Origin of the sequence: Marinobacterium halophilum (assembly GCF_003014615.1) — a bacterium.
GTDB lineage: Bacteria > Pseudomonadota > Gammaproteobacteria > Pseudomonadales > Balneatricaceae > Marinobacterium > Marinobacterium halophilum.
Window position 1 is genome coordinate 1 of record NZ_PYGI01000016.1, and the last position, 109,828, is coordinate 109,828.

A 109,828-nucleotide genomic window follows, 5' to 3' on the forward strand; every position below is an offset into this window, starting at 1 on the left:
CGTAGCCGATCCCGGATTGACATTAAACGGCTTGAGCAGCGAGCCAAGGTGAATGAGCTTTTTGCGCAAAGCCGGAGCTCAGCCGGAAGCCGTACGATCATGACCCAGATGCAGGGTGAAGGCTTTGAGATTGGCCGTTTCCGTGTGCGGGGTCTGATGCGTGAGCTGAACCTGACCTGCAAGCAGCCGGGACCGCACAAGTATAAACAGGCTACGGTCGAGCGACCGGATATTCCCAACCGCCTTAACCGGGAGTTTGAGGTACAAGCCCCCAATCAAGTGTGGTGTGGTGATATCACCTACATCTGGGTGCAGAACCGCTGGCATTACCTGGCCGTTGTGCTTGATCTGTTTACACGTAGAGTCGTTGGCTGGTCGTTCTCGGACCGCTCGGATAGCGCACTGGTCGTAAAAGCCTTGGATATGGCATACGAGCAGCGTGGCAAGCCTGCTGGGCTGATGTTCCATTCGGACCAGGGAAGCCAATATGCCAGCCGAGCTTTCCGGCAACGCCTGTGGCGCTACCGAATCCAGCAAAGCATGAGTCGCCGGGGAAATTGTTGGGACAACTCGCCAATGGAGCGACTGTTCCGGAGCTACAAGTCCGAATGGATGCCTGCCACAGGTTACAGAGCAGCAGGTGAAGCCCAACAAGACATCAGCTTCTATCTGATGGAACGATACAACCGGCAACGGCCACATCAGTACAACCAAGGATTGCCACCCGCTGTGGCAGAGGAAAAACTTAACTTATTGTCCGGTATTAGTTGACCACTACAGATGCCACGCTTTTTCGACAGGGACTTTGCCTGTTTCTTCAGCTTTTCAAGGCGGAATTGGGAACCGTTAGAAGTAGACATAGTAATATCCTTTCAGTAACAAATTACTATTGCCCACTAATAGCACTGGCTGAATGAATACTACTTGCTTATGAGAGGGGCTCTTGTCGCTAGGACTTTTCCAATGTGGGCGGAAGGCGCAGACCAGGCACCTGACCAATAAACTAATAGGAGATAGCGCAAGTGTCAAGCAGGTGCTTAGCACACGTTGTGCGCTAAGCACCAAGTCACATTGTATTTGGTGTGGTGGCGGTAAAGGATTGCCACGACCGGCACCTCCCCGCAAGCGGGGACCCCTCCGGCCGAGTTCCTCCTTTACCTTCCGCATGACCTTGGGTGCCAGTTACTAGGCAAAACGCCCTGGAACTTGGGTGGCCTTTTCCACCAGCAGGTAGTCCCCGCAAAGCTCCGTTTTAATGAGCTGCTCCATGCCGTCCGGGAAGCGCACTATGACTTCGATCTCTTCATTCATGGTGAGTACCCCGCACACGATGCCAAGCACTGATATTGGCGGCTCTGGCAGGTAATGCCGGTGTTCCAGTCGTATGACTTCTTTGTTCAGCAGCGAGCAGGCCTCCTGAAGCTCAAACCGAAGATCAGGATTCCATTCACCCAGCGTTGTCAGTTCGTATTCTTCGCCCATTTTCGTCTCTCTGATTCGTTCGGTTATCGTTCCGTACACTTATTGACACAAGTCCAAGGCGGCGTACCGCCGCACACCTGTTCCCCTACGTTCACAGGTGTGTGTCGTTACGCCTTTTGGGACCAGCTTCCATAATCGTGATCGTGTGATGATCTCCTGTGCTTCCACGAGGAGGCCTACAAGGCGCGGTGCCTTCAAGTCGCCAAAGCGGGTGATGGCATCCTCTTGGATTTCGCCGGTATCAGGATCGGCAAGCCGCTTGCGTTCATACAGGGACTGAATAGGACGCAGAATGCGGCGCATGATGGGACCTCCCATAACCATGACGTATGCAGCCCATTCGGCGGCATCTGCCGCCTGAATGGCGCTGTGCAATAGCTCTGAGTCGTTACGTTCATTGTCTGCGCGGGCTAGCCGTCTCAGTTCGCGCCAGATTGTTACACTGGGGCCGCCGATGAACTGGAACTGGCGAATGTTGTAGGTACTCGCCCAGGCATCAATGGCGCGAGCCGAGTCCTTGGCATCAAGGCCGTGCAGGTCGGTTTCGAGATATTCACCATCAATGTTTTTGGCAACATACTTGGCGACATAGCCGGCAGCACTGCCACGGCTGGAGTCTATGTGCTTGGCCGTGAATCGGTGCTTGGCTGCTCCTCGCTCGTCCGGATCGGAGCGCAGGGAGTATTCACGGAAGATGGCGCGTACCTGTTCGCAGTGTTCGGCAGGCATGAACAGCAGCAGGTGCCAGTGGGGTGTACCATCGTGGTTTGGCTCTACCACTCGCAGACCGTATACGTTCAGGTCGTTGCGGTGGAGCTTGGCACGGATGCAGCGGAACAGTTCGGTCAGGTACTTGTGTGCTTCATCGGGTGCGGTGCCGTCATACTTCGGATTTTGGCCGCCACGCTTTAGCCGAGCGTGCATTCGGGAAGGGGTGGTGATGGTGTAGAACTCCCCAAGGTGCCCCAGATGTTGAGCGACCATTTCGAAGCCCTTTATGCGGGTCATCAGTTCGGCGCGGCGCACGGCTGGGTTGGATACCGAGCGGTCGTGCAGGTCTTTCAGGGAGAATTGTTGTCCTGCATCGTTTTCGATATAGGTGTTTTGCAGGTACTCGGCGGTTTTGACCTTCTGGCGTCTGCGGCTTTCTCGGGTATAGCTGCTGGAATAGGCAGAGCGTTGCGAGCAGACCAGTCCCAAGTCCCGTGCTATCGACTCAATGGTTCGGCGCTGAAGCTTCTGTACTTTCCGCAGCCACCAGCCTTCGTTGCACAGTCGCTTGATACAGGGCAGGAGGTCACCTTCAAAGTCTTTGGGGAGTGGGGGAGTTAACTGGTATTTTTCAGCCTGTACCCTGAGTGTCTGGAAGCATTCAGCCGAGTAGCGTGCCCGTTCCGCAGCTTGGGTGCATTCAAGCGCACGCAAACGGCAAAAGGCTTTCAGGCTATCAAGGTCGGCAGACAGGTTAAGTTCGTGGATCGTCAGACGCTGGTCTACGTCCAGCAGGTTGCGGTTGGCCTGAACGTAGCTGCTTTCCTGAACGGTCAGCAGATAAGACTGTGCCAGCTCTGAGCATAGAGACTCATGGCGCAGGAGTAGCCGTTTACGGAAGTCGTGGCATTCATGGGTGCCATGTTGCCTGAGAAGGTCGCAGGCTGAGTCTGGCGTCAGCGGTGACGAAGATGTGACGAAAGTGTGCCGAGCTGGGGACCAGCTTGGACCATTCGGGACAACATCAGGGAAGTGGGGTAACCGACTGCAAGCCCCGTATTCGGTGGCTTGCAGTGGTCTGGAACGGTCTGGACAGTTCCGGAATTTGGTGGAGGTGGCGGGTTTCGAACCCGATCATATTTGTCTTCGTTACATCAGTATATGCCTGTATACACCGTAAAATCAGGCTTTAGGCAGACCACCGGCGCTTGTTGCTGCACTATGTAACGCAATGTTTTCGACAGTTTTTCGACACTATGGATAGGTCTTGGCGTGAATTGGCAGAGGCCATAAATGACAAAGGCCCCCATAAGGGAGCCTTACTTCACAGCCTCAATCCGGCTTGTCATCGCCTTTGGTCAGGGACGAGCCTTAGCACAGTATCGAAAGCTTGATATCCAGACGGTAGAGCAGAAAAACCTATTAATTTTTTTGATTTGGATATATGTTTATTTATCCAGACGAGTTCGTATAAAATTGATAAATTATAAGTTTTAATTATTTTCTTAAGTTTTGATTTATTCTAAAGGGGTTCAATATGGAAGAATCTAAGGAACTAGTTATCCAGACAGTTCAATTGTCAACTATGTCAGATGTTTTTTCAATAATACTCTCAGTTGTAGCATTGATTGTCACAATTATAGGTTTTTTTGCGTCTTTGAAATTTTATAGAGATGGTGTTCAGTTACAAAATTCGGCTAACGATGCTCTTTCCAAGCTTGAAGAAAAAACAAAAAATATTCAAGATCAAATCGTTGGGATGTTTGATAAAACCTTAGATGCTGCAATTTCAAAAGGAGCAGAGGTTGATAGTTCATTCGATGACTTAGATAAAAGACTAGTAAGTGTTAAAGAATCACTTACTGCTGAAGCAATTAAAGAATTAGGTGCAGCAGGTGATATGCAAATAAATAAAATTAGGGATATAGTTAATGAGCAGCTAAGCAGAATAGAAGAAGGTATAGATTTAACACGGGTCCGAACTGAAAATGCACTCAATAAAAGCAATAATGTATATACAATCAATCCTAATATATATGAAGCAGTCTTATGTGCTTTCAAGAGGTTGGGTGATCGCCCAGTAAGCCAAGCGGAGTTGAAAAGTATAATGAAAATCCCAGCATCAATTTTGAGTTCTACTATAAAAAAAATGGTTGAGGTTGGACAGCTTAGGGTAGTAAGTGATGATAACGGCTTTAAAAGTTATGTTGTAGACTGGGATTCTATGCCGCCTTGGCTGGATTATAATTCTATTTCTAAAAATTCTTATGGTTAATGTTATCTTAAAAATATTTTATATTTAATAGTAGTGCTTTTATATTTTCCAGTATTTTAATATAAAAAATAATAGCTATTGGCGCTAAAATCTATTTAATTCGAACAATTTAATTTTTTAGCGCCGCCACTCCACGTATGTAATGGTGCCTCGATAAGTTTGTACAATGTATATTCTGTTTGTCATCTTGTATTCGTAGATAGTCCCATAACCTGTATTACGTGAGCAGGTGTCGTTGGATGGCTTCTTACAAACACTGCCAGAATACGATTTTCCTGGCTTGATATGTTTATGCAGCTTCGAAACTGGGTCGCCAGTTGTGACTAGTACGGTGCCGCCTTTCAGTCGAATATCAGCATGTGAGTTGCTTGTCAAAATCACTGAAAGGGCTAGTGTTGTGATCGTTACTTTTAGTCTGCTCATCCTTCCTCCCTGTTGTACCAACGTTCCATCACCTTATGAGCAACGCTTAAACCGCGTTTCGTGTCCCTGACTCTGAGCGTTGCACTTCTTCCAGGTTAGGGCTTGTCTGTCCTACCTCTGGTGCCACATTTCCAGTTAGTAACCACAGTGCAAATTGAGGGTATAGCTTCGCCAGTGCTTCGGCTTCATCAATACCAAGCCTGGCTTTCCCCCGCTTGATGTTTTGCCATCGCACATATTCTTTGCTGTTAGGTATAGCCAAGTCTTTCAGGCTTGCCTGCTCTAGCAATAGCAATGCTCTATCTAAAGCCCTTTCAGACATTGAAAATCTCAATCGATGTTTTATGTACATATTTCAGGGTAAGTGTATCATTTACATATGTTCATAGGACATAAATCATACAGAACCCTAACAACAACTGATTATAGGGGCGCAACCATGGAACAACAACCGATCACACCAGCACCGGCCCCCGTGCCGCCGTTGATGGCTTGGCGGGAGTTCGCGGACTGGATTCGCATTGATCAGTCCATTGTCCGAGGCTGGATAGAGAACGGATACCTCCCCTCTGAACGCATTGGCAAGCATCGCCTGATCAACGTCGCTCTCCTATCCCAGCAGCTGCTTGAGAAGGAGTCGATCTGATGACCTTTCTCGACGGCACTAAAGTTGGCTTTCGTTTCTGTGCCTGGAGTCTTGAGCAGGGCAGACCCTTACCCGAGCGGATTCCAGAAAACCCGCTTTTCAATGCGTTTCAACGTGGCTTTGTTGCGGCAATAGACTCCGCTCATATCTTGGCTGAAGGCTTTGGGTGTGGTCCCGCAGAGCAACCTAAAGCCGAATCGGAAGCGCTGTCATGAAGACCTTTATTCTTTTGTTGATGTACGTCTTGTGCTCTACGGCCTACATCGCCTACATCAGTGAGACTGACCATCCATTCATCATGATGGTTGCCTCTTGGATTGGTACAGCCATCGCCGCTGCGTTGGTCCAGTTACTAAGCCTCTTGATGAACATGAGCTCGTTCTTTCTCTGGAAGCGTGACCACGACGTTTCCGTACCGTCTCCCGCTACAGCTCAGGGCTGCACCCCTGAGGGGGGCGTCAGTGCCATTCGTGCTGACGTTAATTTTACTGGTGGAACCCATGAATAAGCGTCTCCGCCAACTGGTGAAACCGGCTGAGGTAATGGGCCTGTGTTTGGTCTGTGGACAACAACAGTGCACATGCCCTCCGGTTCCCACCGAAATGATTAACCAACCACGTCGTCTGTGGACCTTTGGCGGTCGGGTTTCACGCTGGTCTGTTTGCTCCTGTGAAGCACTGATCGCTGTCCCGACTGCATACCCCGTTAAATGCCCTGAATGTGGCGAACTGAACTGATTGAGGAATAACCATGAATATCAACATGACCGCTGACGTTATCCAGGCAAGCCGCTACGACATGGACGGCAACAAAGGTGCTTCCATCTACGCAACCCAGAAAACCGATGGCTCCAACCCTGACCGCGCTGGTCTTGAGCTGATGAAGCTGACCTGTGATTACGGTGTGGTTGACCTGCTCCGCGACTTCCTGCCGTGCAAGTGCGAGATCGTCGCACAGCCTACGCAGGGTGCAGGCCAGAAGATGGCATTCAAGGTCGTGTCTATTAAACCGCTCACTGCCAAGGCTGCCGCCTGATTGCCCAGCGCCCTCGGTTCGGCGGGTCTCGCGTAGCGAGGCACGACCGGACGGCGCAAGAGGCACAGGCTGGCTATGGCAAGTGACGCGTAGATAAGGAGACATGGCAGTGATTGGACTATCACCTGATGCAATCGATCTGGACTCCCTGAATCTCAATATCGCTAAGGTTGACGACCTTGGCTGATGTACTGATTTGCACTGCCTGGAACAGCACGACCAATACCTGTGATGCTGTTTCCTTAGTGCCCGATGTCTACCTGTTTAGCAGCGCTGCAGTTCAGAACATTGATCTGCTGCTGAATGGGGGATTTGACCGCGACTCATTCGGATTGGGTTTTGTCGGTTTTCTCAGCCTGTTTGCTATCGGGTTAGCAACAGGATTAGTTGTTTCACAAATTAGGAAATTACGATGATTAAAAATATGGCTAAAAAAGTGGGTGCTGGTCTGGCGACTGGTTCAGCCTTCGTAGGTTCTCAGGCAATGGCTGCGATTGATGTTGCTGCCGTTGGTACTGAGATTTCGGCCGCAGGTGATGCTGCTTCCAGTACCGGTACTCTGGTTATCGCTGCTGTCGCTGCGATTGCTGGGGTTGGCTTGATCATTGGCTTGATCCGCAAGATCTGATGATCTGGTCCCTTTTGTTAGGTGCTTTCGCTGCATCAATGTTTGTAACAGGGATGCGGCTTGGTTGGTACGTTTAACAAGGGGGACTTCGGTCCCCTTTTTAAATGGTGTGTCTATGCGTGCAGTCATTAACTACCTAAGACCGAACTTCTCCATTTACTGGTGTAATTTGGTTTTAGCCCATTTTTTTGCGTTCATGCTTGGGTTTATTCCGGTTTTGGTTTTCGGTGCTGATGATTTTTTTTATGCCAGTGCCAATCCAGATATTAAAGGTCATAGTGCTCAAGATACATGTGATGCCTATGCGGAATATTTCATTTCAACTCTTGTTTCATGTGGTGATCAGGATCATAAGGTTAACACATCGGTTTTTGAAAAAAATATTAGTAATGAAAATGGTTCATGCAATATAAGTTATGATTGGCCCATTTGTTATGGTGGTGAATTTAGCCATTTTTCCAAAAACGGTACAAACACAAAAATATTGAAATCATTATGTACTGATGATGATAAACTTAATCCGTCTTCACCCTGTTACCAAAAACAATGCCCTGAACCTGGTACACAGGCCGGGATTGAAATCCAGCTATATGAGGGTGTCACGATGCCCTTTGCCTACTCTATTAATGGGTGTGAGTGCGAGGTTGAGTTTTACGCACCGACAACTGATCCTGATGAAAACGGTCTGGTTAATTATATCGGCACCTGTTTGTATACAGGCGCAGAACTGGAACCGACTCCGGGTAATGATCCCGAGAATCCTGGTGAACCACCCGAACCAGATGAGCAGCGTTGTTATTACGATGATGGCACCTTTGCCGGTACTGTATCCAGTAACGCCCAGTGTCCTGAAGGTTCCCGTCCTGATCCTGAAGGGGGTGACGATGGTGGCGAAGACCCAGAACCCTGTGATCCTGCAACCGACCCTAGCTGTCCTGTAAATCCGCCCGACCCTGATCCTGAAGACTGCGATCCTGAAACAGAGGAATGCAAGGAACCTGAAAATCCTGGTACGCCTGGTAACAACGTTGCTGATAAAGGTAACACTGAGATTGCCCAGTTTTGCCGTGATAATCCTAAGGCTATTCAATGTGCTGAATACGTTTACAAAGAAATCCCTGATAATGCTAAAGGATTTTTCGATCTCGATAAGTTGGATACTCAAATAGAAGCTGGTTGGGAGGATCTGAGTGATGTTATTTCACAGACTCAGGCAGATGTTAAAAGAACATTCGATTTGTCACTTTCCGGCGGCAGTGGTCTCCCTTGTTTTCCTTTTATTTCGTGGGATGGTAAGCAATATGATGTTTGCTTATCCCAATATAGTGATGCAATGGGTATTTTGGCCACCGTTATTCTGTTTTTATGCATCGTCGTTGGAATCATGATTTTACTGAGGTGATTATGGAAGTCGTAAATGGTATGCATGCTTTTTTAGATTCTATTACGGGCTGGCTCGATTCTGGTCAATACGGATTTTTTACCGATTTTAGTGCATTCATGGTTAAGCAAGCAGTTATTGGATATATCGCATTCATTGCAAATGCTATTCCTTTTGCTTGGGGTATTGCGAAAGAGCTAATGAATGACCTAAATATTTCAACATACTTGAACCAGGCATGGGGTGCGCTTGATTCTGATACGCGTTCTATCGCAGCTTATCTTAAAATCCCAGAGGGAATAAATTTCATTCTATCCTCAGCCGTTACGAAATTTGTACTTAGGTTCATACCGGGGTTCTGATTATGTCGATCACGATTCACCATGGCTCGAACGGCTCATATAAAACCGCCGGTGTCATGTCTGATTACTTCATACCTGCAGCCCATGCGGGCCGCGTTGTCGTTACGAACATACGCGGCGTTGATCGTGCCCGCACAATGCTCAATATGGAAGACGTGCCTGATTCCTTCGATGTGATCTATATCGACACGGACACACGGGAAGGGCGCTACCAAATTGCCACTTGGTTTCATTGGGTGCCACTGGGGGCGCTTTGCCTGTTTGATGAATCAGGCGTGATGTTCCCCAAGGCATGGCGTCAAAAGGACTTCGACGCGCTGGATTATCCGGGTGGCCCCGACCAGGCATCGGCGGATGGCCGTCCGGCGAACTGGGTTGAAGCCTGGGAAATGCACCGTCATTTTAACTGGGACATCGTCCTGACGGCACCGAATATCAAATCCATCCGCGAGGATATCCGCCAGACAACGGAAGGTGCCTATAAACACAAAAACAGGGCCTTGTTAGGTCCCATGTTCACGGGTTACCGGGAGGGCTATCACGATGCGCAAAAAAACGGACAGTCAGCAACAGACTTTGACGTCGTGCGAAATAAACGGGTTAACCCTCTGGTTTTTAGACTCTACGACTCCACCAGAACCGGAAAAGCCCAGCAAACGCTCAACGGTTTCAACCTGTTTAAATCGCCTCGTGTGTTATTTGCGTTGGGTATTTCCGTTTCTGCAGCCGTCTACGGAATCACCAGCGGAGGTTTACAGATCTTCATGGGTCCTGGCACTGTTCCACCTGCTCAGCCGATTGATACGCCTGCCGTTCCAGCTGCTGTACCAACTGATGCGCCCGATCCTGCGCCTGCTCGGCCGAATGCTCCTCCGGCTGTTGATCCTCGTCTGCGTGATGTGGATGCTTTCTCAGATCGTCCGGCTGGTAGTGTAGATTCCGGTCCCCTCGCCGGTTATAAGGTCTGGATATCCGGTTCCCTGGAACGCTCGGACCTTCATATTTACCACTACGTCCTGACTATCCTGATCGATGGTCAACCCCAGGAATACATCAGCAGCGATATCCAGCAAATGGGCTACCGCATTCATTCCCGCGGCTCCTGCTCTGCTGAGATCGAGTTTAAGCAAGAAAGATACCCGATTTCCTGCGTTGCGCTGGCAGCGAGGGAGGGGCGACAGGTGGAGCAACCGACCACGTTGCCAGCGCTACCGTCGACGGCCCTGTAGCACGTCTCAAATAAATACATAAAACAGGTTGTTGCTACGCAATACCCCTTTGTTATTCAGGTGCAGATGATGAAAAAAGAAAATTTGACCCGTTTTGATCAGAATTTTGAGCGTTCCGAGTTCGGTCGTAACTTCTGTTTGCCTTCAGGTGAACTCGTTGACCTACATGGAGTACGCATTATCGACACATCCATTGATACGGTTAGGCAGCTGTACAACGGCATGTTGAACCATGATGTGCTGGATGGGCTTGAGGAAAGGCTAGAGGCTGAGCATCGTCCAGTCGTGGAGTACCAGGGGCATTTGTGGCGGCTTAGGCGTGGTGGCAAGGCAGGTTTCAAGTTCCTGCTTCAGAATGCCGAGTTCGGTGTTGTCATCTTGTTGAAGAACAACCACACCACAGCTGACCGTGCCGGTAGTCACTGCAAGGTTGAGATATCTCCCAAGCTGATCAGGGATCAGTCCCCTGATGTACTGCAACACCAGATGGATGAACTCGCGTCTGGCTGGTTTGTAGTAGCTCCGTCCCCCTGTGGTGTTGCCATTCATATCGCAACCGACTGGCAGGGCTGGACACCCCCGTCTGATTTTGTCAGCCGGTTAACCTGTCGATCTCAACGGGTTAATGATCGTTCGGGCTTTCAGTCCCTTGAAGTGACCACCGGCGAAGTGGCCAGCGTCTATGGTCGTGGTCAGTCCTACACCTTCGGCACGGTCTCCAGTCTTCAGGCTGCGTTGTACAACAAGTCGAAAGAGATCATTGCCCACGACAAAATCGACTACTTCCACGGCATATGGGCAAGTAAGCTCGGGCATGACTGGGAACCGCTCTGGAACCCTGATCAGGATGTGTGGCGGCTTGAATTCCGGTTCTCTCAAACTGTGCTTAGGCAGTTTGCCGAGTACAACACCACCCAGGACAAGAAGTGCAACCTTAGCACCTATGAGTCTGCATCCGAGTACCTGGCTAACCTTTGGGCCTATGCGCTCGACCGTTTCCGTCTTGACCACAACCGCCGATTTGTAGACCCGTTTTGGACCGTTCTGCACTCGGAAACCGAGTGGTCTAAGCCTGCCCCTGACTTCATCGCCAAGCGTCAATACAAGACTGCCGGCATTGGCAATGAAAAGAACGTTGCTCTTGCTTTGGGAAACCTGATTTCGATCTATGCCAGGAACAACATTACTGCCCGGAAGGCTTGGAGCTGCCTAAAAAAGTCCGGTCTCTGGCGTGATTTGATGGGGTATATCAAGGCCAGAGAAATTACCAAAACAGACCTGTTCGACATGATTGAGCGGGGGTTACTGGAACGAAGGCTAACGAGCAAGGTGGCCGCATAGTGGCAATTACATCCTTACCAGATGGTCGTTGGAAAGTGGACATTGAGCCGGTTAAAGGTCGTCGATTTCGCAAGACGTTCAAAGCGAAGGCTGACGCTAAACGGTTCGAATTAGTGTGTCGGCAAAAAGTCATCCAGGACCCCGAATGGTCACCCAGAACCAAGGATCAACGCAAACTCAGTGAACTCGTTGCCTTATGGTATGACCTGCATGGCCACACTCTTCGAGACGGCGAGCGTCGTAAAAGAGCATTGTTGTGTATGGCTTCGCGTCTGAAAGACCCAGTGGCAGCCAAGCTCACCCCGTCGGCCTACATGATAGATCGTCGTAAACGCTCTGACTCAAGTATCGCTGATAAGACCCTGAACAATGAATTGACGTACATCCGTGCTGTTTACAACGAGCTTTATGCCTTAGACCAGGTGAAATACGAAAACCCTTTATCCAAGGTGAAACCGCTCAAGCTGCAACAGAGGGAATTGTCCTGGCTGACTCAGGACCAGATTCGTGAGTTGTTGGAGGTTATCCGCTCCCGATCGGCAGGGGCTAACCCTCACCTGGAACTGATTGTGTTAGTTTGCTTGGCAACTGGGGCAAGGTGGTCTGAAGCTCAGAACCTGAAACCCACATCGGTTCGGAACAGGGCAGTGACGTTCAGCAACACCAAGAACGGCAAGGTTCGAACCGTACCGATATCTCAGGACCTGGAGCAACGCCTCCAAGAACACTGGAAGGTATACGGACCCTTCACCAGCTCTATTGGTGCATTCAGGCGTGCGCTGGAGAAGACAACGATAGAGCTACCCAAAGGCCAAGCTGCTCATGTGCTGCGGCATAGCTTCGCAAGTCATTTCATGATGAATGGCGGGAATATCCTAACCTTGCAGAAGATACTAGGCCATTCAGCTGTGACAGTGACCATGCGATATGCGCACCTTTCACCGGATCACCTTCAGGAGTCTTTGAGGTTTTCGCCTTTGTCGTTTCTCTGAAGCAAGAAGATAGTTTTACCTACAATCATTGCCATAAAGACCTGGCCCATCAAGGCCTCTGCCATAGCGAATAGCTTCAGGTTTTCGGGAGGGCTGAAGCCTCCGTATCCAAGTGTTGTCCAGGTTACTACGCTGAAGTATATAGCGTTTAGCCAGTCTGGATCGAATGTGTTTCCTTCAGCGTCACAGCAGAGCCCTACTACTCTATATAGAAAAGCGAACATGAAGATCATCAGGATTACGACAATCAGGAAGTGCGCAAATGACTCGAACTTATGAGGTGTGTTGAAAAACCGGTAGCTTGAAATCAAGGCGGAGCAAACCAAGGTACCAAAAATTATCCACAGACCGGGATCTCCCCAGAACTTTAGCGTTTTTAAAACAGCAATTACTAAGAAGAAGGTGAAGGCAAGTGCTATCAGGTCCGAATATTTCCGGAATACGGGTAGCCAGTTCTGCATTTTGGTGACCTCTCATTCCTTGTGAGGTTTGGTTAGTGCCAGTAGGTATCATTTCGACACTTTCTCGACACATGGTGGGGTTTTGCGGGGCTAGAAAAGAAAAAACCCTGTATAAACAGGGTCTTGTCTTCTGGAATTTGGTGGAGGTGGCGGGTTTCGAACCCGCGTCCGCCAATCCTCTGCCTTAAGATCTACATGCTTAGGCTTCTCTATTTAATTAACCCGTCACGACCCGAGAGCCAGGGTGTTATGGGCGAGCTCTTTTAGTTTTAACCGTTCAGCTTAGAGCAAAGCATCCAGGCGATTCTGTCTCGAATGACACCGCGAACCTCTGAGTTACAGACACCTTAGAGTGCGGCGCTAGCCGACTTAAGCGGCTAGAGCGTAGTTATCGTCGTTTGCAACTATAACTGTGTGATGAGGGATTAACGAGAATCATCACGTTCTCGGCATGCACCCAAGGGTTCGTAATCGGCGTCGAAGCCAAGTCACCCCCAGATAAGAACTTCTATTGTAACGACTTAATCGGTCGAGCGAAAGCTAAACAGCTTAACGCGCGGAGGTAGACATTTCTCGCTGCTTCTGGCGATTCCAGTCTTTCTCTTTCTCATCGGCACGTTTGTCATGCAGCTTCTTGCCTTTCACCAGCGCGATTTCACATTTGACCCGACCGTTTTTCCAGTACAGGGCCAGTGCAACGCAGGTGTAGCCTTTGGCGTCGACAGCGGTAATGAGTTTGTCTATCTCGCGACGGTTCAGCAACAGTTTGCGTTCACGGCGCGGCTCGGTGACGTAGTGGGTTGAGGCGGTAATCAGGGGGGTGATATGTGCACCCACCAGCCAGGCTTCGTCATTTTTGAATATGACGTAGGAATCGACCAGCTGGCCGCGACCTTCACGCAGACTTTTGACTTCCCAACCCGTCAGGGACACTCCAGCCTCGAAACGAGTTTCGATGGAGTATTCGTGCTTGGCACGTTTGTTAAGGCAGATGGTGTCTCCGCCCGGGGACTTCTTTTTCTTAGCCATATGACGATTATATAGAGGGGCATGATGCAATGAAAGCATCCAAATTGAGCTGTTTGGGCATGTTTAGGTTACCGGTGTGGCAACAAATGTCTGAAAAGGTTGTCACCCCTGTCCGAAATATGAACAATTGCTCTCTTCTGTAATGTTTACATGAGAGCGCTATGCAGTCTAAACAGTCTATTCACGGTTCTTGGGGAAGTCGCTGGGTCTTCATCCTCGCGGCCACCGGATCTGCAGTCGGGCTGGGTAACATCTGGAAGTTTCCCTACATCACCGGTGAAAACGGCGGCGGAGCCTTCGTTCTGGTTTACCTGTTCTGCATTCTGCTGGTCGGTATTCCGATCATGATGGGTGAAATTCTGGTCGGTCGTCGGGCGCGTCAGAGCCCGATCAACGCGATGCGTGAGACGGCCGCAGAGGCGGGCCTGAACCAGAACTGGAGTCTGGTCGGCTGGATCGGTGTGTTGGCCGGCTACATCATTTTCTCGTTTTATTCGGTTGTTGCCGGCTGGGTGATGCATTATATCGCCGGCATGGGTACCGGGCAGTTTGTGGATATCGGCAGTGAAGAGGCCGGTCAGCGGTTTAACGAACTGCTGGCGAGCCCGGAACAGATGCTGATGTGGCACACGCTGTTTGTGTTGATGGTGGTCGGCGTAGTGGCTGGCGGCGTCAATAAGGGGCTTGAGCGCGCAACCAAGATCATGATGCCGGCACTGTTCCTGCTGTTGCTGGTGTTGCTGGGTTACTCGGTAAATTCCGGCAGTTTCGGCGAAGGCTGGGATTTCCTGTTCAGCTTCAATCCGGAAGCCTTGACCTGGGATTCAGTGCTGGTGGCGCTGGGGCATGCTTTCTTTACCCTGTCACTGGGTATGGGTGCGATCATGGCCTATGGCTCCTACATGGGTAAAAAAGACTCCATCGGCATGACCGTGCTGACGATTGGCGCACTGGATACGCTGGTGGCGCTGGTGGCGGGGCTGGCCATTTTCCCGGTTGTGTTTGCCAACCAGATGGATCCGGGTGCAGGCCCCGGTCTGATGTTCATCACCTTGCCGGTGGCGTTCGGTCAGATGCCGGGTGGCCAGGTATTTGGTTTCCTGTTCTTCCTGCTGGTCGGCGTTGCGGCCTGGACATCGGCGATCTCGCTGCTTGAGCCAGCGACGGCCTGGATCGTTGAACGTTTCGGTTTGAAGCGTTTGCCAGCGGCCGGCTTGTTGGGTGTTGTCGTTTGGCTGATGGGCATCGCGTCGCTGTTGTCGTTCAACTACTGGGAAGATATCAAGCTGATGGGGATGGGGATCTTTGATTTCCTCGACTTCATCACCGCCAATATCATGCTGCCGCTGAGCGGGTTGATGATCGCGTTGTATTCGGGTTGGATGTTGCATCAGAAAATCACCCGTGATGAGCTGGCGTTGAAATCGAACCTGGCTTACAACTCGTGGCTACTGGCGATCCGCTTCATAGCACCTGTTGCGGTTTTGATCATCTTCGTCGTCAATCTGTATGACAAGCTGGCCTGACAATCAGGCCAGCCGGGTATTTCCACAATGACACAAGTGAATCGCAGTGCGCTGGTGATGCACACCGCCGAGCAGATGTTTGACCTGGTCAATGATGTGCGGAGTTATCCGCACTTCCTGCCCTGGTGTGCATCAACCGAGGTGGTGTCGGAGAGTGATGAAGCGCTGGTCGCGACACTCCACCTGTCGAAGGGTGGGCTCAAGTACAGTTTTACTACACGTAATGAATTGAGTCGCCCTGCTAAAATGGATATTGCACTGGTGGAGGGGCCGTTTTCGTCGCTGCACGGGCATTGGGTGTTTACGCCTCTGAGCGATGAAGCCAGTAAAGTTGAACTGACATTATCGTTCGAGTTCAAAGGCAAGTTGACGGGACTGGCGATGTCGAAGGTTTTCAGTTCGGTGGCGACCACGCTGGTGGATGCCTTTGTCAGCCGCGCCGAGCAGGTATACGGATAAGGAGTGGGATGATGAGAGTTGAGGTGGCTTATGCACTGCCGCATGAGCAGAAAATCATTTCGCTGCAGGTCGAGGACGACTGTACGGTGCAGCAGGCCGTGGTGCGCTCGGGTATTGTCGAGCTGTTCCCCGAAATCGACCCTGCCGCAACCCCGATGGGGATTTTCGGCAAGGCGGTAAAGGATCCGGCGACAACTGTTCTGAAAGAGGGGGAGCGGGTGGAGATCTACCGACCTCTGATTGCGGACCCTAAGGAAGTCAGGGCGCGTCGGGCAGCCAAAGTGAAAGCACAGAAAGCCGCCGAGACACCGTCAGAGTAAATCGGAGCCGGATATCAGGGAGTGCTATCCGGCTTGCTGCCAGGGCGGAAGTCACCGCTCATGCGGACCAGCGTGTCATTGTCGAAAAACAGGCTGATGCGCTCCTGGTAGCGCTTATTACCACCTTCCTTCAGGCTGTAGATGTAGTCCCAGCGGCCTTCGCTGAAACTGTCATTGACCAGAGGAGTCCCCAGGATGTAACGCACCTGGGCAGGGGTCATGCCGGGACGCAGCTGATCCACCATTTCCTGGGTTACGACATTGCCCTGAGGGATGTCGATTTTGTACACACCGGGAAATTCGGAGCAGCCGGCGATCAGAAGTGCAACTGTTGCGCTGAGAAGAACCTTTCGCATCGGACAATGGCTTCCGTTTTCATGCCTAAACAAAGATAATGGAGTCTAACATTGCAAATCCCGAACAGCATAGTGATTGAGACCTAATATGGCACTGGAAAATCAGGAACTGCGGAAGGCCGGACTGAAGGTGACTCTGCCGCGGGTCAAAATTTATCAGATTCTTGAGCGTGCCGGAGAGGGTGACCACTTCAGTGCCGAGGATATTTACAAGCTGCTGATGGAGCAGGGTGAGGATGTCGGTCTCGCGACCGTCTACCGTGTACTGACCCAGTTTGAAGCGGCTGGGCTGGTGTCCCGTCACCACTTTGAAGGTGGCCATTCGGTCTTCGAACTCGCGCGTGATGAACATCACGACCACGTTGTCTGTGTGAAATGTGGGCGTGTACGTGAATTCACCGAGCCCAAGGTGTCTGAAATTCTGGAAAAAGTGGCGAACGAGCTCGGCTTCATTATTACTGAGCGCACCCTGTACCTCTATGGCGTCTGCAAGGGCGGCTGCGAGGAAGACGACAAGTAATCTGCTACAGATCCGCCGTCGGCCATCAGGCCGACAGCATCTCCCGGGCATGCGTCAGTGATGTCCGGGTGATATCCACTCCGCCCAGCATTCGGGCGACTTCTTCGATCCTTTGTCCCTTGCTCAGTCGCTGAACGCGGGTGTGCGTGCCGTTGTGTTGGCCTTTCTTGCTGACATACAGGTGCTGGTGCCCTTGTGCCGCGACCTGAGGCTGGTGGGTGACACACAAAACCTGAACCTGTTTACCCAGATCGCGCAGCAGTCGTCCCACCACTTCGGCAACGGCACCACCAATACCGACATCAACCTCATCGAATACCAGGGTGGGGGTGCTGGACGTTTGTGCGGTAATGACCTGAATGGCCAGGCTGATACGTGACAGTTCACCGCCGGATGCGACTCGCGCCAGTGCCCGCGCCGGTTGGCCTTCGTTGGTACTGATGAGAAATTCGACATCTTCAAGGCCGTTGGCGTTGTAGCGTTCGGCATCCAGCGGGGTCAGGCAGGCACTGAAGTGGGCGGCAGGCATGCCCAACGCATGTAGCTGCTGGTCTACCTGAAGGTCCAATGTACCGGCACAGCGCTGGCGAGCTTCGCTGAGTTCGGCAGCGGTTGTGAGGTAGTCCTCGCGGGCGCTCATCACGTCCCGCTCAAGCTGTGCCAGTACTTCATCGGATCCGGTCAGGCCGTCCAGCTCCTGTTGCAGGGTTTGATGGAACTCTGCCAGTTGCTCCGGCAGCAGGCGATGCTTGCGGGCAACGTCGTAGATGGCAGAAAGGCGAGCTTCCACTTCCAGCTGGCGTTCGGGGTTGATTTCGATGCTGTCGAGGAAGTGGCGGATTTCCCGGCTGGCTTCGTCGATCTGGATCAATGCTGTATTGAACATCTCGCCTGCCTGCTGCATGCGCGTATCCTGGCGCTGTAGCTGGTCCAGCAGTTGCAGGCAGTGTTGCAACATCGACTGACAGTTTTCGCCTTCGGCATCACTGCTCAACTGCATCAACTCGTGACCGGTGGTCAGCAGGCTGCCGGCATGTTCGAGCAGTTGCTGCTCCTGTTCCAGCTGCTCCAGTTCGCCGCTTTGCAGTGCCAGCTGGTTCAGCTCTTCGATCTGGTAACTGAGCAGCTGAATGCGGGCGTTGCGCTCGTCCGAAATCTGTGTAAGTTCAAGCCACTCTGTGTTCAGTCGGCGCCACTTGTGGAAATGTCGGCGTACTTGCTCGGCCAGTTCGGTATGGCCGCCAAAGCCATCAAGCAGAACACGGTGGTAATCCTTTTTCAGCAGGCGCTGGTGCTCATGCTGGCCGTGAATATCCACCAGGTATTGGCCCAGTTCACGCAGTAGGGTGAGGGGGGCCGGGTGGCCATTGATATAGCTGCGGCTGCGGCCCTCGCGGGTAATGATGCGACGCAGCTGACACTCCTGAGGATCGCTGTCCAATTCGTGCTCATGCAGCCAGAGCATGGCGGCCGGCAGTTCACGGATGTCAAAGCTGGCGGTCAGCTCGGCACGGTCTGCATCCTTGAGCACGCTGTCACAGTCGGCGCGGTCGCCGAGACAGAGGCCCAGGGCATCCAGCATGATCGACTTGCCGGCACCGGTTTCGCCACTGATTACGGTCATTCCGGTATCCAGCTCGATATCCAGAGCGTCGACGATTGCGAAATTACGGATTGTTAACTGGGTCAGCATGGCGGCCACTTTCATGGTTATTTATACAGTGTTTTACTGTATAAGCCATTTCGGCCCGAGCATCAATCATTGCACGAAAAAAAATCATGCTGCTGCTTGAATCGTGCGCACTGGTCCCCATATAGATTGACATCTAGGCGTAACCTCAAGAGTCAGTTGGAGAGACCTGATGGCGAAAGAGCAGCAGAACACCCACGAACCCGTTGAGCCGGTTCAGAACGCAGCAGAGGCTGAAGCCGTTATCGAGGCTGAAGTCGTAGAGCCGCGTGCAACCGATGAAACCCAGGCGGATTTGCTGCAGCAGCTCGAAGAATCACGCGTTGAGATCGACGCGCTGAAGAAGGCGCTGGCCGAACTGCAGCCGCGTGCGCAAGCTGAAATTCAGAACATGCGCCGCCGTGCCGAGCAGGATGTGGAGAAGGCGCACAAGTTTGCGCTGGAAAAATTTGCCGCTGAATTGTTGCCGGTCGCTGATAGTCTGGAACGGGCGATTGAAGCCAGCCAGGGCGATGACGAGAAGACCGTGGCAATCCGTGAAGGCATCGAAATGACATTGAGCATGTTCCTGGGCAGCCTGGAAAAGTTCAATGTGGAACAGGTGAATCCGGAAGGTGAAGCGTTCAACCCCGAGCACCACCAGGCGATGTCCATGGTGCCGGTTGAGGGCGTTGCCGCCAACACCGTCGTTACCGTGGTGCAGAAGGGTTATCTGCTGAACGGTCGTCTGGTACGTCCGGCCATGGTAATGGTTGCAAAAGGCTGACGGGGCGTTGAATTTCAGCAACGCGTACCCATATTAAGTAACAACGAATTTTAGACAGTTTATCAGCCCGCCCGGCGGGCAATTGATATATCGGAGCAGAAAAATGGGCAGAATCATCGGTATTGACCTGGGCACCACCAACTCTTGTGTGGCAATCCTGGACGGCGACAAAACCAAAGTTATCGAAAACGCAGAGGGCGATCGCACCACTCCGTCCATCGTTGCATACACCAACGATGGCGAAACTCTGGTCGGTCAGCCTGCCAAGCGTCAGGCGGTGACTAACCCGGAAAACACGCTGTTCGCGATCAAGCGTCTGATCGGCCGTCGTTTCGACGACAAAGTCGTGCAGAAAGACATCAAGATGGTGCCTTACAAGATCATCGCAGCGGATAACGGCGATGCGTGGGTTGATGCCAAGGGCAAGAAAATGGCACCCCCGCAGGTATCTGCCGAAATCCTGAAGAAAATGAAGAAAACGGCTGAAGACTACCTGGGCGAGCCGGTAACCGAAGCGGTTATCACCGTTCCGGCTTACTTCAACGACTCCCAGCGTCAGGCCACCAAGGACGCAGGCAAGATCGCCGGTCTGGAAGTGAAGCGTATCATCAACGAGCCGACTGCGGCTGCGCTGGCGTACGGCATGGACAAGTCCAAGGGTGACAAGACCGTTGCCGTATATGACTTGGGTGGTGGTACCTTCGATATCTCCATCATCGAGATTGCCGATGTGGACGGTGAGCACCAGTTTGAAGTGCTGGCCACCAACGGTGACACCTTCCTCGGTGGTGAAGACTTCGACCTGGCGGTGATCAACTACCTGGCCGACGAATTCAAGAAAGAGAGCGGCATCGATTTGCACAACGATCCGCTGGCGCTGCAGCGTCTGAAAGAAGCGGCCGAGAAGGCGAAGGTTGAACTGTCATCTGCGCAGTCCACTGACGTCAACCTGCCGTACATCACCGCTGATGCGACCGGACCGAAGCACCTGAACGTGAAACTGAGCCGTTCCAAGCTGGAGTCGCTGGTTGAAGAGCTGGTTGAACGCTCAATCGAGCCGTGCCGCATCGCAATCAAGGACTCCGGCCTGTCCGCGTCCGAGATTGATGAAGTGATTCTGGTGGGTGGTCAGAGCCGTATGCCGCTGGTACAGAAGGCAGTAGCTGAGTTCTTCGGCAAAGAGCCGCGTAAGGACGTGAACCCGGATGAAGCCGTAGCGATTGGTGCTGCGATTCAGGGTGCGGTCCTGTCCGGTGACGTGAAAGACGTATTGCTGCTGGACGTGACTCCGCTGACCCTGGGTATCGAAACCATGGGCGGTGTTGCCACTGCGCTGATCGACAAGAACACCACGATTCCGACCAAGAAGTCGCAGGTGTTCTCGACTGCTGACGACAACCAGACGGCGGTGACCATTCACGTCGTTCAGGGTGAACGCAAGCAGGCGGCACAGAACAAGTCGCTGGGCCGTTTCGACCTGGCTGACATTCCGCCGGCTCCGCGTGGCATGCCGCAGATCGAAGTGACCTTCGACATTGATGCCAACGGTATCCTCAACGTGTCTGCCAAAGACAAGGCGACCGGCAAGGAACAGTCCATCATAATCAAGGCCTCTTCCGGTCTGAACGATGACGAAATCGAACAGATGGTCCGTGATGCCGAAGCGCATGCCGAAGAAGACAAGAAGTTCGAAGAACTGACCGGCGCGCGCAACCAGGGTGATGCGATGATCCACACCGCGCAGAAAACCCTGAAGGATGCCGGTGACAAGGCAACCGACGAAGAGAAAGCCGGAATCGAAGCGGCGATCACTGCGCTGCAGGAAGTGCTGAAGGAATCCGACAAGGAAGCCATTGAAAGCAAAACCGAAGCGCTGACCGAAGCTCTGTCCGCTGTGGCACAGAAAATGTATGCCGATGCGGCCCAGGCCGAGCAGCAGGGTAGTGCCGAAGGCGCTGCCAAAGACGCGGCAGACGACGTTGTCGATGCCGAGTTTGAGGAAGTTAAGGACGACGACAAGAAATAAGCGTTCGCGCATGTCGATCGTTGCAGTGTGACAGCGCGGGCCCCGGCCCGCGTTGTCATGTCCGGCTTTTGCGAGCCAAACCTTAGCGAGTCAGATTCGGATCATGTCTAAACAGGATTACTACGAACTTTTGGATGTGTCGCGTGACGCATCCGACCGCGACATCAAAAAAGCCTATCGCCGACTGGCGATGAAGTATCACCCGGACCGTAACCCGGACGATAAAGCGGCTGAAGACAAGTTCAAGGAGATCAGCGAAGCCTACGAGGTTTTGTCTGATGCCCAGAAGAAAGCGGCTTATGACCAGTACGGCCATGAGGGCGTCAATGGTCAGGGTGGTTTTGGCGGCGGCGGTTTCGAAGGCAACTTCTCCGACATCTTCGGGGATGTCTTTGGTGACATCTTCGGTGGTGGCGGCGGTGGCGGTGGCGGTCGACGCCGTTCCGGCGTGCAGCGCGGTGCCGATCTGCGCTACAACCTGGATCTGTCGCTGGAAGAAGCGGTGCGCGGTTGCGAAAAGACACTGGAAATCCCGACCCTCGCCGGTTGTGAAGCCTGTGACGGCAGCGGTGCCAAGCCGGGCACCAGTGCCAAGACCTGTGGCACCTGTGGCGGCATGGGCCAGGTGCGCATGCAGCAGGGTTTCTTCTCGGTTCAGCAGACCTGCCCGACCTGTCGTGGCGAAGGCCGGGTGATCTCCGATCCCTGTGGTGCCTGCCACGGTCAGGGACGGGTCGAGAAAACCAAGACACTGCAGGTCAAGATTCCGGCCGGTGTTGATACCGGTGACCGCATTCGTCTGACCGGTGAAGGTGAAGCCGGTACGCATGGTGGCCCGGCGGGTGATCTCTATGTTGAAGTGCATGTGCGTGAACACCCGATCTTCACCCGTGACGGCAAACACCTGTACTGCGAAGTGCCGATCAGCTTCATCGATGCGGCTCTGGGCGGTGATCTGGATGTGCCGACGCTGGATGGGCGCGTCAAGCTGAAAGTGCCGGCTGAAACCCAGACCGGCAAGCTGTTCCGCCTGCGCGGCAAGGGTGTGGCCCCTGTGCGTGGCGGTAACGTCGGTGACCTGATGGTTAAGGTGATGGTGGAAACGCCGGTGAACCTGACCAGTCGCCAGAAGGAACTGCTGCGGGAATTTGCAGCCTCGACCGAAGAGGGTAACAGCAAGCACGGCCCGAAAAAGCATGGCTTTTTTGACTCGGTGAAGAAGTTCTTCGAAGATATGACCTGATTGCGTATCCCGATGGATGCCGGTACAGACACAGACAGGAAAACAGCATGATCAGAGTAGCGGTGACCGGCGCGGCCGGCCGTATGGGCAAAACCCTTATCGAAGCACTGCAGCAGGCCAGTGACGTGCGTTTCAGTGCCGCCATCGTTGAACCGGACAGTTCACTGATCGGTGCCGATGCCGGTGAGCTGGCGGGCGTTGGCAAACTGGGTGTCGCATTGGTCGGCAGTCTTGCTGCGGCGGTGGATGATTTCGATCTGTTGATCGACTTTACCGCGCCGGAAGTGACCATGCAGAATGTGGCCTTTTGTGCCGCGCACGGCAAAAAAGTCGTGATCGGAACTACAGGCCTCAACGATGGTCAAAAAGATGAGCTGAAGCAGGCAGCGAACACCACCGCCATCGTGTTTGCGCCCAACATGAGTGTAGGCGTAAACCTGTGCTTCAAGCTGCTGGAAATTGCAGCCAAGGCGCTGGGTGATGACAGCGGTTACGACATTGAAGTGATCGAAGCCCATCACCGCCATAAGGTCGATGCTCCGTCTGGCACCGCCTTGCGTATGGGTGAAGTAGTCGCTGATGCGCTGGGACGTGATCTCAAGGAGTGCGCGGTGTACGGACGTGAAGGCATTACCGGTGCGCGTCCGGCCAAACAGATCGGTTTTGAAACCATCCGTGCCGGTGATGTTGTCGGTGATCATACGGTTCTGTTCGCCACTGAAGGCGAACGTATCGAAATCACGCACAAGGCCTCCAGTCGGATGACGTTTGCCAAGGGGGCAGTCCGTGCCGCCGGCTGGCTGCAGGATAAACAGACCGGCCTGTTCGATATGCAGGACGTGCTGTCGCTACACTGAATTCAATCTTGTTGTTGTTCCCTCGCCCGCTCTCGTAGCGGGCTTTTTTATGCGCAAACGCAACCTTTCTGTCACCGGCTGCCGGTAACGTAGGATACTGCTTGCTGCACCTGCACAGTCAGGGCTATGGTATAGCGATATTTCAGCAGCCAGGAGGCGGAATGTACAAGCTCTGTTTCTTTGTTCCCCAAGCCGATGCCGAAGCGGTCAAGGCGGCCCTGTTTGCCGCTGGAGTCGGGCGTATTGGTGATTACGACCAGTGTTGCTGGCAAACCCTGGGCCAGGGGCAGTTCCGGCCGCTGGTGGGTGCCAACCCGTATTTGGGACAGCATGGTCAGCTGGAAACCGTGGCGGAATTGAAGGTGGAAATGGTGTGTATGGATGAGCGTATTCATACCGCTGTCGCTACGCTGAAACAGGCGCATCCCTATGAAGAGGTGGCCTACGAAGTCTACAGGCTGGCAGATATCTGATATCAGGCACAGAAAGGGAGATCGGTGTGACACAGTTGTTGGTACGTTACTCGCGCATTCTGGAAATTGTCGGTGATATCGTCAAGGTCCATGTACCAGAGCCTGAAGAGGGTGATGTGGCCGCGATCGGCTACGGTGATCTGGCTCTGATCGAAAACATCATCGACCCCGACCAGCCGCCGTTCATGGCGCAGGTGGTACAGCTGGATCGCAGCAGTGTGTCGCTGCAGGTGTTTTCGGGCACTAAGGGGCTGTCCACCAAGGCCGGTATACGCTTCCTCGGTCATCCGATGCAGGTGACCTTCTCCCCCAATATTCTGGGCCGTGCCTTTTCCGGTGCGGGGCGCGCCATTGATGGCGGCCCGAGCCTCAGCGAAGATGCCCGCATTGATATCGACGGGCCAACGGTAAACCCGGCCCGGCGCATTCTGGCCTCCCGCATGATCCGCACCGATGTGCCGATGATCGACGTGTTCAACTCACTGGTTGAAAGCCAGAAAATCCCCATTTTTTCCGTCGCCGGCGAGCCCTACAACCGCCTGCTGGCGCAGATCGGTGCCAACGCGGATGCTGATGTGGTGGTGTTTGGCGGCATCGGTCTGATTTTCGATGACTATCATTTCTTCCGCCGGGCCTTCGAAGAGGCGGGTGTCAGTGCACGCACGGTGATGTTTGTGCATTTGGGCTCCGACCCGACGGTGGAGGGGTTGCTGGTGCCCGATATGGCGCTGGCGGTTGCCGAACGCTTTGCGGTCGAGGAGGGCAAACGCGTATTGGTGCTGCTCACCGACATGACCGCCTATGCCGATGCGCTCAAGGAGATCGGCATCTCCATGGAACATGTGCCGTCCAACCGTGGCTATGTGGGTGACCTTTACTCACAGTTGGCGCGCCGCTATGAAAAAGCCTGTGACTACAAGGGTGCCGGTTCGGTCACCATTCTCTCGGTGACCACCATGCCCGGCGATGATGTGACCCATCCGGTGCCGGACAACACCGGCTATATCACCGAAGGCCAGTTTTACCTGCACAACGGCGTGCTTGATCCCTTCGGTTCGTTGTCGCGGCTGAAGCAGCATGTGATCGGCAAGGTCACCCGTGAAGACCATGGCCAGATCATGAACACCATGGTGCGTTTCTACGCCGAGGCCCGTGATGCCCAACAGAAACAGGCGATGTCGTTCGACCTGACCGAATATGATGAACGTTTGCTGCGTTTTGGCGATCTGTTCCATGACCGGTTCATGGATATCAGTGTTTCCATGCCGCTGGAAGCGGCGCTGGACCTGTGCTGGCAGACGCTGGCCGAGTGCTTCAGTGCCGACGAGCTGTTGATGAAACAGCAGCTTGTGGATAAGTATTTCCCACAGACCCATGCGGTAGGGTGACAGCGCATGGCCAAGCTGGCGCTCAATAAAAGCACCCTGAACCATGAGCAGCAGCGTCTCAAGTCCTTCCGTCAATTCGTGCCGGCACTGGACCTGAAGCGCAAGCAGATTCTGGCGGCACGGTTGAAGGCGCGGCGCGCGCTGGAAGAACAGGAACGCCAGCGGCGTGAAATCGAGACCGAGGTGGCCCTGCAGCTGCCCATGTTGGCCGGTACCCGGCTGGCGCTGGATGGACTGGTGAGGCTGCGCAAGGTGCATCAGCGCGTGGATAATCTGGTGGGTATCCAGTTGCCGGTGGTGGATGCGGTCGACATCGATTGTCAGGCCTATTCTCGCCTGGCGCTGCCGCAATGGGTTGATATTCTGGTGGCCCGTCTGCAGCAGATGATCGAGCTGCGGGTCCGTCATGAAGTGGAGCAGGTGCGGCTGGAACGGCTGGAAGCGGCTCTGCAGAAAACCACCCAGCGTTTGAATCTGTTCGACAAGGTGCTGATCCCGCGTACCGAAGCCAATATTCGCCGTATTCGTATCGCGCTGTCGGATGCCGAGCGTGCCGGTGTGGTGCGTGCCAAGTTTGCCAAGAACAAGCGGGCCAGGATGGCGGTCTCATGAGTATTGTAACCCTGAACAAGGCGACGCTGATCGGGCTGACAGCGGATAAGGCGTCGATCCTTGACCGGCTGCAGGCGCTGGGCCTGCTGCATGTCATTCCGTTGGCACAGGCGCAGCCTGAATTGGTTGCCGAGCTGCCCGATGGGGTTCACCCCGAACAGCTGCAGCAGGCGATCCGGTATCTGCTCAGTTGTCCGCGCAAACGGCGTCAGGTCGTGGCTGAACGCCATTTCAAGCTGTCGCGGGTGGTGGCGGATGTGCTCGACAACCGCAAGCGCCACCTTGAGCTCAGCGAACAGCATGACTTCCTGCGCAAACGTATTCGTGATCTGGAACCCTGGGGCAGCTTCGAGTTGCCGGGGGAGCACGGCTTGCAGGGACATCGGCTCTGGTTCTATCTGGTGCCCAACTACCGTATGGCCGAGGTCGCCAAAACCGATCTGCCCTGGGCGGTGGTGCATCGTGACAACCGTTACTCCTATGTCGCGGTGATCGCCGAAGAGGAACCGCGCGCGAACCAGATGCCGGTGCCGCGTACGCACACCGGCTCTGTGCCACTGAGTCAGTTGCGCCGTGAGCTGGAAGATCTGGCGATCGAGATCGAAACGCTCGACGCCGAGCGTGAAGCCCATACCCGCTGGCTGTTTCTGTTGCAGCGTTCACTCGCCGGCAGTCAGGATCAGGCGGAGTGTGAAACGGTCAGTCAGCAGGCTCTGGATGCGGGCGAGGTCTTTGCCCTGCAGGGCTGGTTCCCGGAAAGTCGGCGGGAGCAGCTGCAGCAGTTTGCGGCGGCCGAAGGCATGGTGCTGGTGACCGAAACGGTGGCTGACGACGAGCGGCCCCCGACGCTGCTGGACAACCCGGTACAGCTGGCGGGCGGTGAAGAGATTGTGCGTTTTTATCAGATGCCGGGCTATCGTGCCTGGGATCCGTCACGGGTCGTGTTTTTTTCCTTTGCCGCATTCTTTGCCCTGATCCTGTCCGATGCCGGCTATGCCTTTCTGCTGGCACTGGTGCTGCTGTTGTATTGGCGCACCATGGGGCGCAGTGAGACGGGACGACGCCTGCGCATACTGGGTAGCACGCTGGCCCTGTTCTCGGCGGTGTGGGGAGTACTGGTCGGCAGTTATTTCGGCGCGTCTCCGCCTGAGCTTCTGGCACCGCTCAAACAGTTCGACATGAACGACTTTGACAGCATGATGCAGGTCTCGGTGATTATGGGAGCCGGGCATCTGCTGTTGGCCAACCTGATTTCGGCATGGCGCAGTCGCACGCGGTTACAGGCATTGGTGCCTGTGGGCTGGATGCTGCTGGTGCTGGCTGGGGTGAGTGCCTGGCTGCGTCAGCAGATGGACGTCGAGTGGGGCGTGATCGGTCTGGGTCTGGCGTTGATCCTGCTGTTTTCCAGCACCCGTCCCTGGCACGGCGGCCGCAATCTGCTCTGGCGCGTTGTGGATGGTTTGCTGGCGCTGACAGGGGTCTCCAAGATGTTTGGTGATGTACTCAGTTACCTGCGCCTGTTTGCCCTTGGCCTGGCCAGTGCATCACTGGCGATCACCTTCAATCAGCTTGCTACCGATGTGGCTGCCGCAGTTCCCGGCATGGGACTGTTTCTTGAAGTAGTGATCCTGCTGTTGGGTCACTTGCTCAACTTCGTGCTGGCGGTGGTCAGTGGCGTGATCCACGGCCTGCGTCTCAACCTGATCGAGTTCTACAACTGGAGCCTTGCAGATGAAGGCTACGCTTTTCAACCTTTCACCAAGCGGGAGGTGAACCCTTGGATAACCTGATATTGGCCCTGGGATGGGCAGGACTCTACGGCCCGATGGCTCTGGGCGCGATCGGCAGCATTATTGGCTGTGCACTGGCGGGTCAGGCAGCATGTGGCGCGTTGCTGGAAACGGAGACCGGCCACGGGCGCTATGTCGGCATCGCTGCGATGCCGTCATCACAAACCATTTATGGCATCGTGGTCATGTTCTCGCTCAACCGCACGGTGACGCTGGATAATGCGCCGGGCCTGTTCGCCATTGGTATTCTGGCAGGCATGGCGTTGTTGTTCAGTGCCGTGCGTCAGGGCCAGTGCTGTGCCAGTGCCATCAACGTGTCCAAGATCAAGCCGGAAATCTTCGGCATGTCGATTGCGCCGGCGGCGATTGTTGAAGGCTTTGCCGTGTTCGCGTTTATCTTTGCGCTGGTGATCAGTGCCGGTATTCCGGCGTAACGGAGGGTCTGATGACCGATCAGGACAAGCAGCATGCGGCCTCCGGTGTAGAGGCGTTGATTGAACGGCTGAAGCAGCAGGGTGTGGAAGAGGGGCAGCGCCAGGCTGCGGCATTGGTCGAAGAGGCGCAGCGGCGTGCGGACTGGTTGCTGGAACAGGCAACGCAGGAGGCCGAGAAGCTGCGCAGCAAGGCGCGAGAGGATGCGGCCCGCTTGCAGCGTGCCGGTGAAGATGCGCTGAAAATGGCTGCCCGTGACATGAACCTGCAATTGCGTGAGCAGCTGGCGCAGACGTTTGCCGAACGGGTGCGGCTGCGGGTCAGTGAACCGCTCGACAGCGAAGCCTTCATGCGTGAACTGATCCGCGAGGTGATGATCCAGGCCTGTCAGGACGCCAAGCTGTGCGCGATGCCCAAGGTTGAATTGCTGTTGCCTGCTGGAGTGGTGGGGCTGGAAGAGCTGCGGCGTAACCCGCACGCCTATCGGGAAGGCAAGCTGAGCCAGTTTGTACAGGAACAGCTCAATCTGCAGCTGCGTGAAGGGGTCTCCCTTGATTTGCACGACGGTCGCGGCATTCGCATTCGTTGTAATGGTGATGATGCCGAGATTGACCTCAGCGACAGCGCCCTGGCTGAACTGCTGTTGCGTCATCTGCAGCCCCGGTTCCGTGCCATTCTGGAGGGGGTGATTCGCTAGTGTCGGTCTATTACACGCTGATCCCGGCCCTGCCGGCCTTGCCAACGGCACTGGAGCAACTCAAGGAGTTGCCGATCTCGGTGCTGCAACTGGAGCAGCGACTGAGCATGTTGTCTGAAGAGGATCGGGCGCTGCTGGCACGGGCGCTGCGCCTGTTCCAGCGTGAGCGCAGCGGTGATGAAGGCGTCTCGGACCAGGATGAAGTGCGCTACTGGGAACAGGAACTGGACACGATTCCGCAGCGTCCGCTGCGAGGCATCTTGACGGAAAACCTGGAGTGGCGCAGCCTGATTGCCGCGCAGCGCTATCGTCTGGCGGGCCAGCATGAGGGCAACGGTTTTCAGGGTTACGGCCCGCGGATCTGGATTATACGGCGAGACTGGCAGCAGCCCGACTTTGGTCTGGGACGCCAGTATCCCTGGCTGGCGGAGTCGCTGGCACAATTGAAACAGGGGCAGGGGGTCGAGCTTGAGCAGCAGATCCTGGCCCGCCTGTGGCGCAAGCTGCATATGCTGGAACAGAGTCATCCTTTCACCCTGACGGCCGTGGCAGCCTACCGTCTGCGCTGGTCCATCGCCGAATACCGGCTGCGCTGGCAGGCGGACAGGGCACAGGTTCATTTTTCCCAACTGGTCGACCGGGCGCTGGCTGGCGCCGGGCGGGATAGCAGGGTCGACCCGGTAACAGAGGCAGGCTGATGACAACCCCCCAAAAACCGACGGCACGTGTAATCGGCGTGCGCGATGACATTGTCAGTATCCGCATGCTGCGCGACGCCGAAGGCGAGTATTACCCGATCACCAAGAACGAGGTGGTGTTGATCTGTCCGCAGCGTCACGACGGAGAGCGTCAGGAGCAGCTGCAGGCCGAAGTATTGCGCGTGCGCCATGGCGAAGCGGACGTTCAGGTGTTCGAGGCTACCCGTGGGGTAGCGATCGGGGATGCGGTGGAGCAGAGCGGGCAGATGCTGTCGGTATCGCTGGGGCCAGGATTGCTTGGCCAGGTCTATGATGGCCTGCAGAACCCGTTGGAACTGATCGCCGGCCAGCATGGTTTTTTCCTGCCGCGTGGACTGGAAGTGGATGGCATCGATGGTCAGCAGAAGTGGTCGTTCCAGCCGGTGGTCAAGGTTGGCACCCGGGTCAAGGCGGGCGACCTGTTGGGGCGTGTGCCGGAAAGCCGTTTCAGCCACAAAATCATGGTGCCGTTCAACTTGCGCGGTGATGCGGAAGTGACCTGGGTGCAGGAAGGCAGCTTTACCGTGACCACCCCGGTGGTGCGTCTGCGGCTGGCCAACGGCACGGAGCGTGAGGTGAGCATGCAGCAGCGCTGGCCGGTGCGGGTGCCGGTGAACCGGGATCTGCTGCGCGAAGGCTACAATCAGCGCCTGCTGCCGCAACAGCCGATGCTGACCAGTATCCGTTTGATCGATACCTTTTTCCCGGTGGCGCTCGGTGGTACGGCCTGTATTCCGGGGCCGTTCGGTGCCGGCAAGACTGTGCTGCAGGGGTTGATCTCGCGCTATTCCAACGTCGATATTGTGGTGATTGTGGCCTGTGGCGAGCGTGCCGGGGAAGTGGTGGAAACCATCACCGAATTCCCCAACATGCCGGACCCGCGTGGCGGCACGTTGATGGATCGTACGGTGATCATCTGTAACACTTCGTCGATGCCGGTGGCGGCGCGTGAAGCGTCGATTTACACCGGTATCACCATGGGTGAATATTACCGGCAGATGGGCTACAACGTGTTGCTGATTGCCGATTCCACCTCGCGTTGGGCCCAGGCAATGCGGGAAACCTCGGGGCGGTTGGAAGAAATTCCGGGCGAAGAGGCGTTTCCGGCTTACCTGGACTCGGCCGTGCGAGCTCTGTACGAGCGTGCGGGGCTGGTCGAAACCAATGACCATACCCAGGGCAGTCTGACCCTGATCGGCACCGTCTCACCGGCGGGGGGCAACTTTGAAGAGCCGGTAACCCAGTCCACGCTGCGCACGGTGAAGGCTTTTCTTGGCCTCAGTGCCGAGCGGGCATACAAGCGTGCTTACCCGGCTGTCGATCCGTTGATCTCCTGGTCGCGCTATCTTGAACAGCTGGAAGGCTGGTTCCATGACGAGCTGTCGCCGCAGTGGGTGGCGGATGTCAAACGCATGCTGGTGTTGCTGCGTGACGGGGAGCAGGTGCAGCAGATGATGCAGGTTACCGGCGAGGAAGGGGTCACGCTGGAGGATTACGTGGGCTGGCAGAAGGCGCAGTGCCTGGATCAGGTGTATCTGCAGCAGGATGCTTTTGATGATGTCGATGCGTCGACACCGATCCGGCGTCAGCAAGTTCTGTTCACGTTGCTGCTGCAGTGTCTGGATCATCCCCGCGACTTTACCGACAAGGATGCGGTGCGGACGCACTTCGTCAAATTGACCGGCCTGTTTCGCAATCTGAACTACAGCCGCGAAGACAGCCCCGACTACGCCCGTTACCGCAGCGAGATCGAACAACTGGGGCTCAGTTGATCAATACCAGCTCATCCTGTTCCGGGGTGAGTGTGATGTGGCGCAGCGGGAATACCGGCTGTGCTGCCGCGCGGTCGGCAAAGTAATAGCGCAGTGCATTGCGAATGGTAGTGAAGGCGAGTTGATCCCAGGGGATTTCGTCCTCGCTGAACAGCCGGCTCTCCAGCGTTTCATTGCTGCTGCCGAACTCGGCCTTGGGCAGGTCGGCCAGATAAATCAGCTGAACCTGGTTGACGTGCAGAATCGAAGTCTGGGTATACAGCTTGCGCAATTCCACCACGGCACAGGTTTCCTCCAGGGTCTCGCGTAATGCTGCAGCTTCCGTACTTTCGCCGTTCTCCATGAAACCGGCGGGCAGGGTCCAGTAGCCATAACGGGGTTCGATCGCCCGGCGGCACAGCAACACACGGTCGCCGTGTACGGGCAGACAGCCGGCAATAATGCGCGGGTTCTGGTAATGGATCTGTCCGCAGTGATCACAGACGTGACGTTCGCGGTTGTCGCCGTCGGGGACTCTAAGGGTCACCGGGGAGGCGCAGTGGCTGCAATAGTTCATGATCTGCTCGCTTGCTCGGTAGGCCGCTGGTGGGTGAATGCATTCGATTGTGACATGTTTGGTCGGGGTCGCGACAGTCCCGTGGCCGGAGTATTATAGGCAGGTCAGATGTAATCGGATTACCCATGCTTGATCATCTCCGTAAACAGTTGCAACACCACCGCCCATGGCGCTTGCGCACCCGCGGCCGCGAAGCAGGTGTATTGGTCGCGCTGACCGACTGCGCCGATCCTGAAGTGATTCTGACATTGAGATCGGCCCGTCTGTCCACCCATGGCGGCGAAATAGCGTTCCCCGGTGGCAAACGTGACCCCGAAGATCAGGACCTGCTGGCCACGGCGATGCGCGAGGCCGAAGAAGAGGTGGCACTGCTACGGACTCAGGTCGATGTGATCGGCTCGCTGGGACAGGTGGTGTCCAAACATCGGTTGCAGGTAACGCCCTGGGTGGGCGTGATTGCACCTAACCAGCCGCTGACGGGCAATCCGGATGAGATCGATGCGATCTACCGGGTACCGTTGAGTTTTCTGCTGGAGCCCGAGAACCGACGTATGGAGCAGGTAGCGTTTGCCGGCCAGACCCGTTTGGTACCGGCGTGGCGCTGGCAGGGCGAGGTGATCTGGGGGTTAACTGCGTATATTCTGACTGAACTGCTTAATGTCGGTTTCGATGCCGATATTCCCATGCGTCCCCGCCCTGAACATTTGGAGAGTCCCCATGATTGAAACACCCGACGACAAACCGGTGCCCAGTCCCTGTGTGAGTGTGTGTGCGTTGGGGGCTGGCGATATCTGCATTGCCTGCCATCGCAGCGGTAACGAAATCAGTCGCTGGGGCAGCATGAACAATACGGAGAAGCGGGCAGTGTGGGCGTTGATCCGGCGGCGCGAGCAGGGCGAGGTCGTTTGACCTCCCCCGGCTTGCTGAATCAGAGGCTGTCGCGTGCCTTAGCGGTTTTGGTGACGCGAGCGGTCTTCACCAGGTTATCGCAGATCTGCAGAGTTTCCATGCGGTAGCCGTTGACCTCAAGGCAGACGTTGGCGCTGGGGATCGACTCCAGAATTTCGGTAATCAGGCCGTTCAGCGTCTTCGGACCATCGGTCGGCAGGTGCCAGTTCAGTGCCTTGTTGACCTCGCGGATATAGGCGCTGCCGTCAATAAAGAAGCTGCCGTCCTCCTGCGGGTGAATATCCTGATTGGTGGCATCATGGGTGTTGGACAGCTCGCCGACAATCTCTTCCAGAATATCTTCCAGCGTCACAATCCCCTCAATGTCACCATACTCGTCAACCACAACGCCAATGCGGCGGCTCTGCTTCTGGAAGTTCAGCAGCTGAGTTTGCAGCGGTGTACTTTCGGGGACGAAGTAGGCCTCGTGAACCACCTGCATGATCGCCGGTTTGGTAACGTTGCCCTGCTGGATCAGCTGCGCCAGGTTGCGCATGTGCAGGATGCCGACGATGTTGTTGATATCGCCACGATATACCGGCAGGCGGGTATGACCGGTTTTGGACAACAGATCGAGAATCTGGTCCATCTCCAGATCAAGGTCGATGCCTTCCACCTCGTTGCGCGGAATCATGATGTCGTTGACGGTGACTTCGTTAAGTTCCAGCACCCCCAGCAGCATTGACTGGTTGCGGTGTGGCAGCAGTGAACCGGCCTCATGCACGATGGTGCGCAGCTCTTCGGTACTCAGGTGTTCGTTGCCGGCTTCGTTGACGTTAACGCCGAACAGGCGCAGAAACCCATTGGTAATGCCGTTGATGATCCAGACCAGAGGGTAGGCCAGGGTAAGCATGGGCTGCAGGATATAGGACGCCGGGAAGGCGATCTTTTCCGGGTGCAGCGCGGCCATGGTTTTGGGCGATACTTCGGCAAAGATCAGGATTACCAGGGTCAGGCCAGCGGTGGCGATCATGATGCCGGCGTCACCCCACAGGCGTACCGCAATTACGGTAGCAATGGCGGAGGCCAGAATATTGACGAAGTTGTTGCCGATGAGGATCAGGCCAATAAGGCGATCAGGACGTTCCAACAGGCCGCTGGCCTTGCGTGCGGCGCGATGCCCGCTTTTTACCAGATGACGCAACCGGTAGCGGTTGAGTGACATCATTCCGGTTTCGGAACTGGAAAAGAAAGCCGAACAAAAAATCAGCAATACCAGAATGGCGGTCAGGGTACTTAACGACGCATCGTCCAAGGGACAGGAACCTTATATAAATTCGGGGCGTTCATTTTCTGGTCAGACTGTAGAGCTGTCAAGGTGCAGACGACTACACCTTCAGTAGCACTTCCAGAACCAGTTTGGAGCCAAAGAAACCGAGCATCAGCAGTACGAACCCCCCGAGTGTCCAGCGTACGGCGGTGCGGCTGCGCCAGCCGAAGAAGTGGCGACCGGCCAGCAGCGTGGCATAGACCACCCAGGCAATCAGTGAAAGCAGGGTTTTATGAGCCAGATGCTGGGCAAACAGGTTGTCGACAAACAGAAAACCGGTGGCCAGCGAGGCGCTGAGCAGGATGAAGCCGGCCCACAGGCTCTCAAACAGCAGCCGTTCCATCATCTGCAGCGGTGGCAGAGAAGCGACCAGACCGCGGGTATGATGCTGCTTGAGTGCCAGCTCCTGACGGGACAGCAACAGTGCCTGTACGGTGGCGACAGTGAACAGACTGTAGGCCAGCAGGGAGAGCAGAATATGGGTGATCATGCCGCCGCTGTAAGGCTTGGGCGTGGAGCCGGTGTCAATCACGGCAGCCAGCAGCGCGGTAATGGCGGCCAACGGGAATACGCCGATAAACAGGTTGTCGAGCCGCTGGCGCAGGCTGCTGGCCAGAACCAGACCGACCACACCCCAGGCGATCAGCGAGCCGACCGGGAAGAAGCTCAGATCAATGCCGCCGGGTTGATGCAGCAGTTGGTAGACACTGTAGCCTTGCAGTCCGAAACCCGACACGCCCAGCAAGCGTACCGGCAGGCACAAATTATCGTGGTTGCCGGTGGACAGGCGACGCCACTGCAGTCCGGTTGCAACGAGATAGCACAGTGCGGCGATAAGCGTCGTGGTGATCAGCATCCATATCCTCCTTAGATGGCGGCTAAGTGTGGCACAAATGCGGGGGGGAAGAAATATAAGGTGCCCCCCGGGTGAGGGCTCCTGTATAATATGTCGCCAAAGCGTTTACAGGCAGGTGCCGGGAGGGTAACTGCCGGCAGATAGGGGTATTCGATGTTTGATAATCTGACAGAACGACTTACACAGACGCTGCGCACTGTGACCGGTCAGGCGAAGCTGACCGAAGACAACATCAAGGGCACTCTGCGTGAGGTCCGGATGGCGCTGCTGGAAGCGGATGTTGCGCTGCCGGTCGTGAAAGCGTTCATCAACAGCGTCAAGGAACGCGCTGTCGGTCAGGAGGTCAGCAAGAGCCTGAGCCCCGGTCAGGTGTTCGTCAAAATTGTTAATGAAGAACTGGTTCGGGTCATGGGCGAAGCCAATGCCGAACTCGATCTGGCGACGACACCCCCCGCGGTGCTGATGATGGCAGGCCTGCAGGGTGCAGGTAAAACCACCTCCGTGGCCAAGTTGGCGCGTTTCCTCAAAGAGCGCAAGAAAAAGAAAGTACTGGTGGTCTCGGCCGATATCTACCGGCCTGCTGCGATCCGTCAGCTGGAAACCCTGGCTGGAGAAGTGGGCGTCGAGTTCTTCCCCTCCAGCGCCGACCAGGATCCGGTCTTCATTGCCGAACAGGCGATTCAGCATGCGCGGGTGAAAGCCTTCGATGTATTGATTCTTGATACCGCTGGCCGCCTGCATGTCGATGAAGACATGATGGGCGAGATCAAGCGCCTGCACGGTGCGGTCAAGCCGGTCGAAACCCTGTTCGTGGTCGACTCCATGACCGGTCAGGACGCGGCCAATACCGCGCGCGCCTTCAACGAAGTGCTGCCGCTGACCGGTGTCATCCTGACCAAAACCGATGGTGATGCGCGTGGGGGTGCGGCACTGTCCGTGCGTCATATTACCGGCAAACCGATCAAGTTCCTGGGTATCGGTGAAAAGACCGACGCACTGGAGCCGTTCCACCCCGATCGAGTGGCTTCCCGTATCCTCGGCATGGGCGACGTACTGTCGCTGATTGAGGAAGCCGAGCACAAGATCGACAAGGACAAGGCGGAGAAATTTGCCAAGAAGATCACCAAGGGCAAGGGTTTTGACCTTGAGGACTTCCGCGAACAGATCCAGCAGATGCAAAACATGGGCGGCATGATGTCGATGCTGGAGAAGCTGCCCGGCATGGGTCAGATGGCTCAGGCGGCGCAAACGGCGCAGGCCGAGAAAGGCATCCAGCAGATGTGTACCATCATCAACTCGATGACGCCGCATGAGCGTCGACACCCGGATGTCATTTCAGGCTCGCGCAAGCGCCGTATCGCGATGGGCTCCGGTACCCAGATTCAGGATATCAACCGTCTGCTCAAGCAGCACAAGCAGATGGCGAAGATGATGAAAAAATTCGGTTCCAAATCCGGCATGGCCAAGTTGGCCCGTGGCATGAAAGGCATGATGCCGCCGGGTATGGGTGGCGGTGGTGGTTTCCCGCGCATGTGATGTCGGGTTCGACTGTCTAAAAACTGAGCTTTTAGCTTTCAACGGGCGGTGGTTTCACGTAAAATTGCCGCCCTGTTTGATTTGGCCTTTGTTTGCCTGGGCAGTGTAGCCGGGGAAACGAAGAAACAAGAACGATGGGCGATCCTAAAACCCATCCAGCGAAATAAAGGGGTCCAGCGCATGGTCACTATTCGTTTGTCTCGTGGTGGCGCTAAAAAGCGTCCGTTTTATCACATCACCGTAGCTGATTCACGCAACGCGCGTGATGGCCGCTTTATCGAGCGGATCGGTTTCTTCAACCCGGTTGCACGTGGTCAGGAAGAGCGCCTGCGCGTTAACCTGGAACGTGTAGAGTACTGGGTTGGCAAGGGTGCTCAGACATCTGAGCGTGTTGCTCAGCTGCTGAAAGACGCACGCAAAGCAGCAGTATAAGGTCGGATACAGGTCGTGTCAGTGAACAGTGAACAACCAGAGCAATACGTAGTCCTGGGGCGTTTCACCTCTCCCTATGGCGTCAAGGGCTGGATCAAGGTCCATTCCTATACTGACCCTATGGAGAACATGCTGAACTACAGCCCGTGGCTGGTGGAGTCTGACGGGCAGAAAGTGCCGGTCAAACTGGAAGCTGGCAAGCGCCACGGGAAAGGCCTGGTCGCCAAATTGGCCGGTGTGAATACTCCGGAAGAGGCCAGACTCTGGCATGGGCGCGAAATTGTCGTGCCGAAGTCAGAACTGCCTGACCTGGAGACCGGTGAGTATTACTGGAGCCAGCTGGAAAACCTGTTGGTTTACACCGAATCCGGCGTGTTGCTGGGTCGGGTAAGCCACCTGATGGAAACCGGTTCGAATGATGTTCTGGTGGTCAAAGGTAATGCCGAGAGTCTCGATCGCAATGAGCGGTTGATTCCATGGCTGCCCGATCAGGTGGTTAAAGAAATTGATCTTGATGCAGGCACGATGCGGGTCGATTGGGACCCGGATTTCTGAGTGATGTGGTTCGGGATTGTCAGTCTGTTTCCGGAAATGTTCGAAGCGGTTACCCGCTACGGCGTGACGGGACGGGCAGTGCGCAATGGTCTGGTCGAAGTGGAATGCTGGAGTCCCCGTGACTTCACCCACGATCGACATCGTACCGTGGATGATCGCCCTTATGGCGGTGGCCCCGGTATGTTGATGAAAGTACAGCCATTGCGTGATGCGATTCAGGCAGCGAAAGCTGCGGCCGGGGCCGATGCCCGGGTCATTTACCTGTCACCTCAGGGACGTCGTCTGGATCAGGCTGGTGTAAGTGAACTGGCAGCCTGCGACAAGCTGATTCTCGTAGCCGGACGTTATGAAGGTATCGACGAGCGTCTGTTGCACAGCGAGATCGACGAGGAATGGTCTCTCGGAGACTTTGTCCTCAGCGGCGGCGAGCTGCCGGCGATGGTGATGGTGGATGCGGTGTCTCGAATGATTCCGGGCGTGCTCGGACATCAGGACTCGGCAACCGAGGATTCCTTCTTTGAAGGGCTTCTGGACTGCCCTCACTACACCCGGCCTGAAGAACTGGAGGGTCAGCGGGTACCTGCGGTGTTGCTCAGTGGCAACCATGCAGAGATCAAGCGCTGGCGCATGCAGCAACAGTTGGGTCGGACCTGGGAACGGCGTCCTGACCTGCTGGACAAGATCGAATTGAGCCCGGAACAGCAGACGTTGTTAAGCGAATATATCCGCACGGCCCAAGGGGCTGGCGGTAGCAATATTTAGGAGCGAGCAATGAGCAACAATAGCCTGATTATTCAGCAGATCGAAGCTGAACAGATGAGCAAAGAAATCCCGGCTTTTGCACCGGGTGATACCGTAGTCGTACAGGTACGCGTAGTAGAAGGCGCTCGTAGCCGTCTGCAGGCGTTCGAAGGCGTCGTACTGGGCAAGCGTAACCGCGGCCTGAACTCTGCTTTCACCGTACGTAAAATCTCTCACGGTGTAGGCGTTGAGCGTACTTTCCAGACCTTCAGCCCGACTGTTGAACAGATCGAAGTGAAGCGTCGCGGTGACGTACGTCAGGCGAAACTGTACTACCTGCGTGAGCGTAGCGGTAAATCTGCACGTATCAAGGAAAAGCTGGGCTGAGGTTTACCTCACTCATCGATCCGAAAAAAAGGCAGCCTTTATGGCTGCCTTTTTTGTTGATCTGGATGCTCGCCATTTCGGGGCATAGCTTCTAGAATCGTGTGTTCTGAATAGCAACTGAATGGATGGCGGGGTGTTGCATGCGCAGGCTGGGGACATGGCTTGGAGCGGGGGTGCTGGTTGCGGCTGCGGTGTATGGCACCTACTGGTATCAGGTTAAGAATAAAGTGGATGAGCTTGCGGAGCAGCTCGCGCCGTTTGCCGATGTTCAATACGGCACCATTTATGCGCACCCGAATGGCACGGTCGGTGTCAATGCGTTAAGCATTACCCCGCTGGCCATGCATGCGCCGATCAGCATCAGTCAGGTACGCATACGTGCTGGTACACCGTTTGACCTGTTGCTGGGCAGTGATGAGCCCCCCGAAGAGCTGTTCGTGACGCTGGCGGGTGTAGAGCAGAGCATGGAGTCGGCGTTTTTCCACGAGCTGCAAAAGCAGATGGACCTGGTGCGTGAGGCCAACCCTCTGTACATCAGTCCGGCTGCGCTAGGCTGTGGCAATATCCGTCAGTTTGATGTCAACGCCGTGCGCATGATGGGATATCGTGATCTGGAGATGGATGTTGAGCTGCACTATCGCGGCGATGACGTTGCGCGCAAGATCACTTTTGAGGCCATGGTAGATGTGCGCAACATGGGCGAAACGCGGATGAAAATGGCGTTCAGTGCCGACCCTCGGCAGTTGAAGAACCCACTGATGGCGACAGGCAGTGCACGCCTGGATGCCTTCGAGGTTGACTATCGGGATACCGGATACAACCAGCGTCTGACCAGCCTGTGTGCACGTGAAGCCGAAATGCAGCCAGCGACCTATCGCCGTCATCATCATGAGCTGTTTGCGCGCTGGGTTGAGGTCAACGGTATCGAATTGCCCGACGCCTGGATGGCGGCCTATGCCGATTTGCAGCAGAATGGTGCCCGGATGTCGCTTGCACTTACGCCGATTGGCGGCTTTGGTTCGGCCGAAATGATGGTGATGTCGGACGATCCGCGTTATCTGATCGAGAAGCTTAATCCGAGTGTGACCATCAATGATACGGCGCTTGATCTGAACGGCGTGCAGTGGAATGAATTGCTGGTTCAGGTTGCCCAGGCAGGCAGTGGTACGCGGGTGGCCCGTGAACGTCAGCCGGTACCTGTAGTTGATGAAGTGGTAGCCGAAGAGGTCGTTGAAGCGGTGGTGGATGCTGACGCGAGTGCAGTCACAGTCACTGAGCCGGTAGAGACTGCTGCACCGGTGACGAAGATCACGCGAGTGGCAAAACCCCGAGCCAAAAGCTTCCAGGAGACGCCGGTGGCCAAACTGGGCGGCCACGTCGGTGCGCATGTCAGAATTTTCACCTACTTCGGCAATGATGTTGAAGGTCGTCTGGTGGCAGTCGACGCGGACGGGATTCGGGTGGAGCAGCGGCTGGCTCAGGGCATGGCCGAATACCCGCTTGAATATGCCCGGATTCAACAGGTCGAGGTCTATCGTTGAATCAGGATCAGCGGCGCTCGGCGGTATTGCCTTGCGCCGAGGATGTTGAACAGATCGAAGCCTGGATTAATGTGCTCTGGTTGGAAAAGGGGCTCAGCGATAACTCGCTGGCCTCCTACCGGCGTGACTTGCGCCAGTATGCCGTCTGGTTGAATGCTCGCCAGCATTGCCTGCGTGAGGCGGGCCGTAACCCGCTGCAGCAGTACCTCAACTGGCGCCTTGAGCAGCAGCTCAAGAGCAGCTCCACATCGCGTTTGTTGTCCTGTTTGCGCGGTTTTTACCGTTTCCTGTTGCGTGAAGGCCAGATCAGTATCGATCCGACGCTGAATCTGGATAACCCCCGTACGTCTCGGCCGTTGCCCAAGACCCTGACCGAGGAGGACGTTGAAGCCCTGCTGGCTGCGCCGGACACTGGTGAGCGTCTCGGCTTGCGTGATCGCACCATGCTGGAACTGCTCTACGCCACCGGACTCAGGGTCAGTGAGCTGATCGGTCTGCAGCTGGAACAGATCAATCAGCGCCTTGGCGTCATCCGCGTTGTGGGCAAGGGTGACAAGGAGCGCTTGGTGCCGGTGGGGGATGAAGCGCTACGCTGGGTGAAAAACTACCTGGCGACGGGGCGCCCGGCACTGGTGCGGGATATTCGTGAGGAAGCGCTTTTCCTCAGCCAGCGCGGGCAGATGATGACGCGGCAGACTTTCTGGTACCGGGTTAAACGCTATGCGTTGGAAAGCGGGATCGACAAGCCGCTGTCACCGCACGTGTTGCGCCATGCGTTTGCGACGCATCTGCTCAACCATGGTGCAGATTTGCGTGTGGTGCAGATGTTGCTGGGCCACAGTGATCTATCGACCACGCAGATCTATACCCATGTGGCCAGCCACCGGTTGCAGTCGTTGCATCAGGAACACCATCCGCGTGGCTAGGAACTAAACCGGCCTGTTATGATCACAGGCGTATAACCCGAATTTATTATCGAGGCTCCTCATGAGATCTACCACTCTGACATCGGCGATGATGCTGGTCCTGACAGGTTCTGTTTGGGCAGCAGATACGGCTGAAGATAATATCCGCCAGCAACTGGGTCAGGTTGATAGCCGACTGCAGGTAAAAAGTGTCGAACCGGCACCGGTAGCAGGCCTGTACGAGGTCGTACTCAGCAGCGGCGAGACCTTGTATGCCGATATGAAGGGCGAGTACCTGCTGGCGGGGCAGCTGTTTCGGGTCGATACCGAACAGGGGCTGGTCAACCTGACCGAAGAAAAACGTAACCTGGCCCGCCAGAGCGCTATCGAGTCACTGGATGCAGCGGATATGGTGGTGTACGCCCCGCAGGGCGAAGTGAAAGCGACGTTGCATGTGTTTACCGATGTCGACTGCCCGTATTGTCACAAGCTGCATGAAGAGGTGCCAGCGCTGAATAAAATGGGCGTGCAGGTGAACTATCTTGCCTTCCCGCGCGGTGGCCCCGGATCTGCGGCACACAACAAGATGCAAACCATCTGGTGCGCCACGGATGATGAGCGCCGGGCGCGTATGGATGCCGCCAAATCGGGTGAGCGTCTGTCGGCCGAGACCTGCGACAACCCGGTGCTGGACCAGTACATGCTGGGGCAGAAGCTGGGCGTGACTGGTACGCCGGCACTGATTCTGGACGATGGCACTCTGCTGCCGGGCTACATGCCTGCAGCGCGTTTGCAGCAGATACTGAAGCTTAATTGATCAACTGATCCGGCGTTATCAGCGATCACAGAGGCGGGCATACATAGAGTATGACCCGCCTTTTCGCTATACTGGAGCCCATTTTTTGACCGCCACGAGGCGGTGACTGATCTGACGGAACAATCTGCGAGGTGTTGGCTTGAAACCTGTAAAAGTAGGGATCTGTGGTCTGGGTACTGTCGGTGGCGGTACATTCAATGTCTTGACGCGAAATGCAGAGGAAATTTCCCGGCGCGCCGGGCGTCATATCGTGATTGAACAGATCGGGATGCGCAGTGATAATCCGACCTGTGATCTCAGCGGCATGCAGACAACCACGGATATCTTCGAGGTAGCAACCAATCCCGAAATCGATATCGTTGTTGAACTGATCGGCGGTTACGAAACCGCACGTGATCTGGTGATGACCGCAATCGAGAACGGCAAGCATGTTGTCACTGCCAACAAGGCGCTGATCGCCGTGCACGGTAACGAAATTTTTGAAGCGGCGCAGAACAAGAACGTGATGGTTGCGTTCGAAGCCTCCGTTGCCGGTGGCATTCCGATTATCAAGGCGATCCGTGAAGGGCTGGCGGCTAACCAGATTAACTGGCTGGCGGGCATCATCAACGGTACCGGCAACTTCATCATGACCGAGATGCGTGAGAAGGGCCGCGAGTTTGCTGATGTATTGCAGGAAGCTCAGGCACTGGGCTATGCCGAAGCGGATCCGACCTTTGACGTTGAAGGCATCGATGCGGCGCACAAGCTGACCATCCTGTCGTCACTGGCATTCGGTATTCCGTTGCAGTTCAACAAGGCCTACACCGAAGGCATCAGCCGGATCACCCCGCAGGACATTCGCTATGCCGAAGAACTCGGCTACCGCGTCAAGCATCTGGGTATTACCCGCCGTACCGACAAGGGTATCGAGCTGCGTGTACACCCGACGCTGATCCCGAAAGATGTGCTGCTGGCCAACGTCAACGGTGTAATGAATGCAATCCTGGTGGATGGCGATGCGGTTGGCCAGACCCTGTACTACGGACCGGGTGCCGGTGCCGAAGCGACAGCTTCATCGGTTGTGGCTGACATCGTTGATGTGGTGCGCACGCTGACCGCCGACCGTGACAACCGTGTTCCGCACCTGGCGTTCCAGCCGTCGGCGCTGTCCGATGCGCCGGTATTGCCGGTCGAAGCCACCACCAGTGCCTATTACCTGCGTCTGCAGGCGGTGGAACGTCCGGGTGTGCTGGCGTATGTCACCCGTATCCTGGGTGAGAAAGGAATCAATATCGAAGCGATCATCCAGAAACAGACCACCGAAGCGCAGGTGCCGGTCATCATGCTGACCCAGCGTGTCGAAGAACGGATGATGAACGAAGCGATCCGCGAGATCGAGGCGCTGCCGGATATCCTCGGCGAAATCGTCCGTATCCGCGTTGAATTGCTGGCAGACTGAGGACTGATTGATGAACTACATTTCTACCCGTGGCCAGGCGCCAAAACTGAACTTCGCCGAAGTGCTGCTGGCGGGTATGGCCAATGATGGCGGCCTGTATGTACCGGAACAGCTGCCCACGTTCAGCCGTGACGAGATCGCTTCCTGGGCTGGCCTGTCCTATGCCGAACTCGCCTTCAAGGTGATTCGGCCCTTCATCGGCGATTGCATCAGCGAAGCCGACCTGAAACGCATGATCGACGAGACCTACGCCGGTTTCAACCACAGCGCGGTCGCCCCGCTGAAAGAGCTGGGCACCAACGAGTGGGTACTGGAACTGTTCCACGGCCCGACACTGGCGTTCAAGGATTTCGCGCTGCAGTTGCTGGGCCGACTGATGGATCATGTACTGGCCGAACGCGGCGAGCGTCTGGTGATCATGGGCGCTACCTCCGGTGATACCGGTTCTGCCGCCATTGAAGGCTGCCGTCATTCCGAGCATCTGGATATCTTTATCCTGCACCCGTACAACCGCGTGTCTGAAGTACAGCGTCGCCAGATGACCACCATCAAGGCTGACAACGTGTTCAACATCGCGCTGGAAGGCAACTTCGATGACTGCCAGGAGATGGTCAAGGACAGCTTCGCGGATCAGAGCTTCCTCGGTGGCCTGAAACTGGGCGCGGTGAACTCGATCAACTGGGCGCGCATCATGTCCCAGATCGTCTACTACTTCTCGGCCGCACTGGCTGTAGGTGGTCCGCACCGTCCGGTGTCGTTCTCGGTTCCGACCGGCAACTTCGGCGACATCTTCGCCGGCTATCTGGCCAAGCAGATGGGGCTGCCGATCGAACAACTGGTGGTGGCCACCAACCGCAACGACATTCTGCACCGCGTCATCAGCGGCAACGACATGTCCAAGGGTACGCTGGAACACACACTGTCACCGTCAATGGATATCATGGTCAGCTCCAACTTCGAGCGCCTGCTGTTTGACGTCTACGACCGTGACGGTGCCGCTATTGCCGATCTGATGCGCCGGTTCAAGACCGAATCCGTGCAGCTGGATGGCGCGCGCTGGGACAAGGTGCGCGAGCTGTTCGACAGCCTTGCGGTGGATGACGAGACCACCTGTCAGGTGATCAGGGACGTGCATGCCGAAACCGGTTACCTGCTCGACCCGCACACCGCGATCGGTGTTCAGGCCGCGCGCGAGTGCTGGCGCGACAAGGCGGTGCCGATGATCACGCTGGCAACGGCACATCCGGTCAAGTTCCCGGAACCGGTGATCAAGGCCGGTCTGGAAGCACCGCAGCTGCCGGCGCACATGGCTGACCTGTTCGAGCGTGAAGAACGCATGCAGGTGTTGCCGAACGCGTTGTCTGAAGTACAGAGCTATATCGCCACCAACGCCCATCGCGGCTGAGGTATTACGGCCTGAGGCCGTGCGGGCAGGACCGTTGCTGACGGCCTGCCCGCCCTGATCGTTCGATTACCCCCCTTCTCGTAGTGACCTGCCGGACTGTCTAGCATGAGTGTATCCGATCCGATCATTGAACAGCGGCCGTTGCTGGTCGACCCCGCACATCCCGCGCTCAGCGCCCTTGATCCCGTACTGGCGCGGATTTATGCCGCCCGTGGAATCGACGACCCCGTCCAGCTGGGGCGGCGGCTGCAGGAACTGCTGCCGGACAGCCAGATGCTGGGGATCGAGGCCGCCGTGGCCCGCCTGCTGGTGGCTTTCGAGCAACAGCAGTCCATTCTGATCGTCGGTGACTTTGACTGTGATGGTGCCACCAGCACCGCCGTGGCGATGCTGGGGCTGCGCATGCTTGGTGCGGGGACGGTGGATTACCTGGTGCCGAACCGTTTTGAATACGGCTATGGCCTCAGCCCGGAAATTGTCGACGTGGCCGCGACGGCGTCGCCGGACCTGCTGATCACAGTGGATAACGGCATTTCCAGTATCGACGGTGTGGAGCGGGCCAATGCGCGCGGCATCGACGTCATCGTGACAGACCATCACCTGGCGGGCGACGCGCTGCCGGCGGCGTGCGCCATCGTCAATCCGAACCAGCCGGGATGTGATTTCATCGCCAAATCCACCTGCGGTGTCGGCGTGATCTTCTATGTGCTGATTGCGTTGCGCCGTGCCTTGCAGGCGCGTGGCTGGTTCAAGGCCCAGCCGCCCAACCTGGCCAATCTGCTGGACCTGGTGGCATTGGGTACCGTCGCCGATGTGGTGCCGCTGGAACGCAACAACCGCGCACTGGTGTGGCAGGGGATGCAACGTATTCGTGCCGGTCAGGCGCGGCCGGGGCTGCTGGCTCTGATCGAAGTGGCAGGGCGGCGGCGGGAGCAGCTGGTGGCCAGTGATCTGGGCTTCGCCATTGCACCTCGGCTCAATGCGGCCGGACGGCTGGAGGACATGTCGATCGGTATCGAGTGTCTGCTGGAGGATGATTACGAGCGTGCATTGGAGATGGCGCGTTCGCTGGATGACCTGAACAAGGAGCGGCGCGGTATCGAGCAGGAGATGCAGCAACAGGCACTGGAACTGCTTGGTCAGCTCAGCCTTAACGACCGTGAACTGCCATTCGGCCTGTGCCTGTACGACGAAGCCTGGCATCAGGGCGTGATCGGCATATTGGCATCGCGTATCAAGGAGCGGGTCCACCGTCCGGTGATTGCGTTTGCGCCGGGCGATGCGGGCGAGATCAAGGGCTCGGCGCGTTCCATCAGCGGGTTCCATATCCGTGATGGTCTGGATGCGGTGGCGGCAAAACATCCGGGGCTGCTGAAAAAGTTCGGTGGTCATGCCATGGCGGCCGGGCTGACGCTGGCGGCGGATCAGCTGGACCGTTTCCGTGATGCCTTCGACGCCGAAGTGCGCCGTCAGTTGCAGCCGGAGCAGTTGCAGTGGCGGGTACAGACCGACGGTGAACTGCCGGAACATGCGCTGAACATGGCGTTGGCGGAAGAGCTGCGCAATGCCGGTCCCTGGGGACATCAATTCCCGGAGCCGTTGTTCGAAGGTCGCTTCCACCTGTTGCAACAGCGTATCGTCGGTCAGCGCCATCTCAAACTGGTGGTGATGCCGGAAGGCGGCACGCTGGCGCTGGATGCCATTGCCTTCAACGTGGACACCCTGGTCTGGCCCGACGAATCGGTACAGCGGGTACGTCTGGTCTACCGGTTGGACATAAACGAATTCCGTGGTCAGCGCACGTTGCAGCTGATGGTGGACTGGATCGGCGTCGATTAGGTTATGCTCCGATGCCGCTGTTGCGACGGCGGCCGATAGGCTAGGATACGCCCCCTTTGAATAGACCCATAGAATGGCCAGCCTGTTATTGGCCGAGGAGCACCCATGCACGAACTCACCCTGGACGAACTGACCGCGCTGTTGAACGTATTTGGACGTGCCGGCGATAGCCAGGATGCCGTTGAATCTGACCTGCTGATCCGTCTCAAGGCGGCACACGCCGAACGCAGCGAGCTGGAAAGTCTGGATTTTGACGACTGCCTGGGCGGTGCCTGCAAGCTGTAAGAGGTTTTCATGTACTACATTGGAGCACATGTCAGTGCGGCAGGCGGGGTGGAAAACGCCCCTCTGAATGCGGCCAAACTGGGCGCTAACGCCTTTGCCCTGTTCACCAAGAACCAGCGCCGCTGGGATGCCAAGCCGTTGACCAGCAAAAGCATCAAGGCATTCAAGGCCAACTGTGAACGGCTGGGATTTTCGGCCGATCAGATCCTGCCCCACGACAGCTACCTGATCAATCTGGGGCATCCGGAAGCCGAGGCGCTGGAGAAATCCCGCGTGGCCTTTATTGACGAGATGCAGCGTTGTGAACAGCTGGGCCTGAAGCTGCTTAATTTCCACCCTGGCAGCCATCTGCGCAAGGTGGATGAAGCGACCTGCCTGGCGACTATCGCCGAGTCGATCAATCTGGCCCTGGCCGAGACCGATAGCGTGGTGGCGGTGATCGAAAATACCGCCGGACAAGGCTCCAATTTGGGCTGCCGCTTTGAACAGCTGGCGGCGATCATCGACGGCGTGGACGACAAGTCCCGAGTCGGTGTCTGTCTGGATACCTGCCATACGTTTGCCTCCGGTTACGACCTGCGTACCCCTGAAGCCTGTGAGCAGACCTTTGCCGAATTCGAGCGCGTTGTCGGTTTCGAGTACCTGCGCGGCATGCACCTGAACGATTCCAAAGGAGCGCTGGAGAGCCGCATCGACCGCCACCACAGCCTGGGGCAGGGCGAGATCGGCTGGGCACCCTTTGAGTACATCATGCAGGACAGCCGTTTCGAGGGGATTCCGCTGGTACTGGAGACCATCGAGCCGGAGATCTGGGCCGATGAAATTCAGCATCTGCGTGCATTCGCGGCTGCTTGAGTTCCCCTGTACTGTCATCCCGGCGTCATCAAGATGACATAGACTGCTCCGGTTTAAGGCAAACCGGTGAATAAGGATGCAGTACAGGCCTTCGCAACATTATGCAGCGCAGCAGGCGGTTGAGCGCCAGACGCTGGAGCGGATTCTTACGCAGCGGCAGCTGGTTCCGCATTTTCAGCCCATCATGGATCTGCGTAACGGCACTCTGATCGGTTACGAGGCCTTGATCCGTGGCCCTGCAGGCAGCCTGCTGCAGTCGCCGGCGGCACTGTTCGGCGCGGCGATCCGCCAGGAGCGTCAGCTGGAGCTGGAACTGCTGTGTCGCACGCTGTCGCTGCAGCAGTTCGCGGCTCTGCCGGCCGGCAGCACCCTGTTTCTTAACGTGACCGCATCGCTGCTCAGTTCACCGGATCATCAACGCGGTTTCACCGCTGACCTGCTGCAACAGCTGGGCATACCGGTGGAAAATATCGTCATTGAGTTGTCCGAGCAGCATCCTTTCGACCAGCATGGATTGACACGGGCAGCGGTGGACCACTACCGCAGCATGGGTTTTCGCATCGCTATCGATGACCTGGGCACCGGCTATTCCGGCCTGAAACTCTGGTCGGAATTGCAGCCGGAGTTCGTCAAAATCGACCGACACTTCATTCACGGCATCAGCAATGACCCGGTCAAGCGCGAGTTTGTGCGTTCGATCAGTCAGATCGGGCGCAGCCTCGGTTGTCACGTTCTGGCCGAAGGGATCGAACAGCTGGATGAGCTGCGAACCCTGCAAACCATGGATATCGAGCTGGGCCAGGGCTATCTGCTGGGCCGTCCCGAGGCTCGGCCTGCACCGCTGTTGAGCCCGCGGCAGATACGACCGGCCTTGCATCTGCGTTCGGGTCGGGCTGCTCGTCGTGCGTTGGCGGCACTGCTGCCCGGCACTCAGGGTTACAGTCGCTGACATCCCCCGCATTGGGGTCTATCCTCGGCAATGGTATAGTCGCGTTTTGATTCAAGCGTGCCGAGGTTTGCCCCATGTCGACTGTCTGGAATCCTGTTTTCGATCAGCGTGATGTGCGCCTGGAACAGGATGAACCCCTGTATCAGGGCTTCTTCCGCCTGCACCGGCTGACGTTGAGCCACCCCCGTTTTGAAGGCGGACGGGTACATATTCAGCGTGAAATTCTGGACCGTGGAGAAGCGGTCTGTGTGCTACTGTACGATCCGGTGGCAGATACCGTGGTGTTGGTGGAACAGTTCCGCGCGGGTGCGCTGGGCAAAGTCGAAAGTCCCTGGTTGCTGGAGCTGGTGGCCGGTATTGTCGAGCCGGGTGAATCCGCCGAGGAAGTCGCGCGCCGCGAAAGTATCGAGGAAGCAGGGGTGGAACTTGGTCCGGTTTTCCCGATCACCGGTTACCTGCCCAGCCCCGGTGGTTGTGACGAGTGGATCGAGCTGGTGTGCGCACTGGTCGATTCCCGCCATGCCGAAGGCGTACACGGCCTCGACAGCGAAGGTGAAGATATCAAGGTACACGTGATCGCGGCCCAGGATGCCTTTGCTCTGGTGCGCGACAATCGGCTGCGAAATGCGGCGGCGATCATCGGCCTGCAATGGCTGGAACTCAACCATGGACGGCTGCAACAGATGCGGATGTCCGATGAAACGTAAATATATTCCCGACCTGAAACGGCAGATGGCGCAGGGTGAGGCCAACTACATGCGCCTGCTGAAGCTGCTGCCGGACCTTGACCACTGTGATCAGCGCGAATTTCAGGTCGAGGTCGACAGCCTGCGGGTGCGGGTGCGGCTGACGGTGGATGAACGCTTCACCTATACCACCAGCGTGGTGGTATCCCAGCAGTACGAAAACGCCTCTGCCTGGCTTGAATCACCCCAGCTGGTGGTGCGCATGTACCATGATGCACGGGTGGCCGAAGTGATCTGTACCCGCCAGCGTCGCCAGCTGGCGGGGGTCTATCCCTATCCCAATGCACACATGCGCCAGCCGGACGAAAAGGCGCAGCTGAACGTGTTTCTGGGGGAGTGGCTCAGCCACTGTCTGGCGCACGGCCAGATGCTGGAAGAGGTGTTTGCCGAGTGAGCCTGCGCATTCTGCAGCTGAGCGACTGCCATCTGCCGGCCGAGGCGGGCACCCTGTTTCGTGGGCGTGATGCCGATCGAACGCTGGCGCAACTGGTTGCGCAGCTGGCCACGTTGCCCCCGTTCGACCATATTCTGCTGACCGGCGATCTGGTACATCATGGTGGTCCCGAGGCCTATGCCCGTCTGTTGTCGATCATCGCGCCGCTGGCCGGTGAATGCCACTGGCTGCCGGGCAATCATGATCAGATCAGTGCCATGCAGATGGCTGACGCTGAGGGCCGTCTGGGTCGCAAGCGGATCGATACCGAACACTGGACACTGTTGCAGCTGGATACCACGGCAGCCCCTGACGGGCGTGGCAGTGGCTCGCTGGCCGTGACGGAACTGGACTGGTTGCAGCAGATGCTGGCCGGACTGCAGCACCGTCCGGTACTGCTGGCGCTGCACCACAACCCGGTCCCCACCAACAGTGCGTGGCAGGATGAGATCCGTCTGGCCAATCCGGCGGCGCTTGCAGCACTGCTTCAGGATGCGCCCCAGGTAAAGGGTTTGATCTGTGGGCATCTGCATCAGTCACAGGTACTGACCTTCGCCGGTCGTCCGCTCTGGTGTGCGCCGTCGACCGTGATCCAGTTCGCTGCAGGTTGTGAACACTTTACCCTGGAAACCGAACCCGAGTTATCCACACCCGGCTGTCGCTGGTACGAACTGCATGACGACGGCCGTATCCAGGCGCACCTGTTGCGTTTATCCACAGCTGCCGCGGAGAGCATCACCCATGTCTGATCCTGTCATTATCTATGTGCACGGTTTCAACAGTTCTCCCCAGTCGTGGAAAGCACGCCGGCTGCAGGCGGTGATGGTGGCACAGGGGCGTGCGCAGCAGTTGCGGACACCAGCGCTGTCGCACTGGCCGCAGCGAGCCGTTGAGCAGTTGCAGGCAGAGATCGATGCCGCCGAGGGGCCGGTGACGCTGGTGGGCAGCTCGTTGGGTGGCTACTACAGCACCTGGCTGGTGGAACATAATCCCGGTGTCCGTGCGGTACTGGTCAATCCGGCGGTCTATCCCTACCGCCTGCTGGAGGACTGGCTGGGCAACAACGCCAATCTGTACACCGAGGAACGCTACGAGCTGACCACCACACATCTGGCCCAGCTCAAGGCGCTGGATTGTCCACAGCTGCAGGACCCTTCGCGTTATCTGCTGCTGGTACAGACCGCCGATGAAACGCTCGATTACCGCGAAGCGGTGGATAAATATGCTGCCTGTGTACAGTTTGTACAGCCGGGCGGCAGTCATGGATTTGAACAGTTCGAGGCGCTGATTCCGGCGGTGCAGGCATTTGCCGAAGGCAGAATCGATCTGCCTGCACCGACGCCGCTGCCCGACGCCTCTCTCTGAACAGGAAAACCCGATGTCGAAGCAATATAACGCCGAAGCGATAGAAGTTCTCAGTGGTCTGGACCCGGTGCGCCGTCGTCCCGGCATGTATACCGAGACTGATCGCCCCAACCATATGGCGCAGGAAGTCATCGACAACTCGGTCGATGAAGCCCTGGCCGGGCACGCCCGCCAGATCGAAGTGACGTTGCATGATGACGGCTCGCTGAGCGTAGCCGATGACGGTCGCGGCATGCCGGTGGATATCCACCCGGAGGAGGGCGTCAGCGGGGTTGAATTGATCCTGACCAAACTGCATGCGGGCGGCAAGTTCAACAACGACAACTACAACTACTCCGGTGGTCTGCACGGGGTCGGGGTGTCGGTGGTCAACGCCCTGTCCAAGCTGCTAAACGTCGAGATCAAGCGTGATGGTCAGGTCTACCGCATCGGTTTTGCCGATGGCGACAAGGTTTCTGAACTGGAAGTGGTCGGCACCTGTGGCAAGCGTAATACCGGTACCAGCCTGCGCTTCCTGCCCGACCCCAAATACTTCGATACGGTCAAGTTCAGTGTCACCAAACTGAAGCACAACCTGCGTGCCAAGGCGGTGCTTTGTCCCGGCCTCAAGGTGATTTTCACCGACCTGAGCAGCGGCAAGAAAGAGCAGGAGGAGTGGTACTACGAGGATGGTCTGGTGGCCTATCTGCGCGGCACCACACAGGTATACGAAACGCTGCCGGAGGAACCCTTTACCGGCAGCCTGAAAGGCGACGAAGATGCGGTCGAGTGGGCGATACAGTGGTTGGCCGATGGCGGTGAAGTGACCGCCGAAAGCTACGTTAACCTGATCCCAACCGCGCAGGGCGGCACCCATGTCAATGGCATGCGTACCGGCCTGCTCGATGCCATGCGCGAGTTCTGCGAGTTCCGCAACCTGATGCCGCGCGGGGTCAAGCTCAGCCCTGATGATATCTGGGACCGCTGCTGCTATATCCTGTCAGCGAAGATGCGTGATCCCCAGTTTGCCGGTCAGACCAAAGAACGGCTGTCGTCACGCCAGATTGCCGCGTTCATCTCCGGTGCGATCAAGGATGCCTTTTCCCTTTGGCTCAACCGCCATGTGGAAGAGGGCGAGAAACTGGCTGAGCTGGTGATCGCCAGTGCCCAGCGGCGCATGCGGGCCGGGCGCAAGGTAGTACGCAAGAAAGTGACCCAGGGACCGGCACTGCCAGGTAAATTGGCGGACTGTTCCGGTGCCGATACCGACCGCTCGGAGCTGTTCCTGGTGGAAGGGGATTCAGCCGGGGGGTCAGCGAAGCAGGCGCGTAACCGTGAATTCCAGGCGATCATGCCGCTGCGAGGCAAGATCCTTAACTCCTGGGAAGTCGATTCGGCCGAGGTGCTGGCGTCACAGGAAATTCACGATATTTCAGTTGCGATCGGTGTTGATCCCGGCTCCGACAAGCTTGATGGCCTGCGCTATAACCGCGTGTGCATTCTGGCGGATGCCGACTCGGATGGTCTGCACATTGCCACGTTGTTGTGTGCCTTGTTCGTGCGTCACTTCAAGCCGCTGGTGGCGGCCGGGCATATTTATGTGGCCATGCCGCCGCTGTACCGCATCGACTTCGGCAAGGAAGTCTATTATGCCCTTGATGATGCCGAGAAAGATGGCATTGTCGAGCGCATCCGCGCCGAGCGCAAGAACGCCAAGATCGGAGTGCAGCGCTTCAAGGGACTGGGCGAGATGAACCCGTTGCAGCTGCGCGAGACTACCATGTCGCCGGATACCCGCCGTCTGGTGCAGCTGACGCTGGACGTGGGTGACGATACGCTGGAGATCATGGACATGCTGCTGGCGAAGAAACGCTCGCCTGATCGCAAGCGTTGGCTGGAACAGAAGGGTAACCTGGCTGAGGTGATCTGACGCCAGGCAGGCAAAAGGTGGATACAAAAACGCCGGGCAATAGCCCGGCGTTTGCGTCTGTGTCAGCCGTTACGAACGGGGCACGTAATGCAGCAGGCTTGAGCCCTGCTCAGTGGTGAAGATGCAGCGGAAACCTTCTTCTGCCGGCACCAGCACACACTCACCGTTGAAGGTGTCAGCAGCGGCCCATTCATCATCACAGCTGTCGCGGCTTTCGGACTTGGCTGCGGTGAGGTTGAACAGGTTGCCTTCCTGGCTCCAGGTATACTCGGTGCGGTAAAGGTCGCAGCCATCAGAACTGAAGGTATAGCTGCCGGTATTGTCGGCGCGGATCTCTTCTACCCCCAGCGCTTCGCCATCGGTACAGTCATAGCTCTGGTCGTACAGCGTATATTTGCCCACCGGGTTGATAACCTTGGTGTCAGTGCTGTTCAGGTTCATATTGATGTCGGTACTGATACCCTGATCAATCACATCCAGCGTGTAATCGACATCGGCACCCTGAGTACGCAGCATGTGCGACAACTGGGCCTGAGCCACGCAACCGCTGTCAGCAATACCGGTATCCATTTCGCGGGCAATCGACGGCGGGATGGCATCGATCAGGTCGGCGAAGCGGCTGTAGTTGACGGCGACGCGGGTCAGACCGTTGGCATCCAGGGATTCATCCTTCAACGCATCGACGGCTTTCTGCGCGTGCTCACCGGAAAACGCAACCAGATGATTGCCCTGTACACCGGCCTTGAGGCTCATGCCCGGTGCGATGAAGGACAGGTCTACATCGGTGAGCGTGCCGTCGGTCGGGATCTGTACCTGACGTCCAAGCGGCGACATGGCCATCATGCCCAGCAGCGGTTGCGGGTTGTTGGTCGCGATGCTGAACAGGAAGTCATAGCGGGAAGGCATCTGGGTATCGGCATCAATGGCGATGTCATACAGCGAGAAGCCAACACCCTTGGTGCCCTGTACCATGCCGGTGACCATACCCATCATGGCCGGGTTGGCCTGACTGATTTTGCGCTGCAGCTCGCGCAGTTCACGGCAGCCGGATTCAGTGGCCGTTGCCTGCTGCAGCAGCGTGGTCGCGGCCGGAACCAGGTTGTCGATATTGAGACCGGCGCCGAAGCCAATGATCTGATTATCACTGTTGCGGGTGTGGTTCGGGATATGGCCGCGCAGCGAGGCCAGAGTGGTGACCACTTCGGCATTCTTGATTTCCAGCACCGAACGGCTGTTCATGGATATGGCTTTGCCGCTGCTCTGGGCGGTATTGCCGGCCACCAGACGCGGCACTTGGCTGATCAGTCCCAGTACTTCACTGCGGCAGGTTGCATCCATCCGCTCGGCAGGCATGCGCTCATCTTGAGCCTTGAACAGGGCCGTCAGATCCTGGCCGAAGCTATTGCTTTGCGGAGTCAGGAAACCCTGGGCCAGGCGTTCAAAATGTACCAGCGCGAGCATGCCGTCTTCGAACTTGTAAGTCTTTTGCAGCTGTTCCAGTTCGCCGCTGTCAGCCAGAGACTGGGTCGGCTTGGACAGTGCCAGGCGCTGCAGCTGATCGGCTTCCTGATCAAGGAAGTGGAACGCCGTCAGAGTTGCGACGCCATCACGAACGTTAATCGCCAGCTCCAGACGCTTGTCATCTTCAGGCGTCAGGCGCCAGAGCTTGACGGTGGCCTCGCCCACAGTGGCTTCACGTGGCTGCAGGCCACTGTCGGTAGACGCCTTTTCCAGAGCCTGCCAGAAAGCGGCTTCGTTGTTCAGGCCGAAGCGGATCACCGGCACGGCACCGTCCATGTAGATGGCATGCGGGTGGCTCAGGTCGATGCCATAGTATTCGAGCATGTCACCATAGGTGTTGGCGTTGTCGAGAAAATCACCGAAAAACGCGGCAACGAATTGTCCCTGAGGGGTCTGATTGCGGCCGGTGTTCATCATCTCGGCCATCAGCTCTTTGGTCTGGAACTGCGAGCTTGCCATCAGTGGCAGATTACGCATGTATTCGACTTGATCTGCATCGATCTGACCGCCGACATAGAGCACGGTGTCGGCTGGCACATAGGCAGCCAGTGGCTCACCTGCACCGGCTCCGAACCATCCCTGTTGCCATGCCAGTCCAGCGCCTGCAGCAGCAACCAGCACACCCGCACCTATCCACTTTTGCATCCTTCTCTCCATCGTTCTCGGGTTGTTTTCCTGTGGCGAGCGCAGGTACAGCGCTTCGTCCTTTTGTACGGCCAAGAGCATAGCATCAAGTGAAAACGGGCTATAGTGAAGAGCGTGATTAATATGCGGAGGGACTATGTCCCACTCAGCCAGAAGCGTCTACCGATTCGCCCTGCTGCTGGTGCTGTCGGTGGCAGCGCCCTTATCGCAGGCAACCGCTGCGCCGGGACCGCATCTACAGCAATTGCTGGCGGCAGGGCATCGCGGGCAATTGCCGGGTGTCGCCATTGAGCATTGGGCACCGCTCAAGCAGTTGTATGAACAGCGTGGCTGGGCATTGATCTGGTCCGACGCCGAAGGTGCCCCCTATCTTGATCGTCAACAACAGCTGTCAGCATGGATCGCCCTGTCTCATCAGCACGGTCTGGATCCGCGTGCCTACGGTTTCGAGCGCCTGCGGATGCAGCCACAGGCGCTGCAGCTGAGCGGTGAGGCATTGCTCAATGACCTGCTGATGAGTGATGCCTTTATCCAGTTGGCGCTGGATCTGTCCGGCAGTCGGCTTGACCTGCAACGGTATGATCCGCTCTGGCATCTGCCGCCGAAGGTGCTGGACCCGGTCGACCTGCTCCTGACGCTGGATCGGGGGGCCAGTGTGCATCAACTGTTGCAGGGATTGCTGCCACGTAACCCGGAATATAATCGCCTGATGAGTTTGTATGTCGAATTGTCAGAGCGGACTCGGCAGCCGTATATGCCACCGGCGTTGCCCGGTGAATTGTTGCGCGCGGGAGACGTTCATGCCGAGTTGCCATTGTTACGCAACTGGCTGATCCGAGAGGGAGTGCTCAACGCGGCTGACAGCTCCTTCGAGCAGGAAGAGCTGTATACCGAACGGGTGGCAGATGCGGTACGCCAGTATCAGCAGCAGCAGGGGCTGGAGGATGACGGTATCTACGGGCCGGATACCCGTGCGGCCATGCTGCTGAGTCCGGAGCAGAAGCGGCAGCAGGTACGGGTGAACATGGTGCGTTGGCGGGCATTGCCACATGCGTTGGGCAGACGTTACCTGCTGGTGCGTACGGGTTCATTCATGCTGGATCTGGTTGATCGTGGTGAAGTGGTGCAGCGGCACGCCATCATCAGTGGCCGGCCGCAGCGCCCCAGCCACTCGTTCGTGGCCAACATGGATACACTGGTTCTGAACCCGCCATGGACGGTGCCGTTTCGGCTGGCGGTAGAAGATCTGTTACCCAAACAGCAGCAGGATCCGGCGTACTTTGAACGCCTGGGCATAGAAGTGTTGCAACAGCAGCAGGGTGGCTGGCAACCGGTGTCCGCAGCGGCAGTTGACTGGTCATCGTTGTCACAACGCAATTTCCATTATCTGCTCAGGCAACGCCCCGGCCCACATAACAGCCTGGGTCGTATCCGCTTCGGTATGGCTAACCCGTACAGCATTTTCCTCCATGATACGCCGCAGCAGTCGCTGTTTAATGCGCGCGCGCGTGGGTTCAGTTCCGGCTGTATTCGGGTGCGAGCAATCGAACAACTGGCACAGACCCTGCTGGGCGGTGGCGAGACACTGCACGAGGTGTTGGCACAGGAACAGACCCGACATCTGCCTTTGCCCAGACCGGTACCTATCTACCTTGTTTATCTCACGGTATGGGTTGATGAGCTGCAACAGCCGTATTTCCATTCTGACCTGTATGGTCTGGACCGTCGCCTGGCGGATGTACTGGGGCCGCCACCGTCACCGCCCAGTTCTCAGATGATACAAATGGCACAAAGACTGCTTAAAAAGTAGTCAAAACCGCTTCTGATGGGTAGAATTCGGCTCACTATTGTTTGTATTTTGTACAGCTGTTGATCCGTAGAGGTTGTGAATGCTGCTGACTCCCCGTCGCCGTAAAAAATTGTCCACAAGTGAACCTTCCTGCCGCCAGCGTCGCCGCCTGTTGGGCAGTCTGGCCGGGTCTGCCGCGTTGCTGAACCTGCCGGTGGTGAATGCCAATATCCGCCCGCTGTTCGGCCGGGAGTTGAAGTTTGATCATCTGCATACCGGCGAGCAACTGCAGACAACCTATTGGGCCGACGGACAGTATGTGCATGCAAGCCTGGCCGATATCAATCACCTGCTGCGGGATTTTCGTACCGGTGAAGAGCACGTGATCGACCCTCGGCTGCTCGATCTGCTGCACCAGTTGCAGCAGGGTAGCGGCAACCCCAACCCCTTCCAGATCATCTCCGGCTATCGATCACCGAAAACCAACGCCCAGCTGCGTACGGCGAGTAATGGTGTGGCCAAGAAAAGCCTGCACATGCAGGGCAAGGCACTGGATATTCGCCTGCCGGGCACACCCTTGAAAGAACTGCACCGTCTGGCCTGTGATGCCAAGGTTGGAGGGGTGGGGCTCTATACCCGCTCCAACTTCGTGCATATCGATACCGGCGCCGTACGTTACTGGGGCAGTTAGTCCGGCTGAATGCTGGCCAGCCGATCCTTCAGGCTGGCCACCGACAGTTCGCCCAGATGGGAGTCCTGTAACTGGCCATCGATACCAATGAACAAGGTGGTAGGCAGCGCGCGTGCGCCGTAGTGTTCGCCGATCAGATTCTGCTGGTCAAGCAGCACATGCTCGAGTTCGACCCCAAGCGTGTCCAGAAAGGCCTCGACGGTGTAGCTGTCTTCACCCAGATTGGCGAACAGGAAATTGATCTCGGGGTAATCATGCTGAGCCTGTTCCAGCACCGGCATTTCGCGGACGCAGGGTGGACACCAGCTGGCCCAGACATTGAGCACCACCGGTTGGCCGGAAAAATCGCGCAGGTTGACCGTTTCGCCTGTCGGCGTCATCAGTGCCATATCCGGCAGCGTGCGGGTACTGCTCTGAATCTGTGCCAATGGTACGGCGGTACTGCCCCAGACAATGCCGCCGGTAATCAGGGCGATGCTTAATGAGCGCCGCAGATCGGGCTGGCGCCACAGATACAGCAGGGCGCAGAGTGCACCGGTGGCCAGGCCGCTGACCCACCAGAAACCGCCGTCGCGAATATCGATGATCTGCACCGGATCGGCCAGGTAGTCGGTGCTGAAGCGGGCGACAAAGCCCAGACGCGCGCCCAGGAGTCCCAGCAGAACAATGGTTAGCAGCGCCGGTTCAGGGTTGCGGCCGCCGCGACGGCTGCTGATCCAGCCGGCAAACAGGGCAACGGCAACTGCTATCAGAATCAGCAGATGGTCAACGGACAGGGCGAAAGGCCCCAGGGCCAGGGATTGCATGGTATGACTCCTTAAACTCATGGGCGCATGCTGGATGATACGCAGGGTAACCGGAACGGATCGAATCGGACAATTGACCGCGTCCGCGGCCATGGGTTCAGCTAAGCTTCATCGGTGGCCGCCTTCAATGGCCACTGTATCAACCATGAGGATCAGATAATGCGGGTGCGACTGTACGGAATATGCTGGCTGGCCATCGCCTTGTTGATTACCGGTTGTGCCAGTGTGCAGCCCGGTTACGAGCCGCCGACACTGGAGATCACCGGTGTCCGTTTCGACCCCTCCAGTCAGGGGGCGGTCCCTCAGTTTCTGATCGGCTTGCGTGTGATCAACCCCAACCGGCAGCCGTTGCACCTGAGCGGCATCAGTTACAACCTGTACCTGCAGGATCAGCGCGTGCTCAGTGGCGTGGCCCGTGATCTGCCGGTGGTACCCGGTTATGCCGATCAGGCGATCGAAGTCAGCGCCACCCCGGCGTTGTTCGGTGGTGTCCGGCTGTTGGCGGAACTGATGAACAACCCCCAGCTGAACGCGTTGGACTACCGTGTGGAAGCCAAGCTGGACAGTGGCGGCCTGCAGTGGCCGGTCAGAGTGCAGGAACAGGGGCAGCTACCTTTGGGGCCTGCTGCCCGCTAGGCGGGCTAGCCCTCGAATTCGGCGCAGTGATCCTGTCCCGGCAGTGCCCGAGTGAACAGCAGATAATCGGCGCTGTCACGTCCAGGCAGACCCGTCGGCAGGTAGTTCGCGGGGGCGGTATCATCGTTGACCGCGATCATCAGTACGCTGGTGGCCGGCAGTGCCAGCCAGCGGGGAATCCCCAGGTCACGACGGGCATGGATGGCGCCGGTCAGCATTACGCCCGTCCGTTGCACATCGGCATAATCGCTCAGGACGCGGGCCATCTGTTGATCCCGTGCCAATTGCACCTGGCGCATGCCGTCCAGCGATTGACGTGGCAACTGACCGCAGTGGCTGTCGAACAGCAGTTCAGCCATGAATTCGGTATGGTCGTGTTCCAGTTCGCCTTCCGGGGCACCGTGGCGGTAGGCCGCGCGTTGCTCGTCGCGGGTGAGATCAGCCGCCGCGACGGCCGTCGCATGATCCAGTGCGGTACTCACCACCTCGCCATACAGTGACCAGGGCCAGCCGGACTGCCATTGCAGTGCCTCGGGAGTAATGGTCTGGCCGTGTCCCAGAGCTTGATCTAGAGCGCCCTGTTGGCTGTGATCGGCCATTTCCAACGCCACCGCACCAAGCTGCTGGCGTGCCGCCAGAGCCAGAATCCACTCGGTCTGGATTTGATGATGCTGAGGATGATCATGCTGTTCGCCCAGCAACAGCCAACCGCCTGCCGGCAACTGCTCGAACAGTTGCTCAGGGCTCAGAAAGCGCGCATCGGCGATCGCCCAAAGGCGGCCTTCCAGCGGGTGTGGGGCCTGTGCCTGCAGCACACCGGCCCATGTTAACAGGCATAGCAGCAGGCCGTACTTCATGACTCCCCCCGGGCGGACTTTACATCCAGGTAATCGCGGGAAATCACGCTTTCCAACGCATTGACCGCGGCGACCAGTTCTTCGAAGGTTTCGCGGCTGCGTTTAAGGGTGGTGATCTGTTCAGGTGCGGGTCGCTGGTCGTCGCAACAACTGGCGATTTCCAGTAGTTGCTCAACATAGTCGGCCCGGGCGTGGGCGACCATGGTCAGCACCGGTTTCAAATCGGCCAGGTTGAGTTCGGGGATGCGCGGATTGATGATCTCGCGGTTGATGTCCCGACGATATCGGTCCAGTTCCAGCAGCAGGCGGTTATTGTCAGTCGACATGGCGAACCTCTCCGTGTTGGCGTTTCCCTTCATCCTATACGCAAATGCGGCAGGACGGGAGCTGTCGGGATGCGCTTTTGGTATCGAGCTGGCATACTCCCTGCCAAATGGCCGGTACCCCGTGTGGGGCCGCGCTGATGGCATCTCGTGTTCAAGGATCAGTTGATGAGTGTAGAGAGCACCTTTGACGGTGATACTGAAAAACTGTCACTGCGAGACTTTACCGAGAAGGCATATCTGGACTATTCCATGTATGTCATCCTCGACCGTGCCCTGCCGCATCTGGGCGACGGTATGAAGCCCGTACAGCGGCGCATTGTGTATGCGATGTCCGAGCTGGGGCTCAAGGCAACGGCAAAGTATAAGAAATCGGCGCGTACCGTGGGTGATGTGCTGGGCAAGTTCCACCCCCATGGTGACTCGGCCTGTTATGAAGCGATGGTGCTGATGGCGCAGTCGTTCAGTTACCGCTACCCGTTGATCGACGGCCAGGGCAACTGGGGGTCGCCGGATGATCCCAAATCCTTTGCCGCCATGCGGTACACCGAGTCACGGCTGGCACCCTATGCCGAGGTGCTGCTCAAGGAACTGGGGCAGGGCACGGCCAACTGGACGCCCAACTTTGACGGTACGCTGGATGAGCCGGAAGTGTTGCCGGCGCGGCTGCCCAATGTGCTGCTTAATGGCGGCACCGGTATAGCCGTGGGCATGGCGACGGATATTCCGCCGCACAATCTGCGTGAAGTGGCGGGGGCCTGCTGCCATCTGCTCGACCATCCGAGCGCGACCCTGGATGATATCTGCCGGATGATTCCGGGACCGGACATGCCCACCGAGGCGGAAATCATTACCCCGGCTGCCGACCTGAAACAGATCTACACCAGCGGCCGTGGCAGCTTCCGCATGCGTGCCCTGTGGACGCGTGAAGACGGCGAAATCGTGATTACGGCACTGCCGGCCCAGGTTTCCGGGGCCAAGGTGCTGGAACAGATCGCAGCCCAGATGCAGCAGAAAAAGCTGCCGATGGTCAGCGATCTGCGGGATGAGTCGGATCACGAAAACCCGACCCGCCTGGTGGTGATTCCCCGTTCCAATCGCATCGATTGCGAACAGTTGATGGCGCACCTGTTCGCTACCACGGATCTGGAGCGCAGTTACCGCGTCAACCTGAACATGATCGGCATCGATGGGCGGCCGCAGGTGAAGGATCTGCGCCAGATTCTGGTCGAGTGGCTGAGCTGGCGCACCGGTGTGGTCCGGCGTCGACTCGAGTTCCGCTTGCAGAAGGTCCGTGACCGCTTGCACCTGCTTGACGGCCTGATGGTGGCCTACCTCAACATTGATGAGGTGATCGCCATTATCCGCGAGGAGGAGAAGCCCAAGGATGAGCTGATGCAGCGTTTCGGACTCACGGGTGTACAGGCCGACGCGATTCTTGATCTCAAGCTGCGCCATCTGGCACGTCTGGAAGAGATGAAGATTCGTGGTGAACAGGATGAATTGGAAAAAGAGCGCAAAATGCTGGAGCGCATTCTGGGGTCTGACGCGCGTATGCGTACGCTGGTGCGGACCGAGATTGAAGCCGCTGCCGAGGAGTTTGGTGATGCCCGTCGTTCGCCGCTGACCGAGCGCAGCGAAGCGCGGGCATTCAGTGAAAAGGACTTGCTCAGTGCCGATCCGGTCACGGTGGTGCTGTCCAAACAGGGCTGGATCCGTGCTGCCAAGGGCCATGAGATCGATGCGGAAGGGTTGAGCTACAAATCGGGAGATGGTTTCAAACTGGCGTGTGCGGGGCGGATGAACCAGCCGACCCTGTTGCTGGATTCGACCGGGCGCAGCTATACACTGGATACCCACACCTTGCCGTCGGCGCGGGGGCAGGGTGAACCGGTGACCGGCCATATCAGTTTGCCCAAGGGAGCGATGGTGGATGCGCTGGTGTGTGGACAGGACAACGATGCGATTCTGCTTGCGTCGGATGCCGGCTACGGGTTCATGACCCGGATCGGGCAGCTCACCAGCAAGACCAAAAACGGCAAGGCGGTGCTGACCTTGCCGTCAGCGGCCCAGGTGCTGCCGCCGTTGCTGATTCCGAGCGCGGATGCGTTGCTGGCGGCAGTCAGCAGCGAAGGACGCCTGTTGGTGTTCCCGGCGGCAGAACTGCCGGAACTGACTCGGGGCAAGGGCAACAAGATGATCAACATTCCGTCGGCCAGGGCCGCTGCGCGGGAAGAACTGATGACGCAGGTGGCCGTACTGGCACCGGGAGACACGCTGGTGATCAATGCCGGTCGTCAGCACCTCAAGCTCAAGGGCGCAGAGCTGGAGCATTACCGGGGCGAGCGTGGCCGCCGAGGCAACAAGTTGCCGCGCGGGTATCAGCGTGTCGATAGTCTGGAGGTCATCAGCGACTGACCTGCGCTGACAGTACCGGCTGCTCAGGCACCGGTACTGTCGTTGTCGCGCTCACTGAGCTTGCCCAGCAGATGGTGCGCCTGCTTCTCCAGCAACGCCTGATAGGAATCGCTGATACTCAGAATCAGTACCTTGTCTTCATCCTCACGGCGGATATTCGCTGGCTGCAACAACATCTCTTTCAACAGGGTCGCCTCCGTCAGTGCCGTATGGCTGATCAGTTCATTGCTCTGGGTGGTGCGGGTCAGAAAGTGTGCTTCCTCCTGCATACAGTCGATGCGTTCGAGCGCGCCGCGTACCAGTGCCATGTGCAGATTCATGACCGGTTTGAAGGCGCGAATCTGTTGCTGGTTGTACTGCTTGTAGAGGTAGGTGAACAGCATGGCGCAGCACAGGGCGTTGATGCCGTGGCTGTCCTTGTCATCGCTATCGGTAAACAGAATACGCACATTGCCGTTTTTGAGCGTGCCCATGTCTCCGTTGTAGATACGCGCGGCCGAGTTGGCGAGGGTAAGGTAGTTGCGCAGCAGCTGGCCCCGTTCGTCGTCATCGACATTGTCGGAATGGGCACTGCGGGTGTCGATCAGCAGCAGATAGCCCGCTTCATCCGGGGTGATTTCCAGCGCCTGCTCGAAACGGTAGAGCTCGGGCTGTTTCTCGTCCGTGCGCTGTAACGGGTTGGGATGACGGGGAGAGTCCTGAGGGCTGGCCGTCACCTGCTCATCCAGCGCAAAGTCATCCTCCTTGATCTGATCGAAATCAGGTACCAGAGCATCGGCACTGCTGTCGTCAAGCGGCTCCGCAGCGGCACGCGGGGTGAAATGCGGCATGCGTTCGGCATCGGCGGCCGGTTTCAGCAGCGATACCAGCTCGCCGGTATCCAGAGTCGGCTCGGTGCGGGCTGCGCCGGTTGAGGACGCGTGGGACTGTCGAGCCGCGTCAGTATCAATATCGAGGTCAAATGCGGGATCAGGAATCGGTGCCGAGACTGGCTTCTCTTCGGCGTGCCATTGCGGCGGCTGCGCGGGTGTTGGCTCGCGCTTTGGCTGGGGCTCGGGTTCCGGCTCCGGCTCATCCAGCCAGGGGTCGAAAACGCGGGCAGCGGGCGGCGGCGGGGTTGTTGCTGCGTTGGTATCCCGCGCGCCTGTGGCAGCCGTTTGTTGAGGGGCAGCAGGCTCTGTCGGTACCGGAGAGGAGGTTGCTGGTGCTGCAACCGTGGCCGGATCAAAATGGAAATCGGGGATGCGATCACTGTCGAGGGGCATCTCGATGGCCGCCTGAATATCGGCAAAGCTTGCTTGTGGTGGTGAACGCAGGGTGGCCGTGCGGCGCAGGCTGAGGGCTACCAGAGTGGCGCTGATGAGCAGACAGAGTCCCAGCAGCAGTGCGGTCTCCATCAGCTGTGCCTGCAGCGGTGCGCGGAACGGGGTCGGATTACTCCAGACGGTCAGATGGCCGATCGGGACTTCACCCTGGACCAGTTCCAGTGTCTGCGTACGGCCGTGCTGTTCGCCCGCGAGGGCGATCAGGGTTTTGTCGGGTGCGGTCAGTCGCAATCCATTGATCAGGGGCTGGCTGGTCAGTTCGTTGAGCAGATAATTAAGGCTGATACGGTCGTCGGACAACACCAGTGGCTGAATCAGGATTGCGCTGCTGCGGCCGAATATGCGACTGACGTCTGCGGCTTGCTCCGTGGCACGGGTTTGCAATCGCAGGTACTCGAATACACCACTGAGCAACAGGCTCAACAGCAGTATCAGTGCGATTGACAGCAGGGTGCGCAGAGACAGGGTATGCGCAGATTGTGAGGTGTTGGCTGTCGGCTCCATCGAGGCTCCACATCTGAAGCGGGCAGATGTACTAAGTGAATGTCGGTTGCTCGCGGTGCCGGTTATGGGCACGGCGTTGCCGTATTATGCATGGATCACAAAGACCTTTGATCCAGGTTAAGGTTATACTGTACCGCTAAAATCATCGAGCCGGATAGATGAGATGAACATAGAAGCCTATATGACTACATTGGGGGAGCGCGCGCGCGCCGCTTCCCGTTTGATGGCGCGTGCCGACAGCGCCAGTAAAAACACCGCACTGGCCGCCATGGCGGATGCCATTGATGCCAGCCGTGCAGTGCTGGCCGAGGCCAATGACAAGGATATGCAGCACGGCCGTGAAAAGGGTCTGGATGCTGCCATGCTGGACCGTCTGGAACTGACCCCGGCCCGTATCGACGGCATGATCGAGGGCTTGCGTCAGGTGGTGGCACTGCCTGACCCGATCGGCGGTATCCGTGACATGAACTACCGTCCGTCCGGCATTCAGGTCGGCAAGATGCGGGTGCCGTTGGGCGTGATCGGCATCATCTATGAATCACGTCCCAACGTGACCTGTGAAGCGGCCAGCCTGTGTCTGAAGTCTGGTAACGCGGCTATTTTGCGCGGCGGGTCAGAAGCGATCCATTCGAACCAGGCGATTGCGGCCTGCATCCGTCAGGGGCTTGAAGCAGCCGGTTTGCCGCAGGAAGCGGTGCAGGTCGTCGAAACCACTGATCGTGAAGCCGTGGGCCGACTGATCGCCATGCCGGAATATGTGGACGTGATCGTGCCGCGCGGCGGCAAGGGTTTGATCGAACGGATCTCGGCCGACGCACGGGTGCCGGTGATCAAGCATCTGGATGGTATCTGCCATGTCTATATTGCGGCCGAGGCCGACAAGACCAAGGCATTGAACATCGCGATTAATGCCAAAACGCACCGCTATGGCACCTGCAACACCATGGAAACGCTGTTGGTGGATCAGGTGGTGGCTGCAGAACTGCTGCCGGAGCTGGCGGAACATTATGCCCAGCTGGGCGTTGAACTGCGTGGCTGTGAACAGACGTTGGCACTGTTGCCGGATATCTCCGCCGCCACGGCTGAAGACTGGGATACCGAATACCTGGCCCCGATTCTGGCGGTGAAAATCGTGGCCGACATGGCTGCGGCGATCGCGCACATCAATCGTCATGGTTCGCACCATACGGATGCGATCATCACCGAGAACTATACCCAGGCACGGGCGTTCCTGCGGGAAGTGGATTCCAGCTCGGTGATGGTCAATGCGTCGACCCGTTTTGCCGATGGCTTTGAGTATGGTCTGGGTGCCGAAATCGGCATCTCGACCGACAAGATTCACGCCCGAGGTCCGGTTGGGCTGGAAGGTCTGACCTCCGAAAAGTACGTGGTACTGGGCGACGGTCAGGTTCGCGTGTGAGGCAGCCGCTGGTGTTCATGGGCGGTACGTTTGACCCGATTCATAATGGTCATCTGCGTACGGCACTGGAACTCAAGCAATGGCTCGGGGTCGATCAGGTATGTCTGATCCCGTCCGGCGCGCCGGTACACCGTGATGAACCGGGCTGCACACCCGATGAACGGTTGGAAATGGTGCGCCTGGCGGTGCAGGATGAACCGGCACTGAGCGTGGATGCTCGTGAAATCGAGTCGGATACGCCCTCATACTCGTTGTTGACGCTGCAGGCTCTGCGCCGTGAGCGTGGTCCCGAGTGTCCGATTATCATGACGATGGGGATGGATGCCTATCAGGCCTTGCCGAGCTGGTACCGGTGGCAGTCCTTGCTGGACTATGCCCACATTCTGGTATTGGCACGGCCCGGTTACGACGGCCGGGAAGCCGGGGCTGAACTACAGGCTTTTACCCGGCAGCATCAGGCGGCAGCCATTGACGAACTGCTGACCACCGCGGCCGGTAAGGTCTATATTCAGGAACTGACTCCGCTGGGTATTTCGGCGACACAGATCCGCCATCAGATCACCCAGGGGTTGTCCCCGCGTTATCTGTTGCCGGAACCGGTATGGCACTATATTCAGCAACACAAACTTTATGCTCACAATTAACAAAGGTACAACGCTGTAATGGAGATCGATCAACTGCGTGAGCTGGTGCGTACTGCACTGGACGACATGAAAGCACGTGATATCACTGAACTGGATGTACGTGGCAAATCCAGCGTCACCGATTACATGGTGATCGCTAGCGGCACGTCCAAGCGTCATGTGATGTCAGTGGCGCAGGACCTGTTGGAAAAGGTCAAGGCGGCGGGTCTGCTGCCAATCGGTACTGAAGGTGCCGGTGTCGGTGACTGGGTACTGGTTGACCTGGGTGAAATCATTGTCCATGTGATGATGCCGGATGCCCGTGACTTCTACGACCTGGAACGCCTGTGGCGCTTCGATACCGATGATGCTGCGGAGTAAGCACTGAACCATGCGTATCCGTTTGCTGGCGGTGGGCAACCGCATGCCGGACTGGGTCGAGGCGGGCTACCATGAGTATGCCCGTCGTCTGCCGTCCGATTTTCAGCTTGAACTGATCGAGCTTGCTCCGGGACATCGGGGCAAGAACGCTGATCTGGTGCGGGCGATCCGCAGCGAAGGCGATGCCATGCTGGCGGCTATCGGCAAGGGTGATCAGGTGGTGGCACTGGACGTCAAGGGCCGCCCCTGGTCAACCGAACAGCTGGCCGGGCATGCTGAACAGTGGCGCATGAATGGTCGCAACATCAGCCTTCTGGTTGGTGGCCCGGACGGTCTTGATCCGCGTTGTCTGGCGCTGGCCGAGCAGAAATGGTCGCTGTCGGCGTTGACTCTGCCGCACCCGCTGGTGCGGGTCGTATTGGCTGAACAGCTCTATCGCGCCTGGAGTATTCTCCAGGGCCACCCCTACCACAAGTAATCCTGTCGCATGGCACCTTTCGAACGCTTAAAGGACTACTCCCGAGAAAGCATTACCTTCACCAACCGTGCAGCGATCGCATTTACGTTCGTGGTGCTGTTGATGCTGGTGTTGATCGGGCGTATCTATTACCTGCAGGTGATCGAGCATGACCGCTATGCGGCGATTTCGGAGCAAAACCGGGTGCAGCTGCAGCCGGTAGCACCGCGCCGTGGGCTGATCTATGACCGCAACGGCGTGCTGTTGGCGGACAACCGGCCCAACTTCAGCCTGACGCTGCTGAAGGAAGAGATCGGTGATCTGGATACGACCCTGGCCGAGTTGGGGCAGTTGGTTGAGCTGAACGCACGCGACATCGAACGCTTCCGCAAACGGCTGCAGCAGCGCCGCCGTCCGTATGAAACGGTACCGCTGCGCTTTGGCCTGAGTGAAGATGAAATCGCACGGGTATCGCTCAACTACCACCGTCTGCCCGGCATTCAGGTGGAAGCCGATCTGGTGCGCTATTATCCGCACGGTGCCTCACTGGTACATGCGCTGGGATATGTCGGCCGGATCAATGAGCGCGAGCTGACCCAGGTGGATGACAAAAACTACGCCGCCACCCACTATATCGGCAAGCTCGGCATCGAAAAATTCTATGAAGGTGTGCTCCATGGCCAGGTTGGTTTCCAGAAAGTTGAAACCAATGCCCGTGGCCGTATTCTGCGCGTCCTGGAGCGTCAGGACCCGGTCCCCGGCGTGGATCTGCAGCTGAGCCTGGACCTGCGCCTGCAGCAGTTTGCGGAAACGCTGCTGGTGGGGCGGCGTGCGGCGATGGTGGCAATCGAGCCTGAAAGTGGCGAGATTCTGGCACTGGTGAGTACCCCCAGTTATGACCCCAATCTGTTTGTGACCGGTATCTCCAGCAAGGATTACAACGCCTTGCGTGACTCACCGGACCTGCCGCTGTTCAACCGCTCGTTGCGTGGCAGCTACCCTCCTGCGTCAACCATCAAACCGGTGATTGCGCTGGCGGGCCTTGAAACCGGCGCCATTACGGCGGAAGACCGGGTCTGGGATCCGGGTTTCTATCAGATCACCCAGAATGGCCGTCGCTACCGTGACTGGAAACGCTGGGGCCATGGTTGGGTCAACCTTGATGATGCGTTGGCCGAATCCTGTGATGTCTGGTTCTATGAGGTTGGGCACAAGATGGGGGTCGACCCCATGTCGGCAATGCTGGGCAAGTTCGGGGTTGGTGAGGATACCAGCCTGGACCTGCCCGAGGCTCTGACCAACTTTCTGCCTTCACGGGAGTGGAAGGAAGGTAGCCGACGCCTGCCCTGGTACCCGGGTGATTCGATCAATATGAGTATCGGCCAAGGATTTCTGGTGATGACACCGTTGCAAATGGCCACTACCACGGCGGTCATTGCCAATCGTGGGCGCTGGGTGCAGCCGCGCATGCTGCAGGGCGTGCTGGCAGAGCCGGGCGGCGAACCTCAGCCCTATGCGCCGATGCTGAACCGCAAGGAAAAACCGGCGGATGTGGTACTCAAGCAGCCGGCACACTGGGATCAGGTGATTGATGGCATGGTGTCGGTGATGCATGGCACCAAAGGAACCGCGCGCCGGGTGGGTGCCAGCGCGTCGTACCGGATTGCCGGCAAAACCGGTACCGCTCAGGTGGTCGGGATCGCGCAGGATGCCGTGTATGATGCCGAATCGCTGGCCGAGCGCCACCGTGATCATGCGTTGTTTGTCGCCTTTGCTCCGGTTGAAGCACCCAAAATTGCCGTTGCCTTGGTGGTTGAGAATGGCGGCGGCGGTTCATCCACGGCAGCGCCTATCGCCCGTGAGGTGATGGACGCCTGGCTGACGGGTGACTTCATTAACGACCTGGAGGGCAAGCTGTGAGCCATCGCGATTTCCAGCGCACCATGCCCGGCAGTAATTTGCACTTGCAGCGGCCAGCCGGAATCTGGCGCTATACCCATCTTGATGGCTGGCTGTTGCTGCTGCTGTTGATGCTCTGCGGCTTCGGATTGTTCGTGTTGTACAGTGCCTCCGGGCAGGATATGGACTACGTGCAGCGCCAGGCGATACGGATGGGCGCGGGCTTTGTCGGTTTGATCTTTCTGGCCCAGTTCAAGCCGCGTACCTTTCAGCGCCTGGCCCCCTGGGGCTATCTGTTCGGCGTGGGGCTGCTGGTGGGCGTGCTGTTGTTCGGGGTAGGTGCCAAGGGTGCACAGCGCTGGCTCGAATTGCCGGGTTTCCGTTTTCAGCCATCCGAAATCATGAAGCTGGTATTGCCAGTGATGGTTGCGGCCTGGCTGACTCGGCAGCAGCTGCCCCCGACTTTCCGTCATCTGCTCAGCACCCTGGTGCTGGTGGCCGTACCCACGGCATTGATTATGAAACAGCCTGACCTGGGCACCTCGCTGTTAATCGCAGCGTCAGGTGTATTTGTTATTCTGCTGTCGGGGGTGTACTGGCGCTGGATCTTCATTGCGCTTGGATTGATGGGGGCGGCATTGCCGGCCCTGTGGGCCATCATGAAAGACTATCAGCGCCAGCGTGTGTTGACCTTTCTGGACCCGGAAAGCGATCCGCTGGGGTCGGGCTGGAACATCATCCAGTCGAAGACGGCGATCGGCTCCGGTGGTCTGCCCGGCAAGGGCTGGCTGCAGGGCACCCAGTCACAGCTGGATTTTCTGCCCGAGTCGCATACCGATTTCATCATTGCGGTGATCGGTGAAGAGTTGGGCATGACCGGTGTCCTGATTCTGTTGGCGATATACCTGATGATTATTGCCCGCGGTTTGATCATCGCGGTACAGGCACAGGACAGTTTTTCCCGTCTACTGGCGGGCAGTATTACCCTGACATTTTTTGTTTATGTGTTCGTCAATATCGGCATGGTCACCGGCTTGTTGCCGGTGGTGGGGGTTCCATTGCCGATGGTGAGTTATGGCGGCACCTCGATAGTAACCCTGATGGCCGGTTTCGGTGTGCTGATGTCGATCAGAACCCACCGGCAGATGCTGACACGATGATGGAGAGAGGAATGCGCAAGACACTGGGACGTTTACTGCTGGCGAGTACGATGCTGTCGGCAACAGGCACCGCAGGAGCGGCAAGTGGCTACGCGGACCATGCGCTGGCAGATGAGGTCGTGACCCAGCTGGTGGCCGAAGGGTTCGAGGCGGATGAGGTTCGTGCCGTGCTGGCCAAGGCCAAGCGTCAGGAGTCTATTCTGGAAGCGATCTCGCGTCCGGCCGAACGCCGTCTGACCTGGGGTGAGTACCGCAAGATCTTTGTCGAGCAGCCCCGTATTACCCAGGGCGTCGCGTTCTGGAATAAGCATGAAGCAACACTCAAGCGGGCCGAAGAAACCTATGGTGTGCCGGCTGAAATCATCGTGTCGATCATCGGTGTTGAAACCCGTTACGGACGCATCATGGGCCGTTACCGTGTGCTCGATGCGCTGGCGACCCTCGGTTTCGATTATCCGAAACGGGCCGATTTTTTCCGTGGTCAGCTGGTGCAGTTCATGCAGATGACCCGTGAAGAGCAGCTGGATCCGACACAGCCGATCGGTTCCTACGCTGGAGCCATGGGATATGGCCAGTTTATTCCTTCGAGCTTCCGTGACTTTGCCGTGGACTTCGACGGTGACGGCAAACGTGATATCTGGACAAATGAAGTGGATGCCATCGGCAGTGTGGCCAACTACTTCAAGCAGCATGGTTGGAAAGCCGGTGAGCCGGTGCGCTCCAACGTGGTGATGAACAAGGAAGCAGACCCGAGCTGGTTCAACGCCGGTCTCAAGCCGGAAGTGACCCTGGCCGAGTGGGCTGATCGCGGCATTGCTACCAACAGGGAACTGGACCTGCAGCAGACGGCGACGTTGATGGAACTGACCATGGATGACGGTGAACATTACTGGTTCGGCCTACACAACTTTTATGTCATTACCCGCTACAACCACAGCCGCCTCTATGCGATGGCGGTGTATGAGCTGAGCCAGGCGATCAAGGACGCACGCCAGCCGGACAGCACCCAGGAGCCTTGATATGAAACACTGGCTGATAGTGGGCCTAGGCGCTGTCTTGCTGCTCGGAGGCTGTGCCTCCAAGGATGACAATGCCGGTCGTTACAGCATTAAGCAGGATCGTGGTCCGGACCAGGCGATCGACCTGTCGCGGGTGCCGGATGCGGTGCCCCGCGCCGAACCGCCAAGTCGCTGGGGCAACAAGAATCCCTACACGGTATTGGGCAAGCGCTATACCGTGTTGCCCAGTGCCGAGGGCTATCGCCAGCGCGGTATCGCGTCGTGGTATGGCAAGAAATTTCATGGCCATACTACCTCCAATGGCGAGGTGTACGACATGTATCAGATGAGTGCCGCGCATAAATCGCTGCCGCTGCCGAGCTACGTGCGCGTGACCAATCTGGACAACGGCCGTCAGGTGGTGGTCCGGGTTAACGACCGGGGTCCCTTCCATGACGACCGTTTGATCGACCTGTCCTATGCCGCCGCCTACCGGTTGGGGGTGTTGCAGCAAGGGACTGCCCGCGTCGAAGTGGAAGCGATCAGCCCCGGCGCGTCGGCTCCGGTGTTGGCACAGGCCAGCGGCCTCAGTGGCGTACCGGCGGAGCAGGCCGCGATTAACGGGCGCACGCTGCAGGTTGTGGCGTTGAGCAATGCCGATAACGCCGAGGCCGTTGCACTCAAACTGCGTGGCCTGCTTGATGAACCGGTGCAGGTACAAAGCGGCGAACGTGATGGCCGCCTGCTCCATCGGGTACGGCTGGGGCCGCTCAGTGGCAGTCACACATTGAACTGGCTGCTGCAACAGCTGTCCCAAGCAGGATACCCGGGGGCGCATCTGGTGGACTTGCCCTGACACGGCGGGTAGAGTTGAATATTTACGTGTGGGGTCGCGCAGGCGGCAACACCTTCACCCATTATTAACGATGTAACTGACTCACTATGGCGCAACGACTCACATACTCGACCGCACTCATGTATCTCACCCTGCTGCTGGCATTGCTGCTGGCCGGTACCGTACAGGCGGCCTCCGCACTGATTCCGGCTCCGCCGCAGGTATCGGCTCGTTCCTATCTGGTGATGGACACCGATACCGGTCACATCATTGCCGCCGATCGCGAGAACGAACGCTTTGCGCCGGCCAGCCTGACCAAAATGATGACCAGCTACATCGTTGAATACGAGATCAGCAAAGGCAACATTGCCGAAGATGATCTGGTGTTGATCAGCGAAGAAGCCTGGCGTACCGGTGGTTCCCGCATGTTTATTCAGGAAGGCACCCAGGTAAAGGTGGGTGACCTGTTGCGTGGCGTGATTATCCAGTCCGGTAATGATGCATCTGTTGCTTTGGCCGAGCACATTGCCGGCAGTGAACGTGCCTTTGCTGATCTGATGAATCAGCATGCCCGCCTGCTGGACATGAACGACACCCATTTCGTCAATGCCACCGGTCTGCCGGCCGAAGATCACTACTCGTCCGCTATCGATCTGGCCAAATTGGCCAAGGCACTGATCACCAAGTTCCCCGAGCACTATGCGATCTACTCGCAGAAGTACTTTACTTACAACAATATCCGCCAGCCCAACCGTAACAAGCTGCTGTGGCGTGATGACAGTGTGGATGGCATCAAGACCGGTCATACCGATGATGCCGGTTTCTGCCTGGTGGCATCCGCCAAGCGTGATGACATGCGTTTGATCTCGGTGGTGATGGGCACTGATAGTGAAGATGCCCGTGCCCGTGAAAGCCAGAAACTGCTCTCCTACGGCTTCCGCTATTACCGTACCCATCAGCTGTATACGGCAGGTCAGGTGTTGGAGGACAGCAAGGTTTGGGCCGGTAGCCGGGATCAGATTCGTCTGGGCCTGACGGAAGACCTGGCAGTCACCGTGCCACGCGGCAAGACCGATCAGCTGGAAGCGAATATCGAGCTGGACAAGGTTATCAAGGCACCGATTGAACAGGGTCAGGAATTGGGCAAGGTACGCGTCAGCATTGATGGCGAAACCGTGACCACCGTACCGCTGGTCGCATTGGAAGCGGTAGCGGAAGGTGGTTTGTTCAAGCGTATCTGGCACGCAATCGTGCTGTTTTTCCTTGGCCTGATCAACTAAAAAACAGGCACAAACCTTGAATCCGGTTTATGCTGCCCACATCTTCAGGATGTGGGCAGTTGCATTATATGAACAGCGAAATCGTCTATCTCAACGGTCAGTTTCTACCCGCCGATCAGGCGCGGATCTCCGTGTTCGACCGCGGGTTTCTGTTTGCCGATAGCGTCTATGAAGTGATTCCCTATTATCAGGGGATCGGTTTTCGCCTGCAGCAGCACCTGGATCGTTTGGCATATAGCCTGCGGGCGGTCCGCATTCAGGCAGAAGCGGACTGGGTCGGCATACTGGATGAGCTGGTGCAGCGTAATGGTGGCGGCAACCTGTCGGTCTATCTGCAAATCAGCCGTGGCAGCGCCGGGTACCGCACCCATACCTATGACGACAGCATGCAGCCGACCCTGTTTGCCTGCACGTCGCCCATTCGCGATATCTATGAAGACGGTGCCGAGCAGGTCAAAGGCTATAATGTAATTGTTACGGCAGATCTGCGCTGGCGACGCTGTGATATCAAGTCCACCGGTCTGTTGCCCAATATTCTGGTGCTGCAGCAGGCGCGTGAAGCCGGAGCCGATGAGGCATTGCTGGTACGTGACGGGCTGCTCAGTGAGGGTACATCGAGCAACCTGTTTCTGGTGCGCCAGGGTGTGATCTATACCCCCAAGCGCAGCTCAGAGATTCTGGGTGGCACTACCCGCGAGCTGATTCTGGAGTTGGCGGCCGAGGCCGGCATCCCTTATCAGGAAGTGGATCTGCAACCCGAAGAGCTGGACCATGCCGACGAGGTGTGGGTGTCCAGTTCGACCCGTGGCGTAATGCCTGTTTTAAGTATAGATGGCGTACCTGTTGCCGATGGTCTTAAAGGCCCCTTGTGGCAGCGGATGTTCGCTCTGTTTACCCGTTTTCAACACCGGCTGATGACCGGAGAGGCATAATGAGTACTGAACCTGAAGCACCGAAAATCGAATTTCCGCATCCCAACTATCCGATCAAGGTGATCGGCGACAACCTGGCCGATTTCAAGGGAATGGTGATCGAGATTGTGCAGGTTCATGCACCGGATCTGGATATCGAGCAGATCACCATACAAGCCAGTGGCAAAGGCAATTACAGTGCCGTGCGGCTGAAAATCACCGCGACCAGTGAGCAGCAACTGATCAATTTGCATGAAGATCTCAAGGCCACCGGGCGTGTGAAGATGGTGCTCTGATGACGGTCGCTGATGAGCTGATCATCCGCGAATTGCAGGGCTTGCAGCCCTATGAGCCGACTTGGCAGGCGATGCAGGCCCTGACCGCCAATCGTGATGCTGACACTGTCGACGAGATCTGGCTGCTGCAGCATGAGCGGGTGTTCACTCAGGGTCAGGCCGGCAAGACCGAGCACCTGCTCAGCCCCGGTGATATCCCTGTTGTGCAGGTGGATCGTGGCGGGCAGGTGACCTATCACGGTCCCGGCCAGCTGATTGTGTATTTGATGCTGGACCTGCGTCGGCGCAAGCTGGGCGTGCGTGAACTGGTTGATATTATTGAACAATCGATCGTCGAACTGCTGGCTGATTACGGTATCAATGCCTATCCCAAAGCGGATGCACCGGGTGTGTACGTCAACGAACAGAAAATCTGTTCGCTGGGACTGCGCATTCGTCGCGGCTGTTCCTTTCACGGACTGGCGCTGAATCTGGATATGGATCTGGAACCTTTTCTGCGCATCAATCCCTGCGGCTATGCCGGTTTGCAGATGACTCAATTGCGCACGTTAGCGGCGCAGGCTGAACTGGACGCGGTCCCCAATAACCTAGTAAATTACTTGGTTAAGAAGTTGGGGTATACTGTTCTCACTCGCACACACACACACTGGAAGACTGATTAGTATGGCTGAATCCTCCGAAAACAAGGCCGGCCGGGTCGAGCAGGGCGTCAAACTGCGCGGTGCCGACAAGGTCGCCCGCATCCCGGTCAAGGTAATTCCGACGGAAAAGGACGAAATGCTGCGCAAGCCTGACTGGCTACGTGTGCGCATGGGTTCCAATGCGGAAGTGAAGCGGATCAAGGATAAGCTGCGTAAACACAAGCTGGCGTCGGTCTGTGAAGAAGCGAGCTGCCCTAACCTGGGTGAGTGCTTCAGCCACGGTACGGCCACGTTCATGATCATGGGCGATATCTGTACCCGCCGTTGTCCATTCTGTGATGTGGCCCATGGCCGCCCCAATGCGCTGTCAGTGGATGAGCCGCGTGAGCTGGCAGAAGCGATTGCCGATATGGGGCTCAAGTATGTGGTTATCACCTCGGTGGATCGTGACGACCTGCGTGACGGCGGTGCCCAGCATTTTGCCGACTGCATTCGTGAAACTCGTGAGCGCCTGCCGAGTATTCAGATCGAAACACTGGTACCCGATTTCCGTGGACGTATGGATGTAGCACTGGACATACTGGAACAGACGCCGCCCGACGTGTTCAATCACAATCTTGAAACCGTGCCGCGTCTGTACCGCAAGGTGCGTCCGGGTGCCGACTACCAGTGGTCACTTGACCTGCTCAAGCGGTACAAGGCACTGCGTCCTGAAGTCCGCACCAAGTCGGGTCTGATGGTCGGCTGTGGTGAAACCAATGACGAGATCATCGAAGTGATGCGCGACCTGCGGGCTCATGATGTCGACATGATCACCATTGGTCAGTACCTGCAGCCGAGCCGAAACCATCTGGCGCTGGAGCGCTACGTGACCCCGGCCGAGTTTGCCGAGTTTGAGCGTATTGCCAAGGAGATCGGTTTTACCCATGTGGCCAGCGGCCCGTTGGTACGCTCTTCCTACCATGCGGATCTGCAGGCTAAGGGTGAAAAGGTAGGTTGATACCGTCATCCTTGATCCAGATCGAAAAAAGCGCCTGAGGGCGCTTTGTTTGTGATTGCACCGATGTGAGTAACTTAATATATTAGATATATCTTATTTATTATGTTGAGGAATCACGATGAGTGCCAACAAGCGTGTGGCCGTTAATGCCGAGATGAATGACGGGTTTCTGGTCAGTGCCGATATCCGGGGTCACCACATGAGTATCGACCAGCCGGAAGCGGCGCGGGGCAGTGATCAGGGGCCGACGCCGCTGGAATATTTTCTGTTCTCACTGGGTGGCTGCATCTGCACCATCGGCCGTATCGCCGCCATGCAGCAGAAGCTTGATCTACGCAGCATGAAGGTTAGCGTCGAAGGGGATTACAACCCGGCAGGCCTGCTGGGCAAGCCTTGTGATGACCGCACCGGCTTCCAGCAGATCCAGGTATCGGCCGAGATTGATGCCGATATGACGGATGAGGAAAAACAGGTATTTCTTGATGCTGTCTGCGAGCGTTGCCCGTTGCATGACAACATTCGCCTGGAAACGCGTGTTACCCACCAGCTGGCGGCACCGAGTTGCAGCGCCTGATCAACTGCTGGGTATTGGGTTCAGCGCACGGGCGGCACTTCCAACAGGAAAGTGACCGGCCCGTCGTTGAGCAGCTCCACTTTCATGTCGGCTCCAAAACGGCCGGTCTCGACGCTGCTGTGGATAAGGTTGGCGCGGTCAACAAAGTAGTTGTACAGGCGTTCACCCTCTGCAGGGGTGGCACCGGATGAAAAACCGGGTCTCAGTCCCTTGCGGGTATCCGCCACCAGGGTGAACTGGGAAACCACCAGCAAACCGCCACCGGTATCGGTCAAACTCAGGTTCATCTTGCCGTCGTCATCGGCAAAAATTCGGTAGTTCAGCACTTTCTGCAGCAGCTTGTCGGCGCAGGCTTCGTCATCACCCTTTTCGACCCCCAGCAACAGCAGGATACCGCCCTTGATCTGTCCGGTTACCTCTCCGTTCACGGTTACACTGGCGTGGCTGACACGCTGAATAAGCCCCTTCACGTTAACTCCTCGGGTTATGCACTTTGCTCGGCAAACTCGTCGGTTGCCTGAATCAGGTTGTTGATGATGCCGGGTTCAAATGCGGAATGTCCGGCGTTACGTACGATATGCAGGCGCGCCTGCGGCAGAACACGGTGCAGGGCGTGGGCCTGTTCCAGCGGGCACACCACATCATAGCGACCATGGACAATGGTTAGCGGGATATCACGCAGTTTGTCGGCATCACGCAGAATCTGATCAGGTTCCATAAACGCCTTGTGGATAAAGTAGTGTGCTTCGATGCGGGCCATGGCCAAAGCAAAATACGGATCGCCGAAATGGTCAACCACGTTAGGGTTCGGGTCCAGTGTCGAGCAGCGTCCTTCCCATACGGACCAGGCCTTGGCCGCCTGCATCTGTGCCAGTTCGTTGTTCGATGTCAGGCGTTTGTAGTAGGCGCTCAGCAGGTCACTGCGTTCGGCTGTCGGGATCGGTTCCAGATAGTCCTGCCAGTAATCGGGGAACAGCGCACTGGCTCCTTGCTGATAGAACCAGCGTACATCCTGCTCCCGACACAGAAAAATACCGCGCAGGATCATGCCGAGCACACGGGCCGGATGGGTCTGGGCGTACACCAGACTCAGGGTAGAGCCCCAGCTGCCGCCGAACAGAAGCCACTGGTCGATACCGAGGAATTCGCGAATGCGTTCCATGTCACCAACCAGTGCCTGCGTGGTGTTGCCGTCCAGTTCCGCATGTGGTGTGGAGCGGCCACAGCCACGCTGATCAAACAGGATGATGCGGTAGTGCTCCGGGTTGAAGAAGCGGCGGTGGGCCGGACCGCAGCCGCCGCCTGGGCCGCCATGCACGAACAGCACCGGAATACCGTTGGGGTTACCACTCTCTTCGACATAGAGGGTATGGCGGCTATCCACGTCAAGCCAGTACTCGTGGTTGTGGCTGATCTCCGGGTAGAGGGTACGCATGCGCTGTCTCCTTCAGGGGCGTGAGTCCTCAGTATATAGAGCCGCTACGGGGACTTGAACCTTGAACCGGTGCAGGTTCAATCAAGAATGATGTGTGGCAGAAAGCGGGACAGATCCTGGGTAATTCTGTGTTGGTCTTCACGGATCGAGATGCCCGCTGGTTGGTCGTCGACGAGCCATGAACCGATCAGGGTATGGTTGTCGCCGAAGCGGGGCAATGGATGGTACTGCTGCAGAATATAGCCTTCAGCGCCGTAGGGGCCGTCGGCTGAGGCTTCTACCCGGCCGTTGTGGATAATCTGGATGTTGGCACCTTCGCGAGAGAAGATCGGCTTGCGCACATAGTGTGTCAGTGCGGCGGCGGCAGGATCATCTTCGAACCAGGCCGGCAGCAGGTTGGGGTGGTTGGGAAACAGCTGCCACAACAGGGGCAACAGGGCCTTGTTGGAAAGTATACTTTTCCACAGGGGCTCCAGAAAGCGGGTGCCACTGGTAGCGACATGGCGGCCGTATTCTTCACGCTGCATGAATTCCCAGGGATAGAGCTTGAACAGCCACTGGATTGGTCGGTTTTCCAGATCGGCAAAACCCCCTGTGGAGGTCAAACCGATGTCATCCACATGCACAAAGCGGGTGCGGACGCCGGCCTGTTCGGCACAGTCCTGCAGATATTGCACTGTGCCCCGGTCTTCGACGGTATCGCGGCAGCAACTGACGTGCAGATCCATGCCGGGGTAGCGTGCCGCCAGCCTACCAAAACGGGCGATCAGTAACTCCTGCAGGGCGTTGAACTGGTCGGCGCGGGCGTTGATCAGGCCACGGTCAACCTGCTGCTCCAGCCATAGCCACTGCCAGAAGCTGGTTTCGTAAAGGCTGGTGGGAGTGTCGGCGTTGTTTTCCAGCAATTTGGCCGGGCCGTTGCCGTCGTATGCCAGATCGAGGCGGCTATACAGGCTTGGCGAACGGGCATACCAGTCGCGGGCAATGGCGTCGTGACAGGCATCGGGAATGCAGAAGCGGCGCAGCAGTTGTTCGTCGCGCACAACGCGGTCGACCACTTCCAGACACATCTGATGCAGTTCGGCGGTAGGCTCTTCAAGCTCCTGTTCGATCTGTTTCAGGCTGAATTGGTAATATGCACTTTCATCCCAGTAGGGTTCGCCATACAGGGTGTGAAAGTTGAAACCAAAGTCCCTGGCGGTGTCGTGCCAGTCCGGGCGTTCGGGACAGGGCCGCCTTAGCATCAGCTGCCCCAGGAAGAGGACGAGCGGCTGGCGGATACGGTGCGGCCGAAACCACCGCGGCCCAACACGGCACTGCTGCCCTTGAGTGGCTTGAAGCTGCTGTCGCTGACACTCAGGCTACGGCTGTAATCATTGCCCAGTACGGCACCGTCTGCGGTGGTCCATTTACGGAAGGCTGGCGAGTAGTATTGTTTGCTGCGGGCCAGACCACGCGGACGGTCGAAGTCCAGATCGAGGTCGGAATCACTGCCGTTATTGGGTAGCATGAATCCGGCCATGCGCGGGATATAGCTTTGCGACAGGGACATGCAGGTATCGGTACCGAAATCATATTCACAGTCACCTTGTCGACGGTAGCGTGGTGCTTCCTGGTGCCAACTGGAGAGTGCCTTTTGGTACGCGGGCTGGCATTGGGCCTGGTCGATCGGGTTGTCGTCTTCGCACTCGTCGACGTTGTTGTAGACGCGAGCATCCTCCGAGTCGCAGCCGTTGAGTAGGGCGGTCACGCCAAAGGCCAGGGCACCGTATTTGACCATGCTGCCAACACTGGCCTTGCCCTGTTGCTTGCGCATCCGGTCGATATTGATTTGAGAGCGTTTCATCCGTGACTTCCCGTGATCAGTAGGTCATTGATGCGGCATTGATAATACCGATCGCGATGGAGGTAGCACCCAGCACCAGGCCGGCAGGCAGTTCATCGGCTTCAATGCGCTGGCTGATTTTCGGCATGAACAGGCGCACGATCAGGTAAGCAACGAGCTGGGCCAGCAATGCCACCACGGCCCAGACGGCGAAGTCGATCAGCGAAACGGAGTTGCTGGCGGCGCTGCCCAGGGCGATGGCAAAACCGATAATGGCACCGGACAGGGCGCAGCCTGCGGCGACATTCTTCTCTTTGACCAGTGCCCACTCGTCATGGGGCGTGAACAGGGTGTAGACCACCTTGAACAGCAGCAGGGCAATCAGCGAGATCAGAAAATACAGCGAAAAGGCACTAAGGCCCGTCAGCAGCGGGGCAATGGCGTCCATGCGTTCTCCTGGGGAGGTTGAAAATTGAGGGCCGCTATCATAAATCCGCGCACGGATCAGGTAAAGTCCGGCGCGTGTTCAGGTGTTCGTGCTCAGGCTGAGGGCGTATCGCCAGTGCGGAAGGTATGTTGCACACCCATCAGGAAGTTGCGCAGGATCTGGTCCTTGCACTCGCGGTAGTGCTTGTTGTCGGGCTTGCGGAAAAACGCACTCAGTTCATGTTTGCTCAGGCAGAACTCGGATGCCTTTAGCGTCTCCAGAATATCGTCCGAAGTCATGTTCAGGGCGATCTTGAGTTTCATGAAGATCATGTTGTTGGTCAGGCGTTTTTCCGGCGTGGGCTGGGCACCTTCACGCTTGCCGCGACGAGTATTGATGAAGCCGTTGAGGAAAATGGCCAGCTCGGTATCGGTTGCCGCGCAGTACCCGGCGTCGTCTTCCTTGCGTAACCAGTTGACGACCTGTTCCTGAGTGACGGTATGGTCGGCAGCCGCAAAGATTTCAACCATGGCCGCGTCCTTGAAATCAAAGGCGTAGCGCAGGCGGCGTAAAATATCGTTGTTGTTCACAGTGTTTCCTGATCAGGGCCATCGTTCCTTCAGTGGTGTACAGATGGCAGACAAACAAAAAGGCCGGGGATCGCTCCACCGGCCTTGTCCGTGCGGTTACGCAGGAAGTGGATTACTTCTTGTTGCGCTTACGCTCGTTCTCTTTCAGCAGCTTTTTACGAATACGGATCGCTGCCGGGGTCACTTCGACCAGCTCATCGTCTTCGATGAAGTCCAGAGCCTGTTCCAGTGAGTACTTGATCGGCGGCGTCAGCACGATGTTTTCATCGGTACCGGAGGCACGGACGTTGGTCAGCTGCTTGCCCTTGGTCGGGTTGATGACCAAGTCGTTGCTGCGGCTGTGGATACCCAGCACCATGCCTTCGTAGACTTCAAGGTTCGGATCGATGAACAGACGGCCACGTTCCTGCAGGTTCCACAGGGCATAACCCAGGGCCTTACCGGTTACCATGGAGACCAGTACGCCGTTGTGGCGGGAGATCAATTCACCCTGCTTGACCGGACCGTAGTGGTCGAAGATGGAGGTCATGATACCGGTACCGGAGGTCATGGTCATGAACTGGCTACGGAAGCCGATCAGGCCACGTGACGGCATCATGAAGGTCAGGCGGACACGGCCCTTGCCATCGACTTCCATGTTGGTCATGTCGGCGCGACGCTTGCCCAGTTCTTCGATGATGGAACCCTGGTGCTGTTCTTCAACATCGATCATTACGACTTCGTACGGTTCCTGTACTTCACCGTCAACGATCTTCTGGATAACTTCAGGACGGGACACACCCAGCTCGAAGCCTTCACGACGCATGGTTTCGATCAATACGGACAGATGCAATTCACCACGGCCGGAAACGCGGAATTTCTCCGGCGTTTCACCCGGCTCGACGCGCAGGGCCACGTTGTGGATCAGTTCGCGTTCCAGACGTTCCATGATGTTACGGCTGGTGACGAACTTGCCTTCTTGACCGGCGAACGGTGAATCGTTGACCTGGAAGGTCATGGATACGGTCGGCTCGTCCACGGACAGGGCCGGCAGTGCTTCGACGACTTCAGGGTCACACAGGGTGTCGGAGATGTTCAGCTCGTCCAGACCGGTGATACAGATGATATCGCCTGCCTGTGCGGAGTCGACATCGACACGGTCCAGACCATGGTAACCCATGATCTTGAGGATACGGCCGCTGCGGACTTTGGCGTGGCTGTCGATGACCTTGATCTGGGTATTGGTCTTGATGCGGCCGCGGGATACGCGACCAACACCGATAACGCCGGTGTAGCTGTTGTAGTCCAGAGCAGAAATCTGCATCTGGAACGGGCCTTCGGCATCAACGCGGGGCGCGTCTACATGCTTGACGATCGCTTCGAACAGCGGCGTCATGTCGTCGGCCATTTCAGACGGATCATTACCGGCGATACCGTTCAGAGCGGACGCGTATACGACCGGGAAGTCGAGCTGCTCGTCAGTGGCACCCAGGTTGTCGAACAGATCGAAGACCTGATCCATAACCCAATCAGGGCGTGCGCCCGGACGGTCAATCTTGTTGATAACCACGATCGGACGCAGGCCCTGGGCAAACGCCTTCTGGGTTACGAAGCGGGTCTGCGGCATCGGACCGTCCTGAGCGTCGACCAGCAGCAGTACGCAATCGACCATGGACAGTACACGCTCAACCTCACCACCGAAATCCGCGTGTCCCGGAGTGTCGACGATGTTGATGCGGTAGTCGTTCCAGTTGATCGCGGTGTTCTTTGCCAGGATGGTAATGCCGCGCTCACGCTCCTGATCATTGGAGTCCATGATGCGCTCGGCACCTTCATCACGGCGGCCCAGTGTGCCGGACTGCTGCAGCAACTTGTCGACCAGAGTAGTTTTACCATGGTCAACGTGGGCAATAATGGCAATATTTCGGAGGTTGTCGATCACGCGTAGTACCTTGTGATGTGTTAAAGCGCGATATTATACGGAAGGGAAGTGAAACAATCGATCATTTACTGATCGTTATTGTCAACTATGCGTGTTGCCTGCGTTTCAGCAGGGTAGTTGTGGGCTGCCGTGCAGTATTTGTCGCTCAATTTTCGATAATGTGCATTGTCCGGCAAGCGCTCCAGCGTCGTGCGATAACGTTGGCAACGGGCATTGAGTGTGGTGGCAGCTTCGCTACGGCACAGGCGATACATATAACTGCTGGCAGGATAGTTGTAGCAGACCGTTTCCAGGCGGATCAGTCCATCCTGCTCCAGCCACTTGGCAGGGAAGCGTTTGGCATAACCGAGCCCGGTTTCGGCAGCGGCAGTCAATGGGGACAGCAGTAACAGCACAACCGCGAGCAGAAATCGGCGTCCACTGGTGAAAGTATGGTGCAACATCCGTCATCATCATATTGAAAAGAGCCGTAGGGTACTCTGCCGGGATACTGATTTGAAGCACGCCAGTGAGCAGCTTTCAGTATGGCTTTGCACTATTATAGGCTGCAATCACAGGCGTCCGTGCAAAAAAGCCATGTTTTGCACCATATTGGTGCGATCATGATTCGGGGTGCGCTCTTGTAGTGCGTTCTGCGAAGGGTGATGTCCTGTGTGTTAAGTAAATCAATCACTTAGCCTTTTTTCAAAGCTGGCACAACCTTTGCTATATGTTCTGGTAACCGGTTTCCGGATCCTAATGTAAAGACGTTTTGCCTTGGCAAACTGATAACGAATGGGGATAGCCAAATGTCAGAGAAGACTCTGAATCTGATTAAAGAAAGTGGCGCAAAGTGGATCGACATGCGCTTCACCGACTTCAAGGGCAAGGAACAACACCTCACCATCCCCGTCTCCGACATGGGTGATGAGTTCTTCGAAGAAGGCAAAATGTTCGATGGTTCCTCTATTTCAGGCTGGAAGGGAATCGAAGAGTCCGACATGATCCTGTTGCCGGATGACAGCGCTTCCGTACTGGATCCCTTCGCTGAAGACGCAACCGTTATCGTACGTTGCGACATCATCGAGCCGGCTACTGGTCAGGGCTATGAGCGTGACCCGCGTTCAGTTGCCAAACGCGCTGAAGAATACCTGAAGTCTACCGGTATCGCCGATTCTGCAATGCTGGGCCCGGAACCGGAATTTTTCGTCTTTGACGGTGTTGAATGGCACGCTGACATCAGCGGTTGCGGTTACAGCATCCAGTCCGAAGAAGCCTCCTGGGCGTCCAACCACAAGATCGAAGGTGGTAACACCGGTCACCGTCCGCGCGTAAAAGGCGGCTACTTCCCGGTACCGCCGATCGACTCTCTGCATGACCTGCGTGCGGCCATGTGTGATGCGATGGAAGCGATGGGCCTGACCATCGAAGTCCACCACCACGAAGTGGCGACGGCTGGCCAGTGCGAGATCGGTGTTCGTGGTAACACCCTGGTAGCCAAGGCTGACGAAGTTCAGATCCTGAAGTACTGCGTACATAACGTTGCCCACGCCTATGGTAAAACCGCGACCTTCATGCCGAAGCCGCTGGTCGGTGACAACGGTTCCGGTATGCATGTACACCTGTCCATGTCCAAAGATGGCGCCAACATCTTTGCCGGCGACGGTTATGGTGGCCTGAGCGATATCGCGCTGTACTACATCGGCGGTATCGTCAAGCACGCCAAGGCACTGAACGCGATCTGCAACCCGGCGACCAACTCTTACAAGCGTCTGGTACCGGGCTTTGAAGCACCGGTTATGCTGGCATACTCGGCACGCAACCGCTCCGCGTCCCTGCGTATTCCGTACACCACCAGCCCGAAAGGACGTCGTGTCGAAGCGCGCTTCCCTGATCCGGCTGCCAACCCGTACCTGTGCTTCGCGGCACTGCTGATGGCTGGCCTTGACGGTATCCAGAACAAGATCCACCCGGGCGACCCGGCGGACAAGGATCTGTACGACCTGCCGGCAGAAGAAGCGAAAGAGATCCCGACCGTAGTTGAATCGCTGGACGAAGCACTGCGCGCACTGGAAAACGATCGCGAGTTCCTGACCAAAGGCGGCGTGTTCACCGACGACATGCTGGATGCCTACATCAAGATCAAGCGTGAAGAGCTGGCCAAGGTCAACATGACCACGCACCCGGTCGAATTCGACCTCTACTACTCTGTATAAGTCTGAGTAGATGACGACGAAAAGGCTTCCCGCGGGAGGCCTTTTTTGTTTCTGCCATTCAATTGGCAGCCTGCAATGCGTGCAGGGGCGTAGCCAATGCCATAATGCACTATTATGGTGCGACGCTGGCAAAGACCGTCCTTAACCACACATTTATTCTGAAGAGAGCCCATGGCCTATTCACAGTCGCATAAACAGATACTGGATAACCTGACCGGCGCAGTGATGGTGCTGGATGCGGCGTTGTGTATCCAGTACATGAATCCTGCCGCCGAAATGCTGCTGGAAGCGACGGTGCGCCGGTTGAAAAGCCGTCCCATTGAGGACTGGCTCTCTTCCAGTGAGAACGAATTGGCGGTGTTGCGCCAATCGCTGGCCAGCGGTCACCCATACAGCAAGCGCGAAGCGCGGCTGCTCACGCAAACCGGTCAGGAACTGATCGTGGATTACAGCGTAAGCCCGATTCCGGATGCCGGTATTCTGTTGGAGATTCAGGCGCGAGACCGCCTGATTCGCATCGAGCGTGAAGAGGAACTGCTGACCCGCCATGCCAGTGCGCGGGTACTGGTGCGCGGGCTGGCACACGAAATCAAGAACCCGTTGGGCGGGATTCGCGGTGCGGCCCAGCTGCTGGATCGCGAGCTCGACCGCGAGGAACTGCATGAATACACCCGCGTCATTATTGACGAGGCCGACCGGCTGCGTCACCTGGTTGATCGCCTGTTGGGGCCGCACAAGCTGCCGGTGATCGAACCGGTCAACATTCACGCCATTCTTGAGCACGTCTGTAGTCTGGTGACGGCAGAGATGGGCGGGCGTATTCGTATCATACGTGACTATGACCCCAGTATTCCCGAGTTCAACGGTGCGCGCGGGCAGCTGATTCAGGCGGTGTTGAATATTATCCGCAATGCCATGCAGGCGCTGGAGGAGGCCGAGACCTCGGCACCCTGTATCACTCTGCGCACACGGGCGCTGCGCCAGATCACGCTGGGGGCGGAGCGTCACCGCTTGGTCTGTAACCTGGAAATTATCGATAACGGGCCCGGCATTCCGGATGAGATCAGCGATACCCTGTTCTATCCAATGGTGAGCAGCCGGGCGCAGGGGTCGGGGCTGGGGCTGTCGATCGCGCAGTCGATCATGAACCAGCACAAAGGTCTGATCGAATTCACCTCGGAACCCGGCTGTACCCGTTTCAATCTATTTATACCCTTGGAGTTAGGCCATGACACAAGCTGCTAATGTCTGGATCGTTGATGATGACCGTTCCATTCGCTGGGTGCTGGACAAGGCACTGACCTCGGCAGGGTTGATGACCGAGTGTTTTGAAACCGCGGCGGCCTTGCTGGAGCGCCTGGAGCAGGGCGCGCCGGATGCCGTGGTCAGTGACGTACGCATGCCGGGCATGGACGGGCTCAAGCTGCTTGAGCTGCTGCATGCAAACCATCCGGATGTGCCGGTGATTATCATGACGGCACACTCGGATCTGGAAAGTGCGGTGGCCTCTTACCAGGGCGGTGCCTTTGAATACCTGCCCAAGCCGTTTGATGTGGACGAGGCACTGTCGCTGGTACAGCGAGCCGTTGCCCATGCCCGTGAACAGCAGGCCAGTCACGTCGAGGTGCCAATTACCGAGCAGGCGACCGAAATCATCGGTGAAGCGCCGGCAATGCAGGAGGTGTTTCGTGCCATCGGTCGGCTGGCACATTCCAATATCACCGTACTGATCAACGGCGAGTCCGGTACTGGCAAGGAACTGGTGGCCCATGCGCTGCACCGCCACAGTCCACGCGCAAGCAAGCCGTTCATACCGCTGAATATGGCGGCGATCCCCAAGGATCTGATTGAATCCGAGCTTTTCGGTCATGAAAAAGGTGCCTTTACCGGTGCGGCCGCCAGTCGCCGTGGGCGTTTCGAACAGGCCGACGGCGGTACCCTGTTTCTGGACGAGATCGGGGATATGCCCGCCGACACTCAGACCCGTCTGTTGCGGGTGCTGGCTGAAGGCGAATTTTACCGCGTTGGCGGGCATACGCCGGTACATGTGGATGTCCGCATCATCGCGGCCACCCATCAGAATCTGGAGCAACTGGTCAGGGAAGGGCGCTTTCGCGAGGACCTGTTCCACCGTTTGAATGTTATCCGCATCCATATCCCGCGTCTGGCCGAGCGCCGCGAAGATATCCCCCGCCTGGCGCGCCACTTTTTGGCCAGCTCGGCGGAAGAGTTGGCGGTTGAGCCCAAATCGCTGCGTGCAGAAACGGCGGCGTTCATGTGCGAACTGCCTTGGCCCGGCAACGTGCGTCAGCTGGAAAACACCTGCCGCTGGATTACGGTGATGGCGTCAGGGCGAGAAGTGCTGGTCGCGGATCTGCCGCCTGAACTGCTGGCGCAGCAGCCGCACACTCCGGTGGTGTCCGGCAGTTGGCAGGAAGGGTTGGCGCTCTGGGCCGAGCAGCAGCTGAGCCGAGGTGGCGAGGGGCTGTTGCAGGAAGCGGTCCCGGCGTTCGAGCGGGTCATGATCACCACGGCGCTCAAAGCCACCGCAGGCCGCCGTCGAGATGCGGCGCGCCTGTTGGGCTGGGGCCGCAACACCTTGACCCGCAAGATCAAAGAATTGAATATGGATGGTCAGGGGCTCGGGGATGACGAGGGTGACGACTGAGCCGTAGCCGGTATAATAGTGGGCCGATATAAGGAGGCCCTCATATGCTGGACCTGGTGCTCTATCAGCCCGAAATACCGCCCAATACGGGCAATATCATCCGTTTGTGTGCCAATACCGGATTCCGTCTGCACCTGATCGAACCGCTGGCGTTCGAGCTGGATGACAAGCGTCTGCGCCGTGCCGGTCTGGATTACCATGAATGGGCACGGGTGCGGGTACATGCCGATCTGGAGCAGTGTCTGGCCGAGGTGCAGCCGCAACGTGTCTGGGCGCTGACCACAAAAGCGCAGCAGGGTTACAGCGATGTGCAATTTGCAGCCGGTGACATGCTCTTGTTCGGCCCGGAAACACGGGGCCTGCCTGCCGAGGTGATCCAGCGTTTTGATGGTCTGCGTCTACCCATGCTGGCAGACAGTCGCAGTCTTAACCTCTCTAATGCGTGTGCCGTTGTGGTGTATGAAGCCTGGCGTCAGCTCGATTTTGCCGGAGCCATGCCCTCGTGACCGATCCGAGTGTGAACAGGAAGCCAGGGCTGATGCAGCATGTGTTGATCATCACCCGTTTAACCCCGCAATCTCATCAGCCGGGCCTGGTCGACGCGCTGATCGGCGTTACCTCCGAAGGACGCAGTGTGCAGATTAGCAGTGGTGAGCCCTCTCAACGCGTCAATGTAGCGCAGCTGCAATATCAGAGCATGCCATTGATACTGCTCTGTGATCAGGTGCAGCATACACCGATGGAGGGTATCGAAATCCCGCCGCATGCCTTGATCAGCATTATTCCGCTGCCTGCTGCTGAAGTGGCGACGATGCTGCGTGAGGGCAAGGAAGGGGTGCTGCTTGAGGATATACGCGCTCAGTTGTGCTGACGGGGCTGGCGTGGCCGCTGTTGCAGGATGTAATGGGCGATCGCATCGGCCTGGGTATCACTGAGCTGGGGGAATACCGGCATGCTGCCGTGCCCCTGTGAATAACCGTGTTTGATCATCAGAATGATTTCGTGCCGTTTCAGTGACCGTGGAGTCAGCGGCAGTTGTTCCAACAACGGTCCCAGCCCCTGCTGCTGGTGACAGTTTTGACAGTAGTAGGCGTAAAGCTCATCGCCACGGCTCAACTGCTCCGGTGACGGTTCGCTGCAGGCGCTCAGACTGATGCCCGTGGCGGCCAGTAACAGCAGGTGTAACCCGCGCTGCATCAGCATCCTGTCAGTGTACCGGCGTGGGCAAGTGCAGATGGCAGCCTGACAGCTCCAGGGTCAATGTCGACAGCAGCAGCCAGGGGTCAGCCTTGAGTTGTCCCTTGATCGCTTGATCGATATCGTGGCATAGCACCAGCAAACTCTGCAGTTGGCGTGCTGGCAGTTTCTGGCTGGCCTTGCGCACCAGCGCTTTGCGCTTGCCCCAGATTTTTTCCCGCTGACACAAAGTATCATAAGCGGTGCCATTGGCCAGTCCGCGTTGCACGTTGAGCAGGGTGCGGATCTCGCGGCTGACACTCCAGAGTACCAAGGTGGCTTCCACGCCTTCCTGACGCAGCACCAGCAGAATTTTCTGACAGCGTGCCGGGTCATGCTGCAGCAGTGCATCGCTGAGAGCGAAGACATCGTAGCGTGAACTGTCGGCAACGGCTTCGATGACCTGCTCGATATCAATGCTTTGCTGAGGATACAGCAGACTCAGCTTATCCAGTTCCTGCTGGGCCGCCAGCAGGTTGCCCTCAATACGACTGCCCAGCAGCTGGATGGCATCCTGGCTGAGCTGCAGCCCCAGCGTGCGGGCACGCTGGGACAGCCATCCCGGCAATTGATCGGCCTCGATTGGCCAGATCTCCACCACCAGTCCCATTTTTTCGACCTGCTTGAACCAGGCGCTTTTCTTGGCACCGGCATCGAGCCGGTCAGCCATGATCAGCAGGACGTTGTCGGGGGCAGGGTTGTCGAGGTAGCGCTGCAGCAGGCCACTGGCTTTCTTGTCCAGTTTTTGGCTGCCGAGGCGCAGTTCGATAATCTTGCGTTCGGCGAATAGGGAGAGGGCATTGGCACTTTCCAGTACCTTTTCCCAAGCGAAACCGGCATCCACGTGCATCACTTCGCGTTCAGTAAAGTCGGCCTCGCGCAGTGAACGGCGAATACGGTCACAGCTTTCCGCGTGCTGCAGCGGCTCATCGCCGGTCACCATATAGACCGGCAGTGGAGCCTTGATACGTTGCAGCTGGGCAGAAAGCTGATCGGGCTTGGTTTTCATGTGGGTGTGTTCATGGAGCGGTTTGGATACTCAGGTACTGACGCACGATCTGCTGCGCCAGGTCCTGTTGCATCTGATACCGGATCAGCCCCTCCTGCGAGGAGCTGGCGGTAATGTTATCGCGGTCGTTGGTGTACACCCGTTCAGTGATCAGTCGACGTTCCGGGATCAACTCGCGATCATCCTGCTGCCGGTCGATAACGCGAAAGCGCACTTCTGAACGCAGTTCGTATTCGGCGGCATCGGCATTACCCGTCAGCGTGGCGGTGCGCCGGGTATGGCGTTCGCTGATGATCTCCAGCCGGTAGCGAGCGGCCGGTGTGAGATCGATGCGGTTGATCTCCAGCGCCCGGCGCAGTTCCGGCTCGATCTGGCTGGGCTGGCTGGCGCTCACCAGCGTCACCTGACGCAGCGCGTCGGGCACGTCGTAGAGTCCGCGCAGCTGGAAGCCGCAGGCCGTGAGCATTACGCTCATCAGCAGGGCGAACAACGGCAGTGTCAGGCGTGTACGCATGCTGGGCTCCCTTTTAGCCGACAACGAGGTTGAGCAGTTTGTTGGGCACGACGATTTTCTTGCGAATGGTCTTGCCTTCCATATGCTTCTGTACGTTTTCGCTGGCCAGCGCGGTGTGCAGAATGATGTCTTCATCCGCATCGGCTGGAACCGTGATCTTGGCGCGTACCTTGCCGTTGACCTGTACCACCAGTTCAACGCTGGCACGGGCCAGGGCGGCAGAATCCACCTCCGGCCAGGCCGCGTTCAGCAGGTCTTCGTTGTGGCCCAGTTCCTGCCACAGCTGATGGGTCATGTGCGGTACGATCGGCGCCAACAGGCGGATGGCGGATTCCAGCGCTTCGCGGGTGACCGCGCGGCCCTGTTCGCTGACATCGACAAAGCGGCCAATGGCGTTGGACAACTCCATCACTGCGGCGATGGCGGTGTTGAACGTCTGGCGGCGATCCATATCGTCGCTGACCTTGGCGATGGTTTCATGCACCTTGCGGCGCAGGTCACGCTGCTCTTCGGTGAGCGTATCCACGTCCAGTGTCGGCCGGTCACTGCCGGTCTGCAGGTGGTCGTGAACCTGTTTCCACAGGCGGCGCATAAAGCGATGAGCACCCTCGACACCGGAATCCAGCCACTCCAGTGACTGCTCCGGCGGGGCGGCGAACATCATGAACAGACGCACGGTGTCGGCACCGTAGCGGTTGATCATGACCTGCGGGTCGATGCCGTTGTTCTTCGACTTGGACATCTTCGACATGCCGTCATGGTTCAGTTCGCGACCCTCGGCGTCGGTGGCGCGGATGACGCGGCCCTTGTCGTCTTTCTCGATGTTGACGTCAGCCGGGGAGATCCACACCTGACCGCCTTTTTCATCTTCGTAGTAGAAGCTGTCGGCCAGTACCATGCCCTGACACAGCAGGCGCTTGAACGGCTCATCGGAATCGACCAGGCCTTCGTCGCGCATCAGCTTGTGGAAAAAGCGTGAATACAGCAGGTGCAGGATCGCGTGCTCGATACCGCCGATGTACTGATCTACAGGCAGCCAGTGGTTGGCCTGCTTCGGATCCAGCATGCCGTTCGGGTTCATGCTGGCATAGCGCGCGTAGTACCAGCTCGACTCCATGAACGTATCGAAGGTGTCGGTTTCGCGTTCGGCAGCACCGCCACAGGTCGGGCAGGTGGTGTCGATGAATGCACGCATTTTCTTGATCGGTGAACCTGAACCGTCGAACTCTACGTCAGTCGGCAGAACCACCGGCAGCTGGTCTTCGGGGACCGGTACCGCGCCGCAGCTGGAGCAGTTGACCACCGGAATCGGCGCGCCCCAGTAACGCTGACGGGACACGCCCCAGTCGCGCAGGCGATAGTTGATGGTGGTGCGGCCCTTGTTCTTGTTGGCCAGTTCCTTGGCAATTGCCTTGAAGGCAACGTCGAACTCCAGATCGTTGAAATTACCGGAATTGATCAGCGTGCCCTTGTCGGTGAAGGCTTCTTTCTCCAGGTCGACAACGATGTCGCCGTTGAGCGGGGCAATCACCTGCTGGATCGGCAGGCCGTACTTGCGGGCAAATTCCCAGTCGCGCTGGTCGTGGCCCGGTACGGACATGACGGCACCGGAACCGTAATCCATCAGCACGAAGTTGGCAGTCCAGACCGGCACCATTTCACCGGTCAGCGGATGCACCGCTTCAATGCCCAGCGCCATGCCCTTCTTCTCCATGGTCGCCATGTCGGCCTCGGCAACCTTGGTGTGGCGGCACTCTTCGATGAAGGCGGCCAGCTGCGGATTGTTCTCGGCGGCTTTCAGCGCCAGCGGGTGCTGGGCCGCGACGGCTACGTAGGTCACGCCCATCAGGGTATCCGGACGGGTGGTAAACACGTCCAGCTCACCGTAACCGTCGACGTGGAAGTTCAGTTCCACGCCTTCAGAGCGGCCGATCCAGTTACGCTGCATGGTTTTGACCTGTTCCGGCCAGTCGTTCAACTGGTCCAGATCGTCCAGCAACTGGTCGGCATAGTCGGTGATTTTGAGGAACCACTGCGGAATTTTCTTGCGCTCGACCAGCGCACCGGAGCGCCAGCCGCGACCGTCGATCACCTGCTCGTTGGCCAGTACGGTCTGGTCGACGGGGTCCCAGTTGACCTCGGCTTCCTTCTTGTACACCAGGCCCTTTTTCATCAGCTTGGTGAAGAACCACTGCTCCCAGCGATAGTACTCGGGGTGGCAGGTGGCCAACTCACGGGACCAGTCGTAACCGAAGCCCATCTGCTTGAGCTGGGTACGCATGTAGTCGATGTTTTCATAGGTCCACTTGGCCGGCGGTACGTTGTTCTTCATCGCTGCGTTTTCAGCGGGCAGGCCAAAGGCGTCCCAGCCCATTGGCTGCAATACGTTGCGGCCTTTCATGCGCTGGTAGCGGGACACCACGTCACCGATGGTGTAATTACGAACATGCCCCATGTGGAGTCGACCGCTGGGGTAGGGGAACATCGATAGGCAGTAGAAGGGCTCGCCTGCAGCCTGTTCGTCGGCCTTGAAGCTATCCTGGTCTTCCCAATGTTTCTGTACCTGGGGCTCGATATCCTGAGGGGTATATTGTTCGTTCATTATGGTCGGTTATAACTCGTCGGTGACAGGAACGCCGAACGGTCCGCAACGGTGTAAGCAGGGTTGCAGAGCCGGCACCCGAAATAAAAGTGAATGGCGCATAGCATACAATATTCAGCCAGTTGTCAACAGAGTGTCGGCATGTTCCGGCGCGTAATCATACTGACATTTAACTGTTGTATTTTGGTGGTAACCGTATCGTGCAGCGTTCGACGTTGACCGACACACTCCAGAACACCAGGGATGATAGCCAGCGTGAATACTACGTTTTTCGATCTGTTGTGGCAGCTCAAGCAGGAGCTTGAACTGAATGGCGCAGAAACGATCGACCTGCCGACCTTTATCGATGACCCCCAATACCGTCGCCGCATTCTGCAGGCTGCGGATATCAAGGCATTGAATCCGGCTTATCGCCAGATTCTGCCGGAACTGCTCGACAGTCAGCCTTTGAACATTACCCGACAGGTTCGCCGAGTACCGACGGTGAAGACACTGCACAGTGGCGGGCCGGTGCATACCGTGGAAAGCGGGCGCAAGGGACCGGGGTTCATGACCGGTCTGCTGATCGTGATGGTGCTGTTGGCGGGCGTCGCAGGGCTGGTGGAATTTACCGGTGACAAGGTGGTATCCGACCTGATCAGTACTGCAGGCATCAACCGTGGGCAGGACACTGCCCCGGTGGAGGCGGTAACCGCCGCCGCGACGGCGGCCGTAGCAGCGGGCGCATCGCGGGCTCCGGCTGCAGCCAGTGCTGAAGCGGTGGAAACCCTGTTCCGTCTGCATGGCTCCAATACCATCGGCGAGTCGTTGGCACCGGAGCTGCTGAAAGCGTTCTGGCAGCAGCAGGGCGCGCGGAATGTGCGGGTTGAACAGCAGGACATTGAGGTTGAGCGTGACGTACTGTTTTCGCTGCCGGGCAAGACGGCCCTGCAGCGGATTGAGCTCAAGGCCCATGGTTCCAGTACCGGCTTCAAGGGGTTGCTGAGTCGCGACGCCGACCTGGCGATGGCGTCACGCCGGATCAAGGATGCCGAGAAAACCCGCCTCGCACCGCTGTATGGCGACCTGAGCAGCGTCCGGACCGAGCATGTTGTGGGTATGGATGGTCTGGCCATCATCGTGCATCCGCGCAATCCGCTCGGCAGTGTAAATACGGCGCAATTGGCCAAGCTGTTCTCCGGCGAGATCAGCAACTGGCAGCAACTGGGCGGCCCGAATCAGCCGGTCCGGCTTTACAGTCGAGATGAAAACTCCGGTACCTGGGATTCCTTCAACAGCATGGTATTGAAAAAGCATGGGGTTGCGTTGTCGGCACAGGCCCGACGTTTCGAATCCAGCATGGAGTTGTCGGACCGGGTCAGTCAGGAACCCGGTGCCATCGGCTTTATCGGTCTGCCCTATGTGCTGCGGGCCAAGGCGCTGGCGGTTGCGGATGAAGCGGGGGCCTTGCCGGTCTTTCCCACGACCTTTACCGTTTCCACCGAGGACTACCCGCTGACCCGGCGTTTGTACATGTATGAACCGATGACGCTGGCCCTGAACAGCCCGGCCCACCAGTTCATCAATTTTGTCACTTCGGAAGAGGGACAGGAAGTTGTGCGCAAGAGCGGCTTCATCTCGCAGAACATCCAGCGCATTCAGCCGGTGTTGAGTCCTGAATTACCGGCTGAATATATCGCACTGACCCAGGGCGGGAGTCGCTTGTCACTGAATTTCCGTTTCAACAGTGGCACTTTCGATCTGGATAACAAGGCCCAGCGTGACCTGGAGCGCGTCATCCGCTTTTTTGAAAAGAACCCGGGCCAGCGGGCCGTGTTGATCGGTTTTTCCGACAGCACCGGCAGTGCCGGGCACAACCGCAAACTGTCGCAGCAGCGGGCCGGGATTGTGCGTGATCAGCTGCTGGCGCGGGGCATCAATGTGGCTGAAGTCCACGGTTTGGGCGAGTTGGCACCGGTTGCCTCCAATGCCTCGGCGACCGGGCGCGAACGCAATCGCCGGGTGGAAGTCTGGGTACGGGACCGCACACGTGCTCCGGCTCCGGCCAGTTAATGACCGGCATTGATCTGTACCCCTTCTGCTTAGCAAAATCGGTTATATACTGATATCAGATCCGTTGCCGCACACAGTGGCAACGGGAGTGCAGGAGTTGCCGATGAGCAAGCAAGAACAGAACGGGCCACAGCATTCCGAGCAGGCCCCCGCCGCGTACGACCGCATACTGGAACGACTGCGCAAGCGTCTGGACCGTGCCGGTGAAGTGAGCTGGGAATATCTGCAGGAGCAGATTGAGGAAGCGGCCGAAATCGAGCTGGCGGCAGAAGAGATGACCCGTGACGAGGTTGACCTGCTCAAGGCCTACCTGAGGCGGGATCTCAAGCAGCTGGGCTATTATGCGTATGGGACCGGTGAAGGCGTGGCCGCCTGGTTGCACTTCGATCTGGACATCCTGGAACATAAGCTGAAGCAGAGCCTGCTGGATCTGGCCGACAAGACCCGAGTGCAGCACGAGCTTCTGCGTGAGCAGCTGGCGCATGCAGAAGATCAGTATCTGGCCGGTGAAGTCAGTGCGCCGGGTACGTTGCGTTGCCTGCAATGCGGTGAGCAGCAGCAGCTGAAAGCCACCGACCGAATTCAGCCCTGTTCACACTGCGGTGCGGTGGTGTTCGAGCGCATTTCGCTGCCGTGGGCGCCAGTAGGCGAATAACAGCAACAGCAGGCACAGCAGCGCGACGGGAATGATGCCGTAGCGCTGCCAAGGGGTCAGGCCCTGCATCGGCACCACGTCATGACGCAGGCTGGTTTCCTGGTCCACAGGGGCCAGAGTGGCCACCTGCCCGTTGGGGCGGACAAAAGCGGTGAGACCATTATTGGTACCACGGATTAGCCAGCGGCCGTTCTCCAGCGCGCGCATGCGCGCAAGTTGCAGGTGCTGATCCGGGGCGATGGAGCGGCCGAACCAGGTGTCATTGGAGACCGTCAGCAGGATGTCACTGTCTTGGGACAGGGTGCGGACCAGTTCCGGGTAAGCGATTTCGTAACAGATGGCCGGAGCGATCCGATGGGTTCCCAGCTGCAGAGGGTCGATATCCTGTGTTGGCAGGCTGAAACTGGACATCGGCAGGTTGAAAAAGGCGATCAGGCCACGCAGCTGAGCTTCGAACGGCAGATACTCACCAAAGGGCACCAGTCGCTGTTTGTGGTACACATTCTGTCCGGCGGTAAAGACGGCAAGGCTGTTGTGGAAGCGTTGCCCGTGCGGGCTGTCCGGATCGGTTTCGACGTGAGGAAAGCCGCTGATCAGCGCCGTGCCGCGCGCATCAAGCCGGTCGATGAACGGGGTCAGCAAGGGGGCGGCCCGGTCGAAGATGGCCGGAATGCCGGTTTCCGGCCAGATAATCAGATCGGCATCGGCCACCGACTCGCTGAGCCTGATCTGATGCTGCAGAATAGCGGCCAGATTGTCTGGCTGCCACTTGGCCAGCTGCGGGATATTGGGCTGGATCAGAGCGACATCCAGTGTGTTGTTTTGTGGCTGGGTCCAGTGTTGCGGCAGCACCAGGGCAATCAGACCGAGCAGTAGCGCCGGAACCAGCGCCAACGGCCGGCGGTCGGCCAGTGTGCGGGCAAGGCCCGTGGCCAGCAGCACGCTGATGAGCGACAGCATCCACACCCCGCCCACCGGTGCCCAGCGTTGCAGCGGGGTATCCAGCCAGGCATAGCCGAGATAAAGCCAGGGGAAGCCGGTCAGCAGCCAGCTGCGCAGCCATTCAAACCCGACCCAGAGCACCGCAAATACCAGCCAGCGCTGACGTGCAGGCGTGGCCAGCTTGATAAAAAACCAGCCCTGCAGGGCAAACAACAATCCCAGCGCCACCACGAACAGGCCGGTGAGCAGGCTCGCCAGTGCGACCGAAGCACCGCCGTACTGGTGGATGCTGACATAGACCCAGGACACGCCGGCACCCCAGAAACCGGTGCCAAAGGCCCAGCCGCTGAAAAATGCGGTGCGGGCGCTTTGCCGACGCTGCAGCCAGTACAGCAGTGCCGGCCCCAGTACGACGAAAGGCAGCAGGTCAAACGGCGCCAGTGCCAGGGTAATGCTGGCCCCGCCAGCAAGTGCCAGCAGGGCGGATAGCCAGGGTGTTAGAGGGGGGCGAGAAGGCTTCACGTCAGTTGCGGATCACTTGCAGCAGGCGCAGTCGACGGTTGTCGGCGGCCAGTACCTTGAAGCTGAAACCCTCAATGTCGATCTGCTCATCCTTGGCGGGTAAATGACCGAAATGCTGGGTAATGATGCCGCCGATGGTATCGAATTCGTCATCGGAGAAACCGACATCAAAGTAGGCGTTGAAGTCTTCGATCGGGGTCAATGCCTTGACCAGAAAGCCGTTGTCGTCGAACGGCTTGATGTTGCCGTCATCGTCGTCGGCGTCGTGTTCGTCTTCAATCTCGCCAACAATCTGTTCCAGCACGTCTTCGATAGTGATCAGTCCGGCGATGCCGCCGTACTCATCGACCACGATGGCCATGTGGTTGCGGGTCCCCCTGAATTCGTTGAGCAGCACATTGAGGCGCTTGCTTTCGGGGATGAAGGTGGCCTTGCGCAGACATTGGCGAATGTCGAACTGGTCCAGCGTGCCGTCCAGCATGTAGGGCAGCAAATCCTTGGCCAGCAGAATGCCGAGCACTTCGTCGGGGTTTTCGCCACAGACCGGAAAACGGGAGTGGGCGCTGGAGATGATCACCGGCAGGAATTCGCGCGGTGTCTGGTTGACCTGCACCATGGTCATCTGCGAGCGCGGGATCATGGCATCCCGCACCTGCATTTCGGTGACCTGCATCGCGCCCTCGATAATGCTGTGGGCGTCGTTGTCGAGAATACCGGACTCGTTGGCTTGCAACAGAATCTCGCGTACATCTTCAAGACTGCGGGGTTCGTCCGAGAAGGCCTGGGTCAGTTTCTCCAGCCAGCTCTTTGACGTGCCGCCCGATCGGTCTTCGCTCATATAGGTCCTCTAATAGGCATACAGGCTGCCGGTTACACCGGTAGCGGTGGTTACTCGGCAACCTGATAGGGATCGGCTATGTTCAGCTGCGCGAGGAGGGCACGTTCCAGTGCTTCCATCTCCTCGGCTTCGTCGTCATTTATATGATCGAATCCGAGCAGATGCAAGGTTCCGTGTACCACCATGTGTGCCCAGTGATGCAGTTCGGCTTTCTGCTGCTCAGTGGCTTCGCGGGCGACGACCTCGGCACAGATCACCAGATCCCCCAGCAGCGAGACCGGTACGCCCGGCGGTACGTCGAATGGAAATGACAGCACGTTGGTGGGTGCGTCCTTGCCACGGTACTCGGCGTTCAAGGCCTGGCTTTCGTCCGGATCGACCACGCGGATACAGACTTCACCGTCCACCTTGCGGTCTTTAAGGACGGCTTCAACCCAGCGGGTGAAGTCTGCTGCGGTGGGCAGGTTAGGGGCTTCGATGGCGTACTGGATATCAACGGCGATGCTCATTGGGACGGCTCCTGTTCCTGGGCTTTTTCGTAGCGTTCATAGGCCTCGACGATGTGCTGTACCAGTGGGTGGCGCACAACATCCTTCGAAGTGAAGCGGGTAAAACCGATCTCCTTGACGCCATCAAGCACTTCCATTGCATGCAACAGGCCGGAACGGGTGCCCTTGGGCAGGTCGATCTGGGTATGGTCGCCGGTAATCACGGCGGTGGAGCCGAAGCCGATACGGGTCAGGAACATTTTCATCTGCTCGCGAGTCGTATTCTGGCTTTCATCCAGAATCACGAAGGAACCGTTCAGGGTACGACCGCGCATGTAGGCCAGCGGGGCGATTTCGATTACGTTACGCTCGATCAGCTTGGCGACCTTCTCGAACCCCAGCATTTCGTAAAGGGCATCGTACAGTGGGCGCAGATAGGGGTCGACCTTCTGGCTCAGATCGCCGGGCAGGAACCCCAGTTTCTCGCCGGCTTCCACGGCCGGGCGGACCAGCAGGATACGGCTGACCTCTTCGCGCTCCAGTGCTTCCACGGCACAGGCCACAGCCAGGTAGGTCTTGCCGGTACCGGCCGGGCCGATGCCGAAGTTGATGTCGTGGGTGCGGATCTGCTGCACGTAGTCCTGCTGTCTGCCGGCGTGGGGCTTGATCTGCAGTTTGCGGGTGCGGATGCTGTAGCGCTTGTCTTCGGCACTTTGCGCCTTGTCGCTGCGCTTGGGTGGCTGTTCCAGGCCGCTGTTGAGCAGCTGCAGGTGAATGCCTTCCGGGCTGGGTGCATCGCCCTGCAGAGCCTGGCGGTACAGCTGTTCCAGCAGCGCACTCATGGCCCGGGTGCTGTCGGCTTCACCGACCAGCTGGAAGCGGTTGCCACGGTTGCGGATTTCGATGCCGGTGCGCTCTTCAAGCAGCTTCAGGTGGGCGTCGAACTGACCGCACAGACTGGACAGGGCGGCCGGGTCGTTGGGTTCCAGCAGCAGGGTTAGGGCATGTTGAGTGGTCAATGCAGGGGCTCCTTCAGCCGGATCAATGGTCTAGCTCGGAACTGATCAGTTCACCGAGCAACGAGTTGGCATAGGCCTGCACGATACGCACATCGGCGAAGTGGCCGATCAGATCGGGATTATCACAGCGGAAGTTGACCACACGGTTGTTTTCGGTGCGGCCGGACAGCTGGCCCGGATCCTTCTTCGAATAGCCGTTGACCAGAATGCGCTGGGTGCTGTCGACCATACGCCGGCTGATCTGGAATGCCTGGGCGGTGATACGGTCCTGCAAAATTTTCAGCCGCTGCTTCTTGGTTTCCTCATCGACCGTATCCGGCAGGTCGGCGGCCGGAGTACCCGGACGGCGGCTGTAGATGAAGCTGAACGAGGCATCGAAACCGATCTCGGCGATCAGGTTCATGGTCGCTTCAAAGTCGGCATCGGTTTCGTTGGGGAAGCCGATGATGAAGTCGGAGGAAAAGCTGATCTCGGGACGCAGTTTCTTGATGCGACGCAGTTTGGATTTGTATTCGAGTACGGTATGGCCGCGTTTCATCGCCATCAGAATACGGTCGGAACCACTCTGTACCGGCAAGTGCAGGTGGCTGACCAGCTCGGGGACTTCGGCGTAGACGTCGATCAGACTGTCGCTGAACTCCACCGGGTGCGAGGTGGTGAAACGGATACGATCAATGCCGTCGATGGCGGCGACGCAACGGATCAGCTCGGCCAGATCGGCATGGTCGTTGTCATGGGTCGCGCCTCGGTAAGCGTTGACGTTCTGCCCCAGCAGATTGACTTCACGCACGCCCTGTTCCGCCAGTTCGACACATTCTGCCAGCACGTCATCCAGCGGTCGGCTGACTTCTTCGCCACGGGTATAGGGCACCACACAGAACGTGCAGTATTTGCTGCAGCCTTCCATCACCGAAACGAACGCTTCTGCACCCTCGACCTTCGGGGCCGGCAGATGGTCGAATTTTTCGATCTCGGGGAAGCTGATGTCGACGATGCCGACACCGCCATTACGGCTCTCGGTGATCATTTCCGGCAGGCGGTGCAGGGTCTGCGGGCCGAAAATCATGTCGACGTAGGGGGCACGGTCGCGGATTGCCTCGCCTTCCTGCGACGCGACGCAGCCGCCAACACCGATCATCAGTCCGGGCTTCTTGTCCTTCAGCTTGCGCCAGCGGCCCAGCTGATGGAACACCTTCTCCTGCGCCTTTTCACGGATCGAGCAGGTATTCAGCAGCAGGACATCCGCATCATCCGGATTGTCCGTCAACTCCAGTGCGTGGCTCTCGCCGAGCAGGTCCGCCATGCGGGAGGAGTCGTATTCGTTCATCTGACAGCCATGTGTCTTGATAAACAGCTTTTTAGCCATGAATCACCTGTGTAACCTGTGGGAATAGAACGAGAGCGGGTCTCGAAAGAGGGTCGAAATTATACCGAAGGGGCGCGGGATAAACCATAAACTGGTCAAGTATTATCCAGCCGGGTTGTGGCGGCACGTGGCCGGGAACACGTGGAAGGTGTCCCCGACGACAGAGCCGGTGTTACTGGGCAGCAGTCTTGATCCCGGTACCGCCGCAAGCGGCGTTACGCATGTGGCTCTGGTTGAGCAGAGCAAAGTTGTCGACGGTGTGATATTCAACGCTCTGGTCGGCAAAAATCAGCTCGGCACCTTCGATCTTGAAGCAGCCCAGATTGGGGTGCCGCCATACCTTTTTCCAGACCTTGTTGCCGACCTGCTCGCCTGGCACAAACGGACCGGCTACACGTAACCACGCGTTGCGGCGGCCACTCTTTTTCGAGTGTACCGGCTTGCCGCCACGGGTGAAGGCGCTGGTTTTGAACATGACGTATTGCAGCGTCTGCTCGGTACCATTGGTAAAGCTGATACTGGCATCACTGTTGCCGGCGGTGTGGTGATCACTGATCAACAGCACCGGCTGGGGCTCCGGCTCAGGAGCGGGCTGGACTACGGGAGCCGGTTGCTGCTTCTGGGCGCAGGCGGCCAGTAACAGGGTGGTGGCAAGCAGCCCGCCCAGGCGCAGGATGGAGGAGCGACGGGTATTCTGAGTGTGTTTTAACATGGATATCCAGATCCTTTAATACTGACGTTAGCCGACCGGCGGGCAAGCGCGCAGGGTACTGAGAGCCATCTTAATGCAGCCTGAGCCGTCTTCATACCGGTGCGATGGGCGGCAGCAGCGTTTTCGACGGTCGCCCTGGAATTTCACGCGCCAGACGCGGAACCAGATAGCCCGGCAGTACGGTCTGGAGTTGGCCGACCAGTCGGCGTGCCTGCTCATCGCTGATGTCAAAGTGTGCGGCACCGGCAACGGCGTCGAGCACGAATAAATAATAGGGCAGGATACCGTCACTGAACAGGGTTTCGCTGAGTGTTTTTTGTACAGCAACGCTGTCGTTGATGCCCTTGAGCAGGACAGCCTGATTGAACAGGGTAACACCGGCCTGGCGCAGCGGCTGCAGGCGCTCGCGAACGAGGGCATCTACTTCCTGAGGATGGTTGATGTGCAGGACCAGGGTGCTGCTCATGCGGCTGTCGGCCAGCATGTTAACCAGTTCGGGAGTCACCCGTTGCGGGATGACTACCGGCAATCGGGAATGGATGCGCAGCCGTTGCAGGTGCGGGATCTGTTCCAGGTCGGCAATCATGCGCACCAGGCGGCGGTCGGGCGTTGCCAGCGGGTCGCCACCGGAGAAGATCACTTCGCTGACCTGCTCGTGCGCGCGGATGTAGGCCAGTGCGGCCTGCCACTGTTCGCCGCCCAGCTGATTATCGCCATAAGGAAAGTGGCGGCGGAAACAGTAGCGGCAGTTGATCGCGCAGGCGCCGGACAGGATCAACAGCACCCGATCCGTGTATTTGTGGATCAGTCCTTGCGACTTGTTGGCAGCGGCTTCTGCCAGTGGATCGTGGCCGAAGCCCGGCACCTCCAGCAGTTCCTGCTGCAGTGGCAGGATCTGGCGCAGGAGCGGGTCGTCCTGGTCGCCTTTGCGGATGCGGCTCAGATAGGGGCGCGGAACCTTGAGCGCAAACTGGCGATCGGCCTGCAGTGCGCCCTGCAGCAAGTCTTGCGGCAGATCCAGTTCGGCCAGAAGTTGAGCCGGGTCGGTGATGGCGTGGCGCAGTTCGGTCTGCCAGTCAGCGGCGGCGGGGTGCAGCAGATTCATCGGAATGGGTCGCTCGGGGGGTGTGCGGATAGATTTGCCTGCATTCTCCTTTGCAGTAGAATGGCTGTCAATTTACGGGCCACCTGTCCGCTCGACGGTTGCCTGCCTTCGAATATCAGATCGCGGAACTTTCTATTTATGGCTAACTACTCCAGCAACCAGTTCAAAAACGGCATGAAAGTGATGATCGATGGCGACCCGTGCAGCATGGTCGATGTTGAATTCGTCAAGCCGGGCAAGGGCCAGGCCTTCACCCGTGTACGTCTGCGTAACCTGCTGACTGGCCGCATCTGGGAACGTACCTTCAAGTCCAACGAAAGCGTTGAAGGCGCTGACGTGATGGATCTGGACATGGAGTACCTCTACAACGATGGTGAAATGTGGCACTTCATGGACCCGAACTCGTTCGAGCAGTTTGCCGCTGACGCCAACGCCGTAGGCGATGCATCCAAATGGCTGAAGGAGCAGGACAAGAGCATCATCACCCTGTGGAACAATAACCCGATCAGCGTTACGCCGCCGAACTTCGTGGAACTGGAAGTGGTTGAAACCGATCCGGGTCTGAAGGGCGATACTGCACAGGGCGGCTCCAAGCCGGCGATCCTGAGCACCGGCGCGACCGTACGCGTACCGCTGTTTATCGAACAGGGCGAAATGCTGCGTATTGATACCCGTACCGGTGAGTACGTCAGCCGCGCGAACTAATCGTTCCGCCGCGGAGCCGTAATCCTTACTCGGCATCTGTTATATACGTCCAGAATGGCAGCTTCGGCTGCCGTTTTTGTGTATTGGATGTACGGACGGTATGCCGCAGACATAGGGATGCACTGGCGCGGCGTCCTTGAGATCACTTCATTGAACAACATTCAAGACAACCTCTGGCGCCCCGGCGCTCCTATCGACCACCTGCGTGCCCGTGCTCGAGTGCTGGCGCAGATCCGGCGTTTTTTCGCCGACCGTGACGTACTGGAGGTGGAAACCCCGGTGCTGTCTCACTGCGCGGTGAGTGATCCGTTCATCGACAGCCTTGAGGTCAGCTTTGGCTTCCAGCCCGGTATCGAAGACGAGCGTTTGTATCTGCAAACCTCACCGGAATACGCGATGAAGCGTCTGCTGGCGGCGGGCAGCGGTGACATTTACCAGATGGCCAAAGTGTTCCGCAATGGAGAGTCGGGGCGGCGACACAACCCTGAATTCACCATGCTGGAGTGGTACCGGCTTGGCCTGAATGACCGTCAGCTGATGGATGAGGTGGCGGCGCTGGTGACCGCCGTGGTTCCCGCGCTGCCGGTGCGCTACCTCAGCTATGCCGAGCTGTTCGAGCGCGAACTTGGGCTGGACCCGCACCGTGCTACGCGAACACAACTGCAGCAGTGCTGTCGTGATCACGTGGATGCCCCCTTTGATGATGATGACCGCGACACCTGGCTCAACCTGTTGATGTCTCACGTGTTGGAACCAAGGCTGCAGGGGGCGGTTTTTATCCACAGCTACCCGGCGTCGATGGCGGCCCTGGCACAGGTAAGGGAAGACGAGCAGGGCCGGCAGGTGGCCGCGCGTTTCGAGCTCTTTGTCGACGGGGTCGAACTGGCCAACGGCTACCATGAATTGACCGATGCCGCCGAACAGGCCCGACGGCTGGACGCAGACCAGCAGCAGCGCGCCGCATTAGGCTTGCCGCAGCGCCCGCTGGAAACCCGGCTGGTACGGGCACTGGAGGCCGGGATGCCTGACTGTGCCGGTGTCGCACTGGGCGTTGACCGGCTGGTCATGCTGACACTGGGTGTGGATAACCTGGAGCAGGTGATATCGTTCATGCACGCACATGCGTGACATTTTTCAAGGAGGTGAGCAGTGCTTAATAGCATAATGGCAAAAATCGGTATTGGGGCCGCGCAGGTGGATACGGTACCGGACAGCATTGATGTGACTCAGGGCGGACGGGTTACCGGCAGTATCCGTATCAAGGGCGGAAATGCCGAGCAGCAGATTGACCGCATCGAACTTAAATTGATGACCGAAGCCAAGCAGGAAGTGGATGACACTCAAGTGCGCACAGGCCATATGCTGGCGCATTATGTGATCGATGAAGCGTTTGTATTGGCGGCCGGAGAAGAGCGTTCACTGCCGTTTGCCATTGAGCTGCATCCCGAAACCCCGATCACGGTGGTGCCCGAGGGCTATAACGAAAGCAAGGTGTGGCTCGAAACCAGCCTGGATATCGATTTTGCCATCGACCCACGTGATCAGGATTTCCTGCGCGTACATCCGGCACCAGTGGTGGCCGCGTGCATGCGCGGCATGCAGGAGGCGGGCTACCGTCAGGTGAAGGCGGACGTGGAAAAGGGTTTTCTGTCCGGTCAGGGCTTCCGCTCCACCAGCGGCATCTACCAGGAGCTGGAATATAAACCCGGCGGCTTTGGTCTGGGCTGGAACCGGATCAAGGAAGTGGAGCTGTCGTTCATCTACCGCAGGGATGCCGTGCATCTGATTGTTGAGCTGGACCGCTCCTTCTCCGGCGACGGTTACCGCTGCCTGACCCTGCGCCCTGATGCGAATGACGACGAAGTCCGCACGCTGCTGGCAGGGTTGCTGCAGTAAGCGTGTGGCACAAGGGTGGCGGCGCATAATAGCTCACCACCCTTTATATGGACACCGAGTTACAGGCTCTCGATAATATTGGCCAGTCGCATATCCCGAACCAGGTCGGATGTGCGATGAACTTCCTCTCCGTTTTTAAAAACGACCAATGTTGGATAGTTTTTAATATTATATTTAACGAATGCAGTATTACTGGTATCAATCAGGCTTGTAATGCGTATATCATATTTTTTAATATAATCATCCAAATCGGATTGGACTGTCCACAGTCTGGATACCACTAGCATCCAGTTAACCGAATTGTATTTGCTGGCAAGCTTATTAAATTCTACTTGTGATCTTGAGCAGTTTTCAGAAGCTTCAGGTCTTGTTTCCTTCAGATACCAGTCACACCATGTTGACGTAAAATATATGGCTGTTGGTTTTTTAGTGTATATGGGTAAATCAAGTGTTTGTTCTTTTTTTGAGAAAACAGCATGTGAAACATGTTCTGTTTCTGACTGGTTAGCCAGTAAATGAAGTTTTTTATCCAGGGATTCATCCGCCTTGTGCCCCCTGTGTACCAGATTAATGTTTTTATCAAATAGAAGGTGGTACGGCGTACCAATAAATTGGAATGCCTGAGCTACCTCTCCATCTGTATCATACGCAGAAGCCATTGTAAGCTCGTATTCTTGGGCTACCTTGTTGATATCTTCAACGGTGTCATTGATGCCAATGTTAATACTGATAATTTTTATTTGATCGCCATACTCTTCTTGAGATTCTTGAAAGTGGGGCATCTCCTTGATGCAAGGCTGGCACCAGCTTGCCCAAAACTTGAGGTAAACCGGTTTTTTATCCCTGTACTCTTCTAATGTGATGGTATTGCCATTTAGCAGTGCAATTGGAGTATTGAGTATTTTGTCAGGAACGTCTGCCATGGTCGTAAATGAGGTAAACGTCAACGTAGCAAACATGAGTTTTAGTCTTAACATTTTTTAAATTCCATGAATAAATTGTGTTTGCTACGGGTGAGTGTTTGAACATTTGGCCCCATCATTAGATGGGGCCGGTCGAGCCCATAGACCTTCGACAATGGCCGACCAGGCTTCGCCACGCGTAATCACCACCAACAGCAGCAGCCCGCCGGGTATCAGCACTAGAGCCAGCAGGGGTCTTAGTACATAGCAAAATATGATGAGCGTGGGTGCCATGATCACCCATGCGCCGATTTGGTGAAGCATCGTTTTCATCGTTTCGTCCTCCATAATTGAGCATGCTCATAAAATACATTGAGCGCGCTCAATTCTCAAGCCCGGGCAGGTTACAATCGACATGCCACCTGATAGGATCTGTCTGCGGAGGAAAGGACAGCATGCAGTCAAAACGAGAACGAACACGAGCTCGAATTCTACAGGCCGCCTGGAATTTGTTTCAGGAGAGTGGCTATCAGCCCACGAGTACGCGCCAGATTGCGCGCGCAGCTGAGGTTGCGGACGGTACGGTATTCAGCCACTTCAGCACTAAGCTGGAAATACTGAAAGCAGGGGTTCAGACTCAGATAAAACAGGTAATTGAGCAGGCAGATGCGAGCCTCAAAGGCTGCACTCCGGAAGATCGTTTGCTGCACTATGCCAGGCATCTGTATCCCTTTTACGCCGAGCAGGCCGAGTTTAGTCGTGAGCTGTTCAAGGAGATTCTGTGGCATCAGGACGAGTTGCGGCCACAGATAGAAGCATTCATGTTCAAGCTTTTTGACGCGCCTGTTTGTGAAAGAGAGCAGGTGTACGGGCAGGTATTGATGGATTGTTACTTTATGACGTTACTGGATGGGCTTGGAGCTGAAGAGGTCAGTGCTTCTCTGATGCAGGAGCGACTGACACAGAAGCTGGCATGCTTCACCTCAAAATGAAGGGGATTACAACGTTTGGACAAATGCCGAAGCTCTGATTCATCTGTAATAGCCTAAGTATTTTGGAGATCCAGGCCGGTGGCTGCTTTTCCGCACTTAGGGTTTCCAATGCAAATATAACGGGCTCTACTCCGTCAGTACGAGAGGCACAGAGAGACATCAGTTCCTATTTGATGGAGCAGTACAACGGGTAACGGCCGCATCAGTACAACTAGGGACTGTGGCTTGCTGTGGTGGAAGAAAAACTTAACTTACGGTCCGGTATTAGCTGACCACTACATGTCGATCCGAGGGAGTCATCTCGTACGCATACACTATACAGCTTCTAGAGAAGGCCCGCCGAGCTGCTGTGGAAACCATGGTTAAGAGGCCGCAGCAAAGCACTCATCTGCGGCAGCCCCGTCCAAGTGCCACCACATGTGGGTGAATGCATACAAAATCCTATGATGTCTCTCATTGGCGACTTTATGTTACATTACGGCCCTTTATACCACTTATGATGTGGATATTGATTATAGGACCGTCGCCAGCAGCCTGGCGACAATTCAGAGGATTGAAAATGGACGTAAAACAAGTTGCGCGCGCGGTTTCCCTTGCCTGTGTGCTCAGTATTGGTGCCGGGTGTATGTCAACGGCTCCGACCAAGCCTATTGCTGATCAGGTAGCTGAAAGATCTCAAGTGACGTTTCCCGCTCTCTCAGGCAAGTCCGTTATCTTGGACGTCGATCTTTTCCAGAGATCTTGGAAAAACTCTGGGATTCACACCAAAGGTCAAAGTTACACGGCCGATGATGTCGAAGTTAAGGCTGTCGAACGTGTAGATGATGACAACATGACTCAAAACTGGGTTGTGCAAGATGTGCGCTTATCTCTCAAAACCAATGAACAACTCGACTACTTTGAACAGTCGGTGAAATCCTCACTGGCTCGGTCGGGGGTATCGCTTGTGAATCAGGATGAGTCTGATTACACGTTGGAAGCACAATTAACATTTGGGCCGACACCCGCACCTGCTTTCGGGTCATACAACCTTGGTAAATCGCTAGGAATGGGGCTGCTAACGCTAGGGTTGGGGCCGGATTCCCACAGTGCCGTGACTGACTTTGACGTGCTTTTTCGACTTAAAGATGCATCGGGGCATGTCGTCAGCGAGTATTCCAAGAGCGTGCAACAGGAGGAGGAGCTGATGAAACATCCTCTGAATATTTCAAGAGATTCACAAGTTCTGGATAGTGCGATGAAGTTATTCCAGACAAGCCTTGAAGCACAGCTTGAGGCGTTTTCGGCAGAGGTGTCTCGTAACTGCAGCAATTGCCAAGTACTCACTCAGCAAGCCAAGCCTGCAAGCAGCCTCACAGGCAACTTGTAATCAACAGCATTAGTCAGGGAGTCATATTTCATGCAACATGCTAAAACCCTGCTGGCTGGGTGCTGATTACATTCAGTGCATTCATGATTTTCAATGGCGCGCTTTTCTACTCAAATACCTCTGGCATCGTCAGGGGTACAGAGTTTCATATGCTGATACACTATTGTAAACCAGCTGGGTACCGTGATGGTTTGGCTCGGCCTTTTGGCTGTTTGGTTGGTACTACCGGCTAAAGTGCCGGGGTCTCGCGATGCTGAAAGAATTGTACCAAGCAGTAGTGGAGTTCCCAGTCTTGGGCGTGTTGAGCCTAAACTTTAACTGGATATATCCTAGATTGCCATCATAAGTGACACACGCCTGCCCGCCAGATATTCCAACGGAGAAATATACTCTAACGCTTTTCTTGGTCGCGCGTTAATCAAA

116 protein-coding genes and 1 other RNA gene are annotated in these 109,828 nt (G+C 57.1%); 80 read left to right on the top strand and 37 right to left on the bottom strand.

Annotated features, from left to right (window positions below):
- A partial coding sequence (locus tag CLV44_RS11525; protein ID WP_106592267.1) for an IS3 family transposase occupies nt 1–771 on the top strand: 771 nt, incomplete at its 5' end.
- A gap of 414 nt (nt 772–1,185) precedes the next feature.
- Here the strand turns inward: CLV44_RS11525 and CLV44_RS11530 are convergent.
- On the bottom strand, nt 1,186–1,482 hold the full coding sequence (locus CLV44_RS11530) for a hypothetical protein (protein WP_106592268.1): 297 nt from the start codon (nt 1,480–1,482) through the stop codon (nt 1,186–1,188).
- Nucleotides 1,483–1,521: 39 nt separating this feature from the next.
- Nucleotides 1,522–2,907 (bottom strand): replication endonuclease, encoded by a 1,386-nt coding sequence (locus tag CLV44_RS11535; protein WP_170069329.1) that lies wholly within the window; start codon nt 2,905–2,907, stop codon nt 1,522–1,524.
- An 823-nt stretch (nt 2,908–3,730) separates the two neighbouring features.
- On the opposite strand from CLV44_RS11535, the gene CLV44_RS11545 reads away from it, so the two are divergent.
- The gene (locus CLV44_RS11545) at nt 3,731–4,468 is read left to right on the top strand and encodes a hypothetical protein (protein ID WP_106592271.1); all 738 of its coding nucleotides are present in this window, start codon (nt 3,731–3,733) and stop codon (nt 4,466–4,468) included.
- Nucleotides 4,469–4,937: 469 nt separating this feature from the next.
- On the opposite strand, the gene CLV44_RS11550 is transcribed toward CLV44_RS11545, so the two are convergent.
- Nucleotides 4,938–5,213, bottom strand: coding sequence for a DNA-binding protein (locus CLV44_RS11550; RefSeq protein ID WP_106592272.1), 276 nt, complete (start codon nt 5,211–5,213; stop codon nt 4,938–4,940).
- Nucleotides 5,214–5,330: 117 nt separating this feature from the next.
- Between CLV44_RS11550 and CLV44_RS11555 the strand changes: the two genes are divergently transcribed.
- The 11 genes from CLV44_RS11555 to CLV44_RS11600 all read left to right on the top strand — a co-directional run bounded on the left by CLV44_RS11555 (nt 5,331) and on the right by CLV44_RS11600 (nt 12,505).
- A complete protein-coding gene (locus CLV44_RS11555) occupies nt 5,331–5,537 on the top strand; it encodes a MerR family transcriptional regulator (RefSeq protein WP_106592273.1) in 207 nt (68 codons plus the stop codon).
- A complete protein-coding gene (locus CLV44_RS11560) occupies nt 5,537–5,752 on the top strand; it encodes a hypothetical protein (protein ID WP_106592274.1) in 216 nt (71 codons plus the stop codon). Before CLV44_RS11555 ends, CLV44_RS11560 begins: the two co-directional genes overlap by 1 nt.
- Nucleotides 5,749–6,045: a hypothetical protein gene (locus CLV44_RS11565; protein ID WP_106592275.1), complete on the top strand. Its 297-nt coding sequence runs from the start codon at nt 5,749–5,751 to the stop codon at nt 6,043–6,045. Before CLV44_RS11560 ends, CLV44_RS11565 begins: the two co-directional genes overlap by 4 nt.
- Before the next feature lie 242 nt (nt 6,046–6,287).
- The gene (locus CLV44_RS11570) at nt 6,288–6,572 is read left to right on the top strand and encodes a hypothetical protein (RefSeq protein WP_106592276.1); all 285 of its coding nucleotides are present in this window, start codon (nt 6,288–6,290) and stop codon (nt 6,570–6,572) included.
- A gap of 179 nt (nt 6,573–6,751) precedes the next feature.
- Nucleotides 6,752–6,988, top strand: coding sequence for a hypothetical protein (locus CLV44_RS17230; RefSeq protein WP_146139999.1), 237 nt, complete (start codon nt 6,752–6,754; stop codon nt 6,986–6,988).
- Nucleotides 6,985–7,200, top strand: a complete 216-nt coding sequence (locus CLV44_RS11575) for a major capsid protein (RefSeq protein ID WP_106592277.1) — start codon at nt 6,985–6,987, stop codon at nt 7,198–7,200. Before CLV44_RS17230 ends, CLV44_RS11575 begins: the two co-directional genes overlap by 4 nt.
- A 115-nt stretch (nt 7,201–7,315) precedes the next feature.
- Nucleotides 7,316–8,602 (top strand): hypothetical protein, encoded by a 1,287-nt coding sequence (locus CLV44_RS17235; protein ID WP_146140000.1) that lies wholly within the window; start codon nt 7,316–7,318, stop codon nt 8,600–8,602.
- Between the two features lie 2 nt (nt 8,603–8,604).
- Nucleotides 8,605–8,943 carry a DUF2523 family protein gene (locus tag CLV44_RS11585; RefSeq protein ID WP_170069330.1) on the top strand — a complete coding sequence of 113 codons (339 nt, stop codon included), beginning with the start codon at nt 8,605–8,607 and terminating at the stop codon, nt 8,941–8,943.
- A 2-nt stretch (nt 8,944–8,945) separates the two neighbouring features.
- A complete protein-coding gene (locus tag CLV44_RS11590; RefSeq protein ID WP_106592280.1) occupies nt 8,946–10,172 on the top strand; it encodes a zonular occludens toxin domain-containing protein in 1,227 nt (408 codons plus the stop codon).
- A gap of 66 nt (nt 10,173–10,238) precedes the next feature.
- The gene (locus CLV44_RS11595; protein WP_146140001.1) at nt 10,239–11,513 is read left to right on the top strand and encodes a hypothetical protein; all 1,275 of its coding nucleotides are present in this window, start codon (nt 10,239–10,241) and stop codon (nt 11,511–11,513) included.
- Nucleotides 11,513–12,505, top strand: a complete 993-nt coding sequence (locus CLV44_RS11600; RefSeq protein WP_106592282.1) for a phage integrase — start codon at nt 11,513–11,515, stop codon at nt 12,503–12,505. The genes CLV44_RS11595 and CLV44_RS11600 overlap by 1 nt, the downstream gene beginning before the upstream one ends.
- On the opposite strand, the gene CLV44_RS11605 is transcribed toward CLV44_RS11600, so the two are convergent.
- From CLV44_RS11605 to smpB, 3 genes are all read right to left on the bottom strand, one after another.
- Entirely contained in the window at nt 12,466–12,966 is a 501-nt protein-coding gene (locus CLV44_RS11605) for an ion channel (protein WP_106592283.1), read from the bottom strand. The two genes, CLV44_RS11600 and CLV44_RS11605, sit on opposite strands and share 40 nt — an antisense overlap.
- Nucleotides 12,967–13,104: 138 nt before the next feature.
- Nucleotides 13,105–13,462: a transfer-messenger RNA gene (gene ssrA / locus CLV44_RS11610) on the bottom strand.
- A 53-nt stretch (nt 13,463–13,515) separates the two neighbouring features.
- Complete coding sequence (gene smpB, locus CLV44_RS11615) at nt 13,516–13,995, bottom strand: SsrA-binding protein SmpB (protein WP_106592284.1); 480 nt, start codon at nt 13,993–13,995, stop codon at nt 13,516–13,518.
- A 161-nt stretch (nt 13,996–14,156) separates the two neighbouring features.
- Here smpB and CLV44_RS11620 point away from each other — a divergent pair, with 161 nt between their 5' ends.
- From CLV44_RS11620 to CLV44_RS11630, 3 genes are read left to right on the top strand one after another with little or no spacing between them, the layout of a single operon-like run.
- The gene (locus CLV44_RS11620) at nt 14,157–15,521 is read left to right on the top strand and encodes a sodium-dependent transporter (RefSeq protein WP_106592285.1); all 1,365 of its coding nucleotides are present in this window, start codon (nt 14,157–14,159) and stop codon (nt 15,519–15,521) included.
- Nucleotides 15,522–15,548: 27 nt separating this feature from the next.
- Complete coding sequence (locus CLV44_RS11625; RefSeq protein ID WP_106592286.1) at nt 15,549–15,980, top strand: type II toxin-antitoxin system RatA family toxin; 432 nt, start codon at nt 15,549–15,551, stop codon at nt 15,978–15,980.
- An 8-nt stretch (nt 15,981–15,988) separates the two neighbouring features.
- Nucleotides 15,989–16,300, top strand: a complete 312-nt coding sequence (locus CLV44_RS11630; protein ID WP_106592287.1) for an RnfH family protein — start codon at nt 15,989–15,991, stop codon at nt 16,298–16,300.
- Between the two features lie 14 nt (nt 16,301–16,314).
- Here CLV44_RS11630 and CLV44_RS11635 read toward each other — a convergent pair whose 3' ends face one another.
- Nucleotides 16,315–16,656 (bottom strand): outer membrane protein assembly factor BamE, encoded by a 342-nt coding sequence (locus tag CLV44_RS11635; protein ID WP_106592288.1) that lies wholly within the window; start codon nt 16,654–16,656, stop codon nt 16,315–16,317.
- A gap of 88 nt (nt 16,657–16,744) precedes the next feature.
- Between CLV44_RS11635 and fur the strand changes: the two genes are divergently transcribed.
- Nucleotides 16,745–17,176, top strand: a complete 432-nt coding sequence (gene fur, locus CLV44_RS11640; RefSeq protein ID WP_106592289.1) for a ferric iron uptake transcriptional regulator — start codon at nt 16,745–16,747, stop codon at nt 17,174–17,176.
- A 25-nt stretch (nt 17,177–17,201) separates the two neighbouring features.
- Here the strand turns inward: fur and recN are convergent, their stop codons facing one another.
- The gene (gene recN, locus CLV44_RS11645) at nt 17,202–18,869 is read right to left on the bottom strand and encodes a DNA repair protein RecN (RefSeq protein WP_106592290.1); all 1,668 of its coding nucleotides are present in this window, start codon (nt 18,867–18,869) and stop codon (nt 17,202–17,204) included.
- A 169-nt stretch (nt 18,870–19,038) separates the two neighbouring features.
- On the opposite strand from recN, the gene grpE reads away from it, so the two are divergent.
- The 12 genes from grpE (at nt 19,039) to CLV44_RS11705 (ending at nt 31,659) form a co-directional block, all read left to right on the top strand.
- Entirely contained in the window at nt 19,039–19,632 is a 594-nt protein-coding gene (grpE, locus tag CLV44_RS11650; protein ID WP_106592291.1) for a nucleotide exchange factor GrpE, read from the top strand.
- A gap of 103 nt (nt 19,633–19,735) precedes the next feature.
- The gene (gene dnaK, locus CLV44_RS11655; protein ID WP_106592292.1) at nt 19,736–21,658 is read left to right on the top strand and encodes a molecular chaperone DnaK; all 1,923 of its coding nucleotides are present in this window, start codon (nt 19,736–19,738) and stop codon (nt 21,656–21,658) included.
- 103 nt (nt 21,659–21,761) lie between these two features.
- Nucleotides 21,762–22,901 carry a molecular chaperone DnaJ gene (dnaJ, locus tag CLV44_RS11660; RefSeq protein WP_106592293.1) on the top strand — a complete coding sequence of 380 codons (1,140 nt, stop codon included), beginning with the start codon at nt 21,762–21,764 and terminating at the stop codon, nt 22,899–22,901.
- A gap of 47 nt (nt 22,902–22,948) precedes the next feature.
- Complete coding sequence (dapB, locus tag CLV44_RS11665; RefSeq protein ID WP_211298133.1) at nt 22,949–23,758, top strand: 4-hydroxy-tetrahydrodipicolinate reductase; 810 nt, start codon at nt 22,949–22,951, stop codon at nt 23,756–23,758.
- 161 nt (nt 23,759–23,919) lie between these two features.
- Nucleotides 23,920–24,231, top strand: a complete 312-nt coding sequence (locus tag CLV44_RS11670; RefSeq protein WP_106592294.1) for a YqfO family protein — start codon at nt 23,920–23,922, stop codon at nt 24,229–24,231.
- Nucleotides 24,232–24,257: 26 nt separating this feature from the next.
- Nucleotides 24,258–25,619: a V-type ATP synthase subunit B gene (locus CLV44_RS11675; RefSeq protein ID WP_106592295.1), complete on the top strand. Its 1,362-nt coding sequence runs from the start codon at nt 24,258–24,260 to the stop codon at nt 25,617–25,619.
- 6 nt (nt 25,620–25,625) lie between these two features.
- A complete protein-coding gene (locus CLV44_RS11680) occupies nt 25,626–26,231 on the top strand; it encodes a V-type ATP synthase subunit D (protein ID WP_106592296.1) in 606 nt (201 codons plus the stop codon).
- The gene (locus CLV44_RS11685) at nt 26,228–28,021 is read left to right on the top strand and encodes a V-type ATP synthase subunit I (protein WP_106592297.1); all 1,794 of its coding nucleotides are present in this window, start codon (nt 26,228–26,230) and stop codon (nt 28,019–28,021) included. The genes CLV44_RS11680 and CLV44_RS11685 overlap by 4 nt, the downstream gene beginning before the upstream one ends.
- The gene (locus CLV44_RS11690) at nt 28,009–28,455 is read left to right on the top strand and encodes an ATP synthase subunit C (RefSeq protein ID WP_106592298.1); all 447 of its coding nucleotides are present in this window, start codon (nt 28,009–28,011) and stop codon (nt 28,453–28,455) included. The genes CLV44_RS11685 and CLV44_RS11690 overlap by 13 nt, the downstream gene beginning before the upstream one ends.
- An 11-nt stretch (nt 28,456–28,466) precedes the next feature.
- Nucleotides 28,467–29,150: an ATPase gene (locus CLV44_RS11695; protein ID WP_106592299.1), complete on the top strand. Its 684-nt coding sequence runs from the start codon at nt 28,467–28,469 to the stop codon at nt 29,148–29,150.
- Nucleotides 29,150–29,848: a hypothetical protein gene (locus CLV44_RS11700; protein ID WP_106592300.1), complete on the top strand. Its 699-nt coding sequence runs from the start codon at nt 29,150–29,152 to the stop codon at nt 29,846–29,848. The genes CLV44_RS11695 and CLV44_RS11700 overlap by 1 nt, the downstream gene beginning before the upstream one ends.
- Nucleotides 29,848–31,659, top strand: a complete 1,812-nt coding sequence (locus CLV44_RS11705) for a V-type ATP synthase subunit A (RefSeq protein WP_106592301.1) — start codon at nt 29,848–29,850, stop codon at nt 31,657–31,659. Before CLV44_RS11700 ends, CLV44_RS11705 begins: the two co-directional genes overlap by 1 nt.
- Here CLV44_RS11705 and CLV44_RS11710 read toward each other — a convergent pair.
- Complete coding sequence (locus CLV44_RS11710) at nt 31,652–32,215, bottom strand: NUDIX hydrolase (RefSeq protein WP_106592302.1); 564 nt, start codon at nt 32,213–32,215, stop codon at nt 31,652–31,654. The two genes, CLV44_RS11705 and CLV44_RS11710, sit on opposite strands and share 8 nt — an antisense overlap.
- A 125-nt stretch (nt 32,216–32,340) precedes the next feature.
- On the opposite strand from CLV44_RS11710, the gene CLV44_RS11715 reads away from it, so the two are divergent.
- Nucleotides 32,341–32,940: a CoA pyrophosphatase gene (locus CLV44_RS11715; protein ID WP_106592303.1), complete on the top strand. Its 600-nt coding sequence runs from the start codon at nt 32,341–32,343 to the stop codon at nt 32,938–32,940.
- Nucleotides 32,933–33,124, top strand: coding sequence for a DUF1289 domain-containing protein (locus CLV44_RS11720; RefSeq protein WP_106592304.1), 192 nt, complete (start codon nt 32,933–32,935; stop codon nt 33,122–33,124). The genes CLV44_RS11715 and CLV44_RS11720 overlap by 8 nt, the downstream gene beginning before the upstream one ends.
- 19 nt (nt 33,125–33,143) lie before the next feature.
- Here CLV44_RS11720 and CLV44_RS11725 read toward each other — a convergent pair whose 3' ends face one another.
- The gene (locus CLV44_RS11725; RefSeq protein WP_106592305.1) at nt 33,144–34,418 is read right to left on the bottom strand and encodes an HlyC/CorC family transporter; all 1,275 of its coding nucleotides are present in this window, start codon (nt 34,416–34,418) and stop codon (nt 33,144–33,146) included.
- A 73-nt stretch (nt 34,419–34,491) separates the two neighbouring features.
- Nucleotides 34,492–35,289 carry a cytochrome C assembly family protein gene (locus CLV44_RS11730; protein WP_106592306.1) on the bottom strand — a complete coding sequence of 266 codons (798 nt, stop codon included), beginning with the start codon at nt 35,287–35,289 and terminating at the stop codon, nt 34,492–34,494.
- A 153-nt stretch (nt 35,290–35,442) separates the two neighbouring features.
- Between CLV44_RS11730 and ffh the strand changes: the two genes are divergently transcribed.
- The 19 genes from ffh to parE all read left to right on the top strand — a co-directional run bounded on the left by ffh (nt 35,443) and on the right by parE (nt 53,430).
- Nucleotides 35,443–36,825: a signal recognition particle protein gene (gene ffh / locus CLV44_RS11735; RefSeq protein ID WP_106592307.1), complete on the top strand. Its 1,383-nt coding sequence runs from the start codon at nt 35,443–35,445 to the stop codon at nt 36,823–36,825.
- Nucleotides 36,826–37,005: 180 nt separating this feature from the next.
- Nucleotides 37,006–37,257, top strand: a complete 252-nt coding sequence (gene rpsP / locus CLV44_RS11740; protein ID WP_106592308.1) for a 30S ribosomal protein S16 — start codon at nt 37,006–37,008, stop codon at nt 37,255–37,257.
- A 21-nt stretch (nt 37,258–37,278) separates the two neighbouring features.
- Nucleotides 37,279–37,812 (top strand): ribosome maturation factor RimM, encoded by a 534-nt coding sequence (gene rimM / locus CLV44_RS11745; RefSeq protein ID WP_425436440.1) that lies wholly within the window; start codon nt 37,279–37,281, stop codon nt 37,810–37,812.
- Nucleotides 37,813–37,815: 3 nt separating this feature from the next.
- Entirely contained in the window at nt 37,816–38,574 is a 759-nt protein-coding gene (gene trmD, locus CLV44_RS11750; protein WP_106592310.1) for a tRNA (guanosine(37)-N1)-methyltransferase TrmD, read from the top strand.
- 9 nt (nt 38,575–38,583) lie between these two features.
- Nucleotides 38,584–38,940 carry a 50S ribosomal protein L19 gene (rplS, locus tag CLV44_RS11755; RefSeq protein WP_106592311.1) on the top strand — a complete coding sequence of 119 codons (357 nt, stop codon included), beginning with the start codon at nt 38,584–38,586 and terminating at the stop codon, nt 38,938–38,940.
- 140 nt (nt 38,941–39,080) lie between these two features.
- Nucleotides 39,081–40,481: a hypothetical protein gene (locus CLV44_RS11760; protein WP_146140002.1), complete on the top strand. Its 1,401-nt coding sequence runs from the start codon at nt 39,081–39,083 to the stop codon at nt 40,479–40,481.
- Nucleotides 40,478–41,407, top strand: a complete 930-nt coding sequence (gene xerD, locus CLV44_RS11765) for a site-specific tyrosine recombinase XerD (protein ID WP_106592313.1) — start codon at nt 40,478–40,480, stop codon at nt 41,405–41,407. The genes CLV44_RS11760 and xerD overlap by 4 nt, the downstream gene beginning before the upstream one ends.
- Nucleotides 41,408–41,468: 61 nt before the next feature.
- The gene (locus CLV44_RS11770) at nt 41,469–42,203 is read left to right on the top strand and encodes a DsbC family protein (RefSeq protein WP_106592314.1); all 735 of its coding nucleotides are present in this window, start codon (nt 41,469–41,471) and stop codon (nt 42,201–42,203) included.
- Between the two features lie 139 nt (nt 42,204–42,342).
- The gene (locus CLV44_RS11775) at nt 42,343–43,644 is read left to right on the top strand and encodes a homoserine dehydrogenase (protein WP_106592315.1); all 1,302 of its coding nucleotides are present in this window, start codon (nt 42,343–42,345) and stop codon (nt 43,642–43,644) included.
- A 10-nt stretch (nt 43,645–43,654) separates the two neighbouring features.
- Nucleotides 43,655–45,049 (top strand): threonine synthase, encoded by a 1,395-nt coding sequence (gene thrC, locus CLV44_RS11780; protein WP_106592316.1) that lies wholly within the window; start codon nt 43,655–43,657, stop codon nt 45,047–45,049.
- A gap of 105 nt (nt 45,050–45,154) precedes the next feature.
- Nucleotides 45,155–46,888 (top strand): single-stranded-DNA-specific exonuclease RecJ, encoded by a 1,734-nt coding sequence (recJ, locus tag CLV44_RS11785; RefSeq protein WP_106592317.1) that lies wholly within the window; start codon nt 45,155–45,157, stop codon nt 46,886–46,888.
- Between the two features lie 105 nt (nt 46,889–46,993).
- Nucleotides 46,994–47,173: a hypothetical protein gene (locus tag CLV44_RS11790; RefSeq protein WP_106592318.1), complete on the top strand. Its 180-nt coding sequence runs from the start codon at nt 46,994–46,996 to the stop codon at nt 47,171–47,173.
- A 9-nt stretch (nt 47,174–47,182) separates the two neighbouring features.
- Complete coding sequence (gene nfo / locus CLV44_RS11795; RefSeq protein WP_106592319.1) at nt 47,183–48,028, top strand: deoxyribonuclease IV; 846 nt, start codon at nt 47,183–47,185, stop codon at nt 48,026–48,028.
- Nucleotides 48,029–48,104: 76 nt separating this feature from the next.
- Nucleotides 48,105–48,977 (top strand): EAL domain-containing protein, encoded by an 873-nt coding sequence (locus CLV44_RS11800; RefSeq protein WP_106592320.1) that lies wholly within the window; start codon nt 48,105–48,107, stop codon nt 48,975–48,977.
- A 74-nt stretch (nt 48,978–49,051) separates the two neighbouring features.
- Nucleotides 49,052–49,684 carry an NUDIX domain-containing protein gene (locus tag CLV44_RS11805; protein WP_106592321.1) on the top strand — a complete coding sequence of 211 codons (633 nt, stop codon included), beginning with the start codon at nt 49,052–49,054 and terminating at the stop codon, nt 49,682–49,684.
- Nucleotides 49,674–50,117 (top strand): DUF1249 domain-containing protein, encoded by a 444-nt coding sequence (locus CLV44_RS11810; protein WP_106592322.1) that lies wholly within the window; start codon nt 49,674–49,676, stop codon nt 50,115–50,117. The genes CLV44_RS11805 and CLV44_RS11810 overlap by 11 nt, the downstream gene beginning before the upstream one ends.
- A complete protein-coding gene (locus CLV44_RS11815; protein WP_170069331.1) occupies nt 50,114–50,905 on the top strand; it encodes a metallophosphoesterase in 792 nt (263 codons plus the stop codon). Before CLV44_RS11810 ends, CLV44_RS11815 begins: the two co-directional genes overlap by 4 nt.
- Complete coding sequence (locus CLV44_RS11820) at nt 50,898–51,521, top strand: YqiA/YcfP family alpha/beta fold hydrolase (protein ID WP_106592324.1); 624 nt, start codon at nt 50,898–50,900, stop codon at nt 51,519–51,521. Before CLV44_RS11815 ends, CLV44_RS11820 begins: the two co-directional genes overlap by 8 nt.
- A gap of 13 nt (nt 51,522–51,534) precedes the next feature.
- The gene (gene parE / locus CLV44_RS11825) at nt 51,535–53,430 is read left to right on the top strand and encodes a DNA topoisomerase IV subunit B (protein WP_106592325.1); all 1,896 of its coding nucleotides are present in this window, start codon (nt 51,535–51,537) and stop codon (nt 53,428–53,430) included.
- 69 nt (nt 53,431–53,499) lie between these two features.
- Here the strand turns inward: parE and CLV44_RS11830 are convergent, their stop codons facing one another.
- Nucleotides 53,500–55,596 (bottom strand): hypothetical protein, encoded by a 2,097-nt coding sequence (locus CLV44_RS11830; protein ID WP_106592326.1) that lies wholly within the window; start codon nt 55,594–55,596, stop codon nt 53,500–53,502.
- Between the two features lie 136 nt (nt 55,597–55,732).
- On the opposite strand from CLV44_RS11830, the gene CLV44_RS11835 reads away from it, so the two are divergent.
- Together CLV44_RS11835 and mepK are read left to right on the top strand one after the other, a co-directional pair.
- Complete coding sequence (locus CLV44_RS11835; RefSeq protein ID WP_106592327.1) at nt 55,733–57,406, top strand: L,D-transpeptidase family protein; 1,674 nt, start codon at nt 55,733–55,735, stop codon at nt 57,404–57,406.
- Between the two features lie 79 nt (nt 57,407–57,485).
- Nucleotides 57,486–58,076 carry a peptidoglycan L,D-endopeptidase MepK gene (gene mepK, locus CLV44_RS11840; RefSeq protein ID WP_106592328.1) on the top strand — a complete coding sequence of 197 codons (591 nt, stop codon included), beginning with the start codon at nt 57,486–57,488 and terminating at the stop codon, nt 58,074–58,076.
- On the opposite strand, the gene CLV44_RS11845 is transcribed toward mepK, so the two are convergent.
- Nucleotides 58,073–58,882 carry a TlpA family protein disulfide reductase gene (locus CLV44_RS11845; protein ID WP_170069332.1) on the bottom strand — a complete coding sequence of 270 codons (810 nt, stop codon included), beginning with the start codon at nt 58,880–58,882 and terminating at the stop codon, nt 58,073–58,075. The genes mepK and CLV44_RS11845 overlap by 4 nt on opposite strands.
- Before the next feature lie 159 nt (nt 58,883–59,041).
- Between CLV44_RS11845 and CLV44_RS11850 the strand changes: the two genes are divergently transcribed.
- Entirely contained in the window at nt 59,042–59,518 is a 477-nt protein-coding gene (locus tag CLV44_RS11850; RefSeq protein WP_106592330.1) for an LEA/WHy family protein, read from the top strand.
- A gap of 5 nt (nt 59,519–59,523) precedes the next feature.
- On the opposite strand, the gene CLV44_RS11855 is transcribed toward CLV44_RS11850, so the two are convergent.
- Together CLV44_RS11855 and CLV44_RS11860 are read right to left on the bottom strand one after the other, a co-directional pair.
- On the bottom strand, nt 59,524–60,375 hold the full coding sequence (locus tag CLV44_RS11855; RefSeq protein WP_106592331.1) for a ChaN family lipoprotein: 852 nt from the start codon (nt 60,373–60,375) through the stop codon (nt 59,524–59,526).
- Nucleotides 60,372–60,701 (bottom strand): hypothetical protein, encoded by a 330-nt coding sequence (locus tag CLV44_RS11860; RefSeq protein WP_106592332.1) that lies wholly within the window; start codon nt 60,699–60,701, stop codon nt 60,372–60,374. The genes CLV44_RS11855 and CLV44_RS11860 overlap by 4 nt, the downstream gene beginning before the upstream one ends.
- Before the next feature lie 165 nt (nt 60,702–60,866).
- Here CLV44_RS11860 and parC point away from each other — a divergent pair, with 165 nt between their 5' ends.
- On the top strand, nt 60,867–63,116 hold the full coding sequence (gene parC, locus CLV44_RS11865) for a DNA topoisomerase IV subunit A (RefSeq protein WP_106592333.1): 2,250 nt from the start codon (nt 60,867–60,869) through the stop codon (nt 63,114–63,116).
- Between the two features lie 23 nt (nt 63,117–63,139).
- Here parC and CLV44_RS11870 read toward each other — a convergent pair whose 3' ends face one another.
- Complete coding sequence (locus CLV44_RS11870; protein WP_106592334.1) at nt 63,140–64,945, bottom strand: hypothetical protein; 1,806 nt, start codon at nt 64,943–64,945, stop codon at nt 63,140–63,142.
- A gap of 163 nt (nt 64,946–65,108) precedes the next feature.
- Here CLV44_RS11870 and CLV44_RS11875 point away from each other — a divergent pair, with 163 nt between their 5' ends.
- The 14 genes from CLV44_RS11875 to CLV44_RS11940 all read left to right on the top strand — a co-directional run bounded on the left by CLV44_RS11875 (nt 65,109) and on the right by CLV44_RS11940 (nt 77,420).
- Nucleotides 65,109–66,365 (top strand): glutamate-5-semialdehyde dehydrogenase, encoded by a 1,257-nt coding sequence (locus CLV44_RS11875; RefSeq protein ID WP_106592335.1) that lies wholly within the window; start codon nt 65,109–65,111, stop codon nt 66,363–66,365.
- Nucleotides 66,362–67,009 carry a nicotinate-nucleotide adenylyltransferase gene (gene nadD, locus CLV44_RS11880; RefSeq protein WP_245912682.1) on the top strand — a complete coding sequence of 216 codons (648 nt, stop codon included), beginning with the start codon at nt 66,362–66,364 and terminating at the stop codon, nt 67,007–67,009. Before CLV44_RS11875 ends, nadD begins: the two co-directional genes overlap by 4 nt.
- A gap of 18 nt (nt 67,010–67,027) precedes the next feature.
- On the top strand, nt 67,028–67,369 hold the full coding sequence (rsfS, locus tag CLV44_RS11885) for a ribosome silencing factor (protein ID WP_106592336.1): 342 nt from the start codon (nt 67,028–67,030) through the stop codon (nt 67,367–67,369).
- A 10-nt stretch (nt 67,370–67,379) separates the two neighbouring features.
- Nucleotides 67,380–67,847, top strand: coding sequence for a 23S rRNA (pseudouridine(1915)-N(3))-methyltransferase RlmH (gene rlmH, locus CLV44_RS11890; protein ID WP_106592337.1), 468 nt, complete (start codon nt 67,380–67,382; stop codon nt 67,845–67,847).
- Nucleotides 67,848–67,856: 9 nt separating this feature from the next.
- On the top strand, nt 67,857–69,746 hold the full coding sequence (mrdA, locus tag CLV44_RS11895; RefSeq protein ID WP_106592338.1) for a penicillin-binding protein 2: 1,890 nt from the start codon (nt 67,857–67,859) through the stop codon (nt 69,744–69,746).
- Nucleotides 69,743–70,885 carry a rod shape-determining protein RodA gene (gene rodA, locus CLV44_RS11900; RefSeq protein WP_106592339.1) on the top strand — a complete coding sequence of 381 codons (1,143 nt, stop codon included), beginning with the start codon at nt 69,743–69,745 and terminating at the stop codon, nt 70,883–70,885. The genes mrdA and rodA overlap by 4 nt, the downstream gene beginning before the upstream one ends.
- 11 nt (nt 70,886–70,896) lie before the next feature.
- On the top strand, nt 70,897–71,904 hold the full coding sequence (mltB, locus tag CLV44_RS11905) for a lytic murein transglycosylase B (protein WP_106592340.1): 1,008 nt from the start codon (nt 70,897–70,899) through the stop codon (nt 71,902–71,904).
- Nucleotide 71,905: 1 nt separating this feature from the next.
- Nucleotides 71,906–72,739, top strand: coding sequence for a septal ring lytic transglycosylase RlpA family protein (locus tag CLV44_RS11910; RefSeq protein ID WP_106592341.1), 834 nt, complete (start codon nt 71,906–71,908; stop codon nt 72,737–72,739).
- A gap of 86 nt (nt 72,740–72,825) precedes the next feature.
- Nucleotides 72,826–73,998 carry a D-alanyl-D-alanine carboxypeptidase family protein gene (locus CLV44_RS11915; protein WP_106592342.1) on the top strand — a complete coding sequence of 391 codons (1,173 nt, stop codon included), beginning with the start codon at nt 72,826–72,828 and terminating at the stop codon, nt 73,996–73,998.
- A 68-nt stretch (nt 73,999–74,066) separates the two neighbouring features.
- Nucleotides 74,067–74,930, top strand: a complete 864-nt coding sequence (locus CLV44_RS11920; RefSeq protein ID WP_106592343.1) for an aminotransferase class IV — start codon at nt 74,067–74,069, stop codon at nt 74,928–74,930.
- Nucleotides 74,930–75,205, top strand: coding sequence for a YbeD family protein (locus tag CLV44_RS11925; RefSeq protein ID WP_106592344.1), 276 nt, complete (start codon nt 74,930–74,932; stop codon nt 75,203–75,205). Before CLV44_RS11920 ends, CLV44_RS11925 begins: the two co-directional genes overlap by 1 nt.
- Nucleotides 75,205–75,867, top strand: coding sequence for a lipoyl(octanoyl) transferase LipB (lipB, locus tag CLV44_RS11930; RefSeq protein ID WP_106592345.1), 663 nt, complete (start codon nt 75,205–75,207; stop codon nt 75,865–75,867). Before CLV44_RS11925 ends, lipB begins: the two co-directional genes overlap by 1 nt.
- Nucleotide 75,868: 1 nt before the next feature.
- Nucleotides 75,869–76,846, top strand: a complete 978-nt coding sequence (gene lipA / locus CLV44_RS11935) for a lipoyl synthase (RefSeq protein WP_106592346.1) — start codon at nt 75,869–75,871, stop codon at nt 76,844–76,846.
- A gap of 118 nt (nt 76,847–76,964) precedes the next feature.
- On the top strand, nt 76,965–77,420 hold the full coding sequence (locus CLV44_RS11940; RefSeq protein ID WP_106592347.1) for an OsmC family protein: 456 nt from the start codon (nt 76,965–76,967) through the stop codon (nt 77,418–77,420).
- Nucleotides 77,421–77,440: 20 nt separating this feature from the next.
- Here CLV44_RS11940 and dtd read toward each other — a convergent pair whose 3' ends face one another.
- The 8 genes from dtd to CLV44_RS11980 form a co-directional block, all read right to left on the bottom strand.
- Nucleotides 77,441–77,890, bottom strand: a complete 450-nt coding sequence (gene dtd, locus CLV44_RS11945) for a D-aminoacyl-tRNA deacylase (protein WP_106592348.1) — start codon at nt 77,888–77,890, stop codon at nt 77,441–77,443.
- 14 nt (nt 77,891–77,904) lie between these two features.
- On the bottom strand, nt 77,905–78,855 hold the full coding sequence (gene pip, locus CLV44_RS11950) for a prolyl aminopeptidase (RefSeq protein WP_106592349.1): 951 nt from the start codon (nt 78,853–78,855) through the stop codon (nt 77,905–77,907).
- Between the two features lie 77 nt (nt 78,856–78,932).
- Nucleotides 78,933–80,099, bottom strand: a complete 1,167-nt coding sequence (locus CLV44_RS11955) for a glutathionylspermidine synthase family protein (RefSeq protein ID WP_106592350.1) — start codon at nt 80,097–80,099, stop codon at nt 78,933–78,935.
- Nucleotides 80,099–80,701, bottom strand: coding sequence for a DUF1190 domain-containing protein (locus tag CLV44_RS11960; RefSeq protein WP_106592351.1), 603 nt, complete (start codon nt 80,699–80,701; stop codon nt 80,099–80,101). Before CLV44_RS11960 ends, CLV44_RS11955 begins: the two co-directional genes overlap by 1 nt.
- Before the next feature lie 16 nt (nt 80,702–80,717).
- Complete coding sequence (locus CLV44_RS11965; protein WP_106592352.1) at nt 80,718–81,128, bottom strand: DUF350 domain-containing protein; 411 nt, start codon at nt 81,126–81,128, stop codon at nt 80,718–80,720.
- 92 nt (nt 81,129–81,220) lie between these two features.
- A complete protein-coding gene (locus CLV44_RS11970; protein WP_106592353.1) occupies nt 81,221–81,697 on the bottom strand; it encodes a YehS family protein in 477 nt (158 codons plus the stop codon).
- Nucleotides 81,698–81,809: 112 nt separating this feature from the next.
- Nucleotides 81,810–83,618, bottom strand: a complete 1,809-nt coding sequence (gene typA, locus CLV44_RS11975; protein ID WP_106592354.1) for a translational GTPase TypA — start codon at nt 83,616–83,618, stop codon at nt 81,810–81,812.
- Nucleotides 83,619–83,683: 65 nt separating this feature from the next.
- Nucleotides 83,684–84,061, bottom strand: a complete 378-nt coding sequence (locus CLV44_RS11980) for a hypothetical protein (RefSeq protein ID WP_106592355.1) — start codon at nt 84,059–84,061, stop codon at nt 83,684–83,686.
- 345 nt (nt 84,062–84,406) lie between these two features.
- Here CLV44_RS11980 and glnA point away from each other — a divergent pair, with 345 nt between their 5' ends.
- The 5 genes from glnA to CLV44_RS12005 all read left to right on the top strand — a co-directional run bounded on the left by glnA (nt 84,407) and on the right by CLV44_RS12005 (nt 89,352).
- Nucleotides 84,407–85,813: a glutamate--ammonia ligase gene (gene glnA / locus CLV44_RS11985; protein WP_106592356.1), complete on the top strand. Its 1,407-nt coding sequence runs from the start codon at nt 84,407–84,409 to the stop codon at nt 85,811–85,813.
- 171 nt (nt 85,814–85,984) lie between these two features.
- Nucleotides 85,985–87,058: a nitrogen regulation protein NR(II) gene (gene glnL, locus CLV44_RS11990; RefSeq protein WP_106592357.1), complete on the top strand. Its 1,074-nt coding sequence runs from the start codon at nt 85,985–85,987 to the stop codon at nt 87,056–87,058.
- Nucleotides 87,042–88,481 (top strand): nitrogen regulation protein NR(I), encoded by a 1,440-nt coding sequence (gene glnG / locus CLV44_RS11995; protein WP_106592358.1) that lies wholly within the window; start codon nt 87,042–87,044, stop codon nt 88,479–88,481. The genes glnL and glnG overlap by 17 nt, the downstream gene beginning before the upstream one ends.
- Before the next feature lie 44 nt (nt 88,482–88,525).
- Complete coding sequence (gene trmL, locus CLV44_RS12000) at nt 88,526–88,987, top strand: tRNA (uridine(34)/cytosine(34)/5-carboxymethylaminomethyluridine(34)-2'-O)-methyltransferase TrmL (RefSeq protein WP_106592359.1); 462 nt, start codon at nt 88,526–88,528, stop codon at nt 88,985–88,987.
- Between the two features lie 32 nt (nt 88,988–89,019).
- Nucleotides 89,020–89,352 (top strand): hypothetical protein, encoded by a 333-nt coding sequence (locus tag CLV44_RS12005; protein ID WP_106592360.1) that lies wholly within the window; start codon nt 89,020–89,022, stop codon nt 89,350–89,352.
- Here CLV44_RS12005 and CLV44_RS12010 read toward each other — a convergent pair.
- From CLV44_RS12010 to leuS, 4 genes are read right to left on the bottom strand one after another with little or no spacing between them, the layout of a single operon-like run.
- Entirely contained in the window at nt 89,340–89,678 is a 339-nt protein-coding gene (locus tag CLV44_RS12010; protein WP_170069333.1) for a c-type cytochrome, read from the bottom strand. The genes CLV44_RS12005 and CLV44_RS12010 overlap by 13 nt on opposite strands.
- Nucleotides 89,679–89,688: 10 nt before the next feature.
- The gene (gene holA, locus CLV44_RS12015; protein ID WP_106592362.1) at nt 89,689–90,726 is read right to left on the bottom strand and encodes a DNA polymerase III subunit delta; all 1,038 of its coding nucleotides are present in this window, start codon (nt 90,724–90,726) and stop codon (nt 89,689–89,691) included.
- A gap of 10 nt (nt 90,727–90,736) precedes the next feature.
- Nucleotides 90,737–91,240 carry an LPS-assembly lipoprotein LptE gene (locus CLV44_RS12020; protein ID WP_106592363.1) on the bottom strand — a complete coding sequence of 168 codons (504 nt, stop codon included), beginning with the start codon at nt 91,238–91,240 and terminating at the stop codon, nt 90,737–90,739.
- Between the two features lie 13 nt (nt 91,241–91,253).
- Complete coding sequence (gene leuS / locus CLV44_RS12025) at nt 91,254–93,842, bottom strand: leucine--tRNA ligase (RefSeq protein ID WP_106592364.1); 2,589 nt, start codon at nt 93,840–93,842, stop codon at nt 91,254–91,256.
- Nucleotides 93,843–94,097: 255 nt separating this feature from the next.
- On the opposite strand from leuS, the gene CLV44_RS12030 reads away from it, so the two are divergent.
- Both CLV44_RS12030 and CLV44_RS12035 read left to right on the top strand, forming a co-directional pair.
- Nucleotides 94,098–95,894, top strand: coding sequence for a substrate-binding domain-containing protein (locus CLV44_RS12030; protein WP_170069334.1), 1,797 nt, complete (start codon nt 94,098–94,100; stop codon nt 95,892–95,894).
- A 103-nt stretch (nt 95,895–95,997) separates the two neighbouring features.
- A complete protein-coding gene (locus tag CLV44_RS12035) occupies nt 95,998–96,549 on the top strand; it encodes a zinc ribbon-containing protein (protein WP_106592366.1) in 552 nt (183 codons plus the stop codon).
- Here CLV44_RS12035 and lnt read toward each other — a convergent pair.
- The 7 genes from lnt to epmB all read right to left on the bottom strand — a co-directional run bounded on the left by lnt (nt 96,487) and on the right by epmB (nt 103,541).
- The gene (gene lnt, locus CLV44_RS12040) at nt 96,487–98,013 is read right to left on the bottom strand and encodes an apolipoprotein N-acyltransferase (RefSeq protein WP_106592367.1); all 1,527 of its coding nucleotides are present in this window, start codon (nt 98,011–98,013) and stop codon (nt 96,487–96,489) included. The genes CLV44_RS12035 and lnt overlap by 63 nt on opposite strands.
- 1 nt (nt 98,014) lies before the next feature.
- Nucleotides 98,015–98,851, bottom strand: coding sequence for a CorC family transporter (locus tag CLV44_RS12045; RefSeq protein WP_106592368.1), 837 nt, complete (start codon nt 98,849–98,851; stop codon nt 98,015–98,017).
- A gap of 50 nt (nt 98,852–98,901) precedes the next feature.
- Nucleotides 98,902–99,360: an rRNA maturation RNase YbeY gene (gene ybeY, locus CLV44_RS12050; protein ID WP_106592369.1), complete on the bottom strand. Its 459-nt coding sequence runs from the start codon at nt 99,358–99,360 to the stop codon at nt 98,902–98,904.
- Nucleotides 99,357–100,358, bottom strand: coding sequence for a PhoH family protein (locus CLV44_RS12055; RefSeq protein ID WP_106592370.1), 1,002 nt, complete (start codon nt 100,356–100,358; stop codon nt 99,357–99,359). The genes ybeY and CLV44_RS12055 overlap by 4 nt, the downstream gene beginning before the upstream one ends.
- Nucleotides 100,359–100,380: 22 nt before the next feature.
- Entirely contained in the window at nt 100,381–101,724 is a 1,344-nt protein-coding gene (miaB, locus tag CLV44_RS12060) for a tRNA (N6-isopentenyl adenosine(37)-C2)-methylthiotransferase MiaB (RefSeq protein ID WP_106592371.1), read from the bottom strand.
- Between the two features lie 172 nt (nt 101,725–101,896).
- The gene (locus CLV44_RS12065) at nt 101,897–102,436 is read right to left on the bottom strand and encodes a hypothetical protein (RefSeq protein WP_106592372.1); all 540 of its coding nucleotides are present in this window, start codon (nt 102,434–102,436) and stop codon (nt 101,897–101,899) included.
- A 91-nt stretch (nt 102,437–102,527) separates the two neighbouring features.
- Complete coding sequence (gene epmB, locus CLV44_RS12070) at nt 102,528–103,541, bottom strand: EF-P beta-lysylation protein EpmB (RefSeq protein WP_106592373.1); 1,014 nt, start codon at nt 103,539–103,541, stop codon at nt 102,528–102,530.
- Nucleotides 103,542–103,679: 138 nt separating this feature from the next.
- On the opposite strand from epmB, the gene efp reads away from it, so the two are divergent.
- The 3 genes from efp to CLV44_RS12085 all read left to right on the top strand — a co-directional run bounded on the left by efp (nt 103,680) and on the right by CLV44_RS12085 (nt 106,142).
- The gene (efp, locus tag CLV44_RS12075) at nt 103,680–104,246 is read left to right on the top strand and encodes an elongation factor P (protein ID WP_106592374.1); all 567 of its coding nucleotides are present in this window, start codon (nt 103,680–103,682) and stop codon (nt 104,244–104,246) included.
- 159 nt (nt 104,247–104,405) lie between these two features.
- A complete protein-coding gene (gene epmA / locus CLV44_RS12080; RefSeq protein WP_106592382.1) occupies nt 104,406–105,374 on the top strand; it encodes an EF-P lysine aminoacylase EpmA in 969 nt (322 codons plus the stop codon).
- A gap of 21 nt (nt 105,375–105,395) precedes the next feature.
- Nucleotides 105,396–106,142, top strand: a complete 747-nt coding sequence (locus tag CLV44_RS12085; RefSeq protein ID WP_106592375.1) for a sporulation protein — start codon at nt 105,396–105,398, stop codon at nt 106,140–106,142.
- Nucleotides 106,143–106,201: 59 nt separating this feature from the next.
- On the opposite strand, the gene CLV44_RS12090 is transcribed toward CLV44_RS12085, so the two are convergent.
- Together CLV44_RS12090 and CLV44_RS12095 are read right to left on the bottom strand one after the other, a co-directional pair.
- The gene (locus tag CLV44_RS12090) at nt 106,202–107,101 is read right to left on the bottom strand and encodes a TlpA family protein disulfide reductase (RefSeq protein WP_170069335.1); all 900 of its coding nucleotides are present in this window, start codon (nt 107,099–107,101) and stop codon (nt 106,202–106,204) included.
- Nucleotides 107,102–107,149: 48 nt separating this feature from the next.
- Entirely contained in the window at nt 107,150–107,377 is a 228-nt protein-coding gene (locus tag CLV44_RS12095) for a hypothetical protein (protein ID WP_146140004.1), read from the bottom strand.
- 122 nt (nt 107,378–107,499) lie between these two features.
- Here CLV44_RS12095 and CLV44_RS12100 point away from each other — a divergent pair, with 122 nt between their 5' ends.
- A complete protein-coding gene (locus CLV44_RS12100) occupies nt 107,500–108,036 on the top strand; it encodes a TetR/AcrR family transcriptional regulator (protein ID WP_106592378.1) in 537 nt (178 codons plus the stop codon).
- A 559-nt stretch (nt 108,037–108,595) separates the two neighbouring features.
- Nucleotides 108,596–109,405 carry a hypothetical protein gene (locus CLV44_RS12105; protein WP_106592379.1) on the top strand — a complete coding sequence of 270 codons (810 nt, stop codon included), beginning with the start codon at nt 108,596–108,598 and terminating at the stop codon, nt 109,403–109,405.
- The last annotated feature ends 423 nt before the right edge of the window (nt 109,406–109,828 follow it).

Excerpts from the sequence above, each read along its gene's own strand:
- CLV44_RS11530 (WP_106592268.1), bottom strand. The coding sequence starts at position 1,482 with ATGGGCGAAGAATACGAACTGACAACGCTGGGTGAATGGAATCCTGAT.
- CLV44_RS11545 (WP_106592271.1), top strand. The coding sequence starts at position 3,731 with ATGGAAGAATCTAAGGAACTAGTTATCCAGACAGTTCAATTGTCAACT.
- CLV44_RS11550 (WP_106592272.1), bottom strand. The coding sequence starts at position 5,213 with ATGTCTGAAAGGGCTTTAGATAGAGCATTGCTATTGCTAGAGCAGGCA.
- CLV44_RS11555 (WP_106592273.1), top strand. The coding sequence starts at position 5,331 with ATGGAACAACAACCGATCACACCAGCACCGGCCCCCGTGCCGCCGTTG.
- CLV44_RS11560 (WP_106592274.1), top strand. The coding sequence starts at position 5,537 with ATGACCTTTCTCGACGGCACTAAAGTTGGCTTTCGTTTCTGTGCCTGG.
- CLV44_RS11565 (WP_106592275.1), top strand. The coding sequence starts at position 5,749 with ATGAAGACCTTTATTCTTTTGTTGATGTACGTCTTGTGCTCTACGGCC.
- CLV44_RS11570 (WP_106592276.1), top strand. The coding sequence starts at position 6,288 with ATGAATATCAACATGACCGCTGACGTTATCCAGGCAAGCCGCTACGAC.
- CLV44_RS11575 (WP_106592277.1), top strand. The coding sequence starts at position 6,985 with ATGATTAAAAATATGGCTAAAAAAGTGGGTGCTGGTCTGGCGACTGGT.
- CLV44_RS17235 (WP_146140000.1), top strand. The coding sequence starts at position 7,316 with ATGCGTGCAGTCATTAACTACCTAAGACCGAACTTCTCCATTTACTGG.
- CLV44_RS11585 (WP_170069330.1), top strand. The coding sequence starts at position 8,605 with ATGGAAGTCGTAAATGGTATGCATGCTTTTTTAGATTCTATTACGGGC.
- CLV44_RS11590 (WP_106592280.1), top strand. The coding sequence starts at position 8,946 with ATGTCGATCACGATTCACCATGGCTCGAACGGCTCATATAAAACCGCC.
- CLV44_RS11595 (WP_146140001.1), top strand. The coding sequence starts at position 10,239 with ATGATGAAAAAAGAAAATTTGACCCGTTTTGATCAGAATTTTGAGCGT.
- CLV44_RS11605 (WP_106592283.1), bottom strand. The coding sequence starts at position 12,966 with ATGCAGAACTGGCTACCCGTATTCCGGAAATATTCGGACCTGATAGCA.
- smpB (WP_106592284.1), bottom strand. The coding sequence starts at position 13,995 with ATGGCTAAGAAAAAGAAGTCCCCGGGCGGAGACACCATCTGCCTTAAC.
- CLV44_RS11620 (WP_106592285.1), top strand. The coding sequence starts at position 14,157 with ATGCAGTCTAAACAGTCTATTCACGGTTCTTGGGGAAGTCGCTGGGTC.
- CLV44_RS11625 (WP_106592286.1), top strand. The coding sequence starts at position 15,549 with ATGACACAAGTGAATCGCAGTGCGCTGGTGATGCACACCGCCGAGCAG.
- CLV44_RS11630 (WP_106592287.1), top strand. The coding sequence starts at position 15,989 with ATGATGAGAGTTGAGGTGGCTTATGCACTGCCGCATGAGCAGAAAATC.
- CLV44_RS11635 (WP_106592288.1), bottom strand. The coding sequence starts at position 16,656 with ATGCGAAAGGTTCTTCTCAGCGCAACAGTTGCACTTCTGATCGCCGGC.
- fur (WP_106592289.1), top strand. The coding sequence starts at position 16,745 with ATGGCACTGGAAAATCAGGAACTGCGGAAGGCCGGACTGAAGGTGACT.
- recN (WP_106592290.1), bottom strand. The coding sequence starts at position 18,869 with ATGCTGACCCAGTTAACAATCCGTAATTTCGCAATCGTCGACGCTCTG.
- grpE (WP_106592291.1), top strand. The coding sequence starts at position 19,039 with ATGGCGAAAGAGCAGCAGAACACCCACGAACCCGTTGAGCCGGTTCAG.
- dnaK (WP_106592292.1), top strand. The coding sequence starts at position 19,736 with ATGGGCAGAATCATCGGTATTGACCTGGGCACCACCAACTCTTGTGTG.
- dnaJ (WP_106592293.1), top strand. The coding sequence starts at position 21,762 with ATGTCTAAACAGGATTACTACGAACTTTTGGATGTGTCGCGTGACGCA.
- dapB (WP_211298133.1), top strand. The coding sequence starts at position 22,949 with ATGATCAGAGTAGCGGTGACCGGCGCGGCCGGCCGTATGGGCAAAACC.
- CLV44_RS11670 (WP_106592294.1), top strand. The coding sequence starts at position 23,920 with ATGTACAAGCTCTGTTTCTTTGTTCCCCAAGCCGATGCCGAAGCGGTC.
- CLV44_RS11680 (WP_106592296.1), top strand. The coding sequence starts at position 25,626 with ATGGCCAAGCTGGCGCTCAATAAAAGCACCCTGAACCATGAGCAGCAG.
- CLV44_RS11685 (WP_106592297.1), top strand. The coding sequence starts at position 26,228 with ATGAGTATTGTAACCCTGAACAAGGCGACGCTGATCGGGCTGACAGCG.
- CLV44_RS11695 (WP_106592299.1), top strand. The coding sequence starts at position 28,467 with ATGACCGATCAGGACAAGCAGCATGCGGCCTCCGGTGTAGAGGCGTTG.
- CLV44_RS11705 (WP_106592301.1), top strand. The coding sequence starts at position 29,848 with ATGACAACCCCCCAAAAACCGACGGCACGTGTAATCGGCGTGCGCGAT.
- CLV44_RS11710 (WP_106592302.1), bottom strand. The coding sequence starts at position 32,215 with ATGAACTATTGCAGCCACTGCGCCTCCCCGGTGACCCTTAGAGTCCCC.
- CLV44_RS11715 (WP_106592303.1), top strand. The coding sequence starts at position 32,341 with ATGCTTGATCATCTCCGTAAACAGTTGCAACACCACCGCCCATGGCGC.
- CLV44_RS11720 (WP_106592304.1), top strand. The coding sequence starts at position 32,933 with ATGATTGAAACACCCGACGACAAACCGGTGCCCAGTCCCTGTGTGAGT.
- CLV44_RS11730 (WP_106592306.1), bottom strand. The coding sequence starts at position 35,289 with ATGCTGATCACCACGACGCTTATCGCCGCACTGTGCTATCTCGTTGCA.
- ffh (WP_106592307.1), top strand. The coding sequence starts at position 35,443 with ATGTTTGATAATCTGACAGAACGACTTACACAGACGCTGCGCACTGTG.
- rpsP (WP_106592308.1), top strand. The coding sequence starts at position 37,006 with ATGGTCACTATTCGTTTGTCTCGTGGTGGCGCTAAAAAGCGTCCGTTT.
- trmD (WP_106592310.1), top strand. The coding sequence starts at position 37,816 with ATGTGGTTCGGGATTGTCAGTCTGTTTCCGGAAATGTTCGAAGCGGTT.
- rplS (WP_106592311.1), top strand. The coding sequence starts at position 38,584 with ATGAGCAACAATAGCCTGATTATTCAGCAGATCGAAGCTGAACAGATG.
- CLV44_RS11760 (WP_146140002.1), top strand. The coding sequence starts at position 39,081 with ATGCGCAGGCTGGGGACATGGCTTGGAGCGGGGGTGCTGGTTGCGGCT.
- CLV44_RS11770 (WP_106592314.1), top strand. The coding sequence starts at position 41,469 with ATGAGATCTACCACTCTGACATCGGCGATGATGCTGGTCCTGACAGGT.
- thrC (WP_106592316.1), top strand. The coding sequence starts at position 43,655 with ATGAACTACATTTCTACCCGTGGCCAGGCGCCAAAACTGAACTTCGCC.
- recJ (WP_106592317.1), top strand. The coding sequence starts at position 45,155 with ATGAGTGTATCCGATCCGATCATTGAACAGCGGCCGTTGCTGGTCGAC.
- CLV44_RS11790 (WP_106592318.1), top strand. The coding sequence starts at position 46,994 with ATGCACGAACTCACCCTGGACGAACTGACCGCGCTGTTGAACGTATTT.
- nfo (WP_106592319.1), top strand. The coding sequence starts at position 47,183 with ATGTACTACATTGGAGCACATGTCAGTGCGGCAGGCGGGGTGGAAAAC.
- CLV44_RS11800 (WP_106592320.1), top strand. The coding sequence starts at position 48,105 with ATGCAGTACAGGCCTTCGCAACATTATGCAGCGCAGCAGGCGGTTGAG.
- CLV44_RS11805 (WP_106592321.1), top strand. The coding sequence starts at position 49,052 with ATGTCGACTGTCTGGAATCCTGTTTTCGATCAGCGTGATGTGCGCCTG.
- CLV44_RS11810 (WP_106592322.1), top strand. The coding sequence starts at position 49,674 with ATGAAACGTAAATATATTCCCGACCTGAAACGGCAGATGGCGCAGGGT.
- CLV44_RS11820 (WP_106592324.1), top strand. The coding sequence starts at position 50,898 with ATGTCTGATCCTGTCATTATCTATGTGCACGGTTTCAACAGTTCTCCC.
- parE (WP_106592325.1), top strand. The coding sequence starts at position 51,535 with ATGTCGAAGCAATATAACGCCGAAGCGATAGAAGTTCTCAGTGGTCTG.
- CLV44_RS11830 (WP_106592326.1), bottom strand. The coding sequence starts at position 55,596 with ATGCAAAAGTGGATAGGTGCGGGTGTGCTGGTTGCTGCTGCAGGCGCT.
- CLV44_RS11835 (WP_106592327.1), top strand. The coding sequence starts at position 55,733 with ATGTCCCACTCAGCCAGAAGCGTCTACCGATTCGCCCTGCTGCTGGTG.
- mepK (WP_106592328.1), top strand. The coding sequence starts at position 57,486 with ATGCTGCTGACTCCCCGTCGCCGTAAAAAATTGTCCACAAGTGAACCT.
- CLV44_RS11845 (WP_170069332.1), bottom strand. The coding sequence starts at position 58,882 with ATGCAATCCCTGGCCCTGGGGCCTTTCGCCCTGTCCGTTGACCATCTG.
- CLV44_RS11850 (WP_106592330.1), top strand. The coding sequence starts at position 59,042 with ATGCGGGTGCGACTGTACGGAATATGCTGGCTGGCCATCGCCTTGTTG.
- CLV44_RS11855 (WP_106592331.1), bottom strand. The coding sequence starts at position 60,375 with ATGAAGTACGGCCTGCTGCTATGCCTGTTAACATGGGCCGGTGTGCTG.
- CLV44_RS11860 (WP_106592332.1), bottom strand. The coding sequence starts at position 60,701 with ATGTCGACTGACAATAACCGCCTGCTGCTGGAACTGGACCGATATCGT.
- parC (WP_106592333.1), top strand. The coding sequence starts at position 60,867 with ATGAGTGTAGAGAGCACCTTTGACGGTGATACTGAAAAACTGTCACTG.
- CLV44_RS11870 (WP_106592334.1), bottom strand. The coding sequence starts at position 64,945 with ATGGAGCCGACAGCCAACACCTCACAATCTGCGCATACCCTGTCTCTG.
- CLV44_RS11875 (WP_106592335.1), top strand. The coding sequence starts at position 65,109 with ATGAACATAGAAGCCTATATGACTACATTGGGGGAGCGCGCGCGCGCC.
- rsfS (WP_106592336.1), top strand. The coding sequence starts at position 67,028 with ATGGAGATCGATCAACTGCGTGAGCTGGTGCGTACTGCACTGGACGAC.
- rlmH (WP_106592337.1), top strand. The coding sequence starts at position 67,380 with ATGCGTATCCGTTTGCTGGCGGTGGGCAACCGCATGCCGGACTGGGTC.
- mrdA (WP_106592338.1), top strand. The coding sequence starts at position 67,857 with ATGGCACCTTTCGAACGCTTAAAGGACTACTCCCGAGAAAGCATTACC.
- mltB (WP_106592340.1), top strand. The coding sequence starts at position 70,897 with ATGCGCAAGACACTGGGACGTTTACTGCTGGCGAGTACGATGCTGTCG.
- CLV44_RS11910 (WP_106592341.1), top strand. The coding sequence starts at position 71,906 with ATGAAACACTGGCTGATAGTGGGCCTAGGCGCTGTCTTGCTGCTCGGA.
- CLV44_RS11915 (WP_106592342.1), top strand. The coding sequence starts at position 72,826 with ATGGCGCAACGACTCACATACTCGACCGCACTCATGTATCTCACCCTG.
- CLV44_RS11920 (WP_106592343.1), top strand. The coding sequence starts at position 74,067 with ATGAACAGCGAAATCGTCTATCTCAACGGTCAGTTTCTACCCGCCGAT.
- CLV44_RS11925 (WP_106592344.1), top strand. The coding sequence starts at position 74,930 with ATGAGTACTGAACCTGAAGCACCGAAAATCGAATTTCCGCATCCCAAC.
- lipB (WP_106592345.1), top strand. The coding sequence starts at position 75,205 with ATGACGGTCGCTGATGAGCTGATCATCCGCGAATTGCAGGGCTTGCAG.
- lipA (WP_106592346.1), top strand. The coding sequence starts at position 75,869 with ATGGCTGAATCCTCCGAAAACAAGGCCGGCCGGGTCGAGCAGGGCGTC.
- CLV44_RS11940 (WP_106592347.1), top strand. The coding sequence starts at position 76,965 with ATGAGTGCCAACAAGCGTGTGGCCGTTAATGCCGAGATGAATGACGGG.
- pip (WP_106592349.1), bottom strand. The coding sequence starts at position 78,855 with ATGCGTACCCTCTACCCGGAGATCAGCCACAACCACGAGTACTGGCTT.
- CLV44_RS11955 (WP_106592350.1), bottom strand. The coding sequence starts at position 80,099 with ATGCTAAGGCGGCCCTGTCCCGAACGCCCGGACTGGCACGACACCGCC.
- CLV44_RS11960 (WP_106592351.1), bottom strand. The coding sequence starts at position 80,701 with ATGAAACGCTCTCAAATCAATATCGACCGGATGCGCAAGCAACAGGGC.
- CLV44_RS11965 (WP_106592352.1), bottom strand. The coding sequence starts at position 81,128 with ATGGACGCCATTGCCCCGCTGCTGACGGGCCTTAGTGCCTTTTCGCTG.
- CLV44_RS11980 (WP_106592355.1), bottom strand. The coding sequence starts at position 84,061 with ATGTTGCACCATACTTTCACCAGTGGACGCCGATTTCTGCTCGCGGTT.
- glnA (WP_106592356.1), top strand. The coding sequence starts at position 84,407 with ATGTCAGAGAAGACTCTGAATCTGATTAAAGAAAGTGGCGCAAAGTGG.
- glnL (WP_106592357.1), top strand. The coding sequence starts at position 85,985 with ATGGCCTATTCACAGTCGCATAAACAGATACTGGATAACCTGACCGGC.
- glnG (WP_106592358.1), top strand. The coding sequence starts at position 87,042 with ATGACACAAGCTGCTAATGTCTGGATCGTTGATGATGACCGTTCCATT.
- trmL (WP_106592359.1), top strand. The coding sequence starts at position 88,526 with ATGCTGGACCTGGTGCTCTATCAGCCCGAAATACCGCCCAATACGGGC.
- CLV44_RS12005 (WP_106592360.1), top strand. The coding sequence starts at position 89,020 with ATGCAGCATGTGTTGATCATCACCCGTTTAACCCCGCAATCTCATCAG.
- CLV44_RS12010 (WP_170069333.1), bottom strand. The coding sequence starts at position 89,678 with ATGCAGCGCGGGTTACACCTGCTGTTACTGGCCGCCACGGGCATCAGT.
- holA (WP_106592362.1), bottom strand. The coding sequence starts at position 90,726 with ATGAAAACCAAGCCCGATCAGCTTTCTGCCCAGCTGCAACGTATCAAG.
- CLV44_RS12020 (WP_106592363.1), bottom strand. The coding sequence starts at position 91,240 with ATGCGTACACGCCTGACACTGCCGTTGTTCGCCCTGCTGATGAGCGTA.
- leuS (WP_106592364.1), bottom strand. The coding sequence starts at position 93,842 with ATGAACGAACAATATACCCCTCAGGATATCGAGCCCCAGGTACAGAAA.
- CLV44_RS12035 (WP_106592366.1), top strand. The coding sequence starts at position 95,998 with ATGAGCAAGCAAGAACAGAACGGGCCACAGCATTCCGAGCAGGCCCCC.
- CLV44_RS12045 (WP_106592368.1), bottom strand. The coding sequence starts at position 98,851 with ATGAGCGAAGACCGATCGGGCGGCACGTCAAAGAGCTGGCTGGAGAAA.
- ybeY (WP_106592369.1), bottom strand. The coding sequence starts at position 99,360 with ATGAGCATCGCCGTTGATATCCAGTACGCCATCGAAGCCCCTAACCTG.
- miaB (WP_106592371.1), bottom strand. The coding sequence starts at position 101,724 with ATGGCTAAAAAGCTGTTTATCAAGACACATGGCTGTCAGATGAACGAA.
- CLV44_RS12065 (WP_106592372.1), bottom strand. The coding sequence starts at position 102,436 with ATGTTAAAACACACTCAGAATACCCGTCGCTCCTCCATCCTGCGCCTG.
- epmB (WP_106592373.1), bottom strand. The coding sequence starts at position 103,541 with ATGAATCTGCTGCACCCCGCCGCCGCTGACTGGCAGACCGAACTGCGC.
- efp (WP_106592374.1), top strand. The coding sequence starts at position 103,680 with ATGGCTAACTACTCCAGCAACCAGTTCAAAAACGGCATGAAAGTGATG.
- CLV44_RS12090 (WP_170069335.1), bottom strand. The coding sequence starts at position 107,101 with ATGTTTGCTACGTTGACGTTTACCTCATTTACGACCATGGCAGACGTT.
- CLV44_RS12095 (WP_146140004.1), bottom strand. The coding sequence starts at position 107,377 with ATGAAAACGATGCTTCACCAAATCGGCGCATGGGTGATCATGGCACCC.
- CLV44_RS12100 (WP_106592378.1), top strand. The coding sequence starts at position 107,500 with ATGCAGTCAAAACGAGAACGAACACGAGCTCGAATTCTACAGGCCGCC.
- CLV44_RS12105 (WP_106592379.1), top strand. The coding sequence starts at position 108,596 with ATGGACGTAAAACAAGTTGCGCGCGCGGTTTCCCTTGCCTGTGTGCTC.